We start from the raw sequence: 115,343 nt of genomic DNA on the forward strand, positions 1-115,343 counted from the left end.
ACATTACTTGAGAAGCCTCCTAAACAACAAAATAAAATTGACTTAAGTACAATAAAAAAGCTTTCTCAGCTAGATGAAATAAAACCCAAACAAGGCATTAGTATTGTTAGTTGTTGCATGAATCGCAATGATAATTTAAAAAAAGGCTTATTAACTTGGCTTAAGTTAGATGTAGATGAGATAGTTATTGTTGATTGGTCATCTACCACTCCAGTATCTGAAACATTGTCAGATATTAATGATCCACGTATCAAGATAGTTAGAGTTGAGAACGAACCCAAATGGATTTTAACCTATGGTTTTAATGTAGGTTTGCGTTTTGCCTCCTATGAAAAAATCTTCAAGTTAGATGCAGATATTGAAGTGAGCCCAAATTTTCTTCAATTGAATGATTTTGTGGATAATGAATTTGTTCGGGGCCATTGGAAGTCTGCTTTAGATAATGGTCAAGATGATCAAGTATACGTTAATGGTTCATTTGGTTGTTATAAGGAACATTTGTTAAATATCGGATTTTATAATGAATTCATTCGAACTTATGGTTGGGACGATTCTGATATTTATTCGCGACTATCTAACGAATGTGGTTTAGCTACAAAATATTTATCTTTTGATTCCATAGTGCATATGGAACAAGATGAAAGTGAGAGGATAGTAAATCAAGATATATTAGATTCATATTTTATGGGAGAAATAGCACCAACTGAGTTCAATAATCAGCGCAATAAGTATTTAGTTAAATTGTTAGATATTTGGGCTAAATGGCATCTGCAAGATTACGAATTACTATCATCAAATCAAAGGGTCATTATATTAAAACGAATAAGTACTGATTTCCCAATTCAGAAACATATCTATTCTGATTCAGCTTGTTACGCAGTGTTATTACTACTTGGTTGGAAATATTCTGAACTTAGTTGGCGAGTAAAAGATCCAAAAGTTTTGGGGCAAGCGATATACGATTTATATCTAGATAAAGTTGACTTTTCAGAGACAAAGGCATTATTAGGCTTAAGTGATGATTATAAGGTTGCATTTGCTGAAGGTAATGTATATCAGATAATCAATGCATACTCTGAGCTACACAAGAAAAGTAAGAAGAAATATAAAGTCACAATTTATAGATGCTGTCCAGAGTCAAAAATTTTAAGTAGAGAAATACTGAATTCAAGTGCTGGTACATTTATTATCACTACATTACCAAGTCAACGCTATTTAATGTTGGAAGAGATATACAAAAACCTCAATGACAATGCCTATATTGATAATATTAATTCTAAAGTAACCGAGCATAAAGTATTTGCAACCTCTGTCTATGATGAAAGTGAGCCTCATAGACTGGCCGAATATATGACGTGTGTAACCCAAAATCTGTCACTTTTTGACAGTGTTGTTCTTTTTTACGAAGAAGGTGATGGAAAGTTTAAACAAGAGGTTACAGATCAAATTCGCGCATTAAACTTGGATGAGTTCGAATATAAATTAATATTTATAAACATTGACCAACGACCAAGTTTTAAGTTTATTTTTAATTCAATGGACCGAAATTTTAATGGTGCTCAAATATTCGTTTCCAATGCAGATATTGTTTTTGATAAAACTATTTCTAGAATTAACAAAGCACATTTTGATGGAAACTTTCTTGTACTTAGTCGAAAAGAGGTTCTGCCAGAAACTTTAGAGGATCACGGTTTTATTATGAGTCAATTTGGTTTGCCGAATACTTTTTCTGCTGATGTTTGGGCATATCAATCACCATTGGCTTTTGATTTTCGTGCGGAATTTGGCATCGGTACTTTCCACTGTGATTCCTTCTTAAATTATCATATTAGCCGTTCAGGCTACAGATTATATAACCCTTGTTTAGATATACTTAATTACCATATTCATGATGCAAAGTTTAATTCATCAGAAGAAAAGGAAATAGTTCAAGCAGATAAAATTCAGAAATCTTTATATGCAGAAATTGATTTGTGTGGTGGAGAACTGCCTTTAAAAGGGGTTCAATGGTGCCGTTTAGCCGACACATTAATACCTCAACGTGCTAACCAGTTGGTAGATTGGAGCGATGTAATAATAAATATTGATGTTAAAGTTGATGGTTCAAACCTTATCACAGCAATGCTTCAAGCGCTTATGGCATTGAAAATCAATAGCTCCGTTGCAGGAGGCAGAAGTGTTTGGTTACGTGTTCCTTCGGATGAGGTTCATTCGAATGTTACAGATATCTTGTTTATGTTTAAAGAAAAACTGGGGCATAAAGATTTATTGATAGCTGTTGATAATAAAAAAGATGAATTATTTGCAAAAGATCTCCCAGGTTACCATAAAACAAAAGTCAGCCCTCAACACTTGTTAGAAACTTATCAAGCAGTATTAAGGCAAACTCCTTGTGAACTATTTAGTGTTAGTCATATTAAAGCGAGAATCTCACCGTATTTTGGTGTACACGAAAAAACTCACTTACTTTGTGATGTAGAATCATATGATTGTGATGACCTAATCACCTATGCATTGTTAAAAACACTGTCAAAACAGGACAAGCAATATTTCAAGTATGTCACCAGTCAATTGATAGATGCAGGTTTTACAGAGTTTTTACCGTTTAAAGAAGACATTTTATTAGTAAGTGATATAGACGGTGATTTATCTACATATCGTGGATTATTTGATAAAACTTTACACCCTGAAAATACAATACCGCAAATGAGCTTTGTCACATCTATATTCAAAGGCGACGAATTTTTTTGGGGATTTCTCGCTAATACCGCAGCAGCATTATTAGAATGTAATGGTGAAGCAATATTAGTAGATGCTGCTTCACCTGGTGATGAACAGCTAATATTTGACCGATTTATAACGCAATATCCTGGGTTGAGTTGTCGAATGCAATATATTCGTCTAGAAGCTGATCCAGGATTGTATAATTGCTGGCAATTAGGTATACAAACCGCTAAAGCACAGTGGGTCGGTAATGCTAATTTGGATGATCGCCGTAGTCCTTTTCAGGCGCGTGCGATGTTAGATGAGTTGGTACTACACCCTGCTTATAAAGGAGCTGCATCTGCTATTAGAGCCACTTGTGCGAGAAATACGGGCTGGTTTGAAATAACAGATAATGAATATTGGTTTAATAATGGCTTTGATCAGACTATTAGCTTTGATAAACTTTATACACAAGATGCCAATGGGTTAGTTAAATCGCAAAATATTATGCATTGTATGCCAATTTGGCATAAATCTTTGCATGAAAAGTATGGTTTCTTTAACGAAGAAAAATATGGCACCAGTGCTGATTGGGCATTTTGGCTAGAATGTACTCAGAATGGTGAAGTGTTTTGCTTAGTTCCTCAGGTTTTATCACAGTATTATATTAATGAACAATCACATAACCGAGTTAATGATCCGAATGGGATTAAAGAGAACAGGATAGTTAAAGACTATTTGGATGTATCTCAAACAAATTTTGAGCAGCAATAAAATATTTAATAAATAGGATAGATTACAGTGAAAGATTTTTTTAATTTCATTTATATGGAGAAGCAAAGCTTTATTTTTGCTTATAACCCAAAAGTTGCTTGTACAAATTGGAAATGCATAATGCGTTACCTTAATGGTGCTGAGGATTATTTAAAACCTGCTTTAGCGCATAATAGAGTAGAAAGCGGCTTATCTTTTGTTTCAGATCAAGCTAACCCCATAGGGTTAATAGATGATAACTCAATACCTAAATATGCCTTTGTAAGAAACCCATATACAAGAATATTATCGGCTTATCTAAATAAAATTGAACCTTATGCCGAAGGTGTAAGAGGTCTAAATGATGATAATAGTTATTTTTACAAAGTATTTACAGAAGTTGATGAATATCGTTGTAAAGAATTGCCATTAGAGTCGAAAGTTAACTTTTATTGTTTTCTATCTTGGCTAACTAACGTTAATGATGTACATACTCGAAATGAACACTGGCTTCCACAAGTAGAACTGCTTAAAGTAGATCGCGTTGATTATACGTTTATAGGTAAGCTTGAGAATCTAGTTAAAGATGCACCAACACTGTTGCAGAATATAGGATGTGATATTGATTTTCCGAGCCAGAAAAAAGTGAGCTTTGCACCTACAAATGCAACTAGTAAAATCGAAAAATATTACACTGAACAAGAGTTCAAGTTAGTGAGTGCTTTGTATTTACCCGATTTTAAAAGTTTTGGTTATGATTTGATAACAGATGCTTTGGAGTTATAATGTTAGTCTTATCAAATGGTATCCCAAAGAGTGGTAGTTCCTATCTTTTTAAATTAACACGTGATTTGCTAAAAACTAGCATTAATGCTGAAAATGCCGTTCGAGAGGCGATTTTAAAAGGGGAGCTCGAAGGGAGTGATCTATTTGTTAGTAATTTGAATGATAAATCATTACTTTTATTGGATAGCATATCTAAAGAATTCGGGCCATTAGCTGTGAAAGTTCATGAAAAAAACTTGGATCGCTTTAGTTGCTTTTTGACCCAAGAAAAGATATTCACTCCGTTCACATATAGAGATCCTAGAGATTGTATATTATCATCATTAGATCATAGAGCTAGAACAAATGGAGAGGTTTTTCAAAATTATGGCAATGTCTCAGATGCAATACCTAATGTTAAGTCATGGGCAAAGTCAGCAGTACTTTATTTAAAAAGTGATTGTTGTGCTATAAAATATGAGAGTTTGATAGAGTTTCCTGAACAGCAGTTGATGAAATTAGCTGGGTATTTTGGTATTTCAGTAACACAGGCTCAGGCGGAAAAAATCTGTTTAGATGAGCTCGAAAGCCGTAAAAAAGGAACAAGACAATTTAATACAGGATTGAAAAACAGATATATTCATGAAATGACTTCTTCTGATATTGATAAATGCAATATAGAAATGAGGGATGTTATTTTAACATTAGGCTACTCACTAAGTTAAATACTTTTTAAATTCTAATAAAGAGGTATCATGATTTTTATTTGTTACGGAATGCAAAAGTCGGCATCGAGTTTTGCTTGGTCAATTGTCAAGGATCTTACTGAAGAGTTAGGCCATAATCAGAATTTATTAAGAAAGACTTATATTGATGATAAAAACTTTAGAGTGGAATATCAAAATATATTTAATATCGAAGAATACGAATATTTTAATGAACGTATTCCTCAAAATGAGATTCTGGTCATTAAAAGCCATGCGCCGATCTCAGCAGAACTAGGGGAACACATTCAAAGTCAAGGTGGTTGCGCTATTGCTACTTATAGAGATCCTCTTGATATAGCAATATCGCTATTAGACGTTGGAGTTACAGAACGCCTTAAACCAATTGAGAAACAGCGCACCGGTTTTGCTAGTATCAAATGTTTGGATGATGCCGTTCAACGGTTACCTAAAACAGTTGAAATAGCTGAAAGTTGGCTCAATTTTGATTTTATAACTCATATACATTATGAGCAGCTATGCTACAACACAAACACTGCAGTTGATAATATCGTCTCGTCTTTTAAGTCGGTGGGGGTTGAGGTGCCCGACGAAATTGTTGTAGATGTGTTGACAAGGTATTCGAGTAAAAGTAATCCAGTTATACCAGAGTTTAATGTTGGTGGTGTTGGTCGTTATAATGAAAGAATGTCGTCGACTGATATAAATGCTCTAAAAAGTAAATATTCTAGCTTCAGAAATAAGATTGAGTCACTAATTTAAAGTTTAAAATTTTAAAGTTTAGGAATTGGAAATGAAAAAAGCGTTAATTACCGGTGTTACCGGGCAAGATGGTTCTTATTTAGCTGAGTTTTTATTGGAAAAAGGTTATGAGGTTCATGGAATAAAACGCCGTGCCTCTTTGTTTAATACTGGTCGTGTTGATCATATCTATCAAGATCGTCATGAAGAAAGCCCGCGTTTCTTTTTGCATTACGGGGATTTGACCGATAGCTCTAATTTGACCCGTATTTTGAAAGAAGTGCAGCCAGACGAAGTGTACAATTTAGGTGCGCAGTCTCATGTAGCTGTATCGTTTGAAGCGCCTGAATACACTGCCGATGTTGATGCGATGGGAACGCTTCGCTTACTTGAAGCTATCCGTTTCTTGGGTATGGAAAAAACCACTAAATTTTATCAAGCGTCGACTTCAGAGCTTTATGGTGAGGTTCAAGAAATTCCGCAAACGGAAACCACACCTTTCCACCCGCGTTCACCTTATGCAGTAGCGAAAATGTATGCCTACTGGATTGTGGTTAACTACCGTGAATCTTATGGGATGCACGCTTGTAATGGTATTTTATTTAACCATGAGTCACCACGCCGTGGTGAAACCTTTGTAACTCGCAAAATTACTCGTGCTGTGGCTAATATTGCCCAAGGGTTAGAGAAGTGCTTATTCCTTGGCAACATGGATGCATTACGTGACTGGGGTCATGCTAAAGATTACGTGCGCATGCAGTGGATGATGTTGCAACAAGATACTGCTGAAGATTTTGTTATTGCTACAGGTAAGCAAATTTCGGTACGTGAGTTTGTCCGCATGTCAGCAGCCGAAGCCGGTATAGAGCTTGAGTTCAGCGGCGAAGGTGTTGACGAAATTGCCACTGTCGTGGCGATTTCAGGTGATGATGCACCTGGTGTAAACATTGGCGATGTGATTGTTAAAGTTGATACTCGCTACTTCCGCCCAGCAGAAGTTGAAACTTTGCTCGGTAACCCTGCTAAAGCTAAAGAAAAACTTGGTTGGACACCAGAAATCACTGTTGAAGAAATGTGTGCAGAAATGGTTCAGTTTGACCTTAGTAAGGCTAAACAGCATGCGCTGCTTGAAAAACATGGTTTTGACGTAGCAGTAGCCAAAGAATAAAAAAATTTTATAGTGTAAAATGCCAACATCACTGTTGGCATTTTTTTTATCGGATGCATTATGCTTGTCAGTCATCGTAAGAACTTTATTTATTTAAAAACTGTTAAAACGGCAAGTACTTCTTTAGAATCATATTTTGAAAAGTATTGTATGCCTGAGGGCGATTGGGAAGAACTGCATCATCGGGAAGAGTACTCCTCTGATGCTGGTGTTATTGGTTGCCGAGGACCAAATTGCAAAGGCAGCCATTTTTATAATCACATTCCTGCAAATATATTAAAAGGCCGTCTTGATATTGATATTTGGAATAGTTATTTTAAATTTTGTTCAATTAGAAACCCTTTTGATAAGTTAGTGTCTGCTTATTACCACTTTGTGAAGTCAAAAAATCAGAAGTTAATTAACCAGTCTGATGATATTCAAGCATTCAGGCATTGGTTGCAAGCTGGTAAACTTGTTAACGATAAACCTGTTTATTGCATTGACTCAATTCCTGTAATGGATTTCTTTATACGATACGAGCATTTATCTAATGATGTAGAACACGTTTGTAATATTCTAGACATTCCATATTTAGAAAGTGAAATCCCCTCATTTAAGCGAGGATTTAGAAATAATGACATTGAGCTTGTAGACTTTTATGATGTTAACTCACTTGAAATAGTTAAAAGCTTTTATGGATTCGAATTAGAATATTTCAATTATTCGTTAAAAGGATGATTTTTTGCTATCAATTAAACATCAGTTTTTATTCATTCACCTGCCTAAAACTGCCGGTAATAGTATACAAAATGTGCTTTGTGAATACTCTGAAGATAACAAAGTGTGCTTGAATGCGATACAAGATGGAGTAGAAAGGTTCGAGATAAGGAGTAATGATCCCTCGCTTCATAAGCATTCTAGTTTACAGCAGTATAGAGATGCATTAGCACCCAATTTATTTGATAAATTATTCGTATTTACTACTGTTAGAAATCCGTGGGAGAGAATGATATCGTTTTATTTTTCACCTCATCGTCAAATGACTGAATGGAATAAAGATAGTTTCATTCAATTAGTCAACTCTGTAGCGACATTACCCGAATTATTATCGCTAAAAGAAAGTAGAGTTTGGAGTGAAAATGTCAATAAAGTTATGCGCTTTGAGCATTTGCAGCACGATTTTGATTCAGTTTGCCATGATATAGGCATTCCTTGTGCTCCACTTTATGTTCGTAATAAGTCAACCAGAGCTGATTACATAACTTATTATGATGCAGAATTAATCTCACTTGTGAGAGAAAAGTTTTCAGAAGAAATCGCCTTTGGTGATTACCATTTTAGTCAGAATATTTGTTAGGTATTAATATGAAAAAAGTATTTGTTGCGGGCCATCGTGGCATGGTTGGCTCGGCCATTGTAAGGCAACTTCAATCACAAGGTGCTGTTGAGGTTATCACTCGTAGTCGTTCAGAGTTAGATTTGACTAATCAGCAATCGGTAGCTGATTTTTTTGCTAAAGCCAAAATTGATGAAGTTTATTTAGCAGCCGCTAAAGTCGGTGGTATTCACGCTAATAATACGTATCCAGCTGATTTCATTTATGAAAATTTAATGATTGAATGCAACATTATTAATAGTGCATTTAACGCTGGCGTGACCAAACTACTTTTTTTAGGGTCTTCTTGTATTTACCCTAAACTTGCCCCGCAACCTATGCAGGAAACGGCCTTATTAACAGGCATGCTTGAAGAAACCAATGAGCCTTATGCCATTGCAAAAATCGCCGGAATAAAACTGTGTGAATCTTATAATCGCCAACATGGTGTCGATTACCGTAGTGTTATGCCAACAAACCTCTATGGTCCACATGACAACTTCCATCCTGAAAATTCACACGTTATCCCTGCATTATTACGCCGTTTTCATGAGGCTGCACAGCGTGGCGATAGCGAGGTGGTTGCTTGGGGCAGCGGTAAGCCTATGCGTGAATTTTTACACGTTGATGATATGGCTGCTGCATCCATTCATGTTATGGAACTCGACAAAGGGAGCTATGAGGCAAATACCGAGCCAATGTTGAGCCACATTAACGTAGGTACCGGTGTTGATTGTACCATTCGTGAGTTAGTGGAAACGGTAGCTAAAGTGACCCAGTTTAAAGGTAAGATTATTTGGGATAGCTCTAAGCCTGATGGTGCCCCACGTAAATTAATGAATGTGGATAGACTAGCTGCTTTAGGTTGGCAATATTCATATGATTTAGAAGCGGGTTTACAAGATGCTTATCAATGGTTTTTAGCCAACCAAGATAGTTTTAGAGGTTAGTTAAATCGTTTTTGGTACAGTTCGTTTCTGTATCACGTTTTATAGGTATCAATTTATGTATTTATCTGAAGATGTTTTTACTCAAGTTATTGACTCCACTCCGCTGGTTTCAATAGATTTATTGATTGAAAACAGCCAAGGACAAGTGTTGTTAGGATTAAGAACTAACCGCCCAGCTAAAGGAATGTGGTTTGTGCCAGGCGGGCGTATTTTAAAAAATGAGTCTTTAGATATGGCATTTAGCCGTTTATGTGAACAAGAACTGGGGATTATTGCTCATAGAAAGCAAGCTAGTTTAATTGGTCCGTTTGAGCATTTTTATGATGACTGTGTGTTCAGCAATGCAGTGTCTACTCATTATGTGGTGCTTGGATATAAGCTTATTGTTGATGTTAATATTGATGAGTTACCCACGGCGCAACACGGCCATTACAAATGGTTTAGCAAGCGTGAAATACTGCAAGATACAACGGTACATAAACACAGTAAGTGGTACATAGAAGCAGAGGGTATTTTTTAAATGAGAAATATCATAGTTTCTGCGGGTTTAAAAATACTTCCATCTAAACTGCAATATAACGCGTTAATTAAAGCGCTAAATTTTTTGTTTTCGTCAAATAATCAACTAACACTATCAGATATTAGCTTAGTATTACGCATTGATGATTTAGATAAACAGTGGGCATTTAGGCACTCAAATAATGTGTTTACTCCCTTAATTGAAATATCTGACTCAATCTCTGCTGTGAGTTTGTCTGCTGATTTAAATATATTTTTAACCAGCGTGTCAAAGTTTGACTTAATTCGTCACATTGAAAAGGGTGACATTAAACTAAGCGGCAATAATTCAAACATTAACAAGGTTAATGAGGCTATTCGTGGCATTTCACACCAAGATTTTGAACGATTGATTGAGCAGTTTTATCAAGTATTTAGAGCTAATAGACCTGACTCTCCTAGGTTAGATGTGAATCAGCTTTCAGCATCAGATATTAAAAATGATAGTGACTTAGAGTATATACGAGACGAGGCTTTACGTTTAGAGACGATTAATTTGTCCGCTGCTCATAAGCTAATGTGTATTGCCAAGCAGTTTAGGCCAGACGGTCCTTTAATCAATCAAAAAGTAGAAGAGTATAGTGCGAAACTTAGTTAACCTTGATTACACTGCTTGAATAAGTTCCATAAAAAAACCAGCCTAAACAGGCTGGTTTTTGTTTGTTAGATTAGTTTAATGCTTTTTCAAGCTTCTCTAATCTTTGCTCTAAATCAGCAATTTTCTTCTCTTTTTGATTATTTAGCTCAAGTAAAGCCTTTGCTGCAGCAAGGGACACACCTGCTGAATCGATAGCTGAAATATGTTTTTCACTATCACCTAAACCAAACAAGTCATAAAACTGTTGAGCCATCGGCCCAATATGTTGAGTGTTCTCAGATTCTGACTTATAGTTCCATTTGGAAATGCTCAATTGAGCAATAGCATTTAGTATTGCTGTTGAGTCAACACTCAAGAAGTTTTCTTTTTTATTAACATCCGAAGTGAGTAACACATTATTTGCTGTTACTTGTCCTTTAAGAGTTAAATTTCCATCTTCATCTAAAGTAAATTCAGGAAGACCGTCATTGGTTTTTTCATTAATAACGAATGTTTGTTGAAAATTAGATAATTGCCAGTCAGAAGGATAGCTGGTGTTGGTTTCTTTAAATGTGACTCTTGATGCGCCGGCTCTTTCTAAGTTAATCAAAGTTGTGTTATAACTTGAACTACTGTTTGCAACTTCTAAAACACCATTTGTAATTTTTACATTCCCACTTTCAATATCTAAAGCGGCATCTGGAGTTTGATCTCCAATACCTACATTACCACTTGCTGAAACTACTAATGAGTTTGTTGGTGCATTTGGCATAATTTTAAAAGGTAGTTTAGAGCCATTACTTACATCACGTACAAAAAAGTTAGTTTCATTCCCCGCAAGATCCCACGTTTGGGCGGTAAAACCTGAACTGCCATTTTGTTCTAATCGTAAAGTTGGGCTATCACCGTTAACAACATGCATTTCTACAATTGGATTTGAAGTACCTAGGCCAACACTACCACTAGCATCTACATATAATGAGTGACTCGGAGCTGACGCCTCTATAGTAAAAGGGGTTTTACTACCTGTTACATCATCGATTGAAAACTTGTTTGCACCACCATTTTCACTGTCATTGGCGGTTATTTGCCAATCGTTACTTGGGAAACTCGCACTAGTACTGGTGTCTTGAAATTTTATTCTTAGGTTGTTTTCTTTAAGTCTTAATGTATCGAAACCGAAAGATTCACCATTAACACAATCTTGACCAATACAAGCACTTTGAGTAACAATTAAATCATCTAAAATTTGATTATCTGCAACTGCAGAATTTGTCATCATGACTGGTAATGACAAAAACGCTAACGCGCTATACTTAGTTATTTTCATTTTATTTCCTTGATTAAAATTTAATATGTACTGCGCTTGCTTAATTATTGCTGATAAAAGGAGGCTCTGTTTCTGATTGTGCATCAACAAATTCTCCATTTAGAATATTGAAATGTCCCCAGTGCGTGACTACTTCACCAACATTTCGATAAACGTTATCTCTTCCTGTTTTTCTATCTGATACTTTTTCAATTCCATTATTCTTTGTGTAAAGAATTTCATATTTATAGTGACCTTCTGCTAAATGACCTAAACGTTCAAAATCAAGTTGTGAGTCTTTAGCGTCTAATTGCGCTTGATAACGATAGTCATTTGGACCTGTAATAGTGACGGTCGCAAAATCATAATTTAATTCTTCTGCTTCAATATCAAGCTCAGTTGCGCTAACTACAATGCTTTGTGTTTCAGCTTTAACTACAGCGCAAAATAACAATGAAGATAAATAAAGAGCTTTGTATATATTTTTGTTCATTTTTATACCCTTTAGTATGTGTTTATTTATTTTAACTACTTTTTAACAAAAGTGAAAGGTGGGTGTCAAAATTATGGCGCTGGTAGAACCTGTTAGTCCCGTTAAAGTTGATGTCTATTTATTTTAATTCTGAGTCTGAAGTTAATAGCTCTTAAAAACAATGCTTTGTGTGATTTCTTTGTAAGTGGACTATATTAGGGTGACAAAGTGTGTATGTTTTTTTGATAATATTTTGATGTGTTACTTTTGTGAACTAGTGTTATTATTGTGTTACTCGATAGGAGAGTTTCATTCAAAAAGGAAATTTGGTGCCCTTATGCCATTAGAACAAAAAAAAGAACATAATAAATTCCTGTCTAACCTCTTTTCATTTTGTTTGTTATTTATTTTTATTATACCCATAGAGGCTAATGCTTCTGGCACTGATTTAGCTTTAACTGCTGAGTTAAGTAGTGAAAGCGTCTCAAGTGGAAGTGCTTCAACATTAACTTATACCTTGAATAATAATTCAGCAGATACAAATGCTTCGAATATTGACTTCACAGTAAATTTGCCAGTTGATGTTGTGATATCCAATCAAGCTAATTTTTCCACTTCTTGTGCTAATGGTTCTGGAAGTGTCAACAGCGGAAGCAATTCGGCCAGTTTTACAAGTTATGAATTAAGTTTTGCTCAAAGTTGTCAAATTTCATTTGACGTATTTTCCGATTCAGCAACTGATCAAGTATTAAGCATTACTACGAGTGGTTTTAGCTCCAGTTTAGGCTCTGGAACTAATATTTCTAAAGACATTACCGTATCTACTAGTTCAATATCTGCAAATTTAGATTTTTCCGATAGTGTTATTAAGTATCAAGACTCAACAACGTTAACGCTAACGCTAACTAGTAACTCAGCAGGTTTCGCATATAATTTCCTTGGTTCAATTGAATTGCCTTCAGGCCTTACTTTTGGTGATGATGCTGCAACCAATAATTGTGGGCAATATTTTACTGCAACTAAACAAAATGATTCGACGTTAAATTTGAGTTCATACAACTTGAACAATGCTATTGTGGCTTTTGTTTCAGGTATTGGAAGTTCATGCTCAGTCACTGTAACGATTAATAGTGATTCTGGAGGTGAGTATGATGTTATAACCACTGACTTGAGCTACTCTGAAAGTAATGTTGCAATTAATATAGGTAAAGTCGGGGATTCATTAACTGTTAATGGAATAGGTTTTGTTGATTTAGCTTTTTCTCCTAAAATAGTCCAACCAGGTGAATTAGTTGACTTAGTCGTCACTCTATCTAACTTTGACCGCAGTAACGCTGCTGAAAATGCAACATTTACCAATGACCTCAGTGCATCGTTATCGGGTCTTGCTGCAGTAGGACTTCCGCTAAATGATGTTTGTGGGGTTGGTTCGTCAATTTCTGGTACGAGTATAATTACCCTCAACAACGGGGTAGTACCAGCCTCTGGAAATTGTTCATTTACTATATCGGTACAAGTACCTGCTAATGCTTCTAGCGGCTCTTACGTTAACACTGCAACCAATATTTCTTCATCATTAAATAATGCATATGATGATGTGATTAATTCGTTTACAGTTTCCAATGCTCCGACCATGCAGATGTCAGTGGTTGAAAGCGGTTTGTCTGCTGGTGAAGATTTAACATTACGCTATACATTGACGAATGTGGATGCTGTTAATCAAGCAACAGCAGTTTCATTTACAACACTGGTGGGCTCTCCTTCTTTTGTTTCAGTAAAAACCTTACCAGGCAGTAATTTTTGTAATATTTCAGGAAGTAGCCTTACAACAGTCGATTTAGACTTATTCACCTTAAACATTTCCAATGTCACTCTTGATGCTGGCGTAAGCTGTTCTTTTGATTTAATTCTTACACTCAATGATGCTGTTGTACCTGGAAACTATATTTTTGAATCTAGTAATATAAGTGCAAGTATTAATGGTGATATCGTTTCGGGGATTTCTCCTTCTGCTTTTGTTTCATTCGATGTAGATGCTGCACCAACGTTAACCTTTGAGTTTGCGGATAACGTGCTAATACCGGGGGCTACTAGCTCGATAAATGTAAAGTTAAATCATCATGCAAATTCAAGTACTGATGCAACGGGTGTAGGTTTTACTTTAGATTTAGACGCTGGGTTAACTGGACTAGTGGCCACTGGTTTACCACTCAATGATATTTGTGGTGTTGGTTCAGTTGCGAGTGGCACTTCATTAATAACACTAAGCGGCGGCGTATTAACTGCTGGGAATGATTGCCAATTCTCTATTCCAGTTCAATTACCTGCAGATACTGTTGGTAGCGGGTTTACATTTACTAGCTCAGAAGTAAGTGCAACAGTAAACGGAAGTACAGTAACCAATATTGCAGCGAGTAATAGTGTTGACGTCTCAGGGTTAACGTTTAGTAAGGACTTTGACTCAAGTTCTCTTAGAGTTGGTGCTGGCGGTGCTCAAATTGATTTAACTTATACTATTAGCAACCTGGCTGGCGCTGGAGATGTTACTGAATTAAGCTTTAGTGAAAACTTTAATAACTTTATTTCTGGTGCAACGATAAGTTCGGTTGATCAAACAGGCTTTTGTGGCGCTAGCTCCTCAGCGACAACCGCGATTAATTATTTTTTAACGGTTGCGCAAATCGAAGTGGTGAACGGAGAGCAATGCAGTTTACAAATTACTTTATCGATTCCGGACTCTGTTGCTGTAGGCTCATATACTGCTCAATCTACAGGTGTTTCTGCTAAAGTCGATGGAATCGTCACTGCGTTTGAGAATATAAATAGTAATTTATTGATAAATGAGTTGTCAGTGGTAACTAGTATTGATGTCACTAGTCCAACTTCTGCACCAATAGTCAATATGGGAATTGTTTTTTCCGATTCAGTCACTGGATTTGATATTAGTGGTATTGCAGTTTCAAATGGTACTGCTGATAACTTCAGTGGATCAGGTAGCAGTTATAACGTTGAAATAACACCAACTTTAGATGGTGATGTAACGTTAACTGTTAATGCTGGTGTTGCTGTTGATGCCTTAGATCCTAATGTAACCAATATTGCAGCTTCACCTTTATCATTTGTTTACGAGTCGACACCTTTAATCCCTACGCCTAGCATAAACGTTAGTTCACCTTCGCAGGCAATCATAAGTTCTGGTACTGTAATTTATGACGTTACTTATACCGATGTAGAGCAAGTGAACCTAACGGTATCAGATATTTCTTTAATCAATAGCGGAACAGCAACAGCAGATATTTCGATTATTAATGGTGATACTAGTTCACCGCAAATTAGCTTAACTAATTTTTCTGGCAATGGGTCTATAGCTGTCAGTATTGCTGAGGGAACTGCAAGATATTCAGTTAATACAGCACCGACAGTAGGACCTTCAGAATCATTTGTTGTTGATACACATAAACCTACAGTGGCACTTAGTTCTAGTGCATCTAACCAAGTCGATGACTTTACTGTTGACATTGTTTTTGAAGAAAATGTTACTGGGTTCGATGTTTCTGATATCGATATAACAAATGGTTCATTATCTAATTTTCAAATGATTGACGAAAAATCTTATTCAGTAGTCGTTAGTGCAACTGGAGAAGTTTTAATTGCAGTGTCTCTTCCTGATAGTGCTGGCTTTGATGCTGCTGGTAATGGTAATAGCAGTTCTAACAGTTTAAGCATTACCTATGATGACGTATCGCCAATAGTTACTATTTCTGGTCCAGCAAGTCCGGTTATAACCAGTTTTACTGCAACAATTAACTTTAGTGAAGCCGTTACAGGGTTTGATATTAATGACTTACAAGGGACAAATGCGAGTTTTTCAAATTTCATAGAGGTTAACGGCGCCAAATACACAGTGGCAGTAGCGCCAATTGCTCAAACTACAGTTTCAATAAATATCGATGCTGATGCTGCAATTGATATACTAGGAAACGGAAATATAGCTGCAACTGGCTATTCAGTACTATATGACTTTAATGACGCGCCAGTGTTATCGGGCAGTCCAGTGACGTCGGTGAGTGAAGACAGTGCGTATAGCTTTATTCCAAGTGTCAGCGATGACGATACGGGTGACACGTTAAGCTTCAGCATTACCAACAAACCATCTTGGGCAAGTTTCAGTGCATCCAATGGCGCCTTAACGGGTACGCCAACCAATGCGGATGTGGGCACCAGTGCAGGTATTGTGATTTCAGTGAATGACGGCACCGACACGGTGAGTTTAGCGGCGTTTAGTATTACTGTGAGTAACACCAATGACGCGCCAGTGTTATCGGGCAGTCCTGCAACCACGGTGAGTGAAGACAGTGCGTATAGCTTTATTCCAAGTGTCAGCGATGACGATACGGGTGACACGTTAAGCTTCAGCATTACCAACAAACCATCTTGGGCAAGTTTCAGCGCAGCCAATGGCGCCTTAACGGGTACGCCAACCAATGCGGATGTGGGCACCAGTGCAGGTATTGTGATTTCAGTGAATGACGGCACCGACACGGTGAGTTTAGCGGCGTTCAGTATTACTGTGAGTAACACCAATGACGCGCCAGTGTTATCGGGCAGTCCTGCAACCACGGTGAGTGAAGACAGTGCGTATAGCTTTATTCCAAGTGTCAGCGATGACGATACGGGTGACACGTTAACCTTCAGCATTACCAACAAACCATCTTGGGCAAGTTTCAGCGCAGCCAATGGCGCCTTAACGGGTACGCCAACCAATGCGGATGTGGGCACCAGTGCAGGTATTGTGATTTCAGTGAATGACGGCACCGACACGGTGAGTTTAGCGGCGTTCAGTATTACAGTTACTAACACTAACGATGCACCTGTATTAACAGGCTCGCCAGCGACAACCGTGAATGAAGACAGTGCTTACAGCTTTACGCCAGCGGTCAGTGATGATGATGCAGGCGATACGTTAACCTTCAGCATTACCAACAAACCATCTTGGGCAAGTTTCAGTGCAGCCAATGGCGCCTTAACGGGTACGCCAACCAATGCGGATGTGGGCACCAGTGCAGGTATTGTGATTTCAGTGAATGACGGCTCCGACACGGTGAGTTTAGCGGCGTTCAGTATTACTGTGAGTAACACCAATGACGCGCCAGTGTTATCGGGCAGTCCTGCAACCACGGTGAGTGAAGACAGTGCGTATAGCTTTACGCCAGCGGTCAGTGATGATGATGCAGGCGATACGTTAACCTTCAGCATTACCAACAAACCATCTTGGGCAAGTTTCAGTGCAGCCAATGGCGCCTTAACGGGTACGCCAACCAATGCGGATGTGGGCACCAGTGCAGGTATTGTGATTTCAGTGAATGACGGCTCCGACACGGTGAGTTTAGCGGCGTTCAGTATTACTGTGAGTAACACCAATGACGCGCCAGTGTTATCGGGCAGTCCTGCAACCACGGTGAGTGAAGACAGTGCGTATAGCTTTATTCCAAGTGTCAGCGATGACGATACGGGTGACACGTTAAGCTTCAGCATTACCAACAAACCATCTTGGGCAAGTTTCAGCGCAGCCAATGGCGCCTTAACGGGTACGCCAACCAATGCGGATGTGGGCACCAGTGCAGGTATTGTGATTTCAGTGAATGACGGCACCGACACGGTGAGTTTAGCGGCGTTCAGTATTACAGTGACTAACACTAACGATGCACCTGTATTAACAGGCTCGCCAGCGACAACCGTGAATGAAGACAGTGCGTATAGCTTTACGCCAGCGGTCAGTGATGATGATGCAGGCGATACGTTAACCTTCAGCATTACCAACAAACCATCTTGGGCAAGTTTCAGAGCAGCCAATGGCGCCTTAACGGGTACGCCAACCAATGCGGATGTGGGCACCAGTGCAGGTATTGTGATTTCAGTGAATGACGGCACCGACACGGTGAGTTTAGCGGCGTTCAGTATTACTGTGAGTAACACCAATGACGCGCCAGTGTTATCGGGCAGTCCTGCAACCACGGTGAGTGAAGACAGTGCTTACAGCTTTACGCCAGCGGTCAGTGATGATGATGCAGGCGATACGTTAACCTTCAGCATTACCAACAAACCATCTTGGGCAAGTTTCAGTGCAGCCAATGGCGCCTTAACGGGTACGCCAACCAATGCGGATGTGGGCACCAGTGCAGGTATTGTGATTTCAGTGAATGACGGCACCGACACGGTGAGTTTAGCGGCGTTCAGTATTACTGTGAGTAACACCAATGACGCGCCAGTGTTATCGGGCAGTCCTGCAACCACGGTGAGTGAAGACAGTGCGTATAGCTTTATTCCAAGTGTCAGCGATGACGATACGGGTGACACGTTAAGCTTCAGCATTACCAACAAACCATCTTGGGCAAGTTTCAGTGCAGCCAATGGCGCCTTAACGGGTACGCCAACCAATGCGGATGTGGGCACCAGTGCAGGTATTGTGATTTCAGTGAATGACGGCACCGACACGGTGAGTTTAGCGGCGTTTAGTATTACTGTGAGTAACACCAATGACGCGCCAGTGTTATCGGGCAGTCCTGCAACCACGGTGAGTGAAGACAGTGCGTATAGCTTTATTCCAAGTGTCAGCGATGACGATACGGGTGACACGTTAAGCTTCAGCATTACCAACAAACCATCTTGGGCAAGTTTCAGCGCAGCCAATGGCGCCTTAACGGGTACGCCAACCAATGCGGATGTGGGCACCAGTGCAGGTATTGTGATTTCAGTGAATGACGGCACCGACACGGTGAGTTTAGCGGCGTTCAGTATTACTGTGAGTAACACCAATGACGCGCCAGTGTTATCGGGCAGTCCTGCAACCACGGTGAGTGAAGACAGTGCGTATAGCTTTATTCCAAGTGTCAGCGATGACGATACGGGTGACACGTTAACCTTCAGCATTACCAACAAACCATCTTGGGCAAGTTTCAGCGCAGCCAATGGCGCCTTAACGGGTACGCCAACCAATGCGGATGTGGGCACCAGTGCAGGTATTGTGATTTCAGTGAATGACGGCACCGACACGGTGAGTTTAGCGGCGTTCAGTATTACAGTGACTAACACTAACGATGCACCTGTATTAACAGGCTCGCCAGCGACAACCGTGAATGAAGACAGTGCTTACAGCTTTACGCCATCGGTCAGTGATGATGACGCAGGCGATACGTTAACCTTCAGCATTACTAATAAACCGACATGGGCATCCTTCAGTACTAGCAATGGTCAATTATCTGGTACACCAACTAATGCTGACTTAGGCACCACGTCTGGTATCGTGATTTCCGTATCAGATGGTGCAGACACTGTGAGCTTGGCAGCGTTTAGCATTGAAGTGACTAACACTAACGATGCACCTGTATTAACAGGCTCACCAGCGACAACAGTGAATGAAGACAGTGCGTATAGCTTTATCCCAAGTGTCAGCGATGACGATACGGGCGACACGTTAACCTTCAGCATTACTAACAAACCGACATGGGCATCCTTCAGTACTAGCAATGGTCAACTGTCAGGTACACCTACTAATGCTGACTTAGGCACCACGTCTGGTATCGTGATTTCCGTATCAGATGGTACAGACACTGTGAGCTTGGCAGCGTTTAGCATTGAAGTGACTAACACTAACGATGCACCTGTATTAACAGGCTCGCCAGCGACAACCGTGAATGAAGACAGTGCTTACAGCTTTACGCCATCGGTCAGTGATGATGACGCAGGCGATACGTTAACCTTCAGCATTACTAATAAACCGACATGGGCATCCTTCAGTACTAGCAATGGTCAATTATCTGGTACACCAACTAATGCTGACTTAGGCACCACGTCTGGTATCGTGATTTCCGTATCAGATGGTGCAGACACTGTGAGCTTGGCAGCGTTTAGCATTGAAGTGACTAACACTAACGATGCACCTGTATTAACAGGCTCGCCAGCTACAACCGTGAATGAAGACAGTGCTTACAGCTTTACGCCATCGGTCAGTGATGATGATGCAGGCGATACGTTAACCTTCAGCATTACTAACAAACCGACATGGGCATCCTTCAGTACTAGCAATGGTCAACTGTCAGGTACGCCTACTAATACGGATGTAGGCACGACATCGGGTATTGTCATTTCCGTATCAGATGGTACAGACACTGTGAGCTTGGCAGCGTTTAGCATTGAAGTGATGAATGTTAATGATGTACCAGTGTTTTCTGGCTCAGCTATTCTGACTATAAACCAAGATGAAATATACAGTTATACACCAACAGTCGTTGACGATGATGAAACAGATACTCTGAGTTTTACTATTACTAATCAGCCTGATTGGCTGGAGTTTAGTGAAATGGATGGTTCATTGAATGGTACGCCAAAAAATGGTGATGTTGGTATTTTCGAAAGTGTTTCTATTTCAGTAACTGATGGAACCATTCAAGTCGATTTTCCTGCTTTTGATATTGAAGTCATTAATGTAAATGATGCTCCAACGTTTGAATCTGAACCCGTTGTAGATGCTAAAGCATTAACTCCTTACCTCTATGACATTGAAATAGAGGATATTGATGCCGACGATACTTTATCACTATCTGTAGTGACAGCCCCAGTCTGGCTGAGCATAAACGAAGTTAATCAACTTGTTGGAACGCCGCCTGTAGATAGCATCGGTCAAGATTTTGTTATAGAAATAGGGCTAACTGATAGCGTGATAGAAGATCTGATAATTCAAGAGTTTATTATCAATGTTTCTGAGCCGACTGATACAGATTTAGCTGTCGAGGTCTCATTATCTCCAGCGCCTGCGACTTTAAATGACAAGGTTACTTTATCAGTCAATATAGCCAACTTAGGCTATGTAGAAGCTAAAGATGTGGTTTACACGGTTGAGTTCGCTAGCGAATTAGAAATTGTTGCGTTAGGCAGTGATTGTGCTGACTTATCGTCGAATACATTTGAATGTTTAGTTCAAGAAGATATTGCGGTAGAAACTGATATTGCAAGTCATTTTGAATTTGATGTGATGACGATTGATTCAGGTCATACATATGTGTCGGTCAGTGTTGAAGGCGCGAATATTAATGGGGCGATAATCAATGAACAGAGTCACATTTTGTTAGCCCAAAATGTTGCTGATTTACCTGGTTTAGTACTAACGAGTAAAACTGCTGAAATTGGCTATATTGCAGACATTAATAATGATTTCTATCGTGACTTGTTAATTTACGATGAATCGCTGAGCAGTATTGATATTTATATCAATAATGGTGCTGGAGGATTGATTTTAGATAGTTCAATTGAATTGCAAATGCATGCCACTGGCATAGTGGTTGCTGATATTAACCTTGATGGTTATCAAGATATTGTAACTACGGGCGGACAAGAGCACGGTAATAGAGTTTATTATTTAGGTGATGCTTTCGAACTATTGAGTGTTGAGATGCTTGATGATGTTAAAGCTGATATTGCAGTGGTGATTGATCTTGATAGCGATGGTTCACCAGAAATGATATTAGGTGGACTTTATCAAAGTGAAATTGCAATTTATTCATACTTAGGCACAGGTAATACTGTAACGACACTATTAAATCTTAATCTGCAAAATAATATTCAAGAAATAGCTGCAAAAGAAAGTTCATCTGCTAACTCTGTAGTAGATAGCGAAGTCATTGTCGAAGTAAATGATGACACTCGTTATTCTGAGTCAGATGCGGTAAATACAGATGTGGTTGGTGTTTCTGATATTGCTGTTATTGAAGCCCGTGATAGTAATGACTTAATTGTTTCTCGAGATGGAGCTGATTCAGTGATAGTTAGTTATGATGCTGAACAATGGACGATTGAACTTGCTCCATTTTTATCTAATTCAATAGCTTCTATAATTCCAGGCGATGTTAATAATGATGGTTTAATTGATGCCATGATACGTAGAGAAAATAGGTGGTATTTGGTCTTGGATATGTTGAATGAAGCCTTAGAGTCAACAGTTTCTTTCCCATTGGCTGAAGATGTATTGATTGCTGATATAGAGCAAGATGGAGTGACTGATATTGTATTTATACAGCCTCACGGAGTTAGTATTTGGCACTTTTATGGTATAGATGATATTAGGCCAAACGACTTTGCCATTGATGGTCTGAACATAGTTTCAGTGCAACTAATTGACCTCAATAACAATAGTTATTCTGAGCTTGTTACGTTAGATAGTGAATCTGGAGTATCAATTTGGTATCTCAGTGAAAGTGGCGCAATTGGAGTTGAAGATGTTGATCTTTCAGTTCATGCCATTGGACCGAGTTTTCCTCAACAAAATCAAGAGACATCTATAAATTGGATGATAACAAATCATACTAATGCTTTAGCTCGGGATGTGAAGTTGACTATGTCAGTAGCTGATGACTTAATTCTGAGTGCACTACCTGCTAATTGTAGTAATACGAATCAGAAAGTTATCTGTCATATCGGTGATGTTAATGCGCAAGAAACCGTTTATGTGAAGATTAGTATGACGCCTCAGCGTAGTGGTGAATTTATGTTAATTGGGGTAGTTAGCAGTGAAGAGTTTGATTTAGATGAAACCAATAATCGTGATAAACCAAGGTTTACTGTTGAGGCTTTACCTGATGGCGGTAGTTTGTCTCTGTGGGTGATTCTTGTAATGCTATTGATGGCTTACCAAGTTCGTCGAAGAAATTTTTATAATAAAAATTAATGCAGCACAAAGTCTGCATGTTGATTTATTTTGCCAGCTTCGATGATTGAAGCTGGCCATTTGCTTTAAGGGTTGTATCTATGTTGGCTTTTTCTAAATGGTCTAAAGTCGTTAGCTTAAATGTGCTTATTACTTTAAGTTGTACTTCATTAAACGTATACAGTAATGAAACTGTATTTGATTCCCTTCCGAACAAGTCTTCATTGCTCGAATTAATGGGTAAATTAGAGTCAACGAAAGATCCTAAGTGTCATGCAACAGCGACACGTCTTGAAGGGCTTATATACGGCACTCCTTTATCTGAAGAAGCCCGTTACGCCAAAACTAAATACCAAAAATCCTTAGTGCGTACGATATGGGAATTAGCAGCGACCCAAAACCCAAGTGTTGAGATATTAACAAAAGAGCAGGTGTATAAAGCGTCTCAGTCTCTGTTTTCTGTCGAACAAACTCAAATTAATGATAAACCTGGTTGGCGTGTCAGTGTTGATGATATTCGAGAGGAAATAACAGCAAGAGACCAGCAGCATTATGGTTCGATTGCTTATACATTAAGAGCAATGTTGGCAGTTGAGCAAGAGGTGTTACTTGATTTTGATGTAGAACTACCTAGCCTTTCCAATTCAGCCGCTGAAGAAGTTACTCATTTAGTTGACTTGATGACGTTAACGTTATTAAAAATATCTGACATTACTGCGCGTACATCAGATGAATATCAAATTACTGCATCTGTCGTTAATGATGTAAGTCATACTCTTCTACCTAATATACAACTTAATCAAGTTTCTTCGACTGAACTTACATCTTCAGCTTCTAGAAAAGCTGTTAGTTCAGGTCTATTTATGGGACTTATAGACAAGAAAATTGCAGCTTTTAATCAATATAACGATGTTAATCAAACTCTTTTTGCGCGTAATCTTCAAGTTTACTTTGCTAAATTATCAATGCCAAAAGATGAAGCAGAAGCTAAGGCATTCAAGCAGTATTTTACTGAAGCAATGATCGCATTTTCTGGCACTTTATACTTAGATGCACAATCTAAAGCTGATTCAAGTGTGATCATCGGTGAAAGTGATGTCGCAGCTTCAATTCATGCTTTATTGCCACATGACGTTAATGAATATGAAGACGTCATTTTTTACCCCAATTATCCTAAAGAGCAGCAGGTGATTATAGAGTCTTACGATATGGATGCGTTTAGAGACTCAGGTTTGCATTGGACTTTCTTAAAAGAAGCATTAGTTGATGCTGCCGACCTTGTTAAGCTAGAAGCAGACCCGTTTGCTGCAGAGCTACTCAGTGAAGCGATTGCACATTATGGTGTTTTGTTATTACGTAAATCTGGGGAAATGGGCAAAGAGTTAGGAATTAAAGAATTAAATTCGACATTAATCGCTAAGACTTATGAAGAGCTTAATCAAGATATTATCAATTATGCTGCATATAAGCCTAGTAATGTTGCTCAAGCTCAAATTATTTCAGCTGATAGCGAGAAGCTGACTTCATCAGAACGTTACTTTAATAATGTTACTGTCAGTAAAGGTGTTTTATCTGAACATCGTTCATCAGATTGGTTAAGCCGTCAACTCAGAAGCTATCTAGATAAAGATGAGCAAACCGGCATTATTACTATACCGCCTGCTTTCGGGGGCAGTGGTGTTGCTGCTGAAGATATTAATGGTGATGGTCTTACTGATATTTTAATTTTAAGTGGCTTAGGTAATAAATTATTTCTTAATCGTGGTGATAACTTTGAAGATGTTACCGACCAAGCGGGATTACTAAATGTTAGCCGCCGCGAAGGAAGTGAAAAAAGTGCAGGGGAGCCAAGACAACCATTAATTGCTGATTTAGATAATGATGGCGACCAAGATATTATTATTACTTATGTTGATGAACTACATCATGTGTATCGTAATGATGGCGATGGTAAATTTACCGAGGTAAGCTCGCTTTCTAACCTTGGCGGTGTAGGTATGGTCGGTGGCCCTGCAACGATATTTGATGTGAATAATGATGGTTTATTAGATATTTACATTCAATATTTCGGTAACTATCTTAAAGGCGACTTACCTACATTAAAAAGGCGCAATGATAATGGTGGAAAAAATGTCCTCTTTATCAATAAAGGTGACTTTAAGTTTGAAGAAGCTAAAAATGCCTTAGGCGCAGATAATAATGGTTGGGGCCAGGCTGTTATACATACTGATTTGAACTTAGATGGATGGCAAGATTTGATTGTAGGCAACGATTTTGGTGTTAATGCTTATTATATTAATAATCAAGGAAATGCTTTTGTAGACTATTCATCTAAAATAGGCACAGATAAGCCTTCATATACTATGAACCTTAGTTTAAGTGACTTAAATCGTGATGGAATACCTGACATTTATGTATCGAACATTGTAACGATGAATAAGGATCAAAAATACGTTTTACCTAGTCAGGACACTCAAGCCGAGTTTAATCCTACTAAACTTGCCAATATGCGGGTGGTCGAAGGTAATGATTTATTTTTGTCGACTAAAAATGCGAAGGGAGCATTAAATTATCAACACAGTGATCTTGTTGGGCGTGGCTATTCCTCAACAGGATGGGCTTGGGATGCAGATTTCTTTGACGTTGATAATGATAGCGATGATGATTTATACGTGCTGAATGGCATGAATGATTATTACGTATATTCGACAGATAACCCTTATTATGCTGATCCTCAGTCCGGCGAATCAATGAATGTTCAATTTCCTGATGCAGCTAAAGCAAGTAATGTCTTTTTCTTAAATAGTGGCGGGAAATTAGATAATGTATCTGCTATGAGTGGACTAGATATTATTGCTAATTCACGTTCTGCTTCATATTTAGACTTTGATAACGATGGAGACTTAGATATTGTCATTAATAATTATCATGATTCTGCACAACTTTTCGAAAATCAGGCTCAAAAGCTAGAAAATAATTGGCTTAAAATTAAGCTAAAAGGCGCGCCCGAAGCTGGAGTAAATCTAGATGGTATTGGTGCTCAAATAATCGTTGGTAACAATGAGAATAGCTATACTTGGCGTCAGGTTAGTGGTAGTCAAGGTTATATGTCTGTTCACCCAAAAGAGCAACACTTTGGACTTGCCAAAGGTGATAATGCCAAAGTTTTAGTAATTTGGCCAAATGGTGAACGCCAATTCTTTGAGAATGTTCTGGCAAATCGCAGTTATACAATACGTTATGCAAAACAAGACAAGTAATTTAGCATTTATTTAAATGCATTTAGCAGTTTCAGAGAGAATGAAATGATTTATCGTTTGATTATGATTGTTTACACCTTAGTGGCCAGTATAGGTTTAGTTTATGGGCAACAATCAGTCAATGATTTGGTTTTTGATAAAGCGTCATTGAATGCATTTGAAACTAGAAAAGAATGGTTAATTTCGCAAGGAGTCATTACCAAAGATATTAGCCCTAGTTATATAAATGAATTAATTCATGCTGATTCACCATATCTTCTTAGTCATGCATTACAACCAATAGATTGGGTTCCATGGGTTAATGCTTTTGAACAAGGCCATATTGATAAGTCGAAGTTAATTTTTATATCTATTGGCTATTCAACTTGCCATTGGTGCCATGTAATGGCACAAGAAACATTTTCAGACCCCATGATTGGTCAAGAGCTTAATCTAAACTACATTAGTGTCAAAGTGGATAGAGAACAATGGCCATTAGTGGATAACCGATTTAAAACAGCGCTAGAGGTGTTAAAAGGTGAAGCTGGCTGGCCAATCAATGTCGTGCTTACTCCTGATGGAGATATTATTTGGATTGACTCGTACTTGAGTAAAGCCAAATTTAATAAGATTATTACTAGCCTGTCGAAACGTTGGAAGCAATCTACACAAACTGTTCTAGCTGTTTCTGAGCGTATAGAACACGAACTCTATAAAAACTCGTTTCAAGTAGGAAAAGATAAAATTAATAGGGCATCATTTGCTCAGTTAAAAGAAGAGTTACCAAAGCAACATGAACTTATTTTAAATCTTCTGCAAAAAGAGTCTACTCAATCTGGGCCGAGATTTTTACGTGCGAATTGGTCTTTAGGTCTGCTTGATGAATATTTAAGAACAGGGAATGAAAAATATCTAGATATCGTTGAGTCTCAAGTCAGAAGTATTTTATTAAGTCCTACTTACGATTCCATTGAAGGTGGATTTCACCGCTACGCTGTCGATGGTAACTGGCAACAACCTCATTATGAGAAAATGCTGTATACCCAAGCAAATATGATAAGAGTATTATCAAGATTGTACGCAATTACTGCAAAAAAGGAATATTTCACTGCCTTGGAGCAAACAAATAACTGGGTAGAGAAATGGTTAAAGCAGCAGTATGGATATGCTTCAGCTGTCTCAGCACTCTCTGGCGGAGTAGAAGGGGCGTATTATCAATTACCCCAAGGAATAATTAAACGAGACAGTAAATCAAAGGAGTATTTTGGATACGATACTATTCAGCTAGTAGCTCCTAATAGTAGCCTAATATTTTTGAAGAAGTTACCTGATGATTGGAGAACTTTGAATTTTGTTTCAGAAGTTCAATCTTATAGACAAATCGCGAGTAAGCCCCTTGTAGATGAAAAAGTATTGGTTAGTTGGAATGCGTTATATGCGATAGCATTATTGGACGCATTTACTGTTACTCATGATAAAAAATTCTACACTCAAGCACTGCTCTTAATTAATCATTTGTGGGACAACTTTTACATAGGTGAACAATTATATCGAAGTGAATTTCTTGGAAAAGTGAGTATAGAAGCTCAATTTGATGATTATGCTTTGCTTGCTATAGCATTATTAAAATTATCATTCTATGAATCTTGGTCTGAATCTAGGAAAGCATCGAGTTTTCAAGTTCGAGCTAACACTCTCCTGATGGATTTACAAATTATATTAAATTCAAAGACTAAGTTTAAAGCATTAATGGATTTAAATCATGATAGTGAGCTTGCTTCAATTAAGTCAGATGTTTACCAAGCTTTTGCTGAAGGCTATAAACTACTTAAAGAGCCAAGTTATAATAAGTTATCAAGAAGAATATCCAGCTTCGATAAAGAACAACTACATTTATTAGTAAATGAATATACTTTGTCAAATCAACTTTCTGCAAAGGTTAAGCAGATTAATGTTGGACAAACATTTTTTGCGAATGGCCATGGTAAAGTTATTGTAACTCAAGATGAAAATAGTATTATTGCGAATATAGATTTAGAACCAGGCTGGCATATCAATGCCGATTCGGTAATTGATGAACGATATCACGCTACTCAAGTCACTGTAGAAAATATAGCTGAGTTTAATAAGGTATTTACGAGAGTAACTTATCCAAAAGCAAAGTTGCAATCACTCAGTTTTTCAAAGAACCCACTGAAACTATTCGAAGGTAATTTTGATATTAAAATGAATACGAATAGCTTAAAGAGCAATAATAAACATAATGTCATCATTAATCTGCAGTCTTGTTCCGATAAATTATGTTTATTACCAGAAACGCTAAATTTATATCCTACCACCTCTCTCTAGCGTATATGCCATGATTGATTAACACCCTTGCTACTCAGTAGTTGCTTTAAGGAAAGTTTTTGACATAAATTGGCTTCTTGTTCTGGGATAGCGTTTTTATTTATACTTATAAATGACATAATTGTGTCATTGCAAAGATAAATAGAAGGTTTAGGATCGAATGAGTAAGCTAAAGCAGTTAGTTAAAGGGTTATTAGGAAAAAGTGCGGTGAGCTTTAACGTTGATGTTATGCAACCAGATTTGATCAGTGGTTGGGCATGTGATGCAGCGCGACCAAACCATACGTGTAAGATTGAGCTCAAAGAAGGCAATGTCGTTGTTGCTAATTGCGAAGCTAATGTCATGAGAGAAGATTTACTGGTTGCAGGGATTGGTTCAGGTAACCATGGTTTTAGCTTTGACCCTGGCCTAAGTGTATTTGATGTCGCTCCTAGAAAATTAGATTTATATATCGATGGAAAATTGCAAACCTCGCAAAACGTGACCATAAGGCAACAACCTGACAAAATTTTACAAGAGTTTGGCCAAGAAATGGAAAAACGTGTAGATGCTCTGTTAGCGCTTCATAGAGAAAAGCTAACTCGAGAAATGGAACAGATTGTCAAAGTAGATAAGAAATAGATTATGTTGTTTAATAACAATGAAAATAAGATAGTAGTATTTTGTCCACTTCCTCCTAAACCAAATGGAATTGCAGATTATTTTTTAGAGCAGGTTCCTTACTTTTCTCAAAATCATAACTTAAACATTGTTATTGAAGATAATCACCCCGAACCGATCGGAGTGCCAAGTTATGTAACGGTTATTCGATTAACTGAGTATTTGCAAAACCGAATAGAATTTAGTCATGCTAAACATGTTTACCATGTTGGTAATAATCATGACACACAATACTTGCTACCCGTTTTATTATCCACTCCTGGCGTGGTGATCGTACATGATTTAAATTTACATCACTTGATAGGCTTAACCACATTAAGTTGTGATAGTAAGCCATCCTATACCGAGGCTTTAGCTTATCAATATGGTCGGTTGGGGAAACTCTTGGGTCAACAACTTGAAAGTTTTGGTTGGAAAGGCAGTTTTTCACCTGAAGAGCTTGAATTGAATGCGAGTGTTTTAGATTCAGCTAGCCAAATTATTGTTCATTCTCAGTATTCTGCCGATCGAATTATGGCAAGAGGTAACACAAATGTCAGTGTTATTCCTCACCACTTAGCCCCAACTATCGCTCATTATCCTAGAAAGCTAAAAAATGAGTACAGAAACCAACTTGGCTTACCACAAGATAAATTAATTTTCACCTCGATGGGCTTTATTGCCAAGGCTAAGCAAATTAAGGCAGTATTAACCGCGTTAATCGAACTTGATAAGAGCGGCATTGACTTTGTTTATGTTCTAGCTGGTCAATGCAAGCCACATGAGTATGACGTCTATGCCGATATTCAAGCAGCTGGGTTGCGAGATAAAGTCATTGTAACTGGCTTTTTAAATGAGCAAGAGTTCTACCAACATATAGGCGCCACCGACTTAATTATTAACTTACGTTACCCAACAGGTGGTGAAAGCTCTGGCACACTAACACGAGCGCTTGGAATGGGAGTCTGTTGCTTAGTGGTCAATATTGGTCCTTTTGCAGAACTTCCTGATGACGTAGCTTGCAAATTAGACTATGACGATTCGTTTCAGGTTTTATTAACGGAGTCATTATTGAAGCTCGCCAATAATAGCGATGAAAGAACTGCATATGGCATCAAGGCAAAAGGCTGGATTGAAAGAACGCATCATATTGAAGTAACAACAAAACAATACCTTGAAGTCATTGCGAGCTCTACCGCACCTAGCATAAAACATAGTTGTGCATTTAGTGAGCAGTTAAATGTAACCGATAATTATTTTTTGCCTAAGGCTCTTTTGAAGCAAAAACTAGAGCATGAAACGGATGCTAATCTCGGGCTTGCTTGGCGAGAATCGTTGATTCCTCTTGGGGTAAGCGGACAAGACACATTACTGCTAAACACAGCAAAGGATGAAGAAGCGCTTTTCAGTTCGGTTTTGCAATATGGTACTACCGATATTACCGCTGTTGATTTTGATTCACTTGCCGAAGATAATTATTTTCAACATTGGCATAAATATAAAGTGGTCTATGCCATTTTCCCCATTGCTACGTTTATTGACGATCCCGTTTATTTGTTAGCGATACTTAATGGGCTGTGTAATACAGCATCAACTCTAGTACTAACCATTAAAATAGATCATCAAGACGTTGATTCTGCTGTGCCGTTAAATCAACAAGTTTTCATTGAATATCTTGAGGCTGCTGGCTTTAAAGTAACTAATGTTGAAACGGCTGAAAAAGACATCAACTTTGAAAGAGTTGAACAGCTATACCATCAATCACAATGGTGTTTTACAGGGCAATTAATTAGTCGTATGGTTGACCGTTACCCTTTGCCACAATATCCACAAGCTAATTCTGAAGCAATCCTTTTGACCCAAAAAGGAATGAAGTCAATGTCTCCTAAGTGTGGAATTGATTATATGATGGAGCCGTTATAATGAGCTTGAAACATAGTAGCACCAGCTTTGCCGACCGCTATCCTATAAGGCAACGTAGCCTCCTGTATGGCTTACTTTGTCAAAGATTCAAAACCGCAACTAGGGCGATTTTTATTGATGTTCCGGCATCACTGCCATATGAATTAGCAACATCTTATGATTTAGATGTATTTTTCTTTAATTCATTATCAGTTGTTCAAAAATTTGGCCCTTGGTGTTTTGATACTTCAAAAGCAACAAGTGAAGTCTATAAACATAACTACATTCTTGGTGCAGAAGATGTTGACTGGCATACAAATCAATCCTCCAAGGGGGGAGCAGCAGACAACTTAGGGGAAAAAATAATTATTCCAATTAGAAAGGTTGATACTGTATTTGCTGGTCTTAAGTCTTTAGGTTGGCTGCATATCAATGACTCGGATAACGTGGTTGAGTTATTACGTGGAGCATCACAAGTGATTGCAGCAACCAAGCCATTAATTACTATTATTGTACCACCTGCATACTCTATATCGCGTATTACCGATTTAATTGCGCTTTGTGAACAACTGGGATTAAACCTTTATAATAATCGCGGTGAGTTGATTGATCAGTTACCCGAGCAATCTAGTATCACCATGGACATGTTCGCTTTAGCTAAAACTGAACAACTAGAACAGAGTTTTACAAGATTATTGAATCAAGTTTCACCAAGTGATTATCGTCCTGACATTGCTGTATACAAAGAGCAATGTGATTTAGCATTGGCATCGACTCGTTCGTTAAATTCAAGTCAATTTATAGACTTTTTAAGAGGGCAGCAACAGCATTTTTCAGTGCCTTCTGTGCTAGCTAAAAACGTTTATCCTTTAGAAGAATATGATGGTGTATCTTATAATTGGACTGGGCCTAACACTACAACTGCATTTATTTTACCATTGCCAAGTTTTGGGCAATACCATTTACAAATAAAACTCTATGCAGTCCAAGATGCAGCAAAAAGTCGCTCGGCTCGCTTGTTTATCGAAGGCCAGTCTTCCTGTGAATGCGAGTTAACGGAAAATAGTGCGGTAGAACACGACTTTTATGTCAGTAAAGAAGACTATCAGGGAAGCATCGTTATAAATCTGAGCCTTGCTGGTGTGAGTCATATCCCAGAATCTGGGCGGCATATAGGTGTCGCTATCGAACAGCTAAGTTTATATTGGCAGGAGAATTAATAATGAAACAAATATTAGTTGTTTCGCCAATTCCTTCGCATCCTCAAAATCAAGGAAACAGCGCTAGAATATTTCACCTATGCAAAATGTGGCAGGGCTTAGGTTATCAAGTGCATTTTGTTTATTTTGGGCTAGAAGGGTTAAGTCCACAGCAAAGTCACCAAATGACACAATGCTGGGAACATTTTTATTATGTACAGCCACAAGGGCCCGCAGCAGAGCCGTCATTTGAAGAGTACTTTCATGTTGATGACTGGTATGATGACCGAGTTAGCCAATTAGTCTCAGAGCTATGTAGGGTATGGGATTTCTCACATTGTGTGGTCAATTATGTCTGGTTTTCTAAAGTACTCGATATTGTTCCTCAAAGCGTGACAAAGATAATTGATACTCATGATGTGTTTGGTGACCGGCACCTTGTAGCAAAAGCGGCGGGGATGGAACCTGTTTGGTTTTACACTTCAAAAGAATTAGAGTCATTTGCATTAGCAAGAGCAGATATAGTACTTGCTATTCAAGATGAAGAAGCGGAATACTTTAAAACCATTACTGATTCACGGGTTGAAGTCGTAGGGTATGTTGTGCCTTCTGAGGTATTGTTACCAGCGCCTAAGGGTAAAAATGGTAAATTAAGAGTGGGCTACATAGGAAGTGGTAACCCATTTAACACAGCTTCAATAGCGGCGTTTCAACAGCAAATTATCGCCTCTGATGTCGATCTTTCTAAGGTAGAATTTCATTTAGCTGGCACGGTATGTCGTGCTCTAGGCACTAATACAGTACCATTTATTGTACATGGTCTGGTTGACAGCTTGAGTGAGTTTTACCGAGAAATGGATGTCATGGTTAACCCTATGATTGGTGGCACAGGACTCAAAATTAAATCAATTGAAGCACTTGCCTTTGGCCGGCCACTTATTGCAACCGTTGACGCAATGGTTGGAATAGAAACGAATAATAGACATCAAACATTAACGACTATGAAAGACGTGATAGGTAGTTGTAATCAGCTACTAGAACACCGTGAACTTGCTCAATTAGAGCAAGATTCAAAAAAAGTGTTGAGCCAATATAACGGTAGATTTATTGCATCATTTAAGAAATTATTTAGTTAATTATTAGGTAAAGAGATTTTAACATGTCAGATATTAAGCTGAGTGAAGTAGAAAAAAAACATAAACTTGATAGTTTTTTTAACCGTGTCATTTTAAAAAAAGGCGTAATGACTAGTTACTATCGTATGTTTAACGTTTTTCAGGATGTTTTATTAAAAAATGGAATTGAGTTCTTTGCTCATTCTGGAACGATGCTTGGTTGCGTAAGACATAAAGGTATAATTCCGTGGGATGATGACTTAGATGTGATGATTGAAGAGACTTTTGAACAAAAACTGCTTGATATTTCTCCTCAACTGGAAAAGGCTGGAATTACATTAAAAGAATCAGAGCATAATGGTCTTTATCAGTTTTACTGTACAAGTAAAACTATTTGCCCTCAAAAAATATATATGCAAATAGATGTATTCGTTGGTCAGCGACTATTAATTGATGGCGAATTAAGATTGCATTATAAGAGTGACAGTTTTAGAAAGTGGTTTCCTAAACGTTCAATCAAGGTTACTGACCTTTATCCGTTGAAAGATTATAATTTTGGCCCACTAATCATAAAAGGTATTGGCGATTTCCATGACTACTTTAGCCGCAGTGGTTTTGATGTAAGTGAAGCTATCGTCGCAAGGCATATGAACTTTGAATCTTTTTTGCCCGAAATCGAAGAGTTAAAAACGATTGGTGTTTATCCTATAACCCAACCAGAAATACTAAATTATAGGCATGAAATATCACTAGAAGATCTAATAATAAAACCTGTTAATACCGAATCTAGACCAAGAAAAACCGTATTAACATACGGTACTTTTGACTTGTTTCATGTTGGACATGCTCGTTTGCTAAAACGCTTAAGGCAATTGGGAGACCGCTTAGTCGTTGGCGTTTCAAGCGATGAGTTTAACGCTAGTAAAGGTAAAAAATCTTTTTGTTCATTTGAAGAGCGAGCCGAAATTCTATTAGCAACTGAATTTGTTGATGAAGTGTTTGCTGAGGACTCTTGGGAGCAAAAGAGAAAAGATATCAAGCGCTTCAATGCTGACATATTTGGTATGGGAAGTGATTGGTCTGGAAAATTTGACGACTTAAACGACTGTTGCGAAGTCATATACCTTGATAGAACGCAAGATGTATCGACTACTGATATTAAAAAAGCTCTTGCCAAAATATCTGCTGAGGATGTGATTCAGCTAGAATCATCGTTGCATGCAGCACTGGATATTGTCGTTAACTTGGCATCTTCTGTGGGCAATACTAAATAATGAAGAAGAAAAAACTTATTATACACGGTGGGATGCACAAAACTGGGAGCACAGCACTTCAGGATGCGTTACTTGCCCATCGAGAACTGAATCAAGAATGTGGAGTCTTGTATCCTGATACTGGTTTGCGCCATGATTATGGGGTAGGTTCGCGTCATTTTTATATTCGAGAGACGTTGTTTAATACACACCATAAAGAAAACAATATATGGGCTAAACTATACTCTGAATCAGAGTCAAAAAATTGTAATGTATTAGTTTTATCGCATGAGAACTTTTTATCACCAGATAAAATGGATCTAAGTGAAATAAATGAAGTAAATAAATATTTTGAGGTTTCATTTATTGTTTACATAAGGGATGCAATTTCTTATTACAATACAAAATATAAAGAATGGGTTAGGAGACAGGCATTTGCAGGCGAATCAGCTGAGTTTGTTTTTGAGCAATTAAAGTACCTTGATGTCGAGAAAATGTTAACACCTTGGATAGGGCTTTGTGAGAAAGGTAATGTTTTCGCAATACCGTTCAATAGAGATAAACTAGAAAATGGATCGGTTGTTGATGATTTCTCTTCTGTTTTATCAAAAAAACTAGGTGTAAATATTAATTTGTGTAAGGTTACCGGGGAGCCCTCAAATCGCTCTTATAATAATCATCAAACACTTGCTTGTCTTATAAGAAATCAATATTTTGGTGGTCATGCAGGTTTGACTATAAATCAAAGAAAAGCATTTGCTCAATATATTTGTGAGTTAGAGCCTTTCCTTGAAGATGGGCTATTATTAACAAAGGGTGTGTGTGTTCAATTAAAGTCGAGGAGCTGGCACTCAGACCATTTTTTAAAAATGAAATGTAATTGCGTTATTGAGCAACCAAAAATAAGTGAACTTAATTTTTGTAATACATACAGTTTACCTTCCATTAGAGATAAGTTAATTAAAGAAATGTCTATGATTTTTAATCAACAACCTGTATTTTTATAGGAAAGTAAACTAGTCAGCCCCCAGCGTTTTATTTCAATAAGAGGTTATAAGGCTGCTTAATTTGGTTAAGACTTATTAGATGTAATATGACTTCAGGATATTTAATGAATATAAATGCTTGGTGAGAAATTATCAAGTATTTTTATTTTGGACAATATAGTAACCCACTATTGTCATATAGGCTTAGTTTTTATTATTAATTAGCTGAACAAAATTTTAGTCATGGATTAATTATTTTTCTAACTTTTAATGTTATTAAATCTACATTTGTTTGAAAGTAAATCTGTGTTAACGGATATTTTATAGCTAAAAATTCGAGACTGATTTTATTAGCATATTGAAGTGTTCTTTCTAAATGTAGATAATAAATATTTTAGACTTATTATTTCAAATCTAAGGAGGGCAATAAGCAATTTTAACTGCTAGGTTTGATATATAATATATTATAAATTCGTTTGAAATTCGGTAAAATACAATTAAAGCATGGCTTTTTGTGCGTGGAGTTGACAAAGCAATATTGTATTTGATATTAAATTGAAAAAATGATTTTTATCAATGGGTAAACATTACAAGTTTTAGATGCAGTAAAGTTAATTGAAAATTATTTGAGATAAAAATAAGAGTCTGAATTAGCTAAAACTCAAATGTTCGTTTAATTCTGAAAGAATATTTTCCATCCCCTAAGCAGTAATTTCTATAAGCCTACACTAGAAATAAATTTCAATCGGAAGGTAAAGTATTATTCAGCTTGATAATATTGTCATTTAAGTCACAGACTTTAAGCTGTTGATATATGGCTAAATGATTCGAAATATACTTTTCGATGCTTATAGGAACGTTTTTTATTTTTAAATCATAGCAATTTTTAACTTTAATGTGCTTAAGCACTGATGCGTAGATCGGTAAGCTTGATTCATTTAGGTGCTGAAACTTACCTATAATTGCATTTTCTTCAAGACTAAGCTTTGTAATGACCCGTCTAGTTAATTCATTCAATACAGTTCTACTAGGGTGGTTCATTGAAAAAAACAGTAGTTCTTCTTTCCAATGCTGTTCGATAAAGTCAGACAATCGAATATCAAGTTTTTCTTCTCTACGTTTTAGTTCAGTAAGACTATCTGCAGCATTTTTGTTGATAAATTGTTCTGAATAGTAGGTAGGGTCATTGATGGCCTTATTACTCTTTTCATATGCAGTTTCTGGCTGCTCAATATATCGTTGTATAAGATTTTGATCGTGGTAGTCACTAAATTCATTCGCTTTTTTATCTATATGCCTTAAATAGCAAATTTCTGGGTGGTAGCCGGTAAAATAGATGCTTGGAAATGAAATGGTTTCACTACCTGGTTTCATCAATGTTTTGAGGTGACTGGTATTAAATCGTGGACCAAATGCATTGCTAATGTCTTGGTGAATGAATAGATCAATTTGCTCTAACACGTTTTTAACTGATTCATAATCAGCCTGTTGCAGCATATAGGCTGGTTTTGGCATTTTTATGTATTGGTAGTGGGCAGCAAAACTTGGCTGTCTCATTAGTATGTCGGCGAGTGGGGCTGCTTGGCAGTTACCTAAAACAGTGAAAGTCTTCATTTTGTCTCATTTCTGCTTTCTAATTATAATCGCTTTGGATTTTAACAAAAATTGTGCACTTTCCAACGTTTTTTATCAAAGAGGCATAGTGTTGACACTAAAGGTTCATATTTCTTAATTAATATTATGGTGAATTTAGTGGTGAGAAAAGTATGAAATACCAAAATCCAGAACAGTTTCAGAAATTTAAAAAACATCTTAAGCAATGGGCTCACCAAGAGGAGATTGTTTTTGTCATTGGTTCAGAAAGAAGTGGAACCAGCCTGATGTTTCAACAAGTGTGCCAAGCGTCAAATTTCTATGATTTAGCTGAAGCAACCGTTGAAACTTTTTGTTTTGCAAAACCTTGGTTACTACTTGAAAAAGCCTCTGATGAAAATTATGAAATGCGAAGATATTTAGGGGATGCTGAGCAGTTTAGAACATTTCAGCAATCGATTATTCCGCTAGTTGAGCGCAATTTGAGTATTGATTCAACAGTTTTAAACTACGAATATGATGACTATAAAACAACTAATAAGATTTGGTATGAGCGAAGGTATAAACATGTACTTAGAGCATATTTTTATCATGTATCACAAAACTCAGGTTTGAAAAGGCTAGTGGAAAAAACACCTGCTCATATCAGGTATGCGAATAGGATAATAGAAGCATTTCCGAAAGCAAAATTATTGGTTACCAAGCGCTCACATGCGGAGGTAATAGCATCCCATAGAAAGCGTTACCAAAAAGAAATTGCTCTTGGTAAGTCAGCATCTGATCCGTCACTCAGTTGGCTCAACAAGCCTATTGAAGAGTATATTAATTACTTAAACGGTATTGATCGCAAAATTAATTCCTTACTCAAACAATACCCAGAACAGACAAAAGTTATTAACTATAATGATTTATCGCAGGAGCCAGATATTACCTTGCGTGGCATAGAGGTGTTTCTTGGTGAGAATCTTACCTCAAAAGTAGCGAAGATCGCACGAGCCGATCAAGCTTGGGACCCTTTACTTAATAAACCGCCAACCAAAAACACAATCGACGTAAATAATTTTTTGACTAGAGATGAGTTGGCGCTTTTGTTTAAGTTCAACTAAAGAGTTGTAAGAGCTACTTAAGAGGAAAACTTAATAATCACATATTGCTATTTTTTTTTTCTTGAGTATATTCGGTCTATTTGATGGGATCATTTTGATTGCTTCACTTACTTCTTATTTTAAAAAGTTACCTTTAAAACGGACTGATATCACTGTCCTTAGACGGCGATCAGAGCAGGTTTTTTTTCAATGGTGCTTGTTTGAAGGCTTGCCGCTTTATGGTGGCTATGAGCATGTTTCACCTGAACTACAAACGTATTTACAATGCAGTAATAAAGTTTTAAGTCCTAAAAGCGCTGTCACTAATTTGATGGTATTGGCTTACCAGTATGCCTTTCAAGTTCGATTAAATAAAAAGGGGGGGCTGACTGCTGAGCAATTGATAGAATGGTTTTTCGATACTGCAATTTCACGGTTTAGTTTGTCGCCATTTTTATCCCCAAAGGGGTTACTTCCATATACTGAGGCTCATAAAAGAATTAGATTTAATTCTTGTACAACTACTTTTGGCGTGAATATAGTTGGTTATGCTAACAGTGCTACAGGCTTAGGTGAGGATTTAAGAAATCTATGTTTGCTATTTGATGAAAATCGAATACCTTATAGTGTTATCTCACTACCGCACAGTGCAGATAATTCCAGTACGCAGCGGCAGTTTAAACCATTTAAATCAGGACGCTTGGTTTATCCAATTACTCTATTTTGTATTAGTCCACTGGCAGTGAGTGAAGTCAAAGAGTATTATGATGGTGCGCTTTTCAATAGTATATACAACGTGGGTATTTTGCCTTGGGAATTACCCCTCTGGCCTAAAGATAGTGCTTTAGAACTGAGTTGTTTTGATGAGTTATGGGGGGTGTCTGAATTTTGTACTCAAGCTTTCAAAGGTGTTGTTGAAAATGTGATGACGATACCTTCGATTATTGACTCCTCAGCATTAGTTACTGCTGAACAATCTTCTGTATCTCATCAAAGTGCTCTTCACAAACCTGTGTTTAGATTTTTATCAATTTTTGATGCAAATTCATACTTAAACCGTAAAAATCCCATTTCTACTATTAAGGCATTTTTATCTGTATTTAAACAAAATGAAAATGTTGAATTAGTATTTAAAGTTAATGCTGTTGAAAGGGCTGAAAAACAATGGCAAGAAGTTGAGCTGTTATGCCGTGGTCATAATAATATCAAGTTCATTTTTGGCATTATTTCAACACAAAATATGATGCGCTTATATCAAGGTTGTGATTGTTATATCTCTCTCCATAGGAGTGAAGGCTTGGGTAGGCCAATAGCTGAAGCTATGTTGCATGAAAAGGTGGTTATTGCAACTAACTGGTCAGGTTCTAGTGATATTCTAAACACTGAAGTTGGCTTTCCAGTCGATTATAAGTTGGTTGCATTGAGTGAGGAAGATTATCCTCATGCAGAATACTGCCAATGGGCTGAGCCTTCAATTGATCATGCTGCTTTTTTGATGAAGCAAGTGGTGAGCCTTAGCCTTAAACAAAGGTTAACCATTGGTAGTAAAGCTAGAGTAGCGTTATGTAAAACGAGAGGTGTGACAGCGCTAAGTGATACTTATCTACAGCGTCTTCACAATATTTACAAAGTGAAAGTTAAAAAGGGTCATAAATAGACTTTTTTTTGCTTTTACCGTATAACCTCGTAGTAATTGGCTAGACCATCTGATTAGGCACTGAATTTGTAGAGTGTTGTATATTTTTTTTCGGTAGGAAATATGACCAAAAGAGTTGTAATACATGCAGGCCCCGGCAAAACAGGTACTTCTGTTATACAAAATTGGCTTGTAAATAACACAGAAGTACTTGCTCAAAACAAGGTCTTTTATCCTAACCATGGCTTGGATGCCAATGGTGTAAGCAGTGGCAATATTTATGCTGTCCTTTCAAAGGATTGCGATAATAAATTTTTTGTCGATGAGCAAAAAGTAAATCGTTTACTGAGTGATTTTGAGGCGTCACCGTATGAGGTGCTGTTACTTTCATCGGAGTTTTTCTTTTATAAAATATCAGAACTAAAGCAATACTTTAACAACGCAACGTTCATTATTTATTTACGTAACCCTTTAGAACTTCTTGAGTCAAATTATAATCAATCGGTCAAAAGGCATACAAAAAAAGAACGATTTAGTATGCCTTATGGGTTCAAGTTTCAATTGCTTGATGATTTGGACAAATTATTAGCAGATAGAATTGATCTTGTTATTCGTCCATATGACACAAGTCTATTTTATCATGGCAACATTGTTTCAGATTTACTTAATGTTTTCGATGTTGATATAAAAGTTGATGAGCTTCGTAGGGTAAACCCTTCATATGTTTATCAATCTTTGGAGTTTAAACGATTACTGAATCATTTTCCTCTTCAAGAAGTCGAGTCAGAAATAGATAGGGTCATGCAATCATATTCTCATGGTGATAGTGCCTACTCATTAATCCCTCCTAAGCTGTATGATAATAAGCTATCTGAACTTGTAATTAGGGTTAATCAATTCATTGGGTTACACGAGTTATCACAATTAACACCTTGGATCGAAAATATTACCAATAATGAACGAAATCCTTACTTTAGTAGAGAATTAACAGCTGATGAGCTTTTAGGCGTTGCCGCTTTTCTTGAATTGGAGTCGCCTGCTATCTTTGAGCACATAAGAAGGGCCGTTTTAGCTCACCCTGATTTGTTTGTTTCTAACTCGCTAATTTATGATTGTTTCAATGTGATGCAGGTAAAAAAAGTAGAAACGAACCATTTTACTGAAATTTCTTCGTTATCGAAAATATTACTCTCGAACACTGTAAGTGACCCTGCTGAGGTCACGCGTGAAATAGCTCTGTATTTTGAGAGGATTGGTGATGTGAAAACTGCACGCGAATTTATGGCAGCAGCTCATATTTTTAGGCCGAATGGTCCTCAAATTAAGTTGAAATTAAATCACTATAATACAACTTTGCGTAGTATCCCCCCTCTTGATACACCAGCCAAAGGCAGGACATTGTTTTCAAAAATGATAAAAACATGGGTTAGTAGGAGAGGGAAGTGAGCACAATTCGAAAAATCTTTGGTGATAGGCTCATTAACATCCTTAAGAGTGTTGAGCCATTGTATATTGCATATTATTGGTATCGCAATAAAATTTATAATCGGATTTTCGGTAAATCTGCAAAGAAGGCTTACACGAATTGGATAAAACATATTGAGCCGAATTTGTGGTGTGAGATTCTGCCCCTAATAAAGCAACCTAAAATCTCTATCATTGTGCCAGTGTATAACCCACCCATTAAATTTCTACAAGAGTGCGTAAATTCCGTCATTTCGCAAACTTATAGTAATTGGGAAATGGTTATTGTTGATGATGCATCGACGTGCCCTGTAGTTAAAAAATACCTCTCTGAACTGAGTGGTATGGAACATCGAGTTTTGGTTGTATTTTCAGATATTAATCAACATATTTCTAAAACGACAAATTTAGGTATTACCGAGGCGACTGGTGAGTACATTGCATTTTTAGATCATGATGATGTGTTATCTCCTCATGCTTTAAATGAAACTGCAAGTGTGTTTGTTACCAATAAATCCATTCAATGGGTCTACAGTGATGAAGACTTTATTGGTCTTGATGGTAAACGTACTTCTCCTCATTTTAAATCTGATTGGAACTTGTTTTTACTGCGGTCGCATAATTATATAACTCATTTTTGTGCTTATGAAACTAGATTCTTACGTAAACTAGGTGGTTGTAGAGAAGGGGCTGAAGGTGCTCAAGATTATGATCTGGCTTTAAGAGCAGCGAATGAATTATGCGATGACCAGATTGGTCATGTTTCTAAAATTTTATATCATTGGAGAATTCATCCAGAATCGACTTCAATGTCTTCAAATGCAAAATCATATACCGTTGAAGCTGGACGGAAAGCATTAAAAGAACATCTCGATTCTGCAAAAATTAGCTATAAGTTGGATAGTACTGCTGTTGACAACTTTTATCACGTAAAATATATGCCGAGTATTGAATCTACAGCGTCAATAATAATACCAACTCGCAATCAATATGATTTATTGAAAGCTTGTGTCGATAGTATCATTAGCAAGACTAGTTTCAAAAAATATGAAATTATTATTGTAGATAACCAGACCGATTGCGCACAGACTCTTGCTTACTTATCCTCTTTAAGCAAAACCTCAAATGTAAAGGTTTTAGGATATAACAAACCATTTAATTACTCTGAAATTAATAATTTTGCAGTAAAACATGCAACAGGTGATGTTGTGGTTTTGCTGAATAATGATACTGAGGTAATTAGCGCTGAGTGGTTAACAGATATGGTAGGGTTAGCTGTACTGCCTGAAGTAGGTTGCGTTGGTGCTAAGTTACTATATGAAGATAACAGTATACAGCATGCTGGTGTGATAATGGGACTTGGCGGTTATGCTGCTCATTCGCATCGAGGGATGAACAATGCTCACCCTGGTTACTTTTATCGTCCTCATATTAATCAGCAACTCTCAGCAGTTACTGCAGCCTGTCTTGCAGTAAAGAAAGAACTCTACGATTTAGTAGATGGTTTAGATGAAGCATTTTGTGTCGCTTATAATGATGTGGATTTTTGTCTACGTGTTGAAAAGCAAGGTTATAAAAATGTTTACTGCGCAACAGCTGAGTTGTTCCACTATGAATCTAAATCGCGTGGTTTAGATATATCGTTAGAAAAACAGAAACGATTTGACCAAGAAAAAGCCCTTCTCGAGAGTCGGTGGTCTACAGTTATTGATTGTGACCCTTTTTATAATGTTCATTTAACGAGATCTAGAGAAGATTTTTCATTTAGGTACCTTTAGTTGATGGCAAATTGTTCAATGATGGTGAGTTTATAAATTATGATGGTTTTCAGATGTATTGTCATTGATTCACCTGTATTATGTGGGCTCATTTGTGTATATCAAAAGAAGTGTGAATGGAAAAACGCAATTTGAAAGATGATAATTTTATTGTTCAGAACTCGCATGAGTTGCCTAGAAACATTTTCTCGGTTTGCGGGATGTCTGTTTACAAAATGGATAAGTTAAATTGGGTTGAGCAGGCTGTAAACAGTATCTTAACTCAAACCTTATCCCCATCATTATTCGTCATTGTGATTGACGGTGATGTTGATGAAAACATTTCCTTATACCTTAATAATATTGAAAGAAAGAATAAGCATGTCATATTGATTCATGGCTTGAAAAACCTTGGTTTAAGTACTTGCATGAATTTTATTATTGGCTGGACGCTCCCACTAAACCCAACCTATTTTTTTCGAATGGATTCTGATGATATTAGTATTCCCCATCGATTTGAAAAGCAAATTCAACTTTTAGAAAAACACAAAGACATTGATGTTCTCGGCTCAGCTTTATGGGAAATTGATGCTGATGGAAATAAGCTTGGTATGCGTTGCTTACCAACTAAACACACTGTATTGATTAAGTCTTTATCCAGAAGATGCCCAATAAATCACCCAACAGTTGTAATGCGATATACGATCTTTGAAAAAGGGTTTCGATATCTGAAAGATATGAGAAACACAGAGGATTATTTTTTCTGGATAACATTAGCTCATGCAGGATTCAAGTTTGCCAATATTAGAGAACCGTTACTTAATTTTAGGCGTTTAGGATACTTTTATGAACGCAGAGGCCGTAGCTTGTCTATTAATGAATTTAGAGCACGTCTACTTGCTATGAAACTTTTAAATCAAAGAAGCGCAAGAAACTACTTATACGCCAATGTTGTTTTAGTTTTACGTTTTATGCCTGCGCCAATAATAAAATTAGCTTACAAGATAGATCGGTTCTTACTTAAAACAATAATAGGACATGATTAAAAATGAATGGTGCTATTATTGTTGTTTACCAACCAGATCTTAGTATGGTTGAAAGATTACTTACGCGTGTTTACAATCAAGTTGAACATGTTGTAATTATTGATAATAGCCCTACTAAGCATGATTTTAATTTGATCATTTCTTCATATCATTATGTTCACTTTCCTGAAAATGTTGGTATTGCTAAAGGGCACAATCATGGGTTGAGATTGTTACTGTCTTTGGGGTGCGAATATGGACTTTTACTCGATCAAGACAGTTTAATCCCTGAAGATATGGTTTTTAGACTATCAAGCCTTTTGGAAGCTTCAAAAGCGCTAAAACATCACTTTGCGGCAATTGGACCCAGTATAAGATGTTCATTTACTGATCGCAGTGAGAGAGCTAGATACCAAAGAGATATTTTCGAATATGATGAATTAGTGGGAGTTAATCAAATAATTGCTTCTGGCATGCTAATAGATCTTGGTTCGCTAGATGAGGTGGGTTACAAAGATGAATCATTGTTTATTGATGGTGTTGACCATGAATGGTGTTGGCGAGCTAAGAGTAAAGGTTTAAACGTTGCCAGAGCTAAGCATGTTGAGATGGTGCATAGGTTGGGTGACTCTAGAAGTAAGTTTGTAGGTGTTACCTATCGAGTCGGCTCTCCTATTAGATTGTATTATCAATTTAGGAATATCTTGATTCTTTCAAGACGACCTTACGTACCAACATATTGGAAAGTAAGGTGCATTGTATTAATGCCAATTAAATTTATTCTAAACTCTGTGATGCAAAAGCAAAGAAAACAGCGTTGTTTATTTATGGTTCAAGGCATTGCTGATGGGGTTTTGGGTAAACGTAATTGTTATGAAGAAAATTGGTCATCACACCAGTGACTGTTTATATGTTATAAAAAAATAAAAGCTCAATTAAATCATGTGGTTAAAAGGTTTTTTTAAAGGAAAGGAATAATTCTTACAGATGCTAAAGCAGTGTCTTGGTTGATGTGATAAAATCCTGCCTAATCAAGAGTTAGTGCCCAACTTAATATTGTGCTGATATAGAGTTAAACAAGTATTAATCAATTTAATTTGACGTTAGTGAATTATCACTGCATTAAAGTATTTAAATTAGGATAATAGAATACCATGAACGAAGAAAGATTAACCCACCTAAGAGCATTGGAAGCTGAGTCTATTCATATTATGCGTGAAGTCGCTGCTGAATTTGATAATCCTGTGATGCTGTATTCTGTAGGTAAGGACTCATCTGTATTGTTACACCTTGCGCGAAAAGCGTTTTACCCTGGTAAAATTCCTTTTCCCCTAATGCATGTGGATACTAACTGGAAGTTCAAAGAAATGATCCAGTTTCGTGATCAAATGGCTGAAAAATATGACTTTGATTTAATTGTTCATAAAAACCCTCGTGGTATGGAAATGAATATCAGCCCTTTTACTCATGGTAGCGCAAAACATACCGATATTATGAAAACTGAAGGCCTTAAGCAGGCACTTGACATGCATGGGTTTGATGCAGCTTTCGGTGGTGCTCGACGTGACGAAGAAAAATCGCGAGCGAAGGAGCGAGTTTATTCTTTCAGAGATAATAAGCATCGTTGGGACCCAAAAAATCAACGTCCAGAATTATGGAATATCTATAATAGTAAAGTCGATAAAGGTGAAAGTATTCGTGTATTTCCTTTGTCGAATTGGACAGAGTTAGATATCTGGCAATATATCTATTTAGAAGGCATTGAGATTCCTTCACTATACTTCGCTAAAGAACGACCAGTAGTAGAGCGTGATGGCACTTTAATCATGGTAGATGATGAGCGAATGGAGTTACAAGAAGGCGAAACCACAGAAAATAAGATGGTTCGTTTCAGAACATTGGGCTGTTACCCATTAACTGGTGCGGTAGATTCAGTTGCTCAAACATTACCTGAAATTATTCAAGAAATGTTGTTATGTACCACTTCTGAGCGACAAGGACGAGTTATTGATAATGACTCTGCTGGCTCGATGGAAAAGAAAAAAATGGAAGGTTACTTCTAATTTCTCTCATATCTACGGTAGTTTGATTATAATTTGCACGCTTGACAGTGCAGGTGAAGCTTAGAATTTAAGGAAAGATTGATGTCTAATAGTACGTCTCTTATTGCTTCTGATATTGAAGCATATTTAAAAGTCCACGAAAATAAAGATATGCTACGTATTTTAACGTGTGGCAGTGTTGATGATGGTAAATCTACTCTTATTGGTCGTTTATTATTTGATAGTAAAATGATATTTGAAGACCAAATGGCTGCAATTGAGAAAGATTCAAAACGTTTTAATACAACAGATGATTCTTTTGACTTAGCGTTGTTAGTTGATGGCCTTCAATCAGAGCGTGAGCAAGGCATTACTATTGATGTCGCTTATCGATACTTTGCTACGGAGCAACGTAAATTTATTATTGCGGATACTCCTGGTCATGAGCAATATACTCGTAATATGGCTACAGGTGCTTCAACGGCTGACTTAGCAATTATTTTGATTGATGCTCGTCACGGTGTTCAAGTTCAAACTCGCCGTCACAGCTTCATTTGTTCTCAACTTGGTATTAAGCATGTCATTATTGCGATTAACAAAATGGATGCTGTTGATTACGACCAATCTGTATATCAAAATATCAAGAAAGAATATCGTGAGTTTGCCGAGAACCTTTCTTTTGAAGATGTTCGCTTTGTGCCTATTTCAGCTTTGAAGGGTGACAATGTTGTTAACGAAAGTGAAAACATGTCTTGGTACCCTGGTTCGACGATGATGAAGTTGCTGAATACAGTTTCAATCAATCGTGCTAAATCGAGCTCATTCAGAATGCAAGTTCAGTATGTTAATCGTCCAAACCTAGATTTTCGTGGTTTTTGTGGCACAGTTGCTTCTGGTGATATTCGTGTTGGTGATACGGTCAAAACACTTCCTTCAGGAAAAGAAAGCAAAGTAAAATCGATTGTGACATTTGATGGCGATATCGAAAAAGCCACAGCGGGTATGGCAATAACGATTACACTAGAAGATGAAATTGATATTAGTCGAGGGGACATGTTAGTTCGGCCTCACGAGTTGACATCTTCAGCAAGCCATTTTGAAGCTGACGTCGTGTGGATGACTGAAGAGGCCTTACACGTTGATCGTGAGTATGCAATAAAAGTAGGCAGCAAGTCTGTATATGGTTATGTCGAATCAGTTAATCACCGTGTGGATGTCAATACTCTAGAAGTGTTTCCTGCAACTCAACTTGAGTTAAATGAAATGGGAAGTTGTAACTTTGCAGTCAATGCCCCTATTCAATTTGATGCTTATGATTCAAACCGAACTACCGGTGCATTTATCATTATCGACAGACTGACTAACGTAACCGTTGGTGCAGGGATGATCAGAAATGAAATCACAGGTAAAGAAGCTAAAGCTAGTTCTGAATATTCAGCATTCGAAGTTGAATTTAATGCTTTAGTTAGAAAGCATTACCCTCATTGGGGTGCTAAAGTCATAGGCTAATTTTATTAGTAATGATGATGTAATACGGCTGCGATGCAAATTTATGCTTGCAGCCTTTTTTTTATATTCTTATATTTTTATATTGATTAAGTTATGTCTATAGAAGCTTATCTAACAATAGCTATTTTTTTATTAACAATCGTAGGATTGTTAAAGTTTCAGAGCCGTCCAGCAGCTGTATTTGGTGTAACACTTCTTTCGCTTGTTGCAAGTGGTTTAGTGACAAGAACACAATTACTTTCAAGTATTGCCAACCCAGGTTTAATAACTCTTATTTTATTGATTGTGTGCTCTTTTGCATTAGAGAAAACCAGACTACTGCGGTTTATTGCTTCAAAAGTTATTTTAGTTAGTTATAAAGGAACATTTGCGCGATTATTTGCCATTACGGCTGCTTGCTCTGCATTATTAAATAATACTGCAGTGGTCGCGACTTTATTATCTCCTATCCGAAATAATCCACATCATTTTGCCAGTAAGTTACTACTTCCATTATCCTATGCTGCCATCCTAGGCGGGACCTTAACGTTAATTGGTACTTCTACAAATCTTATTGTCAATAGCTTATATATTGATGCAGAAGGGGGCTCTTTACCATTTTTCTCATTTACAGCTATTGGTTTAATGTTAGTGACTGGTTGTGGCGCAGTGCTTGCTCTTTTGGTTAAGTTTCTTCCTGAAAATGAACCTCAAACTGATGGGAAGCAAGAGTATTTTATTGATGCCAAAATAGCTGGAAATTCAGAGCTAATAAATCGTTCAGTAGAAGACAATGGTTTAAGGCATTTAGAATCTTTATTTTTGGTTGAAGTCGTTAGGGATGGTCATTTAATCAGCCCTGTGGCTCCTTCAGAAATATTACATGAAAATGATAGGTTAATTTTCAGTGGAGATATCACTAAAGTTGGTCAATTGAGTCAATTTTCGGGCCTGATGACATTTGCCCATAAGAGCGAGCTAAAAGACTCTAACCTAACTGAGGTTGTAGTTAGGCAAGAAAGCATACTTGTTAGAAAAACGCTCAAAAACATTGGATTTAGGGCGTTGTTTGATGCGGCCGTTGTTGCTATTCGAAGAGATGGTGAGCAGGTATCTGGTAAACTCGGTGATATTGAAATAAAGGCCGGTGATTTCTTAGTTTTAGCTGTTGGGGATGATTTTAAGTCCCGACGAAATATCAGTAAAAACTTCATTGTATTAACAGGAGTCGAGACTGAGGTCAGGCTAAGTGGCTGGAAAGCGTGGCTTTCGGTTGGCGGCTTTGTGGCAACAATAGCTTTTGCTGCTTTTGGTTTTATCGATTTATTGCAAGGGTTGGTTATCTTGCTTGGCTTGCTGCTATTTAGCCGTTCAGTCAATGTGAATGAAATAATGAGAAGGCTACCTGTGGATATTTGGTTAATTGTATCTTCAGCCATTTTATTATCTCATGCTTTAGTCAATGCCGGAGTTGTTGATCATCTCGGTGATTTTGTTAATCATAGTATTGATAAAGAACATGCTTATTTGGCACTAATCATAATATATTTACTTACCTGGTTGATGACTGAATTAGTGACTAATAATGCGGCAGCAGCTTTGATGTTTCCTATTGCATATAGTTTAGCTCTAGGTTTTGGTGTTGATGTTATGCCTTTTGTTATGACAGTCGCATTTGCAGCTAGTGGAAGTTTCGTTAGTCCTTATGGATACCAAACCAACTTAATGGTGTTCAATGCAGGGCAATATAGAATTAAAGATTTTATTAAAGTAGGCCTACCAATCAGTATTGTATATGGTTTGATAGTCATTATAGCTGTGCCTATTTTTTTCCCATTTTAATAATCGAGATGAAGTAAACATCTCTTACAGGATAACTCATGTCACAGACACCATATAAAGAAGTTGATGTACAAGGTGAGAAGTCATCAGATGTCATTTGGCATAATGCTAGCGTATCAGCTTCAGATCGTATTAAACAAAATGGCCACAAGCCTGCAGTATTATGGTTTACAGGATTAAGTGGCTCTGGTAAATCAACTGTAGCGAATGCCGTTGATAAAATGCTTCATGACTTAAACTGTAAAACTTACGTGCTCGACGGTGACAATGTTCGCCATGGTTTGAATGGTGATTTAAGCTTTTCAGATGAAGATAGAATTGAAAATATTCGTAGAATTGGTGAAGTTTCTAAGTTATTTGTTGATGCTGGGTTAATCGTGAGTACGGCGTTTATTTCTCCTTTCCTTAAAGATAGAGAGATGGTCCGCACGCAGCTCACTAAAGGCCAATTTATTGAAGTGTTTATTGATACTCCAATAGCGGTATGCGAACAACGTGATCCTAAAGGCTTATATAAGAAGGCCCGTGCAGGCGAGATAAAAAACTTCACTGGAATCGACTCCTCATATGATGTTCCTTTAACTCCAGAGGTGCATGTTAAAACCGCTGAAAAGGATATTAAAGCCTGCGCAGAGCAAGTAGTCGAGTATTTAACTGCAAACCATTATATTTAATTAGGAATTTAAAATATGAACTTTGATGTTTTTAATGGTGATGCTGACGGTATAATTTCATTAATACAATTACGCTTGGAAAAACCAATCGAAAGTGAATTAGTTACCGGAGTCAAACGGGATATACAACTATTAGCTGATGTTAACGCTAGTGAGGGCGATAAAGTAACAGCTCTTGATATTTCAATGGAAAAAAATACAGATGCGCTTTGTGGTTTATTAGACGCTGATGTTGAAGTTTTTTATGCAGATCATCATAGAAGTGGCACTATTCCGGAAAGTGACCATTTAGACGCGCATATTGATTTAGATCCAAATACTTGTACTGCTTTGATAATCGATAATTTGTTAGGCGGAAAGTATCATTTATGGGCAATAACGGCTGCCTACGGCGATAATCTTATTGCTAAAGCGGACGAGCTGAGTCAACAAGCAGAATTAACAGGTGAACAGTCTGAATTACTTAAAGAGCTAGGTACTCTGATTAATTATAACGGCTATGGTGCTAGTGTCTCTGATTTACATTTTCATCCAGCGGAACTTTACTTAGCGCTTGTAAAGTATGCTGATCCATTTGATGTGATAAAGGATACTCACTCTCCGTTCTATCGATTAAGAGATGCTTACGCTGAGGATATGGCTCGTGCCAAAGCGATTTCCGTAACTGAGAGTAATGAGTTTGTAGCCATATTTGAACTGCCAAACGAGGCTTGGTCTAAAAGAGTAAGCGGTGTTTATGGTAACTATTTAGCTAATAGTAATGTAAATGTTGCGCACGCTGTATTAACAGATAACCAAGATGATACTTACATGGTGTCATTGAGAGCACCACTATCAAATAAGCATGGTGCCGGTGATATCTGTAGTCAATTTAAAACTGGCGGTGGTCGTTCTGCTGCTGCTGGAATCAATAATTTACCTAAGTCGGAATTAGGTCACTTTGTTGATGCAGTTACTCGATATTATCAATTGTAGAAATATGTTAGTTGATAGATTAAAGGCAGCTTTAACTCATACTGTAAGCGAAGTTCACGCAAGCATAAAGTCACCTTTTAAACTTGCTGATTTAGAGACGTTATTTTTTGAACACATGGTCAATGAGTTAGACCATATAGGTTTTGATTATCCAGTTTGGAATTCGAGTTTATCTAGCCAACATAAAGGTAGGATGGGGGTTCACTGGGTGATTATTAACCCTTTTTTTTGCAACGATTGTGATTCTGATCTTCGTTGCGGTGTTGAACTATATGTCAATCACAGTTGTGAAATAGCTGTTTATCAAAATTTTGAAATATTAATTAGGATGGATTAATGAAAGTAGTAATACCTGTAGCAGGTCTTGGGACTAGGATGTTACCAGCAACAAAAGCAATTCCAAAAGAAATGCTTCCTATTGTAGATAAACCGCTTATTCAATATATTGTTAATGAGTGTGTATCTGCTGGAATAAAGGAAATAGTATTAGTTACTCATGCGAGTAAAAATGCTATTGAAAATCACTTTGATACTTCCTATGAGCTTGAGTCAACACTTGAAAAGCGTGTTAAGCGCCAACTTCTTGAAGAAGTTCAGTCTATTTGTCCTCGAGATGTGACGATAATGCATGTTCGTCAAGGTGAAGCTAAAGGTTTAGGTCATGCTGTTTTATGTGCTAAACCGTGCATTGGGAGTGAACCTTTTGCTGTTGTTTTGCCTGATGTAATTTTGGACGAGTACACTGCTAACCAAAACACAGATAATCTAGCTGCGATGATAGCACGCTATAAAACGAGTTTTGCTAGCCAAATCATGGTTGCTCCAGTTCCTGAAAATGAAGTTAATAAGTATGGTATTGCAGATTGTGATGGTGAAGAAATTGTCGCAGGGGAGTCAGCGAAAATTACTGCCATGGTAGAAAAACCTGCCATTGGTAACGCACCTTCCAACCTTGCGGTAGTTGGCCGTTACGTATTATCTGAAAAGATATGGGGCTTACTTGCAAAAACTCCAGCAGGCGCAGGTGATGAAATTCAATTAACTGATGCGATAGATATGTTAATTGAACAAGACAGAGTTGAAGCTTTTAATATGACAGGTAAATCGCATGATTGTGGTGATAAATTAGGCTATATGAAGGCGTTTGTTGAATATGGTCTTCGCGATAAAAAGCTTGGAAATAAGTTTGCTGAAATAGTGAAAAATTTACTTTAGTTGCTTAATAATAACAAAAAACCACCTCTTTTGAGTTGGTTTTTTTAGTTTAAAAAGGTTGTTAGATCTATTTAATTATAATTGAGCTAAATAATTACTATATAATTTATAAATAAATTTTGGGCTCATTTAGGTAAAACCAAAGAGATAATTGGTTTTTGGAGTAACTATGTCTCGTAAGTATTTTGGCACTGACGGTGTACGAGGAAAGGTCGGTGATTTTCCGATTAATCCTTCTTTTGCGATGAAATTAGGTTGGGCTGCTGGTACGGTTTTAGCGTCTACAGGCACCAAAGAAGTGATCATTGGTAAAGATACCCGTATTAGTGGTTATATGCTTGAAACTGCGATGCAAGCTGGATTTTCTGCTGCGGGTATTAACTGTGCGCTAGTTGGCCCAATGCCAACACCCGCTATTGCATATTTAACATCGACATTTAGAGCCGATGCGGGCGTGGTGATCAGTGCATCCCACAATCCCTATTATGATAATGGTATTAAGTTATTTTCAAATTCAGGTACCAAACTAACTGATGCTCAAGAGTTAGAGATTGAATTTTTGTTAGACCAAGCTATTTACCATAATGCAATGACATGTGTGGATTCAGCTAAATTGGGGAAATTACGCCGTATCAGTGATGCCGCAGGTCGCTATATTGAGTTCTGTAAAGGAACGTTCGATAAAGATAAGTCACTTACAGGGCTTAAAATTGTTGTAGATTCTGCCAATGGCGCGGCTTATCACATCGCCAAAGAAGTGTATGCAGAACTTGGCGCAGAAGTGATTAGTATTAATGACAAGCCAGATGGTCTTAATATTAATGAGCGTTGTGGCGCAACCCATTTAGATAGCCTGCAAACCGCAGTGATGGTTCATGAAGCAGACCTTGGTATTGCTTTAGATGGTGATGCCGATAGAGTCTTATTTGTTGATCATAATGGCCATGCCGTTGATGGCGATGAAATATTGTTTATTCTTGCTCAAGCGGCCCAAGCTAAAGGCGAATTACAAGGTGGCGTAGTAGGCACCTTAATGTCTAACTTAGGTCTTGAGTTAGCGCTAAAAGAGATGGATATTCCTTTTGTTCGTGCCAAAGTGGGCGACCGTTATGTGGTTGAGCAATTAAAACAGACTGGCTGGCAATTGGGCGGTGAAGGCTCGGGTCATATCTTAAGCTTAAAACACACCACCACAGGTGATGGTGTTGTTGCATCACTTCAAGTACTTGAAGCGGTTATTGAGTCAGGAAAAAGCTTAGCGGATGTTAAGTCAGTAATGACTAAACTACCTCAAGTACTGATTAATGTGCGCTTAAATGCTAATAATGCCGATGAGATTATCGCTGCTGAATCAGTCAAGCAGTCAGTGTTAGCTGCTGAGGCGTTTATGGGCGAAAGAGGCAGAGTATTATTACGTAAATCAGGTACTGAGCCACTTATTCGAGTGATGGTTGAATCTACTTGCGCTGAAATGACCCAAACTCAAGCACAAAGTATTGCTGATGCAGTTAAACTTGCAAGCTCATAATTTGTATTAGCTTTTTTACCTTTTTAATAGAAAACGCCAGCATTAACACGCTGGCGTTTTTGTTTGTTAAATACATTTTGTACAAAATGTATTTATCGCTTTACCATTTTCGCGACAAACATGCCGTCACTATTAGCCTCGTAAGGCCATACTGTCAGCATGGTGTTTTGTTGCTGGGTAAATGGATGAGTAATGGTTTCAAGTGAAAACTCTTTATTATTCGCTAAAAACTCATCAACCACGGCTTCATTTTCAAGTGGTGATAAAGAGCAGGTGGCATAAACTAAACTTGCACCTGATTTAACCGCTTTAGCGCTGCGAGTGAGAATGTCTAACTGCAGGGCAGGTTTGTCTTCGACACAGCTTCTGTCATCTATCCAGCGCATGTCAGGGTTTCTGCGCCAAGTGCCTGTGCAGCTGCATGGTGCGTCAACCAATACGCCATCAAAATGATTAGCTTCAACCGGTAATGCTTCTGATTTCCAACGCGAAATTGAGATGTTGTTAAAACCTGCTCTTTTGGCACGCTTGTTTAGCTCTTCTAATGCTTTAGAGCGAATGTCGGATGATATTACGCTGCCATTAGATGATGCTTTTACTGCATCTTGCATCATCAATGATCTAAGCTGTAAGGTTTTACCACCTGCGCCGCTACAGGTATCCCACCAGTTTTCGTCGGTTTTAGGCTGACAAATATTACCTATGACTTGTGAGGCTAAATCTTGTATTTCTAACAGGCCATTTTTATACAGTTTTACTTCATTCAAGTTAATACTTTTACTGCCTAAGCTAATCGCATCATTAAAAAATTCACTTGGGGTCGCATCAATTTGAGCTTGTTGAAGCTCAGCTAATGCCATCTGAGTGTCTTGACCTTGTACTCTAGCCCAAATAGGCGGTCTAGAGCTCATGGCTTCTATTAGCTGTATTTGTGTCTTACCGTCTTCAACAGGGCAAACTTCCCAGAACCATTCAGGTAGTAACTGGGTTTCTGTGAATTCAAAATTTGTGAATAGCTTTTTGAGTAGCAGGTTTTTAGCAACCACGGAGTCTGTGTTTGCTATCTCATCGGTGGCAATATTAGCAGTTATTATCTCTACTTGAGCATCTGATAGCCCTGCAAATATTTGCCAAGCATCAGCAAAACTGCGCCAGCTATGTTGCTCTAATAATGCACATGAACTGAGCATTTTGAACCAAGTTTGCTCGTCATGTTGTGAGCCTAATTGCTTAAGCCAACCCCACCATCTAAATAGACCAAATAAGGTTTCGCGGATCACGCGTCTGTCTTTCGAACCGTGCTTTTTATGTTCACGGAAATAATTAGCCACAATCCTGTCTGCAGGCATCTTAGTGTCCAATACTTCATCAAATAGTTTTTTGATGGTACTAGAGTAACTAAGCGCTCTTTTTTCTGCAGGTGTATTAGCGATAATGGTAGATTGTGGTGCTGATGACATGGTGAACTCAAGAGTGGCTGTGATCACAATACTTGTTTGTGATCTTAAAAAGTAATGCGCTATTTTAGCATGTCTTTAATTTGGGTTGAATATGTATAAGTGTTCATCGACGAAATGTGTGCTCCCCCTCTTTATAGGGGAGCCGTTATTATATAAAAGTAGCTATGACATTAAAAAGGGTGATCAACCATGACCCAAGCATTGGTGCTTTCATCAGATGTGGCTACATCAAGCCTGACTACAATCCCAGCAGTTAATGCTCTTAGAGACACTCCATAATCGTATTTAATGTCAGTTAATAGCTCATTGGCGGTATAGGACTCACCAACACGTCCAGCTTCAACAAAACCCACTAGTTGGAACCAATCTAAACGCAAAAACTTAAGCCAACTTACATCTTCTATGGGGTTATACTTTAGGGTGTAACGGTATTCTGCGGTAGCGTAGATTGATGCTTTATCATGAAAGCGATTGTTTTCGAAACCGCGCATTCTATAAAAGCCCCCCAATGAAGCTCCTTCACTGTATGGCGCGTTATTATTAACTTTTCTACCGCCTTGTTCATCGTATTCAAGTTCCCAAGAAGGGGAGTAACCTGTCCAAAAGTTCAACGCCAAAATCCGTTGTGAAGCGTAATCAGATTGCCCAAATGAAAAGTATTTACTGGCTTCAAACTCTAAGAAAGTCCAAGATTGCTCAGACTCAAACCAGCCAGCATCGTGTGAGATTGATAAATACTGCTTACTACCAAAACTTGGATTTACTGAAAAGTCGGTATTGTCGTAAAGGAGCCCTAGCTCAATAGCGTGAACGGCGCCATCGAGTTCATCATCATCAAACTCATAACTCTCATAACGATTAAATTGTCTGAGTACGGCTACAGTTGCACCTGATTCAAATGGGTTCCATTTATCTCCGCCGGAAGGCTTTGACGTCAGTAAGCCATTAGTTAACTCGTAAGTGACTTGGCCTTTATCACGTGTAGCGCCTATTGGTAGGGCGTATTCAAGTTTCATTTCCCACCAGTTTGATGAACCATCTGCTTGCAAAAACTGTTCATTCGACGAGTCATTGCTACCAGGTAAAGGTGTATCAGCCGGGATAAAATTACTAGCGCCACCAGCGTATGCCTTTTGTTGTGGGTAATAGCCTAAAAAACCGTATACACTTAAAAAGAACCGCTCAGTTTTAGGGATTTTATAATTCCAGACACCACCACCCGCGCCATAACTGACATCCCCGCCATACACGGTACCGCCAACAGTCATCTGCTCTTGATAATAACCACTGACCATCGCACCTAGACCAATATTAACGCCCATTGAGTCTGTACTGAAAACATAAGGTAAAAGCAGCTTCTCGGTGCCAGTATCAGGTGTTTCACTTCGGTTTACAGAAGATTTTACATGGGCTGAAGCAGCAGTTGATGATTGGCTATAAAGGGATAACGAGGCGGCAATGAATACAGTTAAGGGAATTAAGCCTTTAAAGGCGGGGGTAGCAACTTTTTTAGGGTATTTATTCATCATCAGCAAGCCTTGTCATTACATTGAGTTCAAGGGGATGTTTGTAGTTTATTTGTTGGTATTTTATTGAATAATATAGGTTGTCTAGTGGGAAAGGTACAGTGATTAAATGATTTTATACTTGTTGAAGCTTGTTGAAGCTTGTTGAAGCTTGTTGAAGCTTGTTGAAGCTTGTTGAAGCTTGTTGAAGCTTGTTGAAGCTTGTTGAAGCTTGTTGAAGCTTGTTGAAGCTTGTTGAAGCTTGTTGAAGCTTGTTGAAGCTTGTTGAAGCTTGTTGAAGCTTGTTGGGAATAGGTGTGAAATACACACTGTAAATCCTCTACCAAAAACGCCAACTATTTTGTTAGCGTTATTTGGAGTTTCAAATCACTTTTATTGGGGCGGATGTTTACGAACACATATAAAGTTGAATTAGATATTTGTAAACTTGGAGGCTAAAAGTTCAAGTTTGATAATGGTACATGTTTTAAAAGCCGAAGCTTTCTAAAAATCCAATTAAAAATCCAATTAAAAATCTAAATCGAGAGCGAAACAAAGGTATCCCATCAATTGTGTCGTTTTTTCGAACTCTTTAGCGCAATACTCTACAAAGTCCTTATCACAAACTTGCTCAATCGTTATTGGTTTAATGGCGATAAAATCTTTTCGTTTTAATTCTTCTATTAGTGGGTGCTCTTTATCAAAACCCCGAGGAGGCCTTACTAGGCTATCACCTGATAATTCAAACCCAGCTTTATCTAATGCAATTAACGCCTTTTTGTAACCATTAGGGTTTTCATCAATACAGTGGCGAATTGCATTTAAGGCTTTAGATTCAGGATGCCAGATACCTGCAGCGATAAAACAGCCATCATTAGCTAAATGTAGATAAAGCCCTGGAGCATGGACATCTTTGCCCTGAAAGTGTCTGAACTGAATACCAACATTTAACTTATAAGGGCTTTTATCTTTACTGAAACGACTGTCTCTTTGCGGTCGCATCATGCTGCCACCTACCTTTTTAGGCACTGCAGTAAGGCGAGGTGATATATTTAAGATTGGTCCTTGCATCGCTTCAATAAATTTTAATGTCGGCGTTCTAACCCTATCTTCGTAATCTTGTTGGTTAGCTTTAAACCACTCGCGATCGTTGTTATTGGCAAGTAGGGTTAAGAAGTCAAAACTTTGCTGAGTATACATAACAGATCCTAAAAAAGGTGAGCCTAAAGTGTGCCATAAAAGCCGACTACCTTTAATCAAAAATGTTAAAAACTCAGCTTGGAATGTACGACTTATTTGATTACTAATAATACAAAGCTCAGTGGTTAACATATAATCATCTTTTATACTTGTCTCAAACAAATTATTTTGTGTGTTAAAACGTCAATTTTCATTTGTTTTACGGTTTTTATTGCTTTTATCTAGAGTTAATTGTTGTTTTTGGCTGTTTGGAAATGCAGTGTTGATAAGGTTATTGATTGTTGCTGGTGGTTTTTTTTAAATTTTATGTTTTTTTTAGTAGTGTTTTTAAACTTTAGGAGTATTATGCGCTTCCAAACTGATTGAGGGTAAGTTTTCAACTTGTTATTAACTCAATTAAAGTGTTGTTTTGGCTAAAGTTGATACATTTATATGGCTGCAATATTGTCAAAAGCAGTCTTATTAATTCCTTTATGCCTGTCAATTTAACGATATTAAACGAAGTAAGGTTTTGTGAAAAAGGCTTAAACATGACAAAAAATGCATTAAAAATTCTTGGCTGGTGTGAATGGGCGACGTTTCCTGAACTTGGCAATGAACGGGTCAATATGAAAATTGATACCGGTGCTAAGACGTCATGTTTACACGCTTTTAGAATTAAACCGTTTATTAAAGATGATCAAGATTGGATCAGAGTATGGATCCATCCTGAGCAAGAATCAGACAGAGAAATCGTTCAAGAGTTTGCTGTATTTGATCGCCGACACGTAAAAGATTCTGGTGGGCATATTACTAATCGCTATGTGGTTAAAACCCCCATTATTATTGGCGATGCTCAGTTTGATATTGAACTTACCCTTACACAACGTGACAACATGCAGTTTAGAATGCTTTTAGGTCGCCGAGCACTAGCAGGGCGTTTTTTAGTGGATTCATCAGCAGCACATTTAACAGGAGCTTAAGGTTATGCGCATTGCAATTATGTCTAGAAATAAAGACTTATATTCTACTCGTCGTATTCAAGAAGCGGCGATAGCTCGAGGTCATGAAGTACAAATTATTGACCCGCTAGCGTGTTACATGAACATCAATATGATGGCTCCTAGTATTCATATGCGCGGTGAAGAGTTACCGACATTTGATGCTGTTGTACCTCGTATTGGCGCTTCGGTAACCTTTTATGGTACTGCGGTTTTACGTCAGTTTGAGATGATGGGTGTACACCCATTAAATGAATCTGTAGCGATTTCGCGTTCAAGGGATAAATTACGTTCATTACAGTTATTGTCACGCAAAAATATCGGTTTACCTGTTACTGGTTTTGCTAATAAGCCAGCTGATGTGCCAGATCTTTTGGACATGGTAGGCGGCGCACCTTGTGTGATTAAGCTACTTGAAGGTACCCAAGGAATTGGTGTGGTGTTAGCTGAAACTCGTAAAGCGGCTGAAAGTGTTATTGAGGCATTCATGGGCTTAAAAGCGAATATCATGGTGCAAGAGTATATCGCTGAAGCTGGTGGTGCTGATATTCGTTGTTTTGTGATTGGTGACAAAGTGATTGCTGCGATGAAGCGTCAAGGTGCTGAAGGCGAGTTTCGCTCAAACCTTCACCGTGGTGGTACAGCAACAATTGTGAAGTTGACCCCAGAAGAACGCTCTACGGCATTGCGCGCAGCTAAAACTATGGGGCTTAATGTTGCAGGTGTGGATATTTTACGTTCGAAGCATGGTCCTTTAGTGATGGAGGTGAATTCATCTCCGGGTCTTGAAGGAATTGAGCAGTCTACTGGTATTGATGTGGCTGAAAAAATTATTCAGTTTATTGAAAAAAATGCTAAACCAAATAGCACTAAAACCAAGGGTGTGGGTTAATGGCACCTATGCGTGAAGCGTTTGCAATTGGTGAGTTTAGTATTGAAGCTGGCAGTCGTGCCAGCATCAAACTGCCCGCAGCAAAATTGTATAACGACACGCCGTTAGAGCTGCATGTTGAGGTGTTTCATAGTAAAAAGCCTGGGCCTGTATTATTAGTGTGCGCTGCAATTCATGGTGACGAGCTAAATGGCATCGAAATATGTCGTCGCTTGATTGATAAGGTGAACATGAAAACCTTAACTGGAACCTTGGTGGTTGTACCTATTGTGAATGTGTTTGGTTTTATTCATCAATCACGTTATTTACCTGACAGACGCGATTTAAATCGTTGTTTCCCTGGCAGTGCAAAAGGCGCATTAGCGAGTCGCTTAGCTCATTTGTTTTCTAATGAGTTATTAAAAAAAGCAACTCATATTGTTGATTTGCATACTGGGGCTATTCATCGTGATAACTTCCCGCAGATCCGTTGTGATACTGATGATGAAGTCATGATGGCAATGGCTACGGCTTTCGGGGCTCCGGTGATTATGGACTCAAAGTCTGTAAAAGGCTCTATGCGTGGCTACGCTAATGAAAAAGGCATCGCATGTATTTTATATGAAGCAGGTGAAGCCCTAAGGTTTAGTGAGTTGTCGATAAAGTCTGGTGTCACAGGTGTACTGAATGTGATGCGCTATTTAGGGATGCTGAATAGTAAACTAAAACCAACAGCGTCTATTAATGCGAGCCGCAGTTATTGGTTACGAAGTGAAGCAGATGGATTGGTGAATGTGAAACGCAAAATAGGGGCTCGTGTGAGCAAAGGATGCTTACTTGCCAATGTGGTCAATCCACTGGGTGGAGAAGTTACCGAGTTACGTTCTCCAACCGATGGCATTATTATTGGCTTAACCAATATTCCAGTCGCTAACGAAGGTGAAGCGTTATTTCATATCGCTCAGTTTGTTGGCGATGACATTGAAATTGCCAATGAGCATTTAGACGAGTTTATCTCAACATATGCTTAGACTTGAGTTTTAATGGCTTGTACACGAGATGAAAGTCACTGCATGGTATCGCAGTGACTTTTTTATGTATTTTTAAAATATTATTACAACATGTTCAAGTGATGCCTTTTAATGAGTCCAGTGTGGACTCATTAAGAATGAGCTATTTTTCGTCAAACACTTAACCGTGCGGTCATTCACTCTTTTAGGGCTCATTGAACATTTAAAAAAGCATACTCGAAGTGACTTTTATCTCCGAGCACTTCAACTGCAACCTTGTACTTATAAGTTCGAGCGTCCCAATTGACGTCATCAGCGACGAGTTCATAACGTCCATCTTTTTGCTCTTCGATATTCATTAAACACTCAGTGGTATTAATACACTTCACTTGCAGAGCTTCATGAGATTGCAACTGGTATTTTGATGGGTTGTTATATAGGTATCCCAAAAATAGCAGGTTAAAGTTGTGAGCGCCTGTAACGGGTAAATTATTATCACCCTTAAGGCTAATATTGACTTTCCCATATTCAGCATCAACTTCATTTAATTCAACTGTTAAAGTTTCAGTTTGATTAATATCTATGCTTGTCGAAGCAGTCTTATCATCACTGCTATTACAGCCTAGCAGTAACAATGAACATAATAAGGTGACTAGACAATAAGTAACTTTATTCATTAGATAAGCTCCTTTATTGATGTCCGCCATGACAAGAGTCACAGGCGATGTTAGCTCTAACGCTAGGGGCAAACGTAGATGATTCTGTATGGCACGACTGACAAGTGGCTACCGTTTCTGAAACTGGGTGGTCGGTGATTGTATGACCATCAAATGCTTTATTGAGCAAAATAACAAGTTCGTGGACTATTGATGCTGACAGCTGTCGGCACCTAACACCTTTATCTTTTGCTGTTTTGTTGTTTACATTTGCCCATAAGCTAATTGAAGTATGACAGAGAACACTTCGTGCAATTGTTGGCTTGCCAACTAATTCAAGTGTTTCTGCTTTATCTGCTCCAATTCCTTCTAAGAACACATCAGATTGATAGGGTAAGGTTTCATTTTCATAGAATCGCATGATTGGCCCAAGTATATCGTTGGCTTTCTCACCGTTTATATTGAGCATATTAAGTAACATAGCTGCACCATTCATGTTGCCGCAAATTGTACCTTCACCCATCATTCCAGAATATCCATATACTGATAATGCTGTTTGAACCTGGCTGAATTTTTCTGCATCAGGTGAATTTGACTTAGCAAGATAGTAAATAATGCTGTCAAATACTGCGTACATGCAGCCATGATTCATTCTGGCATCTAAGTATGAGTAATGCGCAACTTCCATCGGGTCGAGCCTGGCATACTCTAAACGCTCGCCGGGTTGTAGTTTCCAATTGCCGTTATCATCAGCAATTGCTGCAATTACCGGGTTTGCAACTAATGCACCGCCAGCAGTTGCTGCTGTAATACCTACAATTCGATTGAGTGCTTGTCTTCTATTTAGTTTATTCATCATGACCTTCTTTTTACTCTATTCATTGCAGACATCATCTAAGTTGTTGCGAGTAGCCTGCTATTGCAGGTTTCGATATTGATGATGTTTGCATTGCCCTTGTTTGTGGTTAGATAAATCATGACAGCTTGCAGGAATCTGAATGAGACCTAACTCATAGTAATAGGGGAGGTATAATTACAGACTGAAAAAGGCAAAAGAGTTAACTAAAAGTCATAGAAACTGACTTTGAAATTACCTTTTGTGGTGATATCTACCGATTGTCAGCTTAAATAAAGATTATAATGCTTATTACGGGTTATTATTTTTGATATTACTCTGATGTTGGTGTGATCTACATCGAGATTTAAAAAGTTGGGTTAACAACAAAGGGGCACTTAGGTACAAAATTGGCGACTTATTGCAGCGTTCAGTTGAGTAAAAAGCTATGAGCTTCTCAGTAAAAATATCAGCGTTTAAAATATCGACTTTGGCGTATGTTATTTTAGGGCAATGGTAAAGTGTGATGTATATGTAAGTTAATGAAGTTTAACTAATGTAAGATAAATTTAACCATTCGAATCAAGGGGTCTTATGAAGTTTAACGTGTTTGAGTTCGATGTGAGTAATCGTCTGCTCATAAACACTCAAACTGAAACTGAATATAGTTTAACTAGAACCGAAACCCAGGTGTTAGAGCAACTGATTAAACACCCTAATACTGTGATTACGAAAGGGCAGTTGGCGTGTGCAGGTTCTTTTGAAACAGTAATGAGTGAGTCTGCAGTCGCCAAAGCTGTTTTTACTATCAGAAAATACCTCGGTGAGGATTACAGTGAACTCATCGAGACTATGCCTAAAAAAGGGTATCGACTTAATATTTCCCCACCTTTACCTGAGTGGCGTCAAGTAAAGACAAAACGTGAAAAACAGACAAGAATTGTATTTGGCTGGGTATGCGCTTTTGCTCTTTTAGTGGGGGTAGTGATGCATCAATATGTTTGGGTTACCACTCCAGTGAGTTTTATTAGAGATAGCCACACCATTTCGATAAATAACCGTGAACACATAGAATATACTTGGTTGAATTCGCCCCAAATGTCAGCAGAGCATATCGCTCATCTTGAGCAAAGGCTGAGTAAAGCTTTGAGTATGTGTGAATCCATTCCATGGAAACAGGTATTCTTCACTTTTTCTAGTGATAGTCAGGTGCTTAACTTGGTGCTTGAAGGTGTTATGCCTAATGGTGATACAAGAGTTAGAAATATCAAAACGAGCGATTTCAGCTTAAAGCCAGAGTTTCTATCTAATGCCTGGCTACAAGAGGTATCACTTTGTGACTAAAATGACTAAGTACATTATTGCAGGGGGGCTATTTATATTAATCACTGCAGCGACAGTTTATTTACACATAAAAGAACCTCTTGTGGATATGGTTATGACTTGCCGTATTGAATTAGTAGAGAACGATCGTCAATTGCAAAACGTCAATAAGCATATATTACTTACTGACTTAACTTTCCAACAACGCAACGTCAGCTTCAGCTATCGATATTTCACCGAACTGGGCAAGCCCATTGCGACATTTCATGTTCAAGGGGAGGTATTAAAAGCCCAGAAAGTGCATGGTACTTACACACTCAATATTTTAAATTCTCAATTAGATATTCACGATAAATCGGTTGATTTACCTCTACATGCTGATCACATAAAAGCATTTACAGATAGAAATATTGAAAAGCAGGGGGTGCAAAATTTAACGTTAAAAGTAATAAAAGAAGATAAGGAACAACAATTAGCTTTTTTATATTTTTTACCAAGTTCGAATATAGCAGCTTGCCACTTAACCCATCTAAAGGAGTGACATTTTTATTTGGGTAACCAATCTATTTATGACGCCTTGATTGCTCCTTTAATTTACTTTATATGTTTGATTCGATTTAACTAAATCAATATGCTGATAGGAATTGATATCTAGAGGCTTAAGCAAATGTTAAACACAATTCAATATGACTCAAATAGTGAAGCGACGTCACCGTCTAAAATTATCTGTATTGGTCGTAATTATGTGGATCATATCCATGAACTGGGTAATGAGGTGCCTTCAGATATGGTGGTTTTTTTAAAACCTAACTCTGCGATTTCCACGCAGCTGACCTCATTTCATCAAGAGCCGATTCATTTTGAAACAGAGCTATGTTTTTCAGTGCGTAATGGGATGTTTCATGGGGTAGGGGTGGGATTAGACCTAACCAAGAGAGAATTGCAGTCCAAACTTAAATCACAGCAGCTACCATGGGAGCGAGCTAAGGCATTTGATGGCTCAGCTCTATTTAGTGATTTTGTCAGTTTATCTTCATTGTCGTTAACTGCCGGAGCTACATTTTGCTTTCAATTGACAATCGATGGTGAAGTCAGGCAACTCGGTCATAGCTATTTAATGATGTACAGTGCTGACGATATTCTAGCTTCGGTGAATGAATTTATGACGTTAGTGGATGGCGACATTGTGATGACAGGTACACCTAAAGGCGTTGGCCAGGTTGCTTTAGGGGCGGTGTTTGAGGTTAAGCTTTGGGCTAATGTCGATTATTCATCACATGTGCAGTTAGCTGAGCAAGTATCCCAAATAAAGCCGTGTATCGAACATAGATGGACAGCGGTTTAATGCATTTATTAGCGACATTGTTTTGAGCTAAATGAGAGGCAAACAGGCAATTACGTAAACAGGGTCTATAATCATAGTAGTTTTGCTGATTCATTTTGCTAAAGGGAAAGTTAGTTGCGTAAGTGACTGATGGTTAGCTTGAACAAAGTGGCTAATCAATTATGACGTTTCCAAATAAGCGAATTGAAAAATATTTTACGCTTTATCAAGAGCTATTAAGCTTTTCTGGTGTTTCCTGGTGGCTAATAGACTTAGAAGATAATAGTAATGTTTTTTACTGCAACAGTAACATGCGTGACATGTTCTCTTTAGACTCAAGTACCCTCCAACATTCTGTTAGTAAGACTTGTCCTATTGCTGGGGATTACAATAAAAATATTGCGGTAAAAGATGCCCATAAAGCTAAGCGAATTTTTGACGATTACTGTGACTTGCGCTTAGGGCGTATCGATGAATACCATAATCGTTTTCCTTATTATGACGCTAGCCAAGGTGAGATCCTTTACTTTACGAGTAAAGCAAGAGCAATACTTCGAGACGATTGCGGAAATGCACAATTACTTTTTGGGATTATTGAGCGTGAACGTACGAGTGCCAAATTGTTTAAGCTTTCAAAGCTTGATGCATTAACAGGGCTGAACAATCGCAGAGAATTCGACTCTCAATTGGACTTTATTATCAATTTAGCACGAAGAGAGCGACAATTAGTGTCATTAATCATGTGTGATATTGATTGTTTTAAAGCTTATAACGATTTCTTAGGCCACTACCAAGGAGATCAATGTTTAATACAAGTATCGCAAGCAATAGCTGACGTATGTGTGCGTTCAACCGATGTGGTATGCCGTTATGGCGGTGAAGAGTTTGCTATTATTTGTTACGGCCAGCAAGAAAGTGTGTCGCAACTCGCTGAAGATATTCGTTTGAAAATTGCCGAACTCGGCATCCCGCACCCAAGATCTAAAAGTAAAATCGTCACCTTGAGCTTAGGCTTTGCTTCTTGCATACCTAGCAACTTCACCTCAGCGAAAGAGATTATTCAAAAAGCGGATTTGGCCCTATATCAAGCTAAAACTTATGGTAAAAATCAGTGTGTTGCTTTCGATAATCAGCTTGTTGAACAAGAAAGCCAACTAACACAGCAAGGCTAGTTTGTGCGTATATTCAATAAGGTTTATCGTCACTTACCTGAGATTTGTCAGGTAAGTGGCTCCGTGATTTATATCGTTTAGGCAAAATCATTCATGGGCATTAGAGAAAATTTGACTGAAAGAAGGCCGTTGATGTATTTCAATTGGCTGATTAAGCTTTCTTGCTAAATCACTTGCGGCAATTAACCCTCTGATATGATGTAAATTCTGATCAATTACTAACATGTGATGTAAATTGTTTTCCTGCAATAGCCTGACTATATCACTGACTTTTGCAGTAGCAATTTGGTTGTAATCAAATGCTTGTAGTTCTTCTCTAGGCACCATCACTTCAGTGACTAATAACTCATCAATGGTCAAAGTTAATCGCTTAGCGGTAAGCATTAGGTTGTGATGCGATAATTCTCGCTGGGTGATAATACCAAGAAACCTATCATTTTTATCAACAACTAAACGCATATAAGCATGGGTTTTTTCCATGATTTTAGCTGTACCTACCGCACTGGTTGAGGCATCAACAATGATGGGTCTGGACACATCAAAATCAGTAAAAATATCTAAAGCTGATGAGTCTAAACTCGGTGTTAATGGTTTTGATGACCATAAAAGGTGATCGATAGATGCAGTACTAAATAGTTCTAAGTTTCTCATGGTGAAAACTCCGTTACAGTATTGAATAGCTAAGGGCACTGAACATAGCTTTGGTTGGCTGTATTATCGATAGCATCAATTAGAAAATATATAAGTTCATCGATAATACTCATGGTGCTTAACTTAAGTGTTGCATCAATAAAGCCTTAACCTTGTATATTCACCATAGACCTGTAGATGCAATCGATGCAAGTAGATGAATAACAATTAATTAAGGTTAAGCTGTTGTGTTAGTTGTTAATATTTGTGCTAGTCTTTCTGAGGTTGAAAGTGAAATAGGGAAGTTAAATGCCAACTAAACAAGTCGATACAAAACAAGGTTTGTCGAAAGAGTTCAAATTTTTATTAGCTGGGACTCCTGTTAACATTGATATCGTCAGTCCAGCAGGGCAAAAAGGGCGCTTTAGAACCATTTTTATAGGCTACCTACCTGAGCAATTTTTACTAATTCAATTTCCTGAGTCGAATAAATTAGGTAACTTCGGCCAATATTTTGTACAAGGAAGTGAAGTCATTGTTAGAGGGCTAATTGAAGGCCACGAAGCATCTGTAATTGCATTTTCATCAATAATAAGACAAACCTTGAGCACGCCAACAAGAATGATGGCACTTAACTTTCCAAGTAAAATAATCATTCATAATTTGCGTTCGACTAAACGTGTGTTAACAGAGCTAACCGCAAGCATAAAAGTAAAAGAAGACTCTTGGCATGCAAAGTTAACAGATGTCTCACTGACAGGTTGTCATATAGAGGCCTGTAAAGAGGAGCAAGATGCACTTGTCGAAGGTGAAACTATTACTATCTCAATTGAGGTGGATGAAAACCAAATTTCACTCAAAGCCCGTATTTGTAACGCAAAAGCTTCTGAAGAAGGACTTAAATTAGGCTGCCAGTTTATTAGCGATCAAGATGAACTGGTAGAAAAAATTGTTCGTATGGCGTTATTAGCCGAAAAATAGTCTATTAACCTTAAATTCTACAGATTGAGTAAAATCGATGTTTGTTCCTTTTTAGGCATCTTACTGACTACCAACATAAAAGAGTTATCGATAATTCTTTCTAATTCCCCATTTGGAACAATGCTAATTGGTCGTGTTTCACTATTGCTTGAACCTTCGGTTTTTATCTGATTTGCAATACTATTTGGGTAATAAACTGAAATCCAGTGTTTCTTGTCCATGTGGTAACCAGTGGTAATTGAGTTGAAAATATCCCGTAATGCACAAGACTCATCTGGATCGCACTTAAGGTTAATCATTAAGGCATTTTTACGCCATGCAACTAAAGCAAACATTTTAGATTTCACTTTAAATACATGCGTATCTTCACCAAAAGGAAAGCTTTCTGTGGTGAAAGGTTTTGCGAGTAAGTATTTTCTGACTTGATCAAATTCCATAACATATTCCACTAAATTAACTGATGGATTCATTTTCTAAGTGAGATATCACCACTTATCACATTAAGTTGAACACCGTTTATCGTAACCAGTTTAGCTTCAATATGCATCGACATAGGAAAATTGATATCAGGTTGTTTTATTAGCACCTGTGCGTAGGTTCGGTAATGATTAGAGAGCATGTAAAACTTGTCTTCTACTTCACAATCTAGGTAGAAGTTCTTTTCACTTAAATTAATATTTTCTAACAGGTTATTCGAGCTAAACATATGTTCTTCTGTAGTGATGATACTGCAGATGTTGTCACTATTTTTACTGGAAAATTTAAATGTTAGTGCTGGTTTTCCAGCAAGTTCAGCGCTATATCCTCCTAAATATTTTTCAAGGTTGATGGTTGTCCCAAACGCAATATTTGAATGAATAGAAGATAGTAAAATCATCAATTTTAGTGGGGAGTTCAAGTCGAGAGGAGTTTTGTTTAAGCGATTCCCTTTATTGGAACACATGAAATTCATAAAGCTTAATTTTAAGCGTGTTACTTGCTTCATAAGATACTCCTTTCCTTACTAAATCAGCATCATAGCCTTATCTTAAAACACCTCTAAGTTTACTCACAATGCGCCTACAAACTCAATAAATCAACAATTATTAAAATAGCTAAGCGCTTTTATTAGTATTCGGTACGGTTTACTTTGTTGTTTAGTTTGAGTAAAATCCAGCAAAGGTTCATGAAGGAGCAAATTGATGGGTAAATTCTTAGTGTCCAACATAGCAAATCGTAGGCATAACAAAATATATAGTGTGTTAGGCAACGGAGCTTTTTTTGATTTACAGCCTTCTCAGCACGGGTGGGAAGCTTATTCATCCATTAGTGAGGGTGATAAAGTTTTCGTGATCAATCACAACAGAAAGATCCCTGTTGTTTATGAGGTGCAATAAATTCTTGAAGAGGTAGCGTTAGAGGATGATTCTGAGTTTGGCAGTCGAGTCGCATCGGCGATTGGAGGCAATACTCGTGTGCTATTTGGTAAACCAATTGAGAGAGTTGATATGTTCTACAGCCAATTTATAACTACAAATGGTATTAAAAGTTCAAAGTTAACTGAGGAAGGTCAGATGTATCAGGGATTTAACTGTGTAGGGTTTAGCTAATGACAGCATTTCGTATGGGAAGTATTGAATTTAATCATATCGCTAATATCAGCTTGTCAAAAGCTTGGTTAGCTAATCGCAATAGTGAGACTTATGGTTTATATGATTTTGATGGTAATGAATATGCAACCAGAAAGCATTGGTTTAGTTTGATGCCGCGTGAAACCACAGGTGTTTATTACTTTAAAAAAGGTGATGATGTGCTCTATGTCGGTGAAAGTGGCTTGTTAGGTAAGCGCATTTGGTCCCATGGAACAGCCGGAAAATTAGTAAAAGAAGAGCAATTTAGGGATATGGAGTTATGGGTAGCGACAGACGTGACAGTCCCGAGCCCGTTAAATGGTGAACCTGTTTGTGTTAGAGGCGCTGTCGAAGCACAATTAATGAAAATGTACTCCCCTAAATATAATCGCAAAGAAGAGCGTTGCTAATGAAAAATATGTTTTTATTTGTAGGTTGTAACAACTCCCTTAATCAAGGGGATTTATGCCCACATTGTGGTTTCATCATTACGTTACCGCCAGATATGCAGCCTGAGTGTTTGTGTTGTGGAAAGAAGCTTGAAGAATAAAGAGGTAACAAAGTGAATGTACTTGTTACCTCTGTAATATAAGAGATTATGCTTTGGGTTTTAAGTTAAGAACCTTATCAATATCTTCGGCGCTATGACGGTTCGCTAGTTGTTCCCACTCTTCTCCCCAAGTTCGATTAATGATTCTGCCTCGTGCGACAGCTGGACGTTGTTCAATGTCTTTTGCCCAGCGCATTAGGTTAGGGTAGCTTTCAACATCTAAAAACTCTGCTGCTTCATATAGGTTTCCAAGGACCAAATTTCCGTACCAAGGCCATGTCGCAATATCTGCAATACTATACTCATCCCCCCCCAGGAAGCGGTGTTTAGCTAATTGCTTGTCAAGTACATCAAGTTGACGCTTGGCCTCCATAGAGAACCTGTCGATAGGGTATTTAAACTTTTCAGGGGCGTAAGCATAAAAGTGACCAAAGCCTCCGCCTAAATAAGGAGCCGAGCCTTGCAGCCAAAATAACCAATTCATGACTTGGGTTTTAGCAGCTAAATCAGTTGGTAAGAATCGGCCAAACCTTTCAGCGAGGTAAAGTAAAATAGCGCCTGACTCAAATACATTAATTGGCGTTGAGGTGCTGTTATCTAATAATGCCGGTATTTTTGAATTTGGATTAACGCTAACAAAACCTGATGAGAATTGATCGCTATCACCAATACTAATCAAGTGAGCATCATATTCTGCGTCAGTGATCCCTGCAGCTAACAGCTCTTCCAACATAATCGTGACTTTTTGGCCGTTAGGGGTGCCCATAGAGTAAAGCTGTAGTGCATGCTTCCCAACCGGTAAATCTTTATCGTAGCGCGCACCAGAGTCAGGACGGTTTATACTGGCAAACTTGCCGCCATTTTCTTCTTCCATTATCCATTTTTTAGGTGGAATAAATTCGTTTGTCATTGTGTATCCTCACTTTGAATCGCTTTAAACGGCTTTATAAGCATGGCTTAACTTTACTGTATATATGATATTAGGGCATTTTAAAAATTAAAAAGTCTTATCAAAAAATAAACTGTCACAACAGGAAAAAATGACAACCAGGAAGAGGGCGCAATAGTCAATCAGCCGCTAAATCTCTCGTCATCTGCAAACATAGGGAAGTGGCTAATCAGTGTTTAGCAAGATTGCGTCATAATCGACATGCAGGCTATGACGCTTAGGGTAATATTGGAGGTAATTATTTGGTGCGCTCGATTGTTTGTGTCCAAAATTGTCTCGATAAATGACGAGTTTTATTGGCTAATCGGCTCATTTGTTCACACTTATTTTGGGTGTCATCGGTTTGAATTAAGGTAAGTTTTGAAAGCTCATCGATTTGTAAAATTGAGCGACTGATTTCTTCTGCAACAGTGGTTTGCTGGTTCATAGCTGCAGCATTTAACTCAGCCATTTCCTGAATTCGATTTATTGATGCCAGTAGCTGATCAAATGCTCCGTCAGCCTCTTCTGCTAGTGCGACGGAAGTGTCAGCTTGTCGTTGTCCCGCTTCCATGGATTCAGTGGCTTTTTTAGTACTTTGCTGAAAATTAGACACTATATTTTCTATTTCAGCGGTGGACTCACTGGTTCTTTTTGATAACTGTCTGACTTCATCGGCAACTACAGCAAATCCTCTACCACTTTCACCGGCTCTTGCTGCCTCAATGGCTGCGTTTAAGGCCAGTAAGTTTGTTTGCTCAGCAATACCTTTGATTTCTCCTAGCACACTGGCAATGGACTTACTGTCGCGCTCGATAGTATCAACGACAGTTGAAAAGTGAACCACTTCCTTACGTAGCTCGCCAATTGAACTCACCACTTTGACCATGCTGTTATGGCCTAAATTAGCTGCTGTATGACTTGTGGTGATTTCTTGGGCAGTTTGTCGAGTGTTCTCGTTTACTTCAGCAAAGCTGGTGGTCATCTCTTCCATTGCTGTTGCGGCTTGGCTAGTTTGCTGTGTTTGTTCCTGAACTCTTTCACGGGTGTTAGCAATCGTTTCATTTAGCTGCTGACTTTCTTCACTAATTGATGAGGCTGAATCAGCCATACGCCCAACTACACCGCCCATTTCCGTGACGAGGTAATTTAGTGCTAAATCAATTTTGCCGATTTCATTTTGAGTTGACGAAAAAATGCCGCAGGCAATGGGATCATCAATAATGTTGGTTGCTTTGTTCTCAAGTTCTTTTAGTGGACGCGTTAGGAAGTAAATTCCAAAACCCGCCAATAAAGGGATGAAAAATGCAGCGACGAGTGTCGGCATTATTAGTGAAGAGACAACTCCTATTAGCGAGATAAGCACTGCCCATAAGCATAATGCTCCAGTAAAACTGAATAGAGGTGGAGTGATTGCAGCAGGCTCTTTACCTTCGTTGAGTTGCTGGTAAATGTTCTCCGCTGAGGCGATATGCTCACGACTAGGTTTACGCCTTACAGATTGCAGCTCATGTAAGCGGCCATTTTCAAATACTGGTGAGATATAGGCATTCACCCAATAGTATTTACCGGTTTTAGTTTTATTTTTAACGATGCCGCACCAAGGTTTTCCGTCTTTGACCCGTTGCCACAAGGATTCAAAAGCGGCTTTAGGCATATCAGGGTGACGAACTATATTGTGTGGTTTTCCGTGGAGTTCATCTGTCGTGAACTCAGAGATATCTGCAAAGGCTTGATTGGCGTATTTGATATTACCATTCAAATCAGTGGTAGAAAGTAAAATGCACTCGTCCGTCAGTGGTTGTTCTATGTTGTTTGCCTTGATATCACTCATTGGAAATAACCAAACTTAAAAATAAAGAGGCATAGTGCCTTAGCTTTTTCACATTATGTTTGATTTAGGTCAATGACTTGTTAAGGTGTTATTTTTTAATAAGAAAGTGTGCGCTAGTAAACGGTTTTGAATTGATAGCAACAAAAACGAAAGTAGCCAGTGCTGCTTTCGTTTTCATTGTATCTGCAAAATGACAGAAAAAATCTACAACCTATTGCGTGTTTAAGTAATCGATTACGGCGTCTGTTCGACTTTCAGCATGTTCAGATAAATCATCAACTGCTTGAAAAAAGTCATTTGCAGACTCTAAAAATGAGTAACCTGTTAACTCTGTTGTGGCATAAGGCTCTATTAATGCTGAGTAACTGTCATAAATTGCCTGCATTTTATTGGTTTCATAGCTATCGCTAATAACGTCAGATAAATACTGGTTATAGCGTTCCCGGTATGTGTCATCAGCATAGATTTTGGCTATCAATGGCCAAGAATTTGAGTCTAAATCAGAGAAATCAAGTTCTAATGCACCGCCCATTTTACCCGTTTGTAATGCCTCATTATTATCCCATGGGATCCAAGTTAATTTGTTTGTGTCTGGATCGTTGTAAAGATAATAATTATGGGGCATTAATCCGTAAGTATCCCAGTTTTGAATTACGCCATTCACTGCGAGATATTTCAAGAACACATCAACATCAAATATAGCTTCAAGGTTTTCACGCCAAGTAACAGGATCGGAAGTCGCTGTATCATCATGTAATGCGTCGAATAAAGCTAAAATATCTGACCAATCTTCATCATCTTCATTGGTTTTCTTTTCAAAACTGTCTTCACTGAAAGATCCTTCAATAAAGGTCGCACCATCATCCTCAGGCTTATATAAGTTACCATCATCACTGCTAAATTGAGTATCAATTACCGTGTCATCGACTTCTTCCACAAGGGTATATAAGCCAAAGTATTCAGGGCCATCACCATGGTCGATATATAAAGTATAAAAAGCGGTGTGAGAGACGGCTAAACCTGCATCTTTAAATACATCGGCGGCAACTTTTTCACGTAACTGCGACTCATCATCGTAATTATTTTTAAGACTTAACTTTTTAAAGCCATAAAATCGTTGATTGTCGATTTGTGGGTAGTAGTCTTCAAACTCATCAAAATCTAACTTAAAAGATAACTTGAGTACGCCTTGTTGCCAGCTGGTTTGCAGTGACGAGTTTCCCTTAAAACGGATGCCTACTCGATACCATTGTTTATCTTCGTAATAAATATCAGCTGGCACCATAATGGGGTTGTCATCTGTATCTACAAGGTTGTTTGAATTAGTCGTTGTACCAAAAGTGCCATAAGTATCAGTCATATCGTTAAGCATGATGGTCCAGCGATCTTCAGTGACCACCACATCAAGGCGTTTTACTTCATTGTCAGCAAATACTTCATCAAAGTTGGCATCTGCACTTTTGCTATGGGTGTCATCGGTCCAATCGCTTGCTTCAAAATCAGTATCGTTATACTCCTCAACCGGTGTTTCAATTTCAGTGTCAGGTACTGTTATTACAGTCTCTTCGCTGCTGGTATCATCTGAGCTATCACAAGCAGTTAATAGGCATAAGCTAGTAAGCGGTATAATTAATAGTTGCCGAAATGGTTTACATCCCGTTTGAAAAAGCGAATAGAGAAGGGGACTGAACATAAGTAAACTCCTAAGTTAACCCGTAGTTGATAATGGCTAATATGAGTTTTTAATGTTATGTGATTAAAGTGCAGAAACCGTGCAGGAACCGTGAAGCAATGAAGTATATTTTAATTACCTAATTTGAACCGTATCAGTAACAGCATTCCCCAAACCCACAATTCTAAATTCACTATTCAGACTAACTTATTTGGTGAGTGATTAGGTAAGTTGTCACTTGATAAAGTGGTCAATTAATTGCATTAAAAAAGGCATCTTTCGATGCCTTTTTTAAATGGTAATGATGAAATAATCTATGGGTTATTTCATCGTATTACTTTAAAAGTGCCACTGCTTCCATATCCAGTTCAATATCTGTGCAGCCTTTTGCGCAGTATATCCCGGGTGCTTTTTCTGCAGGTTTGGCATTTTTAGTATTGGGCGGTAATTGCAGCGTTAGTGGCTTGTTACATTCAGCACATGTTGCGCTATTGCCTTTTAGCATACGTTTAATCAGATTTTTTTGTTGGTTGAACGACTCAAGTGTTGTGCCATTAACCGCTGAAAAATCAAGTTTTTGTGTTTCGCTCATTACCGCTACCTATATCAAAATGACTTAGCTTGATGACGCTTTTACAGGCTTATTTAACCTGATCAAGCGGGCTCCAACGCTGTAATTCTACAGGTAGTGCTACCCCTTGAGCGGTAAGTAAGTTTACACGCGCTTGATAAGCTGCGCCGTGCATCAAGTGTTTTGCTAAGTCTACCGCATTTCGCTGGGTATAATCATCTAAATAGCTGCCTTTTGCCCATTCGTTGAACGCGCCAAGTGCGGGGCCAGCCCAAATTTGGTAATCCATTTCACGGCCAGCTTCACCAGAATTAGACCAACGGCTTGATAAACCTAAATACCAACGGAAGATAAGCGCCATTTTACGCTTAGGGTTACCTTCTGCACGTTCGATTTGCTTTGGATCACGCTCGTTAAAGTGAGCCACAGTGCCGGCCCAAATATCATCAAGGGTTGAACGGAATACTTGTTTTTCAAGTTTTTCACGTTCTTCGGCAGGGATGGCTTCAATCGACTCATAACGGGTATAAATCTCATAAAGTTTATTAGCACGCATAGGGAATAAGGTGCCACGTTTTACCACTTGTAGCTTAACGCCCATTTCGAACATATCAGCAGCAGGTGCCATGGTGACATCGGCCATTTCTGTAGTGGCAAGTAACTTACGAGTGTGTTCACTGGCGCCCGCTTCAACACAAGCTTGGTTGATTGAGCCTGTCACAATATACGCAGCGCCCATATTAAAGGTTGCTAATGCTGCACCAGGGGTACCGACACCGCCGCCACAACCCACACGAATAGGTGTTTTGTATTGGTACTCGGCTTGGATTTTGTCTTTAAGCGCCAAAATTGTTGGTAATAGCGTGACTAACGGACGGTTATCAGTATGGCCGCCAGAATCAGCCTCGGCAGTCACGTCATCAGCCATAGGAATAAGCTGTGCGAGCTCCATTTGCTCAGGTGTGATTAAGCCTTCATCAACCAGTTTTTGCAGCATTTTAGCAGGAGCTGGTTGCATAAACTTACTCGCCACTTCTGTGCGGCTCACTTTGGCAATAACCTTGTTGGCAATTACCACTTCACCTTGGGCATCACGGCTTAAACCAGCAGCGCGGTAATAGACAATTTGCGGGGTTAAGCCTAAAAATGCAGAAGCTTCTACCGTGCGCACTTTATGTTTTAAAAACAGCTCAACACTGCCACGCTCAAGCGCAGGTTCACTTGGACTATGGATTAAGTTAAACATGTACGGGCCATTTGGAAGTGCGGTTTGAATGCGGTTAATGGCTTGTTCAACGCGTGATGGAATTAAGCCAGCTGCGCCGAACGAGCATAAAATGCCTGCTTGACCTAATGCAATCACTAACTCTTCAGATGAAATACCATTGGCCATCGCACCAGCATAATAGGCGTATTTAACACCGTGAACGCGGCGGAAGTTACTGTCGCCTAGGCTTTGAGTGCCGAGTGCTGGCGCAAATGCACTGACAGGTAAATCCTGTTGGCTGTTTATGCTTTCAGTCATTACTTGTGCGTTTTGCGAAATACCTAAGCCTTTTTCAGGGTGGTTAACTAGATAACACGCCTGAGACAATTCTTTTAATTTTTTACCGATAGCGGCATTATCAAAGCTGGCATCACTTGGGGCTACTTGCCAAGGCCATGGAGAAAGCTTTTCGTTTTGAGTGCTAATAGTCATTATTATTCCTTTATGCCTCTTCGATACAGATAGCGATATCTTTTACTTCGTAAATGCGTAACCCGTCTTTACTCAGGTTTGCGTCACCTACGATGATGCGTTTGCCGTTTTCATCTTTGACTGCACTGATGTGCACATCTAACGACATTTGCTTATTCAATGGGTTAATTTGGCCACGGTACTTCCATTTGATATCAGATAAAATCTGGCCAAATTTAGGATTAGTGAAGCCTTTGCCTAAGTCTTTACTGATGGCGTAAGTTTGCATTAACTCGATAATAGCTTCAACGCCTAATGAACCTGGCATTACAGGGTCTTGATGGAAGTGGAATTGGAAGAACCAATCACTTGGATCAATCGTGCGTGAGGCCGACAAGTAACCTAAGCCATTTTTACCACCTTTATCAACAATTTCAGCCCTGTCGATAAAGTTAAGCTGACCGCCAGCTAAACGATAATGTGGTTGATTGGCCGGTGCATGGAATACACGTGATTGCTTATCCAGTAAATCCACTGTGATATCAGCAGGGACGTTATTATCAATGTGCCAAGGCTGAGTGATCCGGCCATTATCAATACCCAATTGGTTTTTAAGTGCATCGCCTTTGAAGTAACCAAATACTGCGCTACCTGTGTAGAAAGGTTCGCCATCGACACTTAAGTCAAAGCTAAAGCTTTGGATGATGTTACTTCCGGCAATAACGGTAGATAACAGCTTAGAATCATTGACAATGGTTTTGCCGCGTAAATCAACGTCACGCAATAATTCACCGCTACCATCAAGGTTACGGAAGAATAGCTCTTGCCCTGGGAAGCCAAGGGTTGTGCCCATGTAACCTGAGATAAATCCGTTGGGTTGCAGTGATATTTCCATTAATACCGAGTAAGGCATAACTGAAGCGTGGCTGTTTTTAGCAAAATACCACGCATCTGTTGGTACTTCATATTCAGCGATACACGATGACGTTTTTTTAAGTTCGCCACGTTTGCCTTGAATATCAACAACACGGGTTGTTAGCTGCAGGTCACCACATGGCGTACGCGGCGGGATAAAACCACGGTAAATACTAAAGTCTGGGCCAAAACAGTTTTCAATGTCACCAGTTGCAAACTCAAACATATGGTACGCAGTGAATGGAAGCGTATCAGGAGTACGATTTGGATAATCAGGTAAAACAGGTGCTTCAACATGTTGCAGTGGGATAACACCTTTATTGGTTGGTGCGTTTAAGTCTGGTAATTGAGCCATTAACGGTGCATTTAATGATGCAGGCGTGTTGTGGCTATTGTTCTTTTGGACTGTGCCTGAGGTTGTATGTGTTTCAGAAGAGTCGGCAGTGTAACGGGTACATTCACTTTCTTCTTTAATCATCACCCCGAGGTTTTGGAAGTCTACGACCGCTTTACCATTGAGCAATATTTCAATATTAGCTTTAGCATATGGGCGAGGGTGAGTACCAATTTCAGTAACTTCCATGCGGTAAGTCAGCTCACCATGTTGTGGCAAGACTTGGCCACGACAACGTACTTTTTGTGAAGCATTCTCTAAAGGCTGGAAGCGACCATTTTCAACCAAGCTGTGCATACCAATGTGCAGCATAAAGAACTGCAATAATTGGCCACAACCTTCAGCCATTAATGAACCTGCCATCACTTGGTCACCTTGGAAGTGACAAGGGAAGTACCAATGATCAGGTGCTAATTGTTTATGACCTTCAATAAAGCCTAAGCCCCAAGCGCCGCCATGGACATCTAAATTGCCTACTTGCTCAATCATCAAGAATTTTTCAGAGGCAAAACATAATGAGTCTTGCTTACCTGATGCTTGCTGGTGGTTATGGTGCTCGCCAGTAAAACAACTGCCGATATCACCATTGAGTAAGTGATGAATTTGACCATAGTCAAACTGGGTCTGAGCACAATGCAATAGTGGTTCAAAACGCGGTTTGTTCGGTGTATTTAACGCCGCTTCACGAGTTTTAATTTCATCTTCGGTGTAAATAACCCCTTTACCGTCATCTAACTCTTGATCGGTAAAGAAGCCAGCGCAGCCGCCATCCATTTTTAATACCATCTTATCGCCGACGAAACATTCGTAAGAGAAGAAGAATAATAATGTCTCGCCATTTTTAGCGAAGTTGTTGATTTTAATGTCGTAACGTAATGTGTCGCCGCCACGAGGTAAATCGCCTAAGAAAGTAAGCGTACAATCAAGTAAACGGTAAACACGCTCACCTTTGTTTTCAAAATCAATGCCTAAATAACTGATAAGCATTAAATCGCATTGACCTGATTCAACGGCCACCGCCCATGGGATTTGGCCATCGACTAAGTAAGGTGCATCTTCAGGGATGTCATACTCGGTGGTCATGCTACAAGGCTTATATTGGTTCATCGTTGCATCTAACTTAGTGACACGAGATACCAATAAGTAATCAGTTGTCGGAAGACGTACGCGGCGAGAGTAGTTATCAATCACGGCGTAATCTGGGCCAAATACTTTTGCAATATCACCTTCGGCATATTCTACTAAATCAGCGTAGTTCCAAATACATGGCTTTTCCGCTGGAATAGGCGCTGTGTACGGCGGCACATTTGCATGATCCGGACGCAAGATTGGCGCAGAGGCTAATGGCTGAGCTAATACATTTTCAGCTTGGACGGGCGCTACAGCTTGTGCAGCCGATTGGGCAATATAAGGCTGACCATTTGCTTGTGCTACCTGCTGTTTTAAAAGCGCATCAGCGACTTTTAAGCCTTGCTCACGGCTCTTTAAAAATGCTAGTTGTGCTTGATGTGCTAACCATTGGTTTTGCTCAAAAGCGCTTAAATGCGCAGGCGGCACTTGGCTAACGGTTGCAGCAGAGCTCGTCACTAAAGACGTTTGAGCTGACAGAGCTGACAGAGCTGCTTGAGCAGTAGGCGTAGCCACCTTGGGTGTAGGGTTAAACTGGGTTGAACGATCAGAAAACGGCATAGAAGTCTCTGTAGTCATTGAATTATTGTTAGCGGACATAGGCGCTGAATTGGCATGAGCTGGGGCGATAAATTGGCCACGGTCATGTAGGTTCATCACAGTAGTAGGTGCAACAGGGTTAAGCTTGGCAACTTTCGCTCGAATACTGTCAATGTTATCCAGTGGCGCATCAACAATATGCTGGTAGATGTCACGACCACCTAAACTGACTTGCTTCACTAGGCTCAATTTCTTGGCCGTTTGCGCTTGTATATCAGTGTTCATACGAGTGCTCATCGCACTTGCTTGTTCAGCATTTTGGCTGATAAGAAGTTGTGAACATTGGTTTTCGCTCAAGGTAGCGATAATGGCCTTTTGGTTGGGCTTATTACTCAGTTGGTTATCCGAGTGAGCGTTCTGTACAGAAGCATTCAATCGAGTTCTCAATAAGCCATGCAATAAGCTGGCAATACCGGAAGCGGCAAAAGTGTGTCCGATACAAGATTGCGCTTTGCTGGTGGCCGATTGGCTAAAAAGCTGCGATAGCATTTGCGCATTATCAATATTGAGCAAGTCAGGTGCTTGGTTTAGCTCTAATAAATCAATATCAGTTGCGGCTAATCCAACAGGGGTTAACACGTCATCGCTAATGGTTGAAAGTTGATCAGTATGACCAAATGCCAAACTGTCGATGGTGCCATAACTGTGAGTGCTTGCTGAATCAAGAGTATCTAACGCCCCTAAACCTTGATGTATTAGGTCGCAGTGCTCGCTATCAATCGCGGCTGCTTGCAACACTATTGCACCAGCACCTTCACCAATGTTAAGTGCTTCATTTGAGCCTACTTTATCAATGCTCGCCGTTTTAAGGACAATATTTTCAATACTGCCAGATAAATCCACTGCGGCAATAATCACTGCATCTAGAGGCTCTTGACGAGACTCCATTGCTAATAAATTTTGCGCCACATCAATACAACGATTTACCGACTGCTCGCCTGCTGAAATCGTAAAGGCTGGGCCATTAAAATCCCATAACGATGAGATTCGTGACGCCATAATATTACCAATAAAGCTGGTATATTGGTTTAACTTAGCGGCATCTAACACACTGTCCATAGATATGGTTTCAAGCGCTTGATATTCACTCTCTGACAAGCTTACGCCATGGGCATTTAAGCTTGCTGCAATTTGAGTATGCAGATTAACGCGGCCACGGAACTGATGTAATTCAAGTTCTGTTTCCATCGCGACTAGAACAGCCACTTTGCTGCCAGATTCAAGCTTGGCGTCATGAATGGCTTCATCAGCCACTTTCATTAATAACAATTGCTGTGAGATTAAGCGGTCATCTTCATTAGGTGGCACTTTAAAGCGTAAGAAGTCGAAATCAAAGTTATCAATATAAGCGCCCATTGGTGCACTATGTGCTAAACCAAATTGCTGCAACAACTCAGGGTGTTTGTCTAAGCCTTTCCAGCGTTTAGTTGGCAATGTGGTAAATGCGGTTTGATTGTTATTTACCGCATCGGCAAACGCATTAACCGTCGACAGTGAACCAAAATGCGATGCCATACCTGTAATGTGCATCGGTATTTGCGCATTGATGGTTGTTACACTTGCCTTATTGGGAGTGTTGAGCGCAGTATCAGTTGACTGGCCATGACTCTTAGCAAAGTATGACTCAACCAATAAATGGGCATTACAACCACCAAAACCAAATACTGACACACCAGCATGACGAGCCGTATTACCTGCTTTATCTGGCCAAGGTAGAACATCATTTGGCAAGGTTGCAGGGCCAAACATTTCTGATGGTGATGCAATCGGTGCGCTGATGTTAATACTTGGCGGCAGAACACCTTGGCGCATTGCAAAAATCATTTTCATGATCCCTGGCATACCTGCAGCAGTAAGCAAATGGCCTAAGTTAGACTTAGCTGAACCAATTAACGGCGTTTTACTGCCATTGAGTTTGTCGCTGAAAAAGCGCTCCATTGAAGTCAACTCAACTTTGTCACCTAATGGCGTACCTGTTGCGTGACACTCAAGCACCTCAATGTTATCTGGGCCAAAGTTTTCATCGTGCATAGCAGCATCAGCATAAGCACGTTCGAACGCTTTAACTTGGCCATCACTGTTTGGGCTCAGTACAAATTGGCCTTTACCATCATTTGATAAACCTATACCGCTAACGAGTGCGTAAATATGGTCGCCATCACGTTCAGCATCTTCAAGGCGTTTAAGGACTAAAACACCAGCACCTTCACCAGCAAACAAGCCTTTTGAATTACTATCAAATGGCGCTGAAATACCATGGTCAGGGTAGGCATGGAAAATGGAAAAACCCATGTTAATAAAGAATGGGTCAGCGCCAGAGACTGCACCAGCAAGCATCATGTCAGCTTTACCTGTATGCAGGTAATCACAGGCAAGTTTTAATGAGTAAACCGAGCTTGCACAAGCAGCATCAAGGCTTAATTGCGCAGCACCTAAGCCTAGAGCGTCGGCCACTAGTTTTGATGCATTGTGAGCAATGGCGCCGTTAGACAAAGAAGCTGGCGTTGTTTGCTCGCTAAATCCTTCACTATCAAATGGCTGCAATGTGAAACTTGGTTGTTGTAGCTTATCTTGCAACGCTTTTTCTACTGCACTGTGATAAAGCGGCACAAACAACTCATTGGACTTAGCCGTTGGAAACGATAGGGTTCCCATGATAATGCCGGTGCGGTTTAATGCGCCATTGTTTTGTGGGTTTGTTATATCAACACCAGCATCATTCAATGCTTTACGTGCTGTATCGGTTGCCCATAAAAAACTGTCATCAAGGCCGCTAAATTGCTCGGCAGGAATACGATAGCCATTTGCATCAAAACTGAAGTTTTGAATATAGCCGCCTTTATCACAATAAAAACGGTCAGACTCACCTTGCACACCTTGATAGTCAGCTGGGTTTGCATTGAGCTTTTGGCTGCTAATTGTGCTTCGAGAGTCTTTTTTGTCTAATAAGTTTTGCCAAAATTTAGCGGGCGTATCCGCATCGGGATACTGAGTTGCTAAACCTACAATGGCAATCTTGGGGACTGTTGTATTTAGATTAGTTGATTGAGAACTCAAGATTGTTCTCCTTCTAATTGAGGGGCCAACATATTGTCTGTGTGGTGATTACTTCGTTTTTCTGCCGCCAATGTTGTCGTCAGTAAACTCGATAAGGTCTCAATAAGATAATCGAGCGAAATTGGGGCTTTATGAGTAATCAGTTGAGCAATACATTTAAGTAGCGCCGTTTGGTCATCGCCTTTTGCATTCACTGAAATGGCTTGGCATGTTTGCGCCATTTCAGAGGTGCGAGATATTTTGTCAATCAGTGTTGTCGTTTGTCTGTCAGCGCCGATTTCGACAAAAAGCGATGCGCCCAGTTGACGTGCATTATTGACTAACTGTGTAAAATCTAACGGCTGACAGAAGGTATCAGCAATGGATGTTGCAATCGCTTCACTAGTTAAACTAATCGGCAATTGGCTGGCAGCGCTGATAAATTTAATTTGGCTTGCGAAAGGTGCAATAACATCTTGCTCATGTAAAGGCTGCTGATAAAAGGCTTGTACGTTATCGCGAATAAGCATCGCAGGTTTGGTGTGCATTGCAGTCACTCGATTCGCTGCTATGCCGCGCTTACCAATTTGTTTAAGCAGCGCTTTACAGCTTTCTTCACAGCCTGCAAGCACACAAGTATCACCTTGGGTGATGGCAAGATAAGCTCGGGGGAAATCAGCTAATACTTTTTCGATATCAGCAGGAGTTGCACGAACCACAAAGCTATTCCAAACAATGTCTTCACCGTGCTCAAGTTGCCATGCTTGACGCACGCAATCTAGGCGGCCAGAAATGTCTGTGGTGAAAATACTGTTAGTCTGCGTTGCTTCAATCATATTGTGGGGTGTTTTCCACACATCAAGACTGGCCCACATAGACGCTTCACCCATTGAGTAACCCATGGCAAAGTTAGGCTTAATGCCGAAATGCTCAGTGAGCACTTTGGTTAGGATGTAACTTGCGCCTACACCTGCAATAGCCAGTTCACCTAAGCTCATGTCGGCGGTTTTAGCATTTTCAGCATAAATGCTATCAGCTTGCAGCATGGCTTTGACATCACCATCGCGCTCTAGTTGTGCAAATAAAGCTGGAAAGTAGCGCGGTAGTTGAGCAAACATTTGCGGGTATACCGTACCCACGCCAGGGTAAACAAAACACAGGCCATTATTGCCAATTACTTTATCTGAAGTGAGATGAAAGCAGCTTCCTGACGGGGTTTTGTGTTCAATGCTTAAGTTGCTTTTAGCTTGAACTTTAACTTCATTTTCCGCAGTGGTCTCAGCTTTATCAATCGCGCTAAGCATGACATTGATTTCACTTACTGCATTAGTCACTGAATTTGCCATAACGACAGCCGATAAAGGCTGGGTCTGATCAAATTGCTTTAGCTGGCTAAGCATGAAGGAGATAGCTGTGCTGCTACTCTTGTCATTGTGATCAGGCAGCGCTGCCAATTGAGTGCTTAATTTTTGCAGCAGCTGTTTCATCGACCCAAGGTCATTGGCTGATACAGGCAAAAATAGTCGATTTTCATCTACCAATGAACTTGCTTGAGCAAGCTCAGTGCCTTGGACAAAGACTGCACAGTGTTGCTTAATACCTTCACTAAAATTAAAGCTGGCAACGCGATTTTGGTGCATTTCAGTAAACCAGTATTGAGCATCAGTTGGCTGATTTGCTGAAACTGCATTTGGCACACTGCGAGTTGCAATGCTGCCTATCAGCATAACCAACTGGGCAAACTTATCTTTATAACAAGTTAATTGAGTCGCATCGACCTGAGTAGGTTTAATGTGTGCACGCTTGGCTTGAGCTAAAGCCGCATTTATTGCACTTGGCATATCATCAGCTTCACCCATACCAGTTAAGTAGGCATGAGGATGACAACGATGTTTAGCCGCCACAATCGCTGGCATCATTAATAAGCGATACGGTAATTCAGGGTGACTGAGTAAAACCGTATGTTGTTGCTCGATATGGATGATGGCTTGAGCAAAATAGTCATTAAAGCTCAGTGCTGTATTAACAGAACTTTCACTAACAACATGTTCACTCAAACTCGCATCTAAGCTTGATACATCGATATCAAGATCAATTGCTGAAGCGCCAATGACTTCAGCTAAAGAGCAAGGCTTAATCGCTACAAAGTTATTGGCACTAAAATCATTGCCTGAAGATGTTGCGAATGAGACTTGCTCATTCGCAACTAGCTTTAAAGCAATTCGCATGCTTTTAATGGCAGACGTTGAAGGAGACAGTTGATTACTCACACAGACTCCTGCAAATCAGCTAATGCTTTAGCTGGGGCTAAAAAGGCCTCATTCAAGCTTTTGCTGATGGTCGTTTTTGCGCTTAGCATAGTGCAGCTTAAGCGGCCATCTTGGTGATAAAGTGCAATATCAGCCGTTAACGAGCGGCTGGTACTTTTAAGCACATTCAACACTAAATAACCTTTATCGCCTGAGGCGAATGGGGCGTAAGTGGTTAACTCACCAATGGTTGACGGTAAGCTTGCAGCATCGTGTTTGATACGCGCCCACACTAACATGGCTTGTAAAAGTAAGTCTTCAGCAAAAGCCTGACTGCCACCTAACGCTAGTTGCGGTGTAAAGCTTGCGCAATCTAAAGCGTTAATTTGAGGCAACTCAACAGAACAAACCAATTGTTCATCGTTGGCAATTAACAACTGCTTTATTCCTTGTAGGCGAGGGCCGTGGAATAAACTGCCATTGCTATACAATTCACTATCAGTGCTAATGACTTTGTCTGAGTTTGCTAATTGCTGCGCATTTTTTGCTGCTGTTGGTAGCGTGGTTGAAACCGCTTCTTTAGCAACTTTCTCATTAATAACCTTCTCATTAACAATCAGGTTTGCTTGATACTGAGGTCTTAGCAAGCTATCAAGGGCGTCACTTTGCATACGACTAGCAATCAGTGCTTTTAAGCCTGATTCAGTTTGCGTCAATGTCAGCGTTAATACTTGTGGTTCTTTAGTCTCGAAAATAATGCCTTTCAGCAATTTATAATCTTGAACCGTCACAGGCAGGCCACACAATTGTTGCGCTGTTTCACGCATCCATTGTATGGCGCACACTGTCGGTAGTACTGGGTTACCCGCGATGCAATGATCTTCAAGGAAGGGCATTGCAACTGGGTTTAGTACACGTTCAACAGTAACCGCGTTGTTGGCAACACGGTTATCAGGAGTAGTAAAAGAAAGAATCAGCGAACCCTCGGCATTAAGCGAAGAGTCCGCATTAAGCTTTTTTACAGCTGCGCCTGTTTTATCTGCTGAGCTTGAGCCCTGCATACTTGAACCAATTAATAGCTGTACGCCCGACTCAGACAATAGGCTGTGAGCAAACAAGTTTGCGCCTTTATCGAGTGGAATAACGTATACGCCGCGCTCAACAAACATTTTCTTCAATGCTGAACTGACCATTCCGCCATCCCAAGGGCCCCAGTTAAAGCTCATGACTTTAGCTTGCGGGTAGTTAGCTGCAAGTTGAAGTGCTGTCTTGTTGAGAATCTCATTAGACATTGAGTAGTCACTTTGGCCAGTATTGCCATAGAAACCGGCTGCTGATGAGAACATAGCAACCAGTTTTAACTTGCTTGCATCAATCGCATTGATGATGCCTGCAAAGCCCGACACTTTAGTGCCATATACACGGCCTAACTCAGCTAAGGTTTTGTCTTGAATATGTTTATCAGCGAGTACACCAGCACCATGAATGATGCCTCTAATCGGTTTAACACCTGCAAGAGATTGCTTGATGGCTGCATCTGAGCTGACATCCATGCTGATGTACTCAGCACTTGCACCGACAGCTTTAAATGCTGCTAATGAGCGATCAATTTCTAAACTGCTGTTAATCGGCCAAACTAAGGCATCAATTTGCTTAGGTGTTGGCTTGTTACCTTGAGATTGAATAAATCCGATTGCTGCTGCTTTTAATTCTTTAGCCTGTTTGCCTTGAGCCCAAGTCGGTAAATTACCGGCTAAATGCTCACTGCGACCCGCTAAAATAAAGTGCGACTGAGTTTGTTTGGCAAGAGTAAGGGCACATTCAAATGTGACGCCTTTAGCACCGCCAGTCACCAGCACTGTATCTTCATTGTTTAATGATGTGGTTTGGTAACGGGTTTGAGCAGTTGCCGTAGCTGATAAAGTATGACGACCTTGGTCGCTAATACCCACTTCAGCTGTTGCTGTATCAACATCAAATAACTCTGCAATAACGGCTTGTGCTAACTCGACAGCTTCAAAGCTTGGGGTAATATCCAATGCTCTACAGAACACAGTTGGCCACTCATGACCTAATGTTTTAGTTAAACCTGATAATGCAGCTTGGTTTAGCTCAGCCTTTGCAAGCTCGTTACTGTTTAAGTAACCGAATCCACCATCAATGCGGCTAACAGTCATAAAGCTTACGCGCTCAGTTTTAGCCAGTTCAGCAAATGATTGCTGAAGGTGTTTAGCCATCAAGAAAGCTTGCTCTACAGCTACAAAACCAGCATCACTTAAAGGCAAAGCTCCTTGTGCTGTTAGTTGAGGTTGTAGGTGAACAAAACCGGCGATCTTATGCTGCTTGCTAATTTGAGCAATGACATCGCTAATCGCGTCGTCATTGACCGCAGATAAAGTGAAGCTGGCAATATCACTGCTAAGCGGTGATTGCGCAGATGTCACTGACTCAGGGCTACGAATAACGGCGACGGTTAGGCCTGTTGCTACTAATTTTTCAGCTAAAACACCTGCGTTATGGCCGTCATCATTGATAACGATACAGGCGTCTTTTGAAAAACCGTCAACTAACTTATCCGCCGCTGGTAGCTTTTTTAGCGCAACTTCCTGATGAGGAGGTAAGTCAGTTGCTAACTCAGCTGTGGCAGGTGAAGTGTCAGTTGAGCTTAGCGTTGGCTGAGAGCCTTCAGCTGCACTTGTTGAAAGTTTAGAGCCTTCAGCAGGTAGCTTAGAGTTCATGTAGCTAACGATTTCGCCTAGGGTGCGACACTCTGCTAAATCTTCAGGATTTAATTCAGGTAAGCCCGGAAGCTCGTCTTGAACCGTCCCTAAAATTTCAACACGCTTGATTGAATCGATGCCTAAATCCGCTTCCATATCCATGCTTAATTCAAGCATTTCAGTCGGGTAACCGGTTTTTTCAGCAACCACAGTCATCATTGTGCTTTGAACTTCTTGCGCACTTAACCCCGTTGCTACTTGAGAAGCGCCTGCTGCGGCCTGTGTATTAGCGCCTGCGGCCGGTAGTTTACTCCCCATATAAGATACGATTTCACCTAGTGTACGACACTCAGCTAAATCTTCTGGGTTAAGTTCTGGTAGCGTCGGAAGTTCATCTTGAACTGTACCTAAGATCTCAACACGTTTGATTGAATCGATGCCTAAATCTGCTTCCATATCCATGCTTAATTCAAGCATTTCAGTCGGGTAACCGGTCTTCTCAGCAACCACAGTCATCATAGTGCTTTGAACTTGTTCCGCACTTAAACCTGATGTTTGAGTAGCAGCTACTTGAGCAGCGCCTGCGGCAGCCTGTGTATTAGCGCCTTCAGCAGGAAGCTTAGTGTTCATAGCGCCTGCGGCGGGTAGTTTACTCCCCATATAAGATACGATTTCGCCAAGAGTACGACACTCAGCTAAATCTTCAGGACTTAGCTCAGGGAGTGTTGGTAATTCGTCTTGAACTGTACCTAGAATTTCAACACGTTTGATTGAATCGATGCCTAAATCCGCTTCCATATCCATGCTTAATTCAAGCATTTCAGTTGGGTAACCGGTTTTTTCAGCAACCACAGTCATCATAGTGCTTTGAACTTCTTGTGCGCTTAAACCTGATGCTTGAGCAGCTGGTGCTGCTACTTGAGAAGCGCCTGCTGCGGCCGGTGTATTAGCGCCTGCAGCTGAAGTTGTAGGAAGCTTAGAATTCATATAGTCAACAATTTCACCAAGTGTACGACACTCAGCTAAATCTTCAGGACTTAGTTCAGGCAGTGTTGGCAGTTCGTCTTGAACAGTACCTAAAATTTCAACACGCTTGATTGAATCGATGCCTAAATCCGCTTCCATATCCATGCTTAATTCAAGCATTTCAGTTGGGTAACCGGTTTTTTCAGCAACAACAGTCATCATAGTGCTTTGTACTTGTTCAGCACTTAAACCTGATGTTTGAGTAGCTGCTACTTGAGCCGCGCCTGCAGCGGAGCTTGTAGGAAGCTTAGTGTTCATAGCGCCTGCGGCGGGTAGTTTACTACCCATATAAGATACGATTTCGCCAAGCGTGCGACATTCAGCTAAATCTTCAGGGCTTAGCTCTGGCAGTGTTGGCAGTTCGTCTTGAACTGTACCTAAGATCTCAACTCGTTTGATGGAATCGATGCCAAGGTCAGCTTCCATATCCATGCTTAATTCCAGCATTTCAGTTGGGTAACCTGTTTTTTCTGCAACCACTTCAAGCATAGTGTTGAGTACTGTTTCTGCGCTAAGACCTGAAGCAGCAGGGGCGGAAACGGCTGTGTGAGTTGCATTTGCAGTGTCGCTGTTCATAGCGCCTGCGGCCGGTAGTTTACTACCCATATAGTCAACGATTTCACCCAGGGTACGACACTCGGCTAAATCTTCAGGGCTTAGCTCTGGCAGTGTTGGAAGTTCGTCTTGAACAGTACCTAAGATCTCTACACGTTTGATAGAATCAATACCGAGATCTGCTTCCATATCCATGCTGAGTTCAAGCATTTCAGTTGGGTAACCTGTTTTTTCTGCAACCACTTCTAACATAGTATCCAGAACTTTTTGTGAGCTCAGGGCTGTTTGTGCGCTTTGAGCTGTTCCTGCGCTTAAGCCAGCAGGAGCAGTTACTGCAGAAGCTGTTACTACAGGATCGGCTACAGGAGCAGGTGCTTTAACTGGTTCAATACGTGGCGCTGGAGCAGCCATCGCGGCAGCTTGAGCTACAGGTGTGGCTTTTGCTACTGGGGTAATAACCGTAGGAGCTTGCACTGGAGCCGCTACTTTCACCGTTTCAACTACTGGCGCTGCAATCATTGGAGTCGCAACGACAGGTTTGGCTGATACAGGCGCGTTAACAACAGGTGTTTTGCCTGTCAGCATGCTTAATGCATTTTGGCTAGATTGCGCTTGTTGCTCAAGGAACAAAGTATGGCTTTGTAATGTTTGCGCTTGATGCTGGTGGAATAGCTCCATTGAGCGCTGTAGGCTCTCAGGAATAGCGTGTCCTGCGGCGGCCATCTTACTTTGCTCTGCCATTAGGTGAGTAAAAGTCTCGCCATATTGTTGCGGAATCGCTAAGAACTGCTGATGTAGATCGGCAGCTTGTTGTTGCGCGTTAAAGAAGGCTTCTAAGCTGCCAGCCGCCGGCGCTGTTTGAGCTTGAGGTGCTTTTGTTTGAGCAGCTATTGACTGAGTAGACTGGCTAGCAGGTGCTGCAGCATTGGATACTGTTGTTGTGCCAGATGCGGCAACTTCAACGTATTCAGTTTTAATGACTTCTTTCTCCACAATTTTCTCTACTACTTTTTCAACTGGTTTCTCGATAACTTTCTCTACAATCGTTTCAACAACTTGAGAAGTTACTTGGCCTGTTGCTAATGACTTTTCCATTTTGGCGCGAGTTGGCGCACTAATATGGTTGGTTGCATTGAGTTTAACGTTCATGCCTTTTGGCACAGCAGGGGCTGCTATTTCGGCTTGATAAGGGTCAACTTCAGTGAGCGGAGCACCTAAAACGTTAAGTTGCATTGCTGCAACGCGTAATTGCACATCACTATTGCCCTTTGGATTAGGGTTAATACTGATAACTGATACTGCCTCAGTTTTATTACCTAATGTCGCTTCTACCAATTTATGGAGTATGTTCTTAGGTCCAAATTCAACAAATACACGCGCACCAGCATCATACATATTGTTCAGTTGGTCAGTAAAACGAACTGACTGCAACATGTGCTGTTTGAAAGCGGCTTTAATTGATTTTGCATCTTTAGGGTGTTTTTCGCCCGTTGCATTTGAGAACAAATCGACTTTGCTTGCAGTAAATTTAGCTTTATCAATTGCCTTGGCAAAAGGTTTTTGCGCATGACCTACAAGCGGGGTGTGGAAAGCACCTGATACTGGCAATGCAATGGCTTTAAAGCCTAAAGCGCTAATGGCTTTAGCTGCATTTGCACAAGAGTCAGTTGGGCCAGCAATCACTAATTGAGTCGCAGAGTTATAGTTAGCGACTTTAACACCATCAAACTCACTGATGCATGTTTCTAGTTTGGCGATATTATCGCTATTTGCTGCATCTGCATCGTTAGCTGGCAAGATAATGGCGTACATGGTGCCTTTATCTAATTCGTTACCGTCTTTATCGACTGCTGATGAAGCCATAGCTGCACCACGAGCAAATGATAATTGGTAGTAATCATCATTTGAAATTACACCTGCAGCACATAATGCTGACAGCTCACCAAAGCTGTGACCTGCAAACATATCAGCGCTGAAGCCAGATTGAGTAAACAGTTGGTATTGGCTCATGCTCATTACACCAATGGCGCTTTGCGCGTTATCAGTGCTGGTGAGTAAAGCTGCTTGCGCATCTTTATCTGCTTTTTCAAAGGCTGGAATAGGGAACATGACTTGCGATAATGGCGTTTTATCAAAGCTTGCAAATACTTTATCGGCCTTGATTAATTGCTGACGCATTTCAGGGAAATGACAAGCGACTTCAATACCCATGTTGACGTACTGAGAGCCTTGACCTGCAAACAATGCCGCAACTTTCGGTGTGTTAGCCGCTTTTTTACCTTTAGTCGTCTTTTGGTTTGCATTAGTCGTGATGAGTGCAGATGAGCGATAGCTCGTGCCAGATGGCAGTTGCCATGCATCAACATCATTATTAAGCTGCTTTAACGATAAACCAAGTTGGGTGGTTAATTCATTAAGGCTTGATACCACAAGGCCTAAACGCGCAGCTGAGTCATCGAGAGTACGCACTGCATAAAGCTTGGCGATGCGAGTGAGCTCTGCTTGTTCAATGCTGCTATTGTCAGTCCCTTTTAGGCTACTGATTTCAGCGTTAAGCTTGTTAACTTCTGCAATTAAGGCAGCTTTGTTATCAGCGCTAATTAGTAAGCTTTGTGCTACTTGGCGTTGACGGTATTTCTCATCACGGCTGTGCTCTGGGCTGTATTCTTCCAATACTAAATGGAAGTTTGTGCCACCAAAACCAAATGAGCTTATACCAGCACGGCGAGGAGTGCCATCTGGACGAGGCATCCAAGGGCGTGTTTCGGTATTAACGAAAAACGGTGAATCCTCAACATTAAGCTTAGGGTTTGGTTTAGAGACGTTAATGGTCGGTGGGAGTACTTTATGGTGCAGAGCAAGGGCTGCTTTAATGACACCAGCAGTACCTGCAGTTGATTTAGTGTGACCCACTTGAGACTTCACTGAACCTAAAGCAATGTGTTGCTTGGTTGGATCGTTTTCACCAAATACAGACTTAAGACCGTTAAACTCGGCAACATCACCAGCAGCAGTACCTGTGCCGTGCGCTTCAATTAAGCCAACTGTTTCAGGGGCAAAACCAGCGTCATCATAAGCACGTTTTAATGCTTTTGCTTGGCCTTCAGGACGCGGAGCGTAAATACTCTTAAATTTACCGTCTGATGAAGCGCCGACACCTTTAATTACAGAATAAATACGGTCGCCATCACGCTCTGCATCTTCAAGGCGCTTAAGTGCTACCATGCCGATACCTTCACCAATCATCATGCCTTTTGAGTCGATATCAAATGGCTGAATGGTTTCATTGGTGGTGAACGCAGGCGTTTTTGAGAAACTCATGTACATAGAAGGTGAGTTATCGGTACACACACCGCCTGTGATCATCATTTCACTGCGACCCTCAACAAGCTCAGTCAGTGCCATACGCATTGCTGCAAGAGAACCTGCACATGCAGCATCTACCACACAGTTCATGCCACCTAGGTCGAAGCGATTAGCAATACGACCAGCAATCACGTTGCCTAGCGAACCTGGGAATGAGTTTTCTTCCCAGTGAATGTATTGGTCTTGGAATTTTTTTATCAGCATATCGCTGTCAGCATCACTTAAACCGCTGCTCTTAAATACTTTTTTAAGTACAGGATATTGTAGACGTGCCGTTAAGCTTGCATTGATCTTTTGACCGCCACCCACACCCAGCGTAATACCGATTTTGTCGGTGTCGTACTCTGATGTTACACCTGCGTCAGCTAAGACTTCTTTGGCGATAACCAATGAAAGTAATTGAGACGTATCTGTCAGTTCTAAGATATTTGGCGGCAGGCCAAACTCCATTGGGTTGAAGTCAACTTCTGGGATAAATCCACCACGCTTACAGTAGCTTTTATCTGGGGTGCTTTTATCTGCATCAAAATAATCTTCTGGACGCCAGTGCGACTCAGGGACTTCAGTAATCGCATCAATCTTTTCACTGATTAAGTCCCAAAACTTATTCAGGTAACGAGAGTTTGCAAAGATACTCGCCATGCCGACGATGGCAATTGGCATATCTTTAAGACGCTTGTTCAGTCTAGTATCTTCTTGCGATTGACTGTTATCTTGAGAGGGCGTCTCAGGATTAGTAGGGGTTTGGCTCATTTTGAGTCTCCAATGTTCAGCTCTGTGACGGCTGAATGATAATTTTGCATGCGGTTTATGGTGTCCAATTGAATTGGAGTACCAGGAAATCGTGCTAAAAAGCTGTGGTAATTCTTAACAAGCAGTTTGCGTAAGTGGAATGGCCCATCTTTAAGAACACTTTCCATATAACGCTCAGTAGCTTGGGTGTGACTGTCTTGGTAGATATCGAGGTAAATCCAGTCGGACTTTAAGTCGACACCTAACATAATGTTGTAATTTTTAGCCTCAGTGAGATGAGGTGGAATTGTTAACGACACAACCTGAACCACATTGATGTTGGTGGACTCAGGTGATTCAAGGGTTTTTGATAGCGTTTCTGGGTTTAGTGTATAAGTCGCTACATCTGTACCCTGAACAATAGGTAACTGGTTAAAGTAACGCTCAGGAACATAAGGGCTTTCAAACTCATCGAGTTTCGATACTCCGTAGCGTTTTAAGCAGCGGGCAAGACCTGAACGAGAGACGTTTTTATTAATAAACTGTTGAGTGACTTTAAGTAGCCTGTCTAAAGGCATTTTTAGTTGATAGCGCAGTCCCACCACAACGTATTCTTCCATTGGTGAAAGAGTGGTTTTTAAGTGATGTGGAGTATTAGGCGTATCGGTGATGGAGTCACGTTTGCGCCACTTTCTTACTGTCGCTTCAGAGATATTGAGGATTTTAGCTAACTGGCTGACACTAAAGTCGGAAGCTTGAATGAATTGACGCATTTCTGGGGTCGTCGTTGCATTGCGATGGCGCACAGGCGTGCTTGCAACATCACAATCGGAAGGTATTTTTTTGCTCACAGTTTTAGTGGCTGATTTAGCTTGTCGGTTTGCTGTCATTTAAGGACGGCCATAGCAGAATGAACACTCCGTACAATCTATTGGGACTCTCTAAAAAATACTGAAGATTAACGTTTGTTCATCTTCATTATTAGCGTTTTAGCATAATCGAGCATGCAGAGTACCTGAGGTTTCGGGTCGATACAATCACCCGAAACTAATTAATCACTGATTCGACCAGAACGAGCTAACACTTGTAAGCTGAATGGGTGATTTTGTTATAAAAAACGTTGCGGGTGTAAAGAGTGATCTGAGTCAATTATTCAACATTGTTACCGATCTATACTGAATTTATGGGTGTTTTATCTCCAACTGTAAACATAGTAAGACAAAGATATGGATAGTTTAATAATGTGAACAAAGGAGGCCATCATGGCTGAGTTTACCACTGAGCAAATCCGCAATCTGGCAGTGCTCGGACACACAGGCGCAGGTAAGTCCTCGTTATTAGAGGCGTTACTGTTTAGTGCCGATGCTATTAGCGCTAAAGGCAGGGTCGATAAGGGCACAAATCACGCAGATTTCACTGCCCAAGAAAAATCTCACCGACACAGTTTAGAACCTTCATTTTTAAACCTTGATTACCAATTCCACCACATCAACTTCATCGATACTCCCGGATTACCTGACTTTTTTGGTCGTGCACTATTACCGCTACCAGGTGTTGAGTCTGTATTGCTGGTGGTTAATGCCAGTGTAGGTATTGAATCTGTCACTAAACGCGCCTTTGAGGCAGCCCGTAGCCAAGGTAAAGCTGTAATCATTGCGATTAATCACATGGATGGTAATGAGGCTAAAGTGTCTGATGTGATGATGGATATTCAACATCAGTTTGGCCACCGCTGCTTGCCGGTAAATCTGCCTAATGTCACCGCTGATGGTCAAGTCGATGATGTGGTTGACTGCTACTTACATTGTGATGAAACCTTCAATACTTTGTTTAGTCATGCCGCAACAGCAAGAGACGAACTGGTTGATACAGTGCTTGAAGAAGATGAAGCCTTAATGGAGCTTTATTTAGAACAAGGCGAGTCACTGACGCCTGAGCAATTACACGCACCATTAGAAACAGCACTAAGAATGGGCCATTTGGTACCAGTGTGCTTTACCAGTGCAGAACAAGATATCGGTATTAGCTCTCTGTTAGAAGTGCTGATAAAGCTAATGCCTAGCCCGCTTGAAGCAAATCCACCACAATTTATTAAAGGTTTCGGTGAGGATGCGAAGCCCATCGACGTGACTCAAAAAGCCACAGACCATGTATTAGCCCATGTATTTAGAGTGGCGATTGATCCTTTCTTCGGGCGAATGGGCGTTTTTCGTTTATACCAAGGAAAGATTACTGTCGGGATGAAGTTGTTTATTGGTAGTGGCCGTAAGCCCTTCAAAGTATCACATTTAATGAAGCTTCAAGGTGATAAACAAATTAATGTCAATCAAGCTTTGCCGGGGGATATTTGTGCTATCGCCAAACTTGAAGAACTATCAGTTGGCGCAGTGCTGCACGACAGTCACGACGAAGATGAGTTTCACTTGCCTGAGCTTAAATTCCCACAGCCCATATTTGGTTTAGCTGTATCGGCTAAGTGCCGCGGTGATGAGCAAAAAATATCAGAAGTATTGAATAAACTAGTGGCGGAAGATCCTAGTTTACACATCAGCCGCAATGAAGCAGAAGGGCAAACGGTACTGCAAGGTCAAGGAGATTTGCATCTGCAAATCGCCTTAGAAAAAGCGCAAAACTTATTTAATGTTGATATGGAAACCGATACGCCAGCAGTGGCTTATCGTGAAACTATTATGGGTGAGGCGGAATATCGCTATCGCCACAAAAAACAGTCTGGCGGTTCTGGTCAATTTGGTGAGGTTGAATTAAAAGTTGAACCATTAGCTCGCGGTCAGGGGTTTGAGTTTGTTTCTAAAGTGGTGGGAGGTTCAGTTCCGAGCCAATACATTCCTGCAGTTGAAAAGGGCGTGCGCGAAGCCATGTTAGTGGGTGAATTAGGCGGGTACCCACTTCAAGATGTCAAAGTGACTGTGCTTGATGGCAAACACCACAGTGTCGATTCGAAAGAAATTGCTTTTGTGATGGCAGGGAAAAAAGCCTTTATGGAAGCGGTGAAATTAGCCCAGCCGGTGATTTTAGAGCCGATTGTTGATATGCAAATACATGTTGCTCAAAGCCATGTGGGTGAAATCACAGGTGATATTAGCTCATCACGAGGCATTGTGTGCGGAACGCAAGCCAACAGCAAGGGCGGCGTTGAGGTTAGTGTCGAAGCGCCTTTAGCAAACGTGAGTAATTATTCAACTCGGCTTAAGTCAATGACAGGTGGCGAAGGTCAATTTTCAATGCATTTTAGCCGGTACGATGTATTACCGAAAAAAGCTGTAAAGGAATTGGCTGAATAAACTTTAAATAAGTGATACAACCTTAGAGTAAAGGGTTGGGTTTAGCTTTACTAACTCAGCCCTTTTTAACTCGTCAACTCCAATCGTTTTACTCAATTAACTTGTTTATTGAATTAGTCACCTAAAACAAGCGACAATAGTCCATTGTCATTTTTGTGTGAGCCGAGTTTGAAACCTTCAACCATTCAATTATTTTTCTGTCCTTTAAACATTGATTTATTAGATGAACTTAGTACATCTACTGTGCGTTCATGGCTACCAGAAAATGAAGTCAAAAAGGTGGATCGCTTTATTCAGCAAACAGCTAGAGATCAAGGGTTGATGGTACGAGGCTATTTGCGCGCCGTATTATCTCACTTTGCAGATATTGAGCCGCAGCAATGGCAGTTTGAATACGGTGAAAAAGGTAAGCCTAGGCTATCTGATGATCAGTTTTCGCAGACGGGGTTGCACTTTAACCTCAGTCATAGCGGGGACTGGCTGTTAATTGGAGTCATAAAAACCAATGGTACGGCTGAACAGAAAACAGAGTTTGAGCTCGGAGTGGATGTTGAACGACGCCGTGAAAGCACTAATATTCATTCTATTTTGAATCATTACTTTTCACCGCCTGAAGAAAGCGCATTACTGGCATTGCCTGAAGATAAGCATAGAGAACGATTTTTCGATTTATGGGCACTTAAAGAGTCATACATAAAAGCCAAAGGCTTAGGACTTTCGTTATCGCTTAAGTCATTCGCTTTTAATTTATCTTCGCCAAGTTATAAAGAGTTGTTAGTTGGCGATGAGACAATAACAATTCAGCAGAATATCCCGTTAAGTCTGCTTGCCTCTGATAAGTCTGATGCTGATAAAGTGAGATTTGAAACCGCGCCACAATGGCAGTGCTATTTAGGCCAACTTAATGAATTATACCGATTTGCAGTTAGTGTTGGTGAAGCACAGTGTAGCTCACGCAAAGTAAAATTAGAATTTACCCTACAAGCTCAAAAAATCAGTTGGTCTGAACTGTTACAAACCAACTGATCACTACAACTATTTCAGTAGAATTATTTCAGTGGAACTATTTCAAAGTCAGGTTTAAATTGCACCAGTGTTGATACTATTTTCGCGAAGGCTTGTTTATCGCCTTCCATATTTGCAGCACCTTTTTCTATCAAGGTTTTCATGTTGGCTTTACCCAACAAAATACCGACAACATCAGCTTTATTAATCCTAAGCGTGGCATCGGCTTTTTTCGGTGCATCAACAGTAATATTACTTAAATTACCGTTACTCAATTCAACAAATAAAGTGTCTGTTTGATTACCGTTATGAGTCACTACATTTAAAGTGATATTACCAAGTTCAGCAGCTTTTATACTGTCAACTTTAACCGCAAGGAAATCGAACAAGGTCGACATATCCATTTCGCTGATAACATCTGCTGATGCTGATTTTGGGGCGCCAGGCTTGATCCCCATTCGCAGTTCTTGAGCGCCAGTTAAATAAATATTGCGCCAACCCGCACCTTCTGCCTGATACCCCATTTGCTCATAGGTGTCAGCCAGTAATTCCCTTGCTTCAGAGTGTTGTGGCTCCGCCATAACCACTTTGTTAAGTGCAGTAGCGACAAAGCGATATTCGCCTTGGTTAAAGTCTTGTTTTGATTTTTGCACTACATTGTCAGCGCCGCCCATATACTCAACAAACTTTGTGGCTTCTGCTTTGGTCGTTAATGGATTTAAATTAGCTGGGTTCATATCAAAATAACCCAAGTACATGTTGTAAACCGCTTTTGCGTTATGGCTATATGTACCGTGATAACCTTTGGTGTACCACTCGTCTCTAACGTTTTGTGGAATAGTCTCTATGATAGCGTCACCGATATCTTGAATAACCACGCCATTATTGGCCAAACGTAGCGACTGATTATGGACTAAGCCATAATTATCACGTTGCATGCGCAGGTAATGATTAACCTCTTTATTGCCCCAAACAGGCGCTGAATGTGAAGCAAATAAAACGTTTACCTCTTCACCGAAGGCGTTGATCATCTCGTTAATGTCTTTAGACCATTTCAAAGAATCACGCACTTTAGCGCCCCTTAAAGTATAGACATTGTGCATACCATCATAGGTCAATTCACCCGACCATAATGCCTTCATTGAGGGGATATAAGTGACCATCTCACTGGCCGCTTCTGTACCAGAGGCATCCATAAATACCATTTCAAGGCCATCAATGGTTAATGTCTCCCATTTACCTTTATGGTTGAGTTCATAATCAGGTTTCACGAAGGTGATTTCACCTTTTGATAAACCTTTAGCTAGTGCAGCATCAACAATGCCATGATCATGTTTGCCAAGAGAAACACCATATTGATAGGCTGCGCGGCGACTCATTACATTGCCCGCCAAGACATTCTCATCGACAATTTCAGAAGTGATATTGTTAGAACCGTATACTTTCACATCAGGATAAAGCGCTTGCACGCCTCGCGCTCCACCAAAATGATCTGCATGACTATGAGAGTAAATCATCGCGACAATGGGTAAATTGTTACCTTCGGGTAAATTGGCAAAGGCAAACTTTAATGACTGCTGCACCGCTTCTTTAGTCAGTAGCACGTCGTATGCAATCCAGCCTGTTTTACCACGAATTAGGGTTAGGTTAGATAAGTCAGTACCGCGAACTTGGTAAATGCCGTCGGTGACTTTATATAGTCCATTAGGCACCATATTAAGTTGTGCTTGGCGATATAATGATGGATTAACTGAGTCGGGTAGCTCTTCACTGATAAAGCTAAATTCAGCTCTTAATATTTTTGCGGTGGCTTCATCAAATGATGCGATTTTGTTTTTACTAAATCGCTCAAAAGCCGCTTTATCATCAAAATTTAAGGTTTTTGCCACTGCCTTATTATGCGCTGCAGTAATAGGGGTTGCGGGCTTACCATGGTAGTCAACTGTGATGTGGTCATGTTCATGTTGAGCTGCAAAAGCTTGGGTGGTAAACGTTAAGGTAATCGCTAAACCAAGTAATGTTTTTCTCATGTGAGCCTCGGGTAGTTATTTTTATAAGTATTGTTGTTAAATCTAGGTTAACAACAATACTTATAAAGATAACTATAGCTAACAAGGGTTATTGTATTTATTGTATGAATGTATTGGTTGAATATTACATCGTTTGAGTATCAGATTAAGGGAATGCATTTGAAGCCATTATCAGAGCAGTTGCAAACGGAACCTCTAGCGTTAGCGAAAGAGCAACAAGTTCGACATAAATTAGATCTTAATCTTGTTAGAGTGTTTTGCTGCGTATGTGACTACCAATCCATTACGCTTGCGGCGGAGCATCTTTGTTTAACCCAATCTTCTGTGAGCAATGCCATTAATCGTTTTAAAATTCTGGTAGATGCAGAAGTTTTTGTTAGGCAAGGGAGGGGAATTGCGTTAACGGCTATAGGTCAACACTTGCATCAAACCTTGAGTCCTTCTCTAATTGATATAGAGCAGTGTATTAACAGCGTTAAAGTATTTGATCCTTCAAAGTCGAAGAGAGTTTTTCATGTGAGTGCGAATGAGTCGATAATTGATTTAATCGAAGCGGACATAGAAAAAGCTGTGGCTGATAAAGGGGTTGAAATCATTTTTACTGAGGCGATAATCGAACAAGAGAACTTGTATCAAGCGTTGAAAAAACAGCAAATTGATTTGGCTTTAGACATTGTTCCGCCAACTGAGGCCGCTTTTTCGAGTCTACAAATCGCCACTGAAAAGTTGGTTTGTGTAGCAAGGGCTAACCACCCACAATTTAAGCATGGTATAGACGAAGCCTCTTATTTTGCTGCGAAACATTTATTCTATCGCTTACATAGACACAACCAGCGGGTTGCAGAAATCATTTCAACTGATCATTTACCTGAGCGACACATGTATGGCGAGAAATCTTCGCTTCTCACTATGTTATCAGGGGTGAGTAAGTCCGATGCAATTTGTATTGCGCCTTATACCTACGCCAAAAGTTACCAAGCAACCTTTGATTTAACCTTGATGGACTTACCATTCGAAAGTCAGTTGATTTCGATTTACAGTATTTGGCCAACTCGCAATCAGCAAGACCCTGCGACAATCTGGCTTCGGAAGTTAATTGAGACTACGATGGAAAAAGTGTATTTGGCCAGCTCTGATAGCTAGCTTTAAGAACTAATTAAAACGGCTAACTCAAGCCGCTAATTTTAGTAACTAAATATAAAAGCTTGCTCTTAAAGCTCGAAAGCAAGCCATTATATGGTAGATTTTCATTAGCTTTATTTGGGTTGATTTTTAAGTGCTGCATCAAAATTACAAAGTGAAATGACATCGCCGGCTTGCATATCATCAATATGAATATCGCCAATTCTGACTCTTACTAACCTTAATGTGGCAAAACCTACTGCCGCAGTCATTTTCCTAATCTGGCGGTTTTTTCCTTCACATAAGGTGATTGATATCCAGCTTGTAGGTCCATGTCTTGGATCGCGAATTTTTTTACCGCGTGAGGGAAGCATTGGCTCTGCGTTTAGCTTGAATGCTTTACAGGGCAGAGTGAGATATTTTGTGCCATTAATGCCAATCTCAACTCCGTTTTGTAATAGTGATACCGCCTTGTCATCGATATCGCCATCGACTTGCACGTAATACTCTTTCTCTATGCCTTTGCTTCTTACTTTATGGCTCATCATGCCATCTGTTGTGAGTAACAGTAGCCCTTCAGAGTCATGATCTAGGCGACCAATTGCCATGGTTTTATCAGGGAAGTCATAGAGTTCTGCCAGCAGATGTTTTTTCTTACGTGTTTCGGGCACAAACTGACTTAAAAAACCAAACGGTTTAAAGATTTTGAAGTGCTGGTGGCAGAGTTCATCAGTAAGTTGCGGTTTACAGGTTAGATTTGTTGGCATTACTCGAACTCTTATATTTATCTATAAAATGAAACCTGAAAACTAAAAAGTAATAAAGCCAGCAAGAGCAGGCTTTATTGTTGGTGGGATTCAGTACTAACACAATTACTGTCTTGCTAAGCGATGGGTCTCTGGAGGTTGCTCAAAGTCACTTCTAAATGGATTAATATCTAAGCCGCCACGACGGGTATATCGGGCATAAACCGTTAATTTAGTACAATTACAGTAACGCTTTAAGTCAGTAAAAATACGTTCAACACATTGCTCGTGGAATTCGTTATGCTGACGGAAAGAAATCAAATAGCGTAGTAGTTTTTCATGATCAATCTTTGGCCCTTGATAACGGACCATTACGCTACCCCAATCAGGTTGAGACGTGATCAGGCAATTTGATTTGAGTAAATTTGACGTTAAGGTTTCGACGACATTTTTATCTTCAGTACTATCTTGAAGGTACTCAGGGTTAAACTCGTAGTCGCTCACTTCAATATCAAGCTCGTCAATGCAATTGCCTGGCAGTTCAACAATACGCTGGTTGTTAAAATGCTTTGGCTCAATCACTTTGACTGTCACAGTGCCGTTAGCGCATTTGCTTAAATCAGTCGTTAAAGTCTGTTGCACTTGTTCTACACTATCAAATCGCGTTTGATTAAAGCTGTTGAGATACAGCTTAAACGATTTTGATTCGATTAAATTATCACTTTCAATAGCAAGGTAAACTTCAATAATTGCGACCATAGGTTTGCCTTTAGCATTAAGCCAAGACAATTCATAACCCGTCCAGATGTCCGCCCCTTGAAAAGGTAAGGTATCTGTTAATTCAATAGCATCACGATTAAGTTTACGAGGTACCCCTTGCAGCAGTGAAGCATCATATTCTGCTTGATATTGCGTAGTTTGACCTAAAGTGAGTCCTTTAAGTGCATCTGCATCACTATAGGGGTCGTGATTGTGTGTCATCTAGTCTGTTTCCGTGTCAAAATAGACTTTTATTATAACCCAAAACTGGAGCATCTTAAGTGTCTTGTTCAACTTCATTGGATCATTTTTCTAGCCGTTATATTCAAGCTTATCAGGATGTATTAGGCGAGTACCCCCGTTATTTCCCACTTGGGCAAGGATCCGCCTGTATTGAAGGTAAGTATGATCTTGAATCAGATGATGCTGTATTTTGGAAAGCGGTAAAACGTAAAAACAGTTCAGATTTCAGTAATGTAGAACACGCATTAGAAATTAAACTTCATCAAGATATTAATGCTTTTTATGGTGAGTATTTTTCAGCGCCTTTATATTTTGATTCTTCTTGGGGAGAGGGTGAGTTACTGCAAGTCTGGAATCAGCAAGACTATGAATCTTTGCAACAAAATGTGATTGGTCACTTGATGATGAAGAAAAAGCTTAAGCAAGAGCCAACCTGGTTTGTTGGTGTTTTAGGCGATGGCGATCAAATGCTTACTGTAGATAATGAAGATGGCAGCGTGTGGATTGAAATTCCAGGTGATAGACCAAAAGAAAAACTTGCTGATAGTTTAGCTGAATTCATTGATGCATTAACACCAAGAGTTATGCCGCCAGTTGAGCCCATTGTTGAAGATAATTATGTTGCCCATCCTGGAATTTGGCAGCGGATGAAAATGATGTGGAATGATTTAGTGAAAGGTAAAAAATAGCCCTTCGTTTTAAATCTAAAAAAGCCAGACCTTGTCTATCAGGTCTGGCTTTTTAATTTTCATTTAAATGGCAATAACAAGTAAACCTATTATGAAACCATTGAACTGTTACTGATGATCCCATGAGATGTTGGATACGATTCTGCAAGGCTCACATCTAAAATGAAACATATCTAACAGTGGTTCATCTAAACGCCACTCCTTTGAGCCGCAACGCGGGCAAGCGCGTTCTTTTTCAATCGCAAGACTTTCACCGCCGACTCGGTAAAGATAATAGTAGGTTGGAATTTTAGTAATAAACTCCACTCTGCCGCGAATATCCCAACCACGTCTGAATAAGTCACTTTTATGGCTGGTTATCTCATTTAGTGCAGCAAACTCAGCTTGTGTTGCTGCGGCCATTTGCAGTTCATCACATGCTTGCCACTCAGTCTGCCAACGGATAACTCGCTTATGATCGCCATTAAAAGTGGCTGGGATTTGATACAGCGGTATAGGGAGTAAGTTATCTCCACTTCTTAATGGCGAGCACATATGTACGAAGCTGGTATAAAGCACCTGCCAACTTGGTGCTTCTTCATTACTTTGTTCAGAATTAATGTCTTGGCCAATGTACTTCTCACGTGGTGCAAGTAACTTAGCTTCAGTCAATTGCAGTAAAGCTTGTTTCGTCCATGGGCTGTTATGGCGGCTCGATAAGCTAGTTTTTTCCGGCATTAATAATCGAACTTTAAATTCGCCTTCGTTGAAAGCTACAGCAAATTCTCTTCCCAATATTTGACCGTTTGCTCGTAAAGATTCGAGGTAGTGGTTAATGGCTTTCTCGGCTGCTGTGATGGTGGTATCCGCAAAACATTCAAATCTTAGCTCTGTGACAAACATGGGGTTTCCGTTTAGCTTTTAGGGTTATAAGCGAGATGCGCCTGCGTTATTAAACAATGAATAATTGTGCTAGTGGTCAATTCTGCAAATGATCAATAGCACTAACGGCAGTTATTCATCTTTTACGCTTCGTTTTCAAGTTGGGTAATGCGCTTTTCCAATAACGAGATTTTGCTCTCAAATTCGGTTTTCATTTGCTGCATTTGAGTCAGTAGTTTTTGTTCTATGAGCTGCGTATCTGTGTTTGCTGCAGGCTTATTTGACTCAAGTGCATCACCTAAGTCGGGCAGAGTTTGCCATTGGTCTTTAGGAATGGCTTTAAATTGTTGTAATCCTTGGATAAGCAAAGGCATAGGAACTTTACCGCCTAACTTGCCTTTAACTAATGCCATTGTGGGCGTGTGACCATTCATTGCAATGGTTTTAGCCGCTGCGAGGACTTGTTCGATTGGGCTCATAATTGGTGAAAATCCTCATTATTGATTAGTGAAAATACTCAATTAGTTATTGTTGATTAATAAAAGTTAATAAAATCAGTGATATAAAAACTGGCACACTTTTAGCTTATTGATAACTGACAACATTATAACGTATCTCAAAAACAGTTTGAGTAGAAATTACGTGAGAATCATTTTAATAATAAGGAAGTATCATGAAAGCAAAATTGGGTTTAGCATTTTTAATGGCAGCAACTAGCCTTTCATTAAGTGGTTGTGTATTTCATGTAGGTGGCAGTGAAGGTAAGCACAGTGATTCTTATTGGGAAACACAGCAACAAACTAACAGAGCCAATTTATCAAAACTCACTATGGGTATGGCGCGAGATCAAGTCACTATATTGATGGGAACTGCTGATTTCAGTGAGGCATACGTTACTCAAGCAGACGCTGAAAGTCCGAAAAAAGAAGTTAACGTACTCTTTTATCGAACTCAGTGGAGTAAAGGCGACGGCAAGACCACTAAAGATGAATGTACCCCAGTGGTCATTAGTGACAATAAATTAGTTGGTTGGGGCGACACTGCATATCAAAAAATTTAATCTTTACTGACGTAAAAGCACGTCCAGTTGGTCGATTAACTCTGACCACTGGGCGTCTTCAGCCAAACTCTCTTCTAAAAAAGCTTTTTGAGCATGATTCCAAAAATCAGCATCGATTATTTTAGTATTGCCAGTAATAGTATGTTGCGAAAGAAACTGTTTTATTGCTGATTGTGACGAATCCAGTCCAAGCTGTTCAAACAAGTGAGAAAGCGTCGCAGAGGTCGTGTCCATATTGTTCACCAATTTAAAGTTGAATTTGGTTGCTAAGCCAAGTTTAAGCGTAGGTGACAGCGTTAAAATTGCAATATGTTTCAAACTTGTTAAGTTGTAACTATTAACTTGGCTTAGTAAAGAGTGTAAACATGGAACAGAACACGTTAGAAAAGCATAAAGCTGTTTATTTAACCGCAGAAGATTTACGCGTTGCAGCGTCAATAATTTATAACGCCTACCATGATGATCCTTTCTTTATTGAAGCTTTAGCAACCACCAATCAAGCGAGTTATGAGCAAAAGCTGCGAGCTGCAATTCGTGAAGAACTTACTGAGCTTTGGCAACAAGAGCAACCATTGATTGGTTGGTTTGATGATGAAAGGCTGATTGGAGTCGCCTGTGTGATCACTCATCAAGTGCCATTAGGTGAAAGCCGATATTGGCATTGGCGTTTAAAAATGGTGCTGGGCACCGGTTGGAATTCTACTCAAGCTTTAATTAAAAAAGAGCATAGCATTTTAGAAAGTTTGCCGAGTAAGCAATACGGTATTTTGCAGTTTATTGCTTTATCCCCGATTGAACAGAGTAAAGGTAATGGCTCTAAATTAATACAAGCAGTATTAAGTTGGTGTGATGAACAGCCGGAATTAGACGGTATTGGCGTATTTGTTAATAATGCAAAGCATGCTGAATTATTTACTCGAGAAGGTTTTAATCATTTATCTGAACTGGCAATTGGCAGTGTTGATGGTGAAATTTTAATTTATCCAAGTAAGTAAAGCGAGATAAGGTAATGAGTGACAAAAAATATCAAGATTTCAAATCATTTTATCCTTTCTATTTATCTCAGCATCAAGACCCGACATGCAGAAGACTGCACTATGTCGGCAGTGGCTTAATCATTGGGTTAATCATCTTCACGCTGATTAATCAGCAATGGTGGCAATTACTGTTATTGCCCGTTATTGGATATGGTTTTGCATGGGTAGGTCACTTTGTGTTTGAAAAAAATAGGCCTGCTACTTTTGAGTATCCATTATATAGCTTACTGGCGGACTGGGTGATGTTTGCGAAAATGTTAAAAAAACGACTTAACTTGGGTTCTTCGTCAAGCTAACTGTTACTTTTACTTGTAAGACTTATCTCACAATGGTGTAGGTTTTCGTGTGTTAGAGACTATCATATTTCTCTTTGATTTCTATTTATTTGCATTTAAACAATAACTTATGTTTCTTGGTTGATTATTCGTTTGTGAATTATTTGTTTCATCACGTTTTTGACTCATTTCGACCCCATCTATTGATTACAATGAACTCATTAAGCAATCAGTTAAATAATGTTGTGAGCTACAGGAAGTAATCACAATAAAGTTATTAAACGAGTTAACTAACTAAATGCAGTTAAAGTGAATATTATTGCTTAAAGTGGATAATGATATTTATCTTGAAGTTCAGGATAAGTAACACTCAATTCAGGATGAAGCTAGGACACGCTCAAGGAATGGGCATGAGCTCAGTTAATGATTAACTGAAATAAGGATGACCCTCATCAGGATGATGAAGGATTGCAGGAAGCACATACCAGGATGGTATATTTAGGAGCAAGATTTTCAGTCAAACGGATAGACTGATTCAAAGGAATGAAAACTCAAGTACTGCTTAATATGAGCAATACAAGGAAATTGAGTGCTAAAGGATAAATGGAGCAGGGAGCATAGATAGTCGCATGGATGGAGCAGGGAGCACAATTTAGCAGGAAAGCTAACAAAGAGTAAAATGAGCGCAATCTTGTTTATAAGGTTGCGCTTTTTTATGCATAATTCAAATCAATATTTATGCGTTCAACGGTGCAATTCAGCTATGCAAATGTTAAATATGTGAATCACCCAAAAGGCTTATCTTCTCTCTTTTCTATTGGTCTTGTGAGATATATCTCACAAGCGATGTAAGATTAAGCGCTTTTAACTGAGGTGCTTTAGGCTGTTCTGTTTTAAGTTGTTGTATAATATTGGTTTATTTAAGTTACCCCTAAAGCTGTTTGTTGTTTGGGTGTTAAATTGGTGTTTGATGCATATTTATTTACTCACATATCGATTAAAATAAGTCACAAGGAAGCAAATAAACACAGGATGTGTTTTAGCAGAGTGAAGTTAGTCTGCAGCTTATTAGGATTTTAGCGAGTGGCTGTAACAAAAGATTATTGCAATAGTTTGTTGTGATGGCTCACCAAGGATAAACCTTAGTTATTGTTGTTGCTCATCAGGATGATGACTATAAACACTTTAATTAGGTAGACGATAAAGCCTCGTTAAGGATAACGACAGTGTTAAAGGATGACACTGACATCAGCAATGATGAATGACTTTATGGTGAAATGGATTTTAAATTTGGACATCAATTAAATGGATTTGCGCTGTTATGGATAACAGTGATTGCGATGGATGCAATAGATTGAATCATGGATGTCATGGAAGAAAACCAAGGATGAATTAAAGGACACGCTTAAGGATTTGAGCAGGCTCGGTCAAAGGATAATCGAGTAAGAGGGACAGTACTTAATTGTACATGGAACATCAAGGATCGAATACGGATAGCGCACGGAGCAAGTTAGACGCATGGATGGTGCAGGGAGCACAGAAATAGCTGGATGGCTTAACAAAAGTACAAGAGACCGCGACGATTTATTATTGCCGCGGTCTTTCTTTTGCTTAAATAAAGTTAATAAGCTTGAATTTCCTATTTAAAATATTCGCCTTTAAACAAAGCCAATAAAAAACGCCATCAAGAGTAATGCTCTTAATGACGTTTAATAGTTTGCTTAACTTGGCAGTATCAACTGAATCAAGTTAACGGTTAAGTATCTGTATTCATTACTTGAAACTCACCCCAATAAATACGCAGGTATTAACGACATTTACCTGAGTTGCAACTTGATGCTCCGCCACAACCACCGAACTTACCTTTTGCCGTGGGTGCATCCATCCATTCAGGCTCTGGAAAGATTGGCCAGTTAATCTTCTCTATTTTTTTGCTGTGCATATTAATATGACCGCGATATTGATTCATACCGTCAGTGCTGAATTCAAACATAAATTTTGCACGCCAGCATAAGCCTGTTGAACCGCCTATGCTGGGCCGAGCAGACTCCATAGCAATAGCAAGCAACTGTACTTTTTGATTGGCACATGATCTTTCAGCATATCGACGACTGATTTCAGCCATTTGACGTAACTGCCAAAAAAACGCTGCTACAACCACAACAGCGACGATTAAAATAAAATCTGACATCATTGGCTAACGGCCCTAAATAACCCGCCGATGGCGGAAGAAAGTTTTTCACTACGATCAGCGCTTCTTAAATCTAGAAGCAGCGAATCTCGTAGGCTTGGAATAGCTACGATATCAGCAAAAACTTGATTAAAGAAGTTTTGTGGTTGGTTGGCTAACACTTCAAGATAAAGTTTGCGGGTTGCATCATCTTTTAATGCTGTCCAACTTCTTGCTGCAATAGTGATTAATAAGTTTTCATCAAGTTGCTGATAATTTACTAACTGTTTAATCGCTTTTTGTGTCAACTCTGGCTGAGAAGCCAATGCTCTAAGGTAGATATGTTTATGTTCAATTTCTGCGGCAGACAACTTATCGAATAAGGTTTCGGCTAACGGGTTTGAAATCGTAACATGCTCTAAACATTGGCAAATTGCTGCCTGTACTTCTAATGGCGCAAGTGAAATTGCTGCATTGATATTCTTATCATGATCGAACTTATCCAAGCGAACACATACATCAGCAATACCCTGTAAACCCAGTTGCTGCCAGCAGTCATTATCGGCATTAGTTTCGTTTAGATTTGAAAAATACTGCGCTGCATATTCGTATTGCGCTGACGCTTGCTGGCTTAATTGTTTTTTCACCAGGGCATTAAATAAAGCGAGTTTTTCCTGGCTAGGCTTGAAGCTGAACGGATGGTTTGCATAACGCTCTTGTTCTTCATCTGATAAGGCTTTGGTCGGATCGCGGCCTAAAGCTTCAAGAATCATTTTAATAAACTGACTACGTTGAGCTGGAGAAAGTAAACCTTGCTCATCAAGAGGCAGCTTTAAAAACCAAATAAATGGTGGCTGATCTTCGCGCCAAAACACAATGGCAAATTGGGCATGGCCTTGAATTGGAAAAGGATAAGGGGTATTCAATGCTTCAATTTGGTTGAATAACACTGGATCAATGTTTTCAACTCTACGGCCTAAATCATAAACCTGAAATTGAGTGTTAGCGGTGTCTAGGAATTGGCTTAAGGTTTCAAGTTGTGTCATGGGAGCTTATTTATCGCGATAATCTTGCCGCTATTATAGGGTTAACTGCCGTCTGATGATATGATTAGTCGCACAAACAATAGTGATTATTCAAACCGTTTAAGCGAAAACCTGCCGTTATGCCTCATATTCAAACCGCTCAATTTTTAAATCAGTTAGAACAACAACTCAAGCAAAGTGCTTTATGGTCCGAAAATGCACCAAGCGATTTTGCTCTAACTAGTACAGCGCCATTTGCCTGTGACACACTACGTTTTGAACAATGGCTGCAGTTTATATTCATTCCTAAGATGAGTCAGATGATAGCTCAAGGCTTGCCATTGCCGACACAAATCTCTTTAACACCAATGGCTGAGCAAGCATGGATAAATCATAAAGACCTTACCAAATTAGCGACTTTGCTAGAGCAGATAGATGACTTTTTAACACGTCAGTAAAAGGTAAATACAATGACTGAAGAGAAATATATCAGCCCATTTGCTGAAGATGAGTATTTCGATACTAATGATGTTGATGTCAACAGTACTGATAGTGAGATTAATTCAGCTGATGTGGAAGGAAGCGATGAAATCGCCCCCGAGCTTGAAATTTTGTTTGAAGATGAGCATATCGTAGCAATCCATAAACCTGCGGGGTTATTGGTTCATCGCTCTTATTTAGCAAGAAAGGAACGTTTTTTTGCGATGCAACTGACGCGTGATTTAGTCGGCTGTCATGTATTTCCTGTTCACCGCTTAGATAGACCTACATCAGGTGTACTTGTTTTCGCTAAAAGCAGTGAAGTCGCGCGAGATTTATGTCAGCAGTTTGAACAGCATCAAATTGAAAAAACATACCTCGCATTAGTACGAGGCAATATGCACGAAGCTGCGAGACTTGATTATGCGCTTAAAGTAGAACTTGACGATGTGGCGGATAAGAAATCACGTAAGGATAAACCTGCTCAAGATGCAGTAACGGATTATGCTCCGCTTTTAAATGCTGAAATTCCCTTTAGTTCAGGAAGATACCCTTCAAGTCGTTTTTGTTTAATTAAGTTATCTCCGCAAACAGGGCGTAAACATCAGTTACGTCGCCATATGGCGCATTTACGCCACCCTATTATTGGTGACACTACCCATGGTGATGGTAAACAGAATAAGTTTTTCCGATCTCACTTTGAGGTTAATCGCTTGTGGTTAATAGCAAAGTCGATTCGATTTACTCATCCAGTGACCAAGCAATTAATGCATATTGAGGCTGAACTAGAACAAGAGTGGCTGACTATATTTGAACAATTCGGTTGGCAGGAAGAGCTTGATAATGCCAGTACGATAGACATTGCTTAACTGAGTCATGCTGTAAAAAATGTGAACTTGAGCGAAGATAAAGAGATATCTATTTAGGTATCTCTTTTTTATAGTTGTTTAAAAACATTCAAGCCGACGATACAGCTATCTGCGAAGATATGATTATCGACGATATCTTTACCGATGACATTTACCGACGACTATTAGCTAAAATAACGCGGTAGATATTAACTGGCTTTTAGCGGTGCTTTGGTATGTGCTAATAAAACTGATTTAAGTTTTTCAAACTCTTCAATTTTAGCTAGGGGTTCACTGGTATCTTGTTGTTCACAACGAAAATAGAAATTACGTCTAATGTGGGCTGATTTATGTTGCAGTTTAAACAATCTGTGCCTGTTGGCCTGACGCATAACAGTAACCTTAACGATTGGGTAAGTTATTACTTTTGTTTGTATTTCATACTTGCAGCCTAGCATTAGAATACAGTATGGTGAAGTTATCAACCTCATAAAGCAGCAGTACTGCTAAATGAATTATAGAAGTCAGTTAACTTAAAGAGAAGTATATCATGGAAAAAGTTAATTTAGTGTTCGGCACGGTATATGGTAGTGCGCAATTTGTTGCCGAAACACTGAACGATAAAATTGCCGAATTAGAATATTCAGTTAACTTACTGCAACCTACAGATCTCGCTGGCTATGTCCCAAGTGAAGATGAGCTACTGATTATAGTCACGTCTACAACCGGTCAAGGCGATTTACCTGATGATATCGCCCAATGGTTTGCTGAACTTAAATCTGTGGCGCCATACTTACCTAAATTACAATACAGTATCATTGGACTTGGTGATTCAAGTTACGAAACGTTTTGTGGCGCAGCTAAACAGTTTAATGAATTATTTATTGAACTTGGCGCTAAAAGCATCACCAAAATGTTAGAGATTGATGCATGTGAAACCATGGAACCTGAAACTGAAGCGACACAATGGATACCAGCTTGGCACGCAGCGGTTCAATCTCTCGCCAGTTAAGAAGGCTTAGCCAGCAATGGTTTAAATTTGCCCAGCGCCTTAGTCAGGCGCTGCTTATTCCTATTGCGATTTTACCGGCTGCCGGCGTCATGCTCGGCTTATCATTTAACCCCTTACCATTTATCCCTCCTGAACTTGCTACCGTTTTTTTGGCAGTGGGTAACCTCATTTTTACCATGATGCCGTTATTGTTTGCGATAGCTATCGCTATAGGCTTTTGTAAAGATCAAGGTATAGCTGCATTCGTTGCAGTATTTGGTTTTGGCGTCTTCATTTCTAGTTTGGGAGCGTTCACTGCTATTTACGACTTAAACTCGCGACCAATATGGGGGCTTGAAACCATAGATACAGGGATAGCGGGTGGTATATTAGTCGGAGGGTTAACCTGTTTTGTGGTTAGGTTAAGTCAGGATGTAAAATTGCCCGCCATGTTGTCATTTTTTGAGGGGCAACGAAGTGCGGCGCTCATCATCATTCCATTCGCCATTGCTTTGGCTTTTGTACTTGCCCATATTTGGCCTACGTTCGCTTATTACATTGATTCATTATCCCTTTGGGCGGTATACCAAGATCCTGCAATAGCCTTTGGGGTTTATGGCACGATTGAGCGCTTTTTAATTCCACTAGGTTTACATCATATTTGGAACGCGCCTTTCTATCTTGAAGTAGGTCAATACTTTCATGAAGGTAAAATGGTGCGTGGGGAAATAGCGAGGTACCTTGCAGGCGATCCTTTAGCTGGAAATTTAGCTGGCGGTTATTTAATTAAAATGTGGGGATTACCTGCAGCCGCTTTGGCGATTTGGCGCTGCGCTGATAAGTCAGAGCAAAACCGGGTCGCAGGTATTATGTTATCGGCTGCTGCAACAAGTTGGCTTACAGGTATCACGGAGCCCATTGAATTTGCGTTTATGTTTGTTGCGCCTGTTTTGTTTGTTATTCATGCAATTTTAACAGGGCTTGCTTATACCGTCTGTATTTTACTTGATGTTAACCATAGTGTGGTTTTTTCCCATGGATTAATTGATTTTAGTCTGCTGTTTGCTCAATCAAGTAATACCAGTTGGTTTTGGTTTCTAGGGCCATTAACCGCTTTTATCTATTACCTAATTTTTAGAGTAAGCATTTTAGCGTTTAATTTAAAAACGCCAGGCCGTTTGGAGTCAGATGAAGAAGGTAATAAAGAAAGCTTAAGGTCGATGATAAGTGCTTTAGGTGGGCCTGAAAATATCGTTGAGCTCAATGCCTGCTTAACTCGGTTAAGGATTGCGGTGGTAGATCCCAAGCTGGTAGATAAGCCTAGATTAATGAGACTAGGAGCAAAAGGGGTGATAAAAGTAGGCAAGGGTGTCCAAGTGGTATTTGGCACTAAAGCTGAAAGCCTCAGAAAACTGTTACAGAAGTACCTAGATACTCGTATTTAACCTCTTAACCTTCCTAAAGTTACTTAACCTTCCTAATTTAAGCAAACTGCTTATTTGAGTAACTTTATCCATTGATATTGTAGAATTGTCATCATTTTCTACATAATTTTATAAATACTACAAAGCATTTTACTTTAATCGACTGTAATCGTAAAAACAATGCTATCAACAGTTACTTTCTATACGGCTGTGTTATTAATGAATTCGTAAATGCGTTTTTAATTATTGATATGAGTAGTTTATTTATGAAAAACACACAGGTTAGTCAAAAAAGTGATGCCGATTTAACACCAATACCTCGCAAAATCTTAATTACAGATTGTGAAGATGCCCAAGGGTTAATCGCCAAGATCACTGGAGTGTGTTTTGCGCATCAGCTGAATATTATTAAGAACACCGAATTTGTTGACCATCAGCAAGGCCGTTTTTTTATGCGTACGGTGCTGGAGGGTAAGATTAATGATGAGGAGTTATTAGCTGATTTACGTGATGTTTTACCAGAGCAGAATCATATGAAATTGGTTAATGCAGGTAAAAAACGAATTGTGGTGCTGGTTACCAAAGAAGCGCACTGCTTAGGTGATATCCTGATGAAATCCTATTACGGTGGTTTAGATGTTGAAATCGCTGCAGTCATCGGAAACTACGATATCTTACAAGGTTTAACTGAAAAATTTGATATTCCATTCCATCATGTCTGTCATCAAGGTTTGGATAGGCAGCAACATGAACAAGCGATGCTTGAGAAAATTAAGTTGTACTCTCCAGACTATATCGTTCTCGCTAAATTTATGCGTATTTTAACGCCTGAGTTTGTTGCTGAATTCCCTAATACTATTATCAACATCCACCATTCATTTTTACCGGCCTTTATTGGTGCTTCACCTTATCGTCAAGCGTGGGAAAGGGGAGTTAAAATTATTGGCGCGACAGCCCATTTTGTGAATAACTGTTTAGACGAAGGGCCTATCATCAAACAAGATGTAATTAATGTGGATCATAGCTTTAGCGCGGAAGAAATGGCTCACAATGGTCGTGATGTTGAAAAGAGCGTATTAAGTAAAGCTTTGCAACTGGTACTTGAAGAACAAGTAGTGGTTTATGGTAATAAGACAGTCGTATTCTGAAATTAACACAACTCTGCACTTAAGATAATACCGCTTATAAAAAAGGCTCAGTAAGAATACTGAGCCTTTTACGTTTATAGAGTAAGCTAGATGAAAGAACATCTACTCATTCTTAATAAAACGTATTAATCAACGATACGTAAAAGTTCGTTAATGCCCACTTTACCGCGAGTTTTAGCATCGACTTTCTTAACGATGATTGCAGCGTATAGGCTGTATGTACCACATTTAGAAGGTAAGTTACCTGATACAACCACTGAACCTGCAGGTACACGGCCGTAATGAACTTCGCCAGTTTCACGGTCAAAAATACGTGTGCTTTGGCCAATGTATACGCCCATTGAGATTACGCTGCCTTCTTCAACAACAACGCCTTCAACAATTTCACTACGTGCGCCAATGAAACAGTTATCTTCAATGATGGTTGGGCCAGCTTGTAATGGCTCAAGTACACCACCAATGCCAACACCACCTGATAAATGAACGTTCTTACCGATTTGAGCACAAGACCCTACTGTTGCCCATGTATCAACCATAGTGCCTTCATCAACGAATGCGCCTAGGTTTACGTAAGATGGCATTAATACGGTGTTCTTACCGATAAATGAGCCTTTACGAACGGTTGCTGGTGGAACCACACGAATGGCTTCTTCTTTAAAGCGTTCAGCTGTGTAGTCAGAGAATTTTTGTGGCACTTTATCAAAGTACTTAGTGTCACCACCTTCAACAACTTCGTTGTCGAAAATACGGAAAGAAAGTAAAACGGCTTTCTTTAACCACTGATGTACATGCCATTCGCCATCAATCTTCTCTGCTACGCGAGCTTGACC

86 protein-coding genes and 1 pseudogene (2 of these 87 running past the window's edge) are annotated in these 115,343 nt (G+C 39.4%); 56 read left to right on the forward strand and 31 right to left on the reverse strand.

Annotation, left to right across the window (positions count from 1 at the left end; all coding sequences use genetic code 11):
* The 10 genes in view from QPX86_RS07035 to QPX86_RS07080 are tightly spaced (at most 60 nt apart) and all read left to right on the forward strand, a layout consistent with a single transcriptional unit that may run on beyond the window.
* On the forward strand, positions 1-3,480 hold the 3' portion of the coding sequence (locus QPX86_RS07035; RefSeq protein ID WP_285164739.1) for a glycosyltransferase. It extends 174 nt beyond the left edge of the window; the window shows 3,480 of its 3,654 coding nt (coding positions 175-3,654); its start codon lies off the left edge, out of view; its stop codon occupies positions 3,478-3,480.
* Between the two features lie 27 nt (positions 3,481-3,507).
* Entirely contained in the window at positions 3,508-4,245 is a 738-nt protein-coding gene (locus tag QPX86_RS07040) for a sulfotransferase family protein (protein ID WP_285164740.1), read from the forward strand.
* Positions 4,245-4,949 (forward strand): sulfotransferase domain-containing protein, encoded by a 705-nt coding sequence (locus tag QPX86_RS07045; protein ID WP_285164741.1) that lies wholly within the window; start codon positions 4,245-4,247, stop codon positions 4,947-4,949. Before QPX86_RS07040 ends, QPX86_RS07045 begins: the two co-directional genes overlap by 1 nt.
* Before the next feature lie 30 nt (positions 4,950-4,979).
* Complete coding sequence (locus QPX86_RS07050; RefSeq protein ID WP_285164742.1) at positions 4,980-5,711, forward strand: hypothetical protein; 732 nt, start codon at positions 4,980-4,982, stop codon at positions 5,709-5,711.
* A 31-nt stretch (positions 5,712-5,742) separates the two neighbouring features.
* Positions 5,743-6,858 carry a GDP-mannose 4,6-dehydratase gene (gene gmd / locus QPX86_RS07055; protein WP_285164743.1) on the forward strand — a complete coding sequence of 372 codons (1,116 nt, stop codon included), beginning with the start codon at positions 5,743-5,745 and terminating at the stop codon, positions 6,856-6,858.
* 60 nt (positions 6,859-6,918) lie between these two features.
* Complete coding sequence (locus tag QPX86_RS07060; RefSeq protein WP_285164744.1) at positions 6,919-7,578, forward strand: sulfotransferase family 2 domain-containing protein; 660 nt, start codon at positions 6,919-6,921, stop codon at positions 7,576-7,578.
* 4 nt (positions 7,579-7,582) lie between these two features.
* Complete coding sequence (locus QPX86_RS07065; RefSeq protein WP_285164745.1) at positions 7,583-8,197, forward strand: sulfotransferase family 2 domain-containing protein; 615 nt, start codon at positions 7,583-7,585, stop codon at positions 8,195-8,197.
* An 8-nt stretch (positions 8,198-8,205) separates the two neighbouring features.
* Complete coding sequence (gene fcl / locus QPX86_RS07070; RefSeq protein WP_285164746.1) at positions 8,206-9,165, forward strand: GDP-L-fucose synthase; 960 nt, start codon at positions 8,206-8,208, stop codon at positions 9,163-9,165.
* Positions 9,166-9,220: 55 nt separating this feature from the next.
* On the forward strand, positions 9,221-9,685 hold the full coding sequence (locus QPX86_RS07075) for a GDP-mannose mannosyl hydrolase (RefSeq protein WP_285164747.1): 465 nt from the start codon (positions 9,221-9,223) through the stop codon (positions 9,683-9,685).
* Complete coding sequence (locus QPX86_RS07080; RefSeq protein WP_285164748.1) at positions 9,686-10,321, forward strand: hypothetical protein; 636 nt, start codon at positions 9,686-9,688, stop codon at positions 10,319-10,321. It abuts the gene before it with no gap.
* Positions 10,322-10,391: 70 nt separating this feature from the next.
* Here QPX86_RS07080 and QPX86_RS07085 read toward each other — a convergent pair whose 3' ends face one another.
* A complete protein-coding gene (locus QPX86_RS07085; RefSeq protein WP_285164749.1) occupies positions 10,392-11,630 on the reverse strand; it encodes a tail fiber domain-containing protein in 1,239 nt (412 codons plus the stop codon).
* A 40-nt stretch (positions 11,631-11,670) separates the two neighbouring features.
* A complete protein-coding gene (locus QPX86_RS07090) occupies positions 11,671-12,102 on the reverse strand; it encodes a hypothetical protein (RefSeq protein ID WP_285164750.1) in 432 nt (143 codons plus the stop codon).
* A gap of 316 nt (positions 12,103-12,418) precedes the next feature.
* Here QPX86_RS07090 and QPX86_RS07095 point away from each other — a divergent pair, with 316 nt between their 5' ends.
* The 10 genes and pseudogenes from QPX86_RS07095 (at position 12,419) to QPX86_RS07140 (ending at position 35,484) form a co-directional block, all read left to right on the forward strand.
* Entirely contained in the window at positions 12,419-22,801 is a 10,383-nt protein-coding gene (locus QPX86_RS07095; RefSeq protein ID WP_285164751.1) for a putative Ig domain-containing protein, read from the forward strand.
* A gap of 80 nt (positions 22,802-22,881) precedes the next feature.
* Complete coding sequence (locus QPX86_RS07100) at positions 22,882-26,040, forward strand: CRTAC1 family protein (protein ID WP_285164752.1); 3,159 nt, start codon at positions 22,882-22,884, stop codon at positions 26,038-26,040.
* Positions 26,041-26,085: 45 nt separating this feature from the next.
* Positions 26,086-28,368 carry a thioredoxin domain-containing protein gene (locus tag QPX86_RS07105; protein WP_285164753.1) on the forward strand — a complete coding sequence of 761 codons (2,283 nt, stop codon included), beginning with the start codon at positions 26,086-26,088 and terminating at the stop codon, positions 28,366-28,368.
* Between the two features lie 160 nt (positions 28,369-28,528).
* Positions 28,529-28,990: a hypothetical protein gene (locus QPX86_RS07110; RefSeq protein WP_285164754.1), complete on the forward strand. Its 462-nt coding sequence runs from the start codon at positions 28,529-28,531 to the stop codon at positions 28,988-28,990.
* Between the two features lie 3 nt (positions 28,991-28,993).
* On the forward strand, positions 28,994-30,931 hold the full coding sequence (locus QPX86_RS07115; protein ID WP_285164755.1) for a glycosyltransferase family 4 protein: 1,938 nt from the start codon (positions 28,994-28,996) through the stop codon (positions 30,929-30,931).
* Positions 30,931-32,130, forward strand: a complete 1,200-nt coding sequence (locus QPX86_RS07120; protein WP_285164756.1) for a hypothetical protein — start codon at positions 30,931-30,933, stop codon at positions 32,128-32,130. The genes QPX86_RS07115 and QPX86_RS07120 overlap by 1 nt, the downstream gene beginning before the upstream one ends.
* A 2-nt stretch (positions 32,131-32,132) precedes the next feature.
* The gene (locus QPX86_RS07125) at positions 32,133-33,245 is read left to right on the forward strand and encodes a glycosyltransferase (protein WP_285164757.1); all 1,113 of its coding nucleotides are present in this window, start codon (positions 32,133-32,135) and stop codon (positions 33,243-33,245) included.
* Between the two features lie 125 nt (positions 33,246-33,370).
* Positions 33,371-33,667, forward strand: a pseudogene (locus QPX86_RS20675) (LicD family protein); the annotation flags it as partial.
* A gap of 321 nt (positions 33,668-33,988) precedes the next feature.
* Complete coding sequence (locus tag QPX86_RS07135; RefSeq protein WP_285165148.1) at positions 33,989-34,498, forward strand: adenylyltransferase/cytidyltransferase family protein; 510 nt, start codon at positions 33,989-33,991, stop codon at positions 34,496-34,498.
* On the forward strand, positions 34,498-35,484 hold the full coding sequence (locus QPX86_RS07140) for a hypothetical protein (protein WP_285164758.1): 987 nt from the start codon (positions 34,498-34,500) through the stop codon (positions 35,482-35,484). Before QPX86_RS07135 ends, QPX86_RS07140 begins: the two co-directional genes overlap by 1 nt.
* Positions 35,485-36,204: 720 nt before the next feature.
* On the opposite strand, the gene QPX86_RS07145 is transcribed toward QPX86_RS07140, so the two are convergent.
* The gene (locus QPX86_RS07145; RefSeq protein ID WP_285164759.1) at positions 36,205-37,077 is read right to left on the reverse strand and encodes a WcbI family polysaccharide biosynthesis putative acetyltransferase; all 873 of its coding nucleotides are present in this window, start codon (positions 37,075-37,077) and stop codon (positions 36,205-36,207) included.
* Positions 37,078-37,229: 152 nt separating this feature from the next.
* Between QPX86_RS07145 and QPX86_RS07150 the strand changes: the two genes are divergently transcribed.
* The 14 genes from QPX86_RS07150 to glmM all read left to right on the forward strand — a co-directional run bounded on the left by QPX86_RS07150 (position 37,230) and on the right by glmM (position 53,787).
* Complete coding sequence (locus QPX86_RS07150) at positions 37,230-38,162, forward strand: sulfotransferase (RefSeq protein ID WP_285164760.1); 933 nt, start codon at positions 37,230-37,232, stop codon at positions 38,160-38,162.
* A gap of 94 nt (positions 38,163-38,256) precedes the next feature.
* Positions 38,257-39,798 (forward strand): glycosyltransferase, encoded by a 1,542-nt coding sequence (locus tag QPX86_RS07155; RefSeq protein ID WP_285164761.1) that lies wholly within the window; start codon positions 38,257-38,259, stop codon positions 39,796-39,798.
* 102 nt (positions 39,799-39,900) lie between these two features.
* Complete coding sequence (locus QPX86_RS07160; RefSeq protein ID WP_285164762.1) at positions 39,901-41,223, forward strand: hypothetical protein; 1,323 nt, start codon at positions 39,901-39,903, stop codon at positions 41,221-41,223.
* Positions 41,220-43,019, forward strand: coding sequence for a glycosyltransferase family 2 protein (locus QPX86_RS07165; protein ID WP_285164763.1), 1,800 nt, complete (start codon positions 41,220-41,222; stop codon positions 43,017-43,019). Before QPX86_RS07160 ends, QPX86_RS07165 begins: the two co-directional genes overlap by 4 nt.
* Before the next feature lie 116 nt (positions 43,020-43,135).
* On the forward strand, positions 43,136-44,044 hold the full coding sequence (locus tag QPX86_RS07170; protein WP_285164764.1) for a glycosyltransferase: 909 nt from the start codon (positions 43,136-43,138) through the stop codon (positions 44,042-44,044).
* A 2-nt stretch (positions 44,045-44,046) separates the two neighbouring features.
* Positions 44,047-44,925 carry a glycosyltransferase family 2 protein gene (locus QPX86_RS07175; RefSeq protein WP_285164765.1) on the forward strand — a complete coding sequence of 293 codons (879 nt, stop codon included), beginning with the start codon at positions 44,047-44,049 and terminating at the stop codon, positions 44,923-44,925.
* A 252-nt stretch (positions 44,926-45,177) separates the two neighbouring features.
* A complete protein-coding gene (cysD, locus tag QPX86_RS07180; protein WP_285164766.1) occupies positions 45,178-46,086 on the forward strand; it encodes a sulfate adenylyltransferase subunit CysD in 909 nt (302 codons plus the stop codon).
* A gap of 81 nt (positions 46,087-46,167) precedes the next feature.
* Positions 46,168-47,574 (forward strand): sulfate adenylyltransferase subunit CysN, encoded by a 1,407-nt coding sequence (gene cysN / locus QPX86_RS07185; protein WP_285164767.1) that lies wholly within the window; start codon positions 46,168-46,170, stop codon positions 47,572-47,574.
* Between the two features lie 93 nt (positions 47,575-47,667).
* Entirely contained in the window at positions 47,668-49,395 is a 1,728-nt protein-coding gene (locus tag QPX86_RS07190) for an SLC13 family permease (protein WP_285164768.1), read from the forward strand.
* Positions 49,396-49,433: 38 nt separating this feature from the next.
* On the forward strand, positions 49,434-50,069 hold the full coding sequence (cysC, locus tag QPX86_RS07195) for an adenylyl-sulfate kinase (protein ID WP_285164769.1): 636 nt from the start codon (positions 49,434-49,436) through the stop codon (positions 50,067-50,069).
* 15 nt (positions 50,070-50,084) lie between these two features.
* The gene (locus tag QPX86_RS07200) at positions 50,085-51,044 is read left to right on the forward strand and encodes a DHH family phosphoesterase (RefSeq protein ID WP_285164770.1); all 960 of its coding nucleotides are present in this window, start codon (positions 50,085-50,087) and stop codon (positions 51,042-51,044) included.
* On the forward strand, positions 51,016-51,381 hold the full coding sequence (locus QPX86_RS07205; protein ID WP_285164771.1) for a hypothetical protein: 366 nt from the start codon (positions 51,016-51,018) through the stop codon (positions 51,379-51,381). Before QPX86_RS07200 ends, QPX86_RS07205 begins: the two co-directional genes overlap by 29 nt.
* Positions 51,381-52,259 carry a UTP--glucose-1-phosphate uridylyltransferase GalU gene (gene galU, locus QPX86_RS07210; RefSeq protein WP_285164772.1) on the forward strand — a complete coding sequence of 293 codons (879 nt, stop codon included), beginning with the start codon at positions 51,381-51,383 and terminating at the stop codon, positions 52,257-52,259. The genes QPX86_RS07205 and galU overlap by 1 nt, the downstream gene beginning before the upstream one ends.
* Positions 52,260-52,428: 169 nt before the next feature.
* Entirely contained in the window at positions 52,429-53,787 is a 1,359-nt protein-coding gene (glmM, locus tag QPX86_RS07215; RefSeq protein WP_285164773.1) for a phosphoglucosamine mutase, read from the forward strand.
* Between the two features lie 92 nt (positions 53,788-53,879).
* On the opposite strand, the gene QPX86_RS07220 is transcribed toward glmM, so the two are convergent.
* From QPX86_RS07220 to QPX86_RS07235, 4 genes are all read right to left on the reverse strand, one after another.
* Positions 53,880-55,247 (reverse strand): RsmB/NOP family class I SAM-dependent RNA methyltransferase, encoded by a 1,368-nt coding sequence (locus tag QPX86_RS07220; protein ID WP_285164774.1) that lies wholly within the window; start codon positions 55,245-55,247, stop codon positions 53,880-53,882.
* Positions 55,248-55,417: 170 nt separating this feature from the next.
* Positions 55,418-56,776, reverse strand: coding sequence for a BamA/TamA family outer membrane protein (locus QPX86_RS07225; protein WP_259651309.1), 1,359 nt, complete (start codon positions 56,774-56,776; stop codon positions 55,418-55,420).
* 112 nt (positions 56,777-56,888) lie between these two features.
* The gene (locus tag QPX86_RS07230; protein ID WP_285164775.1) at positions 56,889-57,080 is read right to left on the reverse strand and encodes a hypothetical protein; all 192 of its coding nucleotides are present in this window, start codon (positions 57,078-57,080) and stop codon (positions 56,889-56,891) included.
* A gap of 200 nt (positions 57,081-57,280) precedes the next feature.
* Positions 57,281-57,952 carry a DUF2461 domain-containing protein gene (locus tag QPX86_RS07235; RefSeq protein WP_285164776.1) on the reverse strand — a complete coding sequence of 224 codons (672 nt, stop codon included), beginning with the start codon at positions 57,950-57,952 and terminating at the stop codon, positions 57,281-57,283.
* 530 nt (positions 57,953-58,482) lie between these two features.
* On the opposite strand from QPX86_RS07235, the gene QPX86_RS07240 reads away from it, so the two are divergent.
* From QPX86_RS07240 to QPX86_RS07250, 3 genes are read left to right on the forward strand one after another with little or no spacing between them, the layout of a single operon-like run.
* Positions 58,483-58,914 carry an ATP-dependent zinc protease family protein gene (locus QPX86_RS07240; RefSeq protein WP_220753809.1) on the forward strand — a complete coding sequence of 144 codons (432 nt, stop codon included), beginning with the start codon at positions 58,483-58,485 and terminating at the stop codon, positions 58,912-58,914.
* A 4-nt stretch (positions 58,915-58,918) separates the two neighbouring features.
* On the forward strand, positions 58,919-59,824 hold the full coding sequence (rimK, locus tag QPX86_RS07245) for a 30S ribosomal protein S6--L-glutamate ligase (RefSeq protein ID WP_220753810.1): 906 nt from the start codon (positions 58,919-58,921) through the stop codon (positions 59,822-59,824).
* Positions 59,824-60,834 (forward strand): succinylglutamate desuccinylase/aspartoacylase family protein, encoded by a 1,011-nt coding sequence (locus QPX86_RS07250; RefSeq protein ID WP_285164777.1) that lies wholly within the window; start codon positions 59,824-59,826, stop codon positions 60,832-60,834. Before rimK ends, QPX86_RS07250 begins: the two co-directional genes overlap by 1 nt.
* Positions 60,835-61,025: 191 nt before the next feature.
* Here QPX86_RS07250 and QPX86_RS07255 read toward each other — a convergent pair whose 3' ends face one another.
* Together QPX86_RS07255 and QPX86_RS07260 are read right to left on the reverse strand one after the other, a co-directional pair.
* The gene (locus tag QPX86_RS07255; protein ID WP_220753812.1) at positions 61,026-61,490 is read right to left on the reverse strand and encodes a hypothetical protein; all 465 of its coding nucleotides are present in this window, start codon (positions 61,488-61,490) and stop codon (positions 61,026-61,028) included.
* Between the two features lie 13 nt (positions 61,491-61,503).
* Positions 61,504-62,328: a cytochrome c3 family protein gene (locus QPX86_RS07260; RefSeq protein WP_225442199.1), complete on the reverse strand. Its 825-nt coding sequence runs from the start codon at positions 62,326-62,328 to the stop codon at positions 61,504-61,506.
* Between the two features lie 570 nt (positions 62,329-62,898).
* Between QPX86_RS07260 and QPX86_RS07265 the strand changes: the two genes are divergently transcribed.
* From QPX86_RS07265 to QPX86_RS07280, 4 genes are all read left to right on the forward strand, one after another.
* The gene (locus tag QPX86_RS07265; RefSeq protein WP_220753813.1) at positions 62,899-63,648 is read left to right on the forward strand and encodes a winged helix-turn-helix domain-containing protein; all 750 of its coding nucleotides are present in this window, start codon (positions 62,899-62,901) and stop codon (positions 63,646-63,648) included.
* The gene (locus tag QPX86_RS07270; protein WP_220753814.1) at positions 63,641-64,168 is read left to right on the forward strand and encodes a hypothetical protein; all 528 of its coding nucleotides are present in this window, start codon (positions 63,641-63,643) and stop codon (positions 64,166-64,168) included. Before QPX86_RS07265 ends, QPX86_RS07270 begins: the two co-directional genes overlap by 8 nt.
* A gap of 126 nt (positions 64,169-64,294) precedes the next feature.
* A complete protein-coding gene (locus QPX86_RS07275; protein WP_285164778.1) occupies positions 64,295-64,972 on the forward strand; it encodes a fumarylacetoacetate hydrolase family protein in 678 nt (225 codons plus the stop codon).
* A gap of 161 nt (positions 64,973-65,133) precedes the next feature.
* Positions 65,134-66,123 carry a GGDEF domain-containing protein gene (locus QPX86_RS07280; RefSeq protein ID WP_285164779.1) on the forward strand — a complete coding sequence of 330 codons (990 nt, stop codon included), beginning with the start codon at positions 65,134-65,136 and terminating at the stop codon, positions 66,121-66,123.
* An 87-nt stretch (positions 66,124-66,210) separates the two neighbouring features.
* Here the strand turns inward: QPX86_RS07280 and QPX86_RS07285 are convergent, their stop codons facing one another.
* A complete protein-coding gene (locus QPX86_RS07285; protein WP_285164780.1) occupies positions 66,211-66,774 on the reverse strand; it encodes a CBS domain-containing protein in 564 nt (187 codons plus the stop codon).
* 288 nt (positions 66,775-67,062) lie between these two features.
* Here QPX86_RS07285 and QPX86_RS07290 point away from each other — a divergent pair, with 288 nt between their 5' ends.
* The gene (locus QPX86_RS07290) at positions 67,063-67,734 is read left to right on the forward strand and encodes a PilZ domain-containing protein (RefSeq protein WP_220753818.1); all 672 of its coding nucleotides are present in this window, start codon (positions 67,063-67,065) and stop codon (positions 67,732-67,734) included.
* Between the two features lie 17 nt (positions 67,735-67,751).
* On the opposite strand, the gene QPX86_RS07295 is transcribed toward QPX86_RS07290, so the two are convergent.
* Together QPX86_RS07295 and QPX86_RS07300 are read right to left on the reverse strand one after the other, a co-directional pair.
* Positions 67,752-68,171 (reverse strand): MmcQ/YjbR family DNA-binding protein, encoded by a 420-nt coding sequence (locus QPX86_RS07295; protein ID WP_220753819.1) that lies wholly within the window; start codon positions 68,169-68,171, stop codon positions 67,752-67,754.
* A gap of 29 nt (positions 68,172-68,200) precedes the next feature.
* Positions 68,201-68,719: a hypothetical protein gene (locus tag QPX86_RS07300; protein ID WP_220753820.1), complete on the reverse strand. Its 519-nt coding sequence runs from the start codon at positions 68,717-68,719 to the stop codon at positions 68,201-68,203.
* A gap of 603 nt (positions 68,720-69,322) precedes the next feature.
* Between QPX86_RS07300 and QPX86_RS07305 the strand changes: the two genes are divergently transcribed.
* A complete protein-coding gene (locus tag QPX86_RS07305) occupies positions 69,323-69,754 on the forward strand; it encodes a GIY-YIG nuclease family protein (protein WP_220753822.1) in 432 nt (143 codons plus the stop codon).
* Positions 69,754-69,894: a hypothetical protein gene (locus QPX86_RS07310; protein ID WP_220753823.1), complete on the forward strand. Its 141-nt coding sequence runs from the start codon at positions 69,754-69,756 to the stop codon at positions 69,892-69,894. The genes QPX86_RS07305 and QPX86_RS07310 overlap by 1 nt, the downstream gene beginning before the upstream one ends.
* Positions 69,895-69,940: 46 nt before the next feature.
* On the opposite strand, the gene yghU is transcribed toward QPX86_RS07310, so the two are convergent.
* The 9 genes from yghU to QPX86_RS07355 form a co-directional block, all read right to left on the reverse strand.
* The gene (gene yghU, locus QPX86_RS07315) at positions 69,941-70,804 is read right to left on the reverse strand and encodes a glutathione-dependent disulfide-bond oxidoreductase (protein WP_220753824.1); all 864 of its coding nucleotides are present in this window, start codon (positions 70,802-70,804) and stop codon (positions 69,941-69,943) included.
* Positions 70,805-71,081: 277 nt separating this feature from the next.
* Positions 71,082-72,656 (reverse strand): methyl-accepting chemotaxis protein, encoded by a 1,575-nt coding sequence (locus QPX86_RS07320; RefSeq protein ID WP_220753825.1) that lies wholly within the window; start codon positions 72,654-72,656, stop codon positions 71,082-71,084.
* Between the two features lie 211 nt (positions 72,657-72,867).
* Positions 72,868-74,349, reverse strand: a complete 1,482-nt coding sequence (locus QPX86_RS07325) for a CotH kinase family protein (protein ID WP_285164781.1) — start codon at positions 74,347-74,349, stop codon at positions 72,868-72,870.
* A gap of 313 nt (positions 74,350-74,662) precedes the next feature.
* Positions 74,663-74,920, reverse strand: coding sequence for a hypothetical protein (locus tag QPX86_RS07330; RefSeq protein WP_119968768.1), 258 nt, complete (start codon positions 74,918-74,920; stop codon positions 74,663-74,665).
* Between the two features lie 49 nt (positions 74,921-74,969).
* Entirely contained in the window at positions 74,970-76,598 is a 1,629-nt protein-coding gene (pfaD, locus tag QPX86_RS07335; RefSeq protein WP_285164782.1) for an eicosapentaenoate synthase subunit PfaD, read from the reverse strand.
* A gap of 10 nt (positions 76,599-76,608) precedes the next feature.
* Positions 76,609-82,671 carry a hotdog fold thioesterase gene (locus QPX86_RS07340; protein ID WP_285164783.1) on the reverse strand — a complete coding sequence of 2,021 codons (6,063 nt, stop codon included), beginning with the start codon at positions 82,669-82,671 and terminating at the stop codon, positions 76,609-76,611.
* Entirely contained in the window at positions 82,668-84,920 is a 2,253-nt protein-coding gene (locus tag QPX86_RS07345) for a PfaB family protein (RefSeq protein ID WP_285164784.1), read from the reverse strand. The genes QPX86_RS07340 and QPX86_RS07345 overlap by 4 nt, the downstream gene beginning before the upstream one ends.
* The gene (locus tag QPX86_RS07350) at positions 84,917-93,319 is read right to left on the reverse strand and encodes a type I polyketide synthase (RefSeq protein WP_285164785.1); all 8,403 of its coding nucleotides are present in this window, start codon (positions 93,317-93,319) and stop codon (positions 84,917-84,919) included. Before QPX86_RS07350 ends, QPX86_RS07345 begins: the two co-directional genes overlap by 4 nt.
* Positions 93,316-94,188, reverse strand: a complete 873-nt coding sequence (locus QPX86_RS07355; RefSeq protein ID WP_285164786.1) for a transcriptional regulator — start codon at positions 94,186-94,188, stop codon at positions 93,316-93,318. Before QPX86_RS07355 ends, QPX86_RS07350 begins: the two co-directional genes overlap by 4 nt.
* 372 nt (positions 94,189-94,560) lie before the next feature.
* Between QPX86_RS07355 and fusA the strand changes: the two genes are divergently transcribed.
* Together fusA and QPX86_RS07365 are read left to right on the forward strand one after the other, a co-directional pair.
* On the forward strand, positions 94,561-96,600 hold the full coding sequence (gene fusA / locus QPX86_RS07360; protein WP_285164787.1) for an elongation factor G: 2,040 nt from the start codon (positions 94,561-94,563) through the stop codon (positions 96,598-96,600).
* Positions 96,601-96,768: 168 nt separating this feature from the next.
* On the forward strand, positions 96,769-97,626 hold the full coding sequence (locus QPX86_RS07365; RefSeq protein WP_285164788.1) for a 4'-phosphopantetheinyl transferase family protein: 858 nt from the start codon (positions 96,769-96,771) through the stop codon (positions 97,624-97,626).
* 23 nt (positions 97,627-97,649) lie between these two features.
* On the opposite strand, the gene QPX86_RS07370 is transcribed toward QPX86_RS07365, so the two are convergent.
* The gene (locus QPX86_RS07370) at positions 97,650-99,635 is read right to left on the reverse strand and encodes an alkyl/aryl-sulfatase (protein WP_285164789.1); all 1,986 of its coding nucleotides are present in this window, start codon (positions 99,633-99,635) and stop codon (positions 97,650-97,652) included.
* 159 nt (positions 99,636-99,794) lie between these two features.
* Between QPX86_RS07370 and QPX86_RS07375 the strand changes: the two genes are divergently transcribed.
* Positions 99,795-100,778 (forward strand): LysR family transcriptional regulator, encoded by a 984-nt coding sequence (locus tag QPX86_RS07375; RefSeq protein ID WP_285164790.1) that lies wholly within the window; start codon positions 99,795-99,797, stop codon positions 100,776-100,778.
* Positions 100,779-100,891: 113 nt separating this feature from the next.
* Here QPX86_RS07375 and QPX86_RS07380 read toward each other — a convergent pair whose 3' ends face one another.
* Both QPX86_RS07380 and queF read right to left on the reverse strand, forming a co-directional pair.
* Positions 100,892-101,524 (reverse strand): pseudouridine synthase, encoded by a 633-nt coding sequence (locus QPX86_RS07380; RefSeq protein WP_285164791.1) that lies wholly within the window; start codon positions 101,522-101,524, stop codon positions 100,892-100,894.
* A gap of 105 nt (positions 101,525-101,629) precedes the next feature.
* On the reverse strand, positions 101,630-102,484 hold the full coding sequence (queF, locus tag QPX86_RS07385; protein WP_220753835.1) for an NADPH-dependent 7-cyano-7-deazaguanine reductase QueF: 855 nt from the start codon (positions 102,482-102,484) through the stop codon (positions 101,630-101,632).
* Between the two features lie 59 nt (positions 102,485-102,543).
* Here queF and syd point away from each other — a divergent pair, with 59 nt between their 5' ends.
* Positions 102,544-103,194, forward strand: a complete 651-nt coding sequence (gene syd / locus QPX86_RS07390) for a SecY-interacting protein (protein ID WP_285164792.1) — start codon at positions 102,544-102,546, stop codon at positions 103,192-103,194.
* Between the two features lie 108 nt (positions 103,195-103,302).
* On the opposite strand, the gene QPX86_RS07395 is transcribed toward syd, so the two are convergent.
* Both QPX86_RS07395 and QPX86_RS07400 read right to left on the reverse strand, forming a co-directional pair.
* Complete coding sequence (locus tag QPX86_RS07395; RefSeq protein WP_285164793.1) at positions 103,303-104,076, reverse strand: Zn-ribbon-containing protein; 774 nt, start codon at positions 104,074-104,076, stop codon at positions 103,303-103,305.
* A gap of 122 nt (positions 104,077-104,198) precedes the next feature.
* The gene (locus QPX86_RS07400) at positions 104,199-104,534 is read right to left on the reverse strand and encodes a hypothetical protein (protein ID WP_285164794.1); all 336 of its coding nucleotides are present in this window, start codon (positions 104,532-104,534) and stop codon (positions 104,199-104,201) included.
* Positions 104,535-104,728: 194 nt separating this feature from the next.
* Between QPX86_RS07400 and QPX86_RS07405 the strand changes: the two genes are divergently transcribed.
* Positions 104,729-105,115, forward strand: coding sequence for a DUF3192 domain-containing protein (locus tag QPX86_RS07405; RefSeq protein ID WP_220753839.1), 387 nt, complete (start codon positions 104,729-104,731; stop codon positions 105,113-105,115).
* Positions 105,116-105,118: 3 nt separating this feature from the next.
* On the opposite strand, the gene QPX86_RS07410 is transcribed toward QPX86_RS07405, so the two are convergent.
* The gene (locus QPX86_RS07410) at positions 105,119-105,349 is read right to left on the reverse strand and encodes a DUF2789 domain-containing protein (RefSeq protein WP_220753840.1); all 231 of its coding nucleotides are present in this window, start codon (positions 105,347-105,349) and stop codon (positions 105,119-105,121) included.
* Between the two features lie 131 nt (positions 105,350-105,480).
* On the opposite strand from QPX86_RS07410, the gene QPX86_RS07415 reads away from it, so the two are divergent.
* Together QPX86_RS07415 and QPX86_RS07420 are read left to right on the forward strand one after the other, a co-directional pair.
* Positions 105,481-106,110, forward strand: coding sequence for a GNAT family N-acetyltransferase (locus QPX86_RS07415; protein WP_220753841.1), 630 nt, complete (start codon positions 105,481-105,483; stop codon positions 106,108-106,110).
* A gap of 14 nt (positions 106,111-106,124) precedes the next feature.
* Positions 106,125-106,448: a DUF962 domain-containing protein gene (locus tag QPX86_RS07420; protein ID WP_285164795.1), complete on the forward strand. Its 324-nt coding sequence runs from the start codon at positions 106,125-106,127 to the stop codon at positions 106,446-106,448.
* A 1,786-nt stretch (positions 106,449-108,234) separates the two neighbouring features.
* On the opposite strand, the gene QPX86_RS07425 is transcribed toward QPX86_RS07420, so the two are convergent.
* On the reverse strand, positions 108,235-108,621 hold the full coding sequence (locus QPX86_RS07425) for a DUF3301 domain-containing protein (RefSeq protein WP_220753843.1): 387 nt from the start codon (positions 108,619-108,621) through the stop codon (positions 108,235-108,237).
* Positions 108,618-109,643 (reverse strand): DUF3549 family protein, encoded by a 1,026-nt coding sequence (locus QPX86_RS07430; protein WP_220753844.1) that lies wholly within the window; start codon positions 109,641-109,643, stop codon positions 108,618-108,620. Before QPX86_RS07430 ends, QPX86_RS07425 begins: the two co-directional genes overlap by 4 nt.
* A 119-nt stretch (positions 109,644-109,762) precedes the next feature.
* On the opposite strand from QPX86_RS07430, the gene QPX86_RS07435 reads away from it, so the two are divergent.
* Both QPX86_RS07435 and truC read left to right on the forward strand, forming a co-directional pair.
* Positions 109,763-110,080 carry a YqcC family protein gene (locus QPX86_RS07435; RefSeq protein ID WP_285164796.1) on the forward strand — a complete coding sequence of 106 codons (318 nt, stop codon included), beginning with the start codon at positions 109,763-109,765 and terminating at the stop codon, positions 110,078-110,080.
* A gap of 12 nt (positions 110,081-110,092) precedes the next feature.
* On the forward strand, positions 110,093-110,971 hold the full coding sequence (gene truC / locus QPX86_RS07440; RefSeq protein WP_285164797.1) for a tRNA pseudouridine(65) synthase TruC: 879 nt from the start codon (positions 110,093-110,095) through the stop codon (positions 110,969-110,971).
* 188 nt (positions 110,972-111,159) lie between these two features.
* Here truC and QPX86_RS07445 read toward each other — a convergent pair whose 3' ends face one another.
* Positions 111,160-111,342 carry a hypothetical protein gene (locus QPX86_RS07445; protein WP_220753847.1) on the reverse strand — a complete coding sequence of 61 codons (183 nt, stop codon included), beginning with the start codon at positions 111,340-111,342 and terminating at the stop codon, positions 111,160-111,162.
* 158 nt (positions 111,343-111,500) lie between these two features.
* Here QPX86_RS07445 and QPX86_RS07450 point away from each other — a divergent pair, with 158 nt between their 5' ends.
* From QPX86_RS07450 to purU, 3 genes are all read left to right on the forward strand, one after another.
* Positions 111,501-111,962, forward strand: coding sequence for a flavodoxin (locus QPX86_RS07450; RefSeq protein WP_285164798.1), 462 nt, complete (start codon positions 111,501-111,503; stop codon positions 111,960-111,962).
* Positions 111,917-113,386 (forward strand): PTS transporter subunit EIIC, encoded by a 1,470-nt coding sequence (locus QPX86_RS07455; protein WP_285164799.1) that lies wholly within the window; start codon positions 111,917-111,919, stop codon positions 113,384-113,386. Before QPX86_RS07450 ends, QPX86_RS07455 begins: the two co-directional genes overlap by 46 nt.
* 245 nt (positions 113,387-113,631) lie before the next feature.
* Positions 113,632-114,513, forward strand: a complete 882-nt coding sequence (gene purU, locus QPX86_RS07460; RefSeq protein ID WP_285164800.1) for a formyltetrahydrofolate deformylase — start codon at positions 113,632-113,634, stop codon at positions 114,511-114,513.
* A 125-nt stretch (positions 114,514-114,638) separates the two neighbouring features.
* Here purU and dapD read toward each other — a convergent pair whose 3' ends face one another.
* Positions 114,639-115,343 carry the 3' portion of a 2,3,4,5-tetrahydropyridine-2,6-dicarboxylate N-succinyltransferase gene (dapD, locus tag QPX86_RS07465; protein ID WP_102527878.1) on the reverse strand. It continues 120 nt past the right edge of the window, so the window shows 705 of its 825 coding nt (coding positions 121-825); its start codon lies beyond the right edge, outside the window; it ends in the stop codon at positions 114,639-114,641.

Origin of the sequence: Shewanella goraebulensis (assembly GCF_030252245.1) — a bacterium.
Taxonomy (GTDB): domain Bacteria; phylum Pseudomonadota; class Gammaproteobacteria; order Enterobacterales; family Shewanellaceae; genus Shewanella; species Shewanella goraebulensis.

Excerpts from the sequence above, each read along its gene's own strand:
- QPX86_RS07045 (WP_285164741.1), top strand. The coding sequence starts at position 4,245 with ATGTTAGTCTTATCAAATGGTATCCCAAAGAGTGGTAGTTCCTATCTT.
- QPX86_RS07050 (WP_285164742.1), top strand. The coding sequence starts at position 4,980 with ATGATTTTTATTTGTTACGGAATGCAAAAGTCGGCATCGAGTTTTGCT.
- gmd (WP_285164743.1), top strand. The coding sequence starts at position 5,743 with ATGAAAAAAGCGTTAATTACCGGTGTTACCGGGCAAGATGGTTCTTAT.
- QPX86_RS07060 (WP_285164744.1), top strand. The coding sequence starts at position 6,919 with ATGCTTGTCAGTCATCGTAAGAACTTTATTTATTTAAAAACTGTTAAA.
- fcl (WP_285164746.1), top strand. The coding sequence starts at position 8,206 with ATGAAAAAAGTATTTGTTGCGGGCCATCGTGGCATGGTTGGCTCGGCC.
- QPX86_RS07075 (WP_285164747.1), top strand. The coding sequence starts at position 9,221 with ATGTATTTATCTGAAGATGTTTTTACTCAAGTTATTGACTCCACTCCG.
- QPX86_RS07080 (WP_285164748.1), top strand. The coding sequence starts at position 9,686 with ATGAGAAATATCATAGTTTCTGCGGGTTTAAAAATACTTCCATCTAAA.
- QPX86_RS07085 (WP_285164749.1), bottom strand. The coding sequence starts at position 11,630 with ATGAAAATAACTAAGTATAGCGCGTTAGCGTTTTTGTCATTACCAGTC.
- QPX86_RS07090 (WP_285164750.1), bottom strand. The coding sequence starts at position 12,102 with ATGAACAAAAATATATACAAAGCTCTTTATTTATCTTCATTGTTATTT.
- QPX86_RS07095 (WP_285164751.1), top strand. The coding sequence starts at position 12,419 with ATGCCATTAGAACAAAAAAAAGAACATAATAAATTCCTGTCTAACCTC.
- QPX86_RS07100 (WP_285164752.1), top strand. The coding sequence starts at position 22,882 with ATGTTGGCTTTTTCTAAATGGTCTAAAGTCGTTAGCTTAAATGTGCTT.
- QPX86_RS07105 (WP_285164753.1), top strand. The coding sequence starts at position 26,086 with ATGATTTATCGTTTGATTATGATTGTTTACACCTTAGTGGCCAGTATA.
- QPX86_RS07110 (WP_285164754.1), top strand. The coding sequence starts at position 28,529 with ATGAGTAAGCTAAAGCAGTTAGTTAAAGGGTTATTAGGAAAAAGTGCG.
- QPX86_RS07115 (WP_285164755.1), top strand. The coding sequence starts at position 28,994 with ATGTTGTTTAATAACAATGAAAATAAGATAGTAGTATTTTGTCCACTT.
- QPX86_RS07120 (WP_285164756.1), top strand. The coding sequence starts at position 30,931 with ATGAGCTTGAAACATAGTAGCACCAGCTTTGCCGACCGCTATCCTATA.
- QPX86_RS07125 (WP_285164757.1), top strand. The coding sequence starts at position 32,133 with ATGAAACAAATATTAGTTGTTTCGCCAATTCCTTCGCATCCTCAAAAT.
- QPX86_RS07140 (WP_285164758.1), top strand. The coding sequence starts at position 34,498 with ATGAAGAAGAAAAAACTTATTATACACGGTGGGATGCACAAAACTGGG.
- QPX86_RS07145 (WP_285164759.1), bottom strand. The coding sequence starts at position 37,077 with ATGAAGACTTTCACTGTTTTAGGTAACTGCCAAGCAGCCCCACTCGCC.
- QPX86_RS07150 (WP_285164760.1), top strand. The coding sequence starts at position 37,230 with ATGAAATACCAAAATCCAGAACAGTTTCAGAAATTTAAAAAACATCTT.
- QPX86_RS07160 (WP_285164762.1), top strand. The coding sequence starts at position 39,901 with ATGACCAAAAGAGTTGTAATACATGCAGGCCCCGGCAAAACAGGTACT.
- QPX86_RS07170 (WP_285164764.1), top strand. The coding sequence starts at position 43,136 with ATGGAAAAACGCAATTTGAAAGATGATAATTTTATTGTTCAGAACTCG.
- QPX86_RS07175 (WP_285164765.1), top strand. The coding sequence starts at position 44,047 with ATGAATGGTGCTATTATTGTTGTTTACCAACCAGATCTTAGTATGGTT.
- cysD (WP_285164766.1), top strand. The coding sequence starts at position 45,178 with ATGAACGAAGAAAGATTAACCCACCTAAGAGCATTGGAAGCTGAGTCT.
- cysN (WP_285164767.1), top strand. The coding sequence starts at position 46,168 with ATGTCTAATAGTACGTCTCTTATTGCTTCTGATATTGAAGCATATTTA.
- QPX86_RS07190 (WP_285164768.1), top strand. The coding sequence starts at position 47,668 with ATGTCTATAGAAGCTTATCTAACAATAGCTATTTTTTTATTAACAATC.
- cysC (WP_285164769.1), top strand. The coding sequence starts at position 49,434 with ATGTCACAGACACCATATAAAGAAGTTGATGTACAAGGTGAGAAGTCA.
- QPX86_RS07200 (WP_285164770.1), top strand. The coding sequence starts at position 50,085 with ATGAACTTTGATGTTTTTAATGGTGATGCTGACGGTATAATTTCATTA.
- QPX86_RS07205 (WP_285164771.1), top strand. The coding sequence starts at position 51,016 with ATGCAGTTACTCGATATTATCAATTGTAGAAATATGTTAGTTGATAGA.
- galU (WP_285164772.1), top strand. The coding sequence starts at position 51,381 with ATGAAAGTAGTAATACCTGTAGCAGGTCTTGGGACTAGGATGTTACCA.
- glmM (WP_285164773.1), top strand. The coding sequence starts at position 52,429 with ATGTCTCGTAAGTATTTTGGCACTGACGGTGTACGAGGAAAGGTCGGT.
- QPX86_RS07220 (WP_285164774.1), bottom strand. The coding sequence starts at position 55,247 with ATGTCATCAGCACCACAATCTACCATTATCGCTAATACACCTGCAGAA.
- QPX86_RS07225 (WP_259651309.1), bottom strand. The coding sequence starts at position 56,776 with ATGATGAATAAATACCCTAAAAAAGTTGCTACCCCCGCCTTTAAAGGC.
- QPX86_RS07235 (WP_285164776.1), bottom strand. The coding sequence starts at position 57,952 with ATGTATACTCAGCAAAGTTTTGACTTCTTAACCCTACTTGCCAATAAC.
- QPX86_RS07240 (WP_220753809.1), top strand. The coding sequence starts at position 58,483 with ATGACAAAAAATGCATTAAAAATTCTTGGCTGGTGTGAATGGGCGACG.
- rimK (WP_220753810.1), top strand. The coding sequence starts at position 58,919 with ATGCGCATTGCAATTATGTCTAGAAATAAAGACTTATATTCTACTCGT.
- QPX86_RS07250 (WP_285164777.1), top strand. The coding sequence starts at position 59,824 with ATGGCACCTATGCGTGAAGCGTTTGCAATTGGTGAGTTTAGTATTGAA.
- QPX86_RS07255 (WP_220753812.1), bottom strand. The coding sequence starts at position 61,490 with ATGAATAAAGTTACTTATTGTCTAGTCACCTTATTATGTTCATTGTTA.
- QPX86_RS07260 (WP_225442199.1), bottom strand. The coding sequence starts at position 62,328 with ATGATGAATAAACTAAATAGAAGACAAGCACTCAATCGAATTGTAGGT.
- QPX86_RS07265 (WP_220753813.1), top strand. The coding sequence starts at position 62,899 with ATGAAGTTTAACGTGTTTGAGTTCGATGTGAGTAATCGTCTGCTCATA.
- QPX86_RS07275 (WP_285164778.1), top strand. The coding sequence starts at position 64,295 with ATGTTAAACACAATTCAATATGACTCAAATAGTGAAGCGACGTCACCG.
- QPX86_RS07280 (WP_285164779.1), top strand. The coding sequence starts at position 65,134 with ATGACGTTTCCAAATAAGCGAATTGAAAAATATTTTACGCTTTATCAA.
- QPX86_RS07285 (WP_285164780.1), bottom strand. The coding sequence starts at position 66,774 with ATGAGAAACTTAGAACTATTTAGTACTGCATCTATCGATCACCTTTTA.
- QPX86_RS07290 (WP_220753818.1), top strand. The coding sequence starts at position 67,063 with ATGCCAACTAAACAAGTCGATACAAAACAAGGTTTGTCGAAAGAGTTC.
- QPX86_RS07295 (WP_220753819.1), bottom strand. The coding sequence starts at position 68,171 with ATGGAATTTGATCAAGTCAGAAAATACTTACTCGCAAAACCTTTCACC.
- QPX86_RS07300 (WP_220753820.1), bottom strand. The coding sequence starts at position 68,719 with ATGAAGCAAGTAACACGCTTAAAATTAAGCTTTATGAATTTCATGTGT.
- QPX86_RS07305 (WP_220753822.1), top strand. The coding sequence starts at position 69,323 with ATGACAGCATTTCGTATGGGAAGTATTGAATTTAATCATATCGCTAAT.
- QPX86_RS07310 (WP_220753823.1), top strand. The coding sequence starts at position 69,754 with ATGAAAAATATGTTTTTATTTGTAGGTTGTAACAACTCCCTTAATCAA.
- yghU (WP_220753824.1), bottom strand. The coding sequence starts at position 70,804 with ATGACAAACGAATTTATTCCACCTAAAAAATGGATAATGGAAGAAGAA.
- QPX86_RS07320 (WP_220753825.1), bottom strand. The coding sequence starts at position 72,656 with ATGAGTGATATCAAGGCAAACAACATAGAACAACCACTGACGGACGAG.
- QPX86_RS07325 (WP_285164781.1), bottom strand. The coding sequence starts at position 74,349 with ATGTTCAGTCCCCTTCTCTATTCGCTTTTTCAAACGGGATGTAAACCA.
- QPX86_RS07330 (WP_119968768.1), bottom strand. The coding sequence starts at position 74,920 with ATGAGCGAAACACAAAAACTTGATTTTTCAGCGGTTAATGGCACAACA.
- pfaD (WP_285164782.1), bottom strand. The coding sequence starts at position 76,598 with ATGACTATTAGCACTCAAAACGAAAAGCTTTCTCCATGGCCTTGGCAA.
- QPX86_RS07350 (WP_285164785.1), bottom strand. The coding sequence starts at position 93,319 with ATGAGCCAAACCCCTACTAATCCTGAGACGCCCTCTCAAGATAACAGT.
- QPX86_RS07355 (WP_285164786.1), bottom strand. The coding sequence starts at position 94,188 with ATGACAGCAAACCGACAAGCTAAATCAGCCACTAAAACTGTGAGCAAA.
- fusA (WP_285164787.1), top strand. The coding sequence starts at position 94,561 with ATGGCTGAGTTTACCACTGAGCAAATCCGCAATCTGGCAGTGCTCGGA.
- QPX86_RS07370 (WP_285164789.1), bottom strand. The coding sequence starts at position 99,635 with ATGAGAAAAACATTACTTGGTTTAGCGATTACCTTAACGTTTACCACC.
- QPX86_RS07380 (WP_285164791.1), bottom strand. The coding sequence starts at position 101,524 with ATGCCAACAAATCTAACCTGTAAACCGCAACTTACTGATGAACTCTGC.
- queF (WP_220753835.1), bottom strand. The coding sequence starts at position 102,484 with ATGACACACAATCACGACCCCTATAGTGATGCAGATGCACTTAAAGGA.
- QPX86_RS07395 (WP_285164793.1), bottom strand. The coding sequence starts at position 104,076 with ATGTTTGTCACAGAGCTAAGATTTGAATGTTTTGCGGATACCACCATC.
- QPX86_RS07400 (WP_285164794.1), bottom strand. The coding sequence starts at position 104,534 with ATGAGCCCAATCGAACAAGTCCTCGCAGCGGCTAAAACCATTGCAATG.
- QPX86_RS07405 (WP_220753839.1), top strand. The coding sequence starts at position 104,729 with ATGAAAGCAAAATTGGGTTTAGCATTTTTAATGGCAGCAACTAGCCTT.
- QPX86_RS07410 (WP_220753840.1), bottom strand. The coding sequence starts at position 105,349 with ATGGACACGACCTCTGCGACGCTTTCTCACTTGTTTGAACAGCTTGGA.
- QPX86_RS07415 (WP_220753841.1), top strand. The coding sequence starts at position 105,481 with ATGGAACAGAACACGTTAGAAAAGCATAAAGCTGTTTATTTAACCGCA.
- QPX86_RS07420 (WP_285164795.1), top strand. The coding sequence starts at position 106,125 with ATGAGTGACAAAAAATATCAAGATTTCAAATCATTTTATCCTTTCTAT.
- QPX86_RS07425 (WP_220753843.1), bottom strand. The coding sequence starts at position 108,621 with ATGATGTCAGATTTTATTTTAATCGTCGCTGTTGTGGTTGTAGCAGCG.
- QPX86_RS07430 (WP_220753844.1), bottom strand. The coding sequence starts at position 109,643 with ATGACACAACTTGAAACCTTAAGCCAATTCCTAGACACCGCTAACACT.
- QPX86_RS07435 (WP_285164796.1), top strand. The coding sequence starts at position 109,763 with ATGCCTCATATTCAAACCGCTCAATTTTTAAATCAGTTAGAACAACAA.
- truC (WP_285164797.1), top strand. The coding sequence starts at position 110,093 with ATGACTGAAGAGAAATATATCAGCCCATTTGCTGAAGATGAGTATTTC.
- QPX86_RS07445 (WP_220753847.1), bottom strand. The coding sequence starts at position 111,342 with ATGCGTCAGGCCAACAGGCACAGATTGTTTAAACTGCAACATAAATCA.
- QPX86_RS07450 (WP_285164798.1), top strand. The coding sequence starts at position 111,501 with ATGGAAAAAGTTAATTTAGTGTTCGGCACGGTATATGGTAGTGCGCAA.
- QPX86_RS07455 (WP_285164799.1), top strand. The coding sequence starts at position 111,917 with ATGGATACCAGCTTGGCACGCAGCGGTTCAATCTCTCGCCAGTTAAGA.
- purU (WP_285164800.1), top strand. The coding sequence starts at position 113,632 with ATGAAAAACACACAGGTTAGTCAAAAAAGTGATGCCGATTTAACACCA.